This window comes from Paraburkholderia phenoliruptrix (assembly GCF_047325075.1).
GTDB lineage: Bacteria > Pseudomonadota > Gammaproteobacteria > Burkholderiales > Burkholderiaceae > Paraburkholderia > Paraburkholderia phenoliruptrix.
The window spans coordinates 341,726-457,068 of the sequence record NZ_CP168530.1 but is presented as its reverse complement, the minus strand read 5'-3'; the positions used below and the strand labels follow the sequence as shown (position 1 = coordinate 457,068).

The following is a 115,343-nucleotide window of genomic DNA, read 5'->3' as shown; positions in this document are numbered from 1 at the left end:
CGGCGCTCGCTGCCGCTCGTTGCCGCCGAACTCGCCGGTTATCTCGTCGCGATTTCCGTCTGGGGACGTTTTCTCGTGCAAGCCGCGCACGCGCTGCCGTGGCTGCCGGCGTTGTTGCGCGTGGCGGCGGGCGTGTACATTGCGTGGCTCGCCGTCGACATGTGGCGCGCGGCGGTCGCGCTTCCGGACTCCGCGCAGAACGCGAGCGGCATGGGCAGCCTGTTCGTCGCAACCTTGCTCAATCCGAAAGCGCTGCTGTTCGCGGGAACGATTTTCCCCGCCGACGCTTTCGCGCATTGGCCGTCGTATCTGCTGGCCATGCTGATATTCGCGTGCCTGCTCGCGCCGATCGCGCTGGCGTGGATCGCGTTCGGCGCGGCGCTCGGCAGCGGCAGGCTCGGCTGGCTCGATCCGGCGAAACTGCAGCGCGGCGCGTCGGTTGTGCTCGGCGTGTTTTCGCTTTCGCTGGCATGGTCGGCGTTGCATTGATTGCACGCGCGGCCGGCGCGGCTAGGTTTCGACGTTCTCGCCTGCGCTGAGCGCCTCCAGCCATTCCGGCGCCGCCGACGCGATCTGCAGGTGCGGCGTGCCATGCCAATCGGCGCACCGTTGCAGCGCGCGCCGCAAATCGCCGGCGAGTCGCGCGCTCGCGCGCACGCCCGCTTCCATGTGCACGGATTTCAATTCGAACACGCCCTGCGCGCGGTGCGCCTTGGCATCGACGCGGCCGACCAGCCGTCCACGGCTCAGCAGCGGCAGCACGAAGTAGCCGTATTTGCGCTTCGCGGCCGGCGTATAGCATTCGATCGCGTAGTCGAAGTCGAACAGCGCCGCCGCGCGCTTGCGATCCCACACGACCGGGTCGAACGGCGAGAGCACTGTCGTCACCGTCGACGCGAGCTTGCCGCTCACGGCGTCATCGAGCAGCGGCGCGAACTCGCGATGCACGAACGTGTCCTGTTTCCAGCCGGGCACCTGCACGGCAATCAGTTCGCCCTGATCGGCCAGCGCGTGAAGTTCGTCGCGATACGGACGGCGCGGCAGGCGGTAGTAGTCCGCCACCCAGTCGGCGCGGGCGACGCCGAGCGCCCGGCAGGTGCGGCGCAGCAGTTCGCCCTCGACAACCTCTGGCGGCGGCAGGTCGCGAGCGTCGTTCCAGTGCGGCAGCACGCGTTCGGTAACGTCGTAGACGCGCTGAAAATTGCGCCGCTCGGCCACCATGAGTTGCCCGATGGCGAACAGCACTTCCAGATGACGCTTCTCCGGCTTCCAGTCCCACCAGCCGTTGCCTTTGCCCGACTCGCGAGCGAAATCCGCCGAGCGCACCGGCCCCGTCGCGCGAATGTGCTCGAGCAGCTTGTCGATGTCTTTGCGGTGCTTGTGGTGCCAGTCGGCTGCGTATTTCCAGCCCATGCCGCTCGGATCCAGCATGCGATGGCGCAGCAGACCGTAGTCTTCAATCGGCACGAAGCAGGCTTCGTGCGCCCAGTATTCGAACAGCTTGCCCTCGGCGAGATGCTCGTCGAGCCACTGCGGCAAATAGGCGCCGAGCCGGCTGAAGAGCACGAGATAAGGGCTGCGCGCGACCACGTGAATCGTGTCGATCTGCAATTGCGCCATGCGGCGGATGGCGTCGAGCACGTCGGCTTTGGTGGCTTTGCGGCGCGGCGGCGACAACAACCCTTGTGCGGCCAGATGGATGGTGCGGGCGGCGGAAAGCGGAAGGGTCTTCACGCGGACGTCGTTCAGTAAGTGACTGCGATGAGGCGGGGAGGAAGCTTGCCCGAATCAGCAGACGACACTGTAGCGTGAATGCGGCGTAGCGGTGGTTGCCGAGCACAAAGCGCGGCAGGACCGAAGCGTGGGGATACCCAAGCGCGCAAGCGCCGAACGCCGAATCGCCAAAAGACGGTGATACAACGGCCGCGTGCCGCGCCAAAAACCTACCAGCCACGCCCGTGATGCTTGTCCCACCCGCGATGCCGCCCATGATCGTGATGCCAACGGCGGTCCCGATAATAGTCGTCGCGGTAGCCGTAACCGTAGACCGGCTGGGGCGCATAGACGACGGGCGGCGGCGCGTACATCACGGGCGGCGCGGCGTAGACCGGGCCTGGCGTGCCGACGAACACGCCAACGTCGACGCGAGCGAAAGCGGCAGTCGATGCGCAGGCGGCGGCAAGTCCGAAGGCGGCGAAGGCGACGAAGGCGACGGCGCGTTTGTGCATGCTTTTCTCCTGTGTCCCAGCAAGGCGATGACTCTTTCGACCGTGAGCAGTCACTGTCGAATAGCTGACGTTCATCTTACGAGACAGAAAGAAAGGCAGGTGCAACGAGTTGAAGGTGTGTGTAACAGGGGATTACTTCAGGCGGATACGGCGCGGCGGCAGGGCATTGCGACGGCCCGCCGCCGCGTGAGGGCAGCGGGCCATGCACCAGCTTGATGTCAGGCGACGGAGGCCACCGCTTCGTCGGCGGATACGGCCAGGAACTGGTGGATTTGCGCGACCACGGCCGCGCCTTCGCCGACCGCCGCCGCTACGCGCTTGGTCGAGCCCGCGCGCGCGTCGCCGATTGCGTACACGCCTTTCACGGTGGTCGCGAGGTCGCAGGCCGACGCGCCGTGCGCCAGCGCGCCCGTCAGCACGAAGCCCTTGTCGTCGAGCTCGACGCCGCAGGTGCGCAGCCAGTCCGTATTCGGATCGGCGCCGGTGAAGAGGAACAGATGCCGCGCGTCGATCTGCTGGGTGCCGTCGGGCAAAGGCTTTTTCAGCGCGACGCCCGCGAGCCCGCTGTCGTCCGCGACAAGCCGGCCGATCTCTGAATTCGGGTGCACGACGACGTTCGGCAGCGAGCGGATCCGGTCGATCAGATAGCGCGACATCGTGGCCTCGAAGCCGCTGCGCCGGATCAGCACGTGGACCTTCGCCGCGTGCGTCGCCAGATAGACGATGGCCTGGCCCGCCGAATTGCCGCCGCCCACCAGCACGACTTCCTGGCGCTTGCACAGCTTCGCTTCCACAGGCGACGCCCAGTAGTACACGCCCCGTCCGTCGTAGCGGTCGAGCCCTTCGAGCGCGGGGCGCCGGTACACCGCGCCGCTTGCAATGACGATGGTGCGCGCCGTGATATGGCCGCCGCATTTCAGTTCGAGACGGTACGGCGCCTCGCCACAATGCAGCGCCTTCACATTGACGGGAATCGCGACGTGCGCGCCGAATTTCTGCGCCTGCACGAACGCGCGCCCGGCCAGTGCCTGGCCGGAGATGCCGGTGGGGAAGCCGAGATAGTTTTCGATCCGCGAGCTCGCGCCGGCCTGGCCGCCCGGCGCGCGGCTGTCGAGCACGATTACCGAAAGCCCTTCCGACGCCGCATACACGGCCGTGGCGAGCCCGGCCGGTCCCGCGCCCACAATCGCGACGTCATACACCATGGAGTCGTTGAGATCGGGCAGCAGGCCCAGTGCGGTGGCCAGTTCCGGCATGCTCGGGTGACGCAGCACAGAGCCGTCCGGGCAGATGACGAGCGGCATATCCCCGTCTTGCGCGCCGAATTGCTCGACGAGGCGCAACGCGTCCTCGTCGCATTCGTCGATCGTGGAGTGCGGATGACCGTTGCGCGACAGGAAGCCTTGCAGCATGACGAGTCGCGCGTCGGTACTGCTGCCGATCAAGATCGGCCCGCCCGCGCCCTTTTCGATCAGCGAGACGCGCCGCAAAATCAGCGCGCGCATGATGCGCTCGCCCAGTTCGGCTTCGGCCACGAGCAGCGCGCGCAGCTTTTCCGGCGGAATCAGCAAGGCCTCGACATGGCTGAGCGCCATGCCGTTGACGAGCGCGTGGCGCCCCGACAGTTGACCGACCTCGGCGAGAAAATGCCCCGGCCCATGTTCGCCGATCAACACTTCGCGTCCGATGCCGTCGCGCTGATAGATCTTCACGCGTCCTTCGAGCAGCACAAACATGCCCGGACCCGTGTGGCCCGTCTCGAACAGCAGTTCGCCGGCTTGCCATTTGCCCACTTCGCCGAACTTGCGCACGCGCTCGATCTCCGCCGGCGTAAGCGCGGGGAACATCTGGTGCATGCGGGTCGACAGATTGGAAAACGGCGCGTCGGCGACGACGGCCTCGGGCTGTGGCTGCACTTCAGGTTCTGCAATGGAAAGCATGGAACCGCTCCTTCGATGTTCATTGATTGACGGAACGAAGGCGCGACCGCGCACGGCCGGCAGTGCGAGACAGACGCCGCGGCGTCAAACCGCTTTGGGCGCGACGTGCTCGACCGCGGCCTCGGGCGGCGGCATGCCGGGCAGGGCCTCGACGGGCCAACCGGAGTCGCGCCAGGCTTCCATGCCGCCGCGCAGGGGCAGCACGTCGTCAAAGCCTGCTTCGTTCAACTGCTTGGCCATCCAGGCGGCCGAAATTTCATTGGGACAGGAACAATAGATCACCACTTTCTGATTGCGCGGATAGGTGGCGACGATCTGGTCCAACTGCCGCTCGTCGGCGAATTGCGAGCCGGGAATGACGAACGGATCGAGCTTGCGTTTCTCGTGCGAGCGGATGTCGAACAGCACGGGTGTGTTGCCGGCCGAGACCAGCGCGGCCAGTTCGTCGACTTCCATGCGCGCGGACGCGAGCTTGTTGATCAACTGACGACGGCGAATCCACCGGTACGCCGCATACAGCAGCAACAGCGCAATGGCGACGAGACCGGCCGTGCGCCCCAACCGCCCGGCGGCCGCGAACACCATGTCGATCTGGTGCGCGAACAATGCGCCGACGATGAGCCCGGTGCCCGACCACAACGCGGCGCCGATGCCGTCGTAAGTGAGAAACGTGCGATAGCGCGTGCCCATGGCGCCGGCCATTGGAATCGACACAATGGACAAGCCCGGGACGAATTTGGCGACGGCCAGCACGCGCACGCCCCAGCGCCCGAAGAACCGCTCCGTCTTCTTCACGCACGTGTCGCGCGACAGCGACAGGCGGCAGATGGTTTTGAGCGTATTGCCGCCGTACACGCGGCCGGCCAGATACCACGCGCTGTCGCCGATCAGCGTGGCGAAAATCGACAGCACGAGCACCGGCAGCAACTGCGTGCCGACGGAGCCCGGATGCATGGCGGCCATCGCCCCGAACAACACGAGCGACGGCATGGCCGGCACGGGCAGGCCGATGGAGGCGGCGAGCACGTTGGCAAAGATAAGCGCCGGGCCGTATTGCTCGACGAGGTCATGTAGCATCGACTTACATCCGCGGCCTTTTCAGGCACGGCGCGCAGTGGGAAAGCAAAGGAGAATGGAGCGATTATGGACCATTTTCAAGGCCTGCAAAGCCCTTGAAACACAACGGTTATTCGGGGTTGCAGGCACTAGCGCCGCTCGCAAATCCAAAACCCGGCGCGGCCCGAACTGAAAGAAAAACGATTGAAGCTCGCGCGCTTAAAGAAGGTGGCGCGCGAAGAGGAAAGAAGCGGCGCGCCGCGAGCACGGCGCCTGACGAGCCGCCGGACTCGCCGCCGAATTCAACGCGTTTGCGCTCACACGCCGCACGGTGCAGTTATTGACGGTGATTGTGCTGCTCGCCCGGCAGTTCGGCGCCGTGCGCGCGAATCGCCGCAATCAGCTCGGCAGGCGTGATTTCGTAGCGCACTTCCCGATGTATGCCCGGCTTGCGCTCGTCGACTTCGATCAGAAGGATGCCTTTGCCGTCTTCTGTCGACTCGAGGCGCAGCGTGCGCAGTTCGCGCCCGGTTGCGTCGTCGTATTCGGTGAGCAGGGCCATTGACCCGGAAGACCCGGTAGTGCGCATCGAAGTTGTCCTTGTTCCGTTGTTGATCGAATCATTGTACGGGCAGCATGGCGCGCCGTCTGTCGCGCAATATTGACGTTTGAGCGATTCTCCGACGCCGCGACCACGTCCCTTGGTGACAATGAGTTTAACGCGACTCGTCGCGCGGACGACTGCATTTTTCCTGCCCCGTGGCGGTGCACGCGTTCTTCAGGGCTGTCACGCGCGTGACGCGAGCTGCGGTTACGCGCAGCGACGAAGCGCGTGCCTGTTGATCGGCAAAAACGCCTGGCGCGAGGAGCCCATGCAGCGCGCATGGCAACGCATTCCGCCATGAGAAGATGCCGTGCGCGCCGAGATTTTGCTACAGCGGTCCGCCGCGGTGTGCTTCGCGCATCCGCTGCAATTCCCGCATCTCCGGGGCGCGCAGCGGCGCATCGCCGTCCAGAAAAAATTCGTCCAGTTGCGGCGGCGCGATTGTGGTGCCGCTCAACATCGCGTGAACCTGCCCGCGATGGTGGATCTGATGCACGAACAGATGCGGCAGCACCTTGCCGACGCTTTCGCGATGCACGCCGACTGAAGGACCGCGGTCGATTGCCACTTCGCGCTGCAGATCGCCGGGTGTCAGTGATTCGCAGAAGCTGAGCAGCGCGTGGTCACTGGCCGCCTGCGCTTCCCACAGCGGCTCGGCGCGCGGATAAGGGAGTTCGTCGTCGAAAATCGTGAGGCCCAGGCCGCCGCCGACGAGCGCGTCGAAGTAATAGCGGTCCACCAGCAAGATGTGATTTAACGTGAGTTGCAACGACGGGAAGAAGCTCACCCTGTGCGCAGCGAACGCCTCGTCGCTCAAGCTCAGACAGGCGCGATACAGCCGGAGGTTCGACCAGGCGTTGTTGCGCGCCATCGCGGTGAAATGCGAACACAAAGAATCGCGCGGCGCGGCGCCTTGCGAGTCGGAAGAAATCATGTCTGCCTCCGCATGCTGACGAGTCTGATGGATGAGCATGAGTTTGTGCGCATAAACCGCCGCGTCGGCACAGCTTAAACCGCGCGCAAAAAAAACGGCCCGTCCGCGTGGACGGGCCGCTAAACGCCGTTGTTACTTGGGTCAGACTGCCCTACATCCATTGGGCACTGACGCTTGCATCGTGCGGCGCCAATACCTGGCTGTCGAGGTGGGAGTAATGCCGATCTATCAGATCAATGCGGCCTCGTCTTGTGCGGCATCGTGAGCTTCGCGCGGAACGTGCCGCACCGCACTTGCCGGCTTCGCGTGGTGCGCCGCATCGACTGAAGCGCGGCGGCGTGCCTGCGCCGCCGTGTGCGACGCAGACACCGAGCCAGCACGAGGCGCAGCGCCGGCGTCATCCACCGTGAAAAGACGCACGGCCTCGCTCAGCACGTCGGCTTGCGCGGCAAGACGCTGCGCCGTGACGGCGGCCTGCTCGACGAGCGCGGCGTTCTGCTGGGTCGCGCCGTCCAGGTGCGAAACCGCCTGGTTCACCTGGCGAATGCCTTCGGCTTGCTCGCTGCTCGCGTTCGCGACTTGCACGATGATCGACGACACGCGTTCGACCGCTTCGTCGATGGCGCGCATTTGCGACGTCGTGCGCGCGACCAGTTCGGTGCCCGCTGCCACCTCTGCCGCGCTTGCCTCGACCACCGTCTTGATTTCCTTCGACGACGCCGCGCAACGTTGCGCGAGCATCCTCACTTCGCTCGCGACCACCGCGAACGAGCGGCCCGCCTCGCCGGCGCGTGCGGCTTCGACGGCAGCATTCAGCGCCAGAATGTTGGTCTGGAAGGCGATGCCGTCGATCACGCCCGTAATGTCGGCAATGCGCCGCGAGGCGGCCGTGATGCCGGCCATCGTCTGTTCAACCTGGCCTGCGATCTTGCCGCCCTCGGCGGCAGCGGCTTGCGCGTCTTTCGCGAGATCCAGCGCGCGCACGCTGGCGTCCGCATTCGCTTGCACGGTGGTGGTCAGTTCCTCCATCGTGGCGGCGGTTTCCTCGAGCGAGGCCGCTTGCAACTCCGTGCGACGCGCGAGGTCCACGTTGCCGCTCGAAATTTCGCGCGCGTTGTCGAGCATGCCGTGGATCTGCTCGCGCACGTCGAAGACGATCGCAGCCAGATTCGCCTTCAACTGATTCAGTGCCTGCAAGACGTCGCCGAGATCGTCGTGACGCGCGATCTGCAGATCGACCGTCAGATCGCCGGCGGCGAGGCGGGTAGCGAAGCCGCGCATGTCGCGCACGGGCGCGCCGACGTGCCGCGCAAGCAGGCTCCATGAAACCAGACTGACGGCGCTTGCCACGGCGAACGCGATCCAGAACGGCGCAGGCGGCGCGCCCTGCCATGACGCCAGGCCGGCCGCGGCGAGCGCGAGCGGCGTCAGTGCATAGCCGGTCGCCGCGCGCGTCGCGACGGGCAGGCGCGTCAGCGCTTGCAGACGCCCACGCAGCCCCGTGCGCACGACGACCCCGCGCAGCAACCTGACGCCGCGTGCTTCGCCCGCGCGCATGCGGGCGTACAAGGCTTCCGCGGCGCGCACCGCGTCGCGCGTGGGCTTCACGCGTACGCTCAGATAGCCGACCACGGTGCCTTTCTTGACCACCGGCGTGACATTCGCATGAACCCAGTAGTGGTCGCCATTTTTGCGGCGATTCTTGACGAGCGCGGTCCACGGACGCCCATCGCGGATCGTGGTCCACATGTCGGCGAAGGCTTCGCGCGGCATGTCCGGATGGCGGATGAGATTGTGCGGCTGGCCGATGAGCTCTTCGTGCGTATAGCCCGACACGGCGACAAAGGCCGGATTGCAATACTCGATACGGCCGGTGAGATCGGTCGCCGAAACAAGCATTTGCGACGAGGGGAATTCGTACTCGTGCCCGGTGACAGGCTGGTTGTTGCGCATGACTTTCCTTGCTGTGCTCACGCCGCGCCGTGCGCGGTCTGACGTCGTTGCAAGGAATAACGGCATTAGCCCTGATGTCTTGAGGGTTTCCCCACTCATCCGCTCAGGTTTGCCGGTGCGAGTGCCGTTAAAGCAGGGTTCGGGTGCAGCGAGAAAACGGTCGATTTAAAGGTGCCGGATGCGTCGCGCGCGACCTTCAAAACGTCTACACTGCGCCGGTGTAGGCCAGCAGACGGGGTTCGCCGGAAATCGCAGCGGTCTGCCTGCGGGAACCGCACCATACTTGAGCCGATGCAGAAAATCCTTGATCGTACTCAAGAGTCACTCGCTCAGGCGTTTGCCTCGCTCGCCAACCATGCGCAGCGCCAGCGGCGGGTTTACCTCGCGACAATCGGCTCGCTGATGCTGATGGTGGTCGTCTTTGCGCTGGTACTCGCCGCGGTCGCGGCGCTCAAGCAGCTCGAATACCGCCGCACGTTCGCGTCGCAGAATGGCACTGACCTCTCGCTGCTGCTGCATCGGGAGGAGTCGTTCCTGCGGCGCGCCGAATTGACGCTCGACTATTACGACAGCGCAACCGACGTGCGGCGCGCGCCGGAAGCGGTGGAGCGGTCCATTGCGCAAACCGGCGCGGCACGCGGCAACGTGGAGCGGGTGGACGCGGCGTTCGACATCGTCGTTGGGCAGGCAACGCGCACCGCATGGGGCGCAGAATCCGCCGACAAGCTGGGGCGGCTCTACGAAGCGGCACAATCGACGCTGGTGACGCAGCAGGCCTTTGAACTTGCGCAGCGCGCCACGCTCATCGGGCTTCACGAGGATTACGCCGTGATCGTGCCTTCGCTGGCGGGCGCGGATACGGATGCGCACGCCGAGGCGCCGCCGACAGCCCCGGCAGGGCTTCAGGAGGCGGTCATCGGCACGCTGCGTGAGACGATCGAGCGCGAACTGCAACTGCAAACCGGCAAGCGCGTGCCGCCCAAAGGCGAGCGCGTGTGGGTCGGGCCGTACCGCGATCCGCTGCGCAATGCGCCGGTGATTTCCGCGGTGAGCGCGTATTACGAAGGCGACACGCCGGTCACGCTGATCAGCGCGAGCATTCCGCTTGACGTCCTCGCGGCGCGCATTGCGCCGCCGGGCGGCGCGGGCGCGACGCTGCTGATGGCGCCCGACCGCCGCATTCTGGCGTCGTCCGCCGCGCTCGACGCGCAAACCGGCGCCATGCTGCAACAGACGGTGGCCGCGACCGCGCCCCACGTCTTCCACTTCGGGCGGCAAGGCGCGATCTTCCACGAGTCGTTGATGCCTGGCTTCGGCTCGCTCGTCGGCTATGTGCCGTGGAGTGCGCTCGCGCTGGCGATGGGCTGGCAGCTCGGCGTAATCGGCGGCCTTGCGTTGCTGGTGCTGCTGGCGATCGCGCTCACCGCGCGCTGCTTCGGTCTGCGGCTGTTGCGCAATGCTTTCGCCGAGACGTCGCGCGCGTTGGAAAGCGAGACGCTCAATCACATTCTGGTGAGCGCGACGCCGGTGGGACTGTGCATCGTCAGGCAAAGCGACCATTCGATATTGATGGCGAACGCGCTCGCCACCGAACTGCTGCATAGCGAGCCGGGCACGAGCCGCCTGCCGCAGCATATTGCCGCCGCGTTGCTCGCCGAGGCGCCGAAGCAGTCATCGGCTGCCGCTTTTGCGCGGGTGGCGGCTTTTGTCGCGCCAGCCGTGCCGGTGCCGCCTGCGCAGCTTGGGAACCCTGGGCACCCCACACCGGCAGGACTCTCGCAACCGCAGGCATCTGCCGGCTCGAACGAAGCCGACGCCGCGCAAGTCCAGTTTCTGCAGTTCACCTACGCGCCTGCCCGTTACGCCGGCGAAGACGTGCTGTTTTGCGCGATCCTCGACGTGACCGCGCAACACGCGCTCGAACAGGAGTTGCGGCACGCGCAGCAGACGTCGGAAGCGACGATGCGTGCGCGCACGAATTTCTTCGCCGCCATGAGCCACGAAATCCGCACGCCGTTGAACGCGCTGCTCGGCAATCTGGAACTGTTCGCGCGCACGCCCGGCCTCGAAGCGCATGCGCAGCGGCTTGCGAGCCTGAACGTGGCGGGCGATGCGCTGCGCCGCGTCGTCAACGATATTCTCGATTTTTCCAAGATCGATGCCGGCGAAATGCTGCTCGTGCGTGCACCGTTTGCGCTGCTTGATGCGTTCGAGAACATTGCGCTTTCGTATGCGTCGATGGCGGGCGACCGGCCCGTCCGTTTCTATTCGCTGCTTTCGCCGACGCTCGAACGGACCGTTATCGGCGACAGAATGCGCGTCGCGCAGGTGATCAACAATCTGTTGAGCAACGCGTTCAAGTTCACGTCGAGCGGCAAGATCACGCTGCAGGCAGAGCTCGTCGACAATGCGCAAGGCGAGCCGGTTCTGCATTGCCGCGTCTGCGATTCGGGGCCGGGAATGAGCGACGAACTGATCGCGCGGCTATTCAAGCCGTTCGCGCAGGGCGAGGCGGGCGCATCGCGCGGCGCCGGCAGCACGGGACTCGGGCTCGTGATTTGCGCGCGCCTGTGCGCACTGATGGGCGGCACGATTTCCGCGGAAAGCGTGGTCGGCGTGGGCAGCGTGTTCAATGTATCGATTCCGCTCGCCGCAACCGCGGAGGAAAAACCCGCGCCCAAAGCGGCTGAACGCGGGCCGCTGCTCGCGCTTTTTCACGATCGGCAGGTTGTCGATCTGCTCGGCCGCTGGCTCGAACATTTCGGCTTGCACGCACACGTGGTGTCGACGCTGGCCGACGCGCAGGCGTGGCTGCGCACCCACCGCCCGAAGGCGTTGATCGTCTCCGGCGCCTACGATCTGGACACGATTGCCGGCTTGCGTGCGTTGCAGCCGGTGAACGCCGTGTGGATCACGCAAGGTGGCCCCGAGCGGCCGCAGGCGCGCGGCGAGGGCGTGCTGGAAGTGACGGAATTCAGCGGGACGGCGGTGCGCGCGGCCATCGAACTGGCCGCCGACGGCGCGCCCGTCGCGGGCGCGGCGTTCGCGACATCGGACAAGGCGTCCGGCGCAACGGCTCCGCTCGCGGTGCATCCCGCGTTGCGAGGTCTCAGGGTTCTGGTCGCCGAGGACAATCCGCTGATTCAGAGCCTGATCGCCGAACAGTTGGCCACGCTCGGGTGCGTGCCGGCCATCGCGGCCGATGGCGAGCAGGCGCTCGGCCTCTTCGAGACCACTTCATTCGACGTCGTGCTCACCGATATCCATATGCCTGCGATGGACGGCTATGCGCTGCTCGCCGCGCTGCGCAAGCTGGACCCGCAACTGCCGGTGCTCGCGTTCAGCGCGGTGGCCGAGGATCAGGAAGCGCAAAGCTGGCGCGAGCGCGGCTTCAGCGGCCACGTGTCGAAGCCTGCCTCGTTGAGCGAACTGGAGGCTGCATTGGCCGCGGTGGCGCCTGCGCCGGAAGACCGCGCAGCGCCGGTGGCCGAGCCCGCAGCCGCGTCCGCCGCACCGCGAAACACCCTCGCCGCCGACGACAAAGCCCGCTACACGGCCATGCTCAAGGAGCATCTGAAAAACGATTTGCCGCGGCTTCTTGCCATTGTCGACGAAGAAGACCGGCAGGCGCTCGCCGGCTGGGCGCATAGCGCGAGCGGCGCGTTTGTGATCGTGAAGGAGCCGAGGTTCGTCGACGCATGCAGGCAGTTGCAGCGGCTGTGCAACGACAGCGCAAGCTGGACCACCGAAATGGACGAGCGCGCCGTGTCGCTGCACGAAGCCTTGTGCGACCACTATGGCGTCGACGAAGAATCGGCGCGTTGAGCCGCGAATTCAACCCGCGCCTCACGTTGCGCGTTCAACGTGCGCCGTCAACCCGCGCGGCGGCGTTGCGGCTCAGCCCGGCCGGCGTGCGACGAAGTCGATTTCCACCAGCGCGTCACGAGCCAAGGCAGTGACGCCGATGCAGGTGCGCGCGGGCAGCGCGTCGGCGGGAAAGTACGCGCGATACGTCTCGTTCATTGCCGCGTAGTCGCGCTTGAACTCGGTGAGGAAAATGCGCACGGCGACCACGTGTTGCAGGCCGAGATCGAGGCCCTTCAGCACCAGCACGAGGTTGTCCATGACGCGCCGGGTTTGCGCGACCACGCCTTCGGGAAGCGGCGCGGCGTCGTCAGTGGGAGAGGTGGGCATCTGGCCCGTGAGGAACACCCAGCCGTCGGCTTCGGCGGCGTGGCTAAACGGGCCGACCGGCGTCGGGGCGCCGGGGATCATCCAGAAAGCGGGGGTGGGGCTCATGGAGATTGCATCTCACGGCTGAGAGTGTCGGGCTGACACGATAACCGATCAAAAGTCGCGATGCCGGCGAGCTGGCCGGCATCCTCTCCCGAAGCAATCCGGCGCTTACACGAGCCCCGTCGTGTAATAGACGGCGATCACGAAGAACACCGCCAGCGTCTTGATGACGGTCACCGCAAAAATGTCGCGATACGACTGACGGTGCGTCAATCCGGTCACGGCCAGCAGCGTGATCACCGCGCCGTTGTGCGGCAGCGTGTCCATGCCGCCGCTTGCCATGGCGACCACGCGGTGCAGCACTTCCATCGGAATATGCGCGGCCTCGGCACCCTTGATGAACACGTCCGACATGGCCGCGAGCGCGATGCTCATGCCGCCTGAGGCCGAGCCGGTAATGCCCGCCAGCGAACTGACCGACACCGCCGCGTTGACGAGCGGATTCGGGATGCTCTTCAGCGCGTCGCTGACCACGAGAAAGCCCGGCAACGCCGCGATGACGCCGCCGAAGCCATATTCCGACGCCGTGTTCAGCGACGCCAGCAGCGCGCCCGCCACGGCGGCCTTGGTGCCGATCGCAAAGCGCTCGCGCACGCGGCCGAAGGCCGTCAGCACGACCATGACGATGCCGAGGAGCAGCGCGCCCTCGACAGCCCAGATGGCCACCACGGTCTTGATCGTGGTGGTGAGCGGCGCGTGAACGCCCGGCAGAATGTCCGGCGCGACGGTGTACGAAGCGCCGTAGGCGGTCGGAATCCAGCGCGTCAGCACGAAGTTCGCGACGCCCACGAGGACCAGCGGCGCAATGGCGAGCAACGGATGCGGCAGTTGCTTCGACTCGACGCGCTCCGGCTCGTTGACGAGTTCCGTGCCATAGCCTTCGCCGGCTGCCATCGCGGAGCGGCGGCGCCATTCGAGATAGCTGAGACCCACCACGATGATGAACAGCGAGCCCGTCACGCCGAGCGCGGGCGCGGCCCACGAGGTCGTCTTGAAGAACGTGGTCGGGATGATGTTCTGGATTTGCGGCGTGCCAGGCAGCGAATCCATGGTGAACGAGAACGCGCCGAGGGCGATGGCGCCGGGCATCAGGCGCTTCGGGATATTGCTCTGGCGATACAGTTCGGCGGCAAACGGATACACCGCGAACACCACCACGAACAGGGAGACGCCGCCGTAGGTGAGCAGCGCGCACACGGCGACGATCACGGCATTCGCGCGCGACCGGCCAATGTAGCGGATCGCGGCGGCCACGATCGACTCGGAGAAGCCGGACAGTTCGATGACCTTACCGAACACGGCGCCGAGCAGAAACACCGGGAAATACAGTTTGACGAAGCCGACCATCTTCTCCATGAAGATGCCGGTGAACACGGGCGCGACGGCGGCCGGATCGACCAGCAGGACGGCGGCGAGCGCGGCGATCGGCGCGAACAGAATGACGCTGTAGCCGCGGTACGCGGCGAACATCAGAAACGCCAGCGCGGCAAGGACGATGACAAAGGACATTGAGTCTCCAGAAGCTTGGTTTGTTCTACGTGTGCGCCGTCTCCTCGTAGCGACGGCATGGCGCCCGCGAACGCAGGTTCCATGCCATGCGGCTCGCAACGGCTGCCGCGCCGACGCGGCGGGCTTACGTCGCGAAAACCGGGAGACGCGGCGCCGCCGATTGTACCCAAACGTCTCAGAACGGGGATGCGAATTGCGCCACGTGTGGCCGATGGCGGCGCCGAAGCCTTGATGCAGTGGGCTTGCCGCGAATCTCTCTATTGAGATAAGCTTGTCTCAGGATAGAGACAGAGCGGCCAATAAAACGATAGCCCGGAGACAGCGACAACATGATGAACGACTGGGCGGGCCTTCCCGCCACCTACGGCGACGTCCTGCGCCGCGCGATGGATTCCCTGTTTCGCACGTTCGAAAACTTCAGCGAAGGCACGTTTATCGTCGACGCCGAAGCGCGCGTTGTGTGGATCAACAAGCGTTACGCGGCGCGCTTCGGTTTTGCCGACCCGGAGCAGGCCATCGGCCGCGATTGCGAAGCGGTGATTCCAAACAGCCTGATGCGCGAAGTCGTCAAAACGGGCAAGCCTATCCTGCTCGATATCCTGGAAACGGACCGCGAGCCGCTCGTCGTCACGCGTCTGCCGCTGAAGGACGACGCCGGTGAGACCGTCGGCGCCGTCGGCTTCGCGCTGTTCGACGAGCTCAAGGCGCTGACGCCGCTGTTTTCGCACTACTCGCGCGTGCAGGAAGAATTGATCGCGACGCGTCAGTCGCTTGCGCAGGCGCGTCGGGCCAAATACACGTTCGGCAGTTTTGTCGGCACCAGCACGGCAAGCCTCGAGGTGAAGCGCCAGGCTCGCCGCGCGGCCCAACTGGAGTCGCCGGTGCTGCTGCTCGGTGAAACGGGCACGGGCAAGGAACTGCTCGCGCACGCGATCCACGGCGGCTCGGCGCGCGCGAACCAGCCGCTCGTGACGGTGAACGTGGCGGCGATTCCGGACACGCTGCTCGAAGTCGAGTTCTTCGGCGCGGCGCCGGGCGCCTACACGGGCGCGGACCGCAAGGGGCGGGTCGGCAAGTTCGAGCTGGCGAACGGCGGCACGCTGTTCCTCGACGAGATCGGCGACATGCCGTTGCCTTTGCAGGGCAAGCTGCTGCGCGTGTTGCAGGACAAGGAGTTCGAGCCGCTCGGCTCGAACCGGATCGTGCGCGCGGACGTGCGGATCATCGCGGCCACCTCGGCCGATTTGCCGGCGCTCGTCGCGGCCGGACGTTTCCGCGCGGACCTGTTTTATCGCCTGAACGTGCTGACGATCCAGGCTCCGCCGCTGCGCGAGCGCGCTTCCGACATCGAGGCGCTCGCCTACGCCATGCTGGAGGATCTGTCGAGCCAGGCGCGCGGCGGCAGCCACTACGAATTGCAGGACGACGCTTTGCGGCTGCTCTGCTCCTACGGCTGGCCAGGCAATGTGCGCGAGTTGCGCAATACGCTGGAGCGCGCCGTCATGCTTTCCGACAGCGAGCGGATCGACGCGCGGACGCTCGCGCCGTTTATCGGTGCGGGGCAGAGCGGCGCGCCGGGCGCCGGCTTGCCGCCGCCGGACGGCAACGCGCAGGTCGCTGCCGAAAACGGCCAGGCGGCACAGCCGTCGTCGTGGAGCGACGCGATGGCGGCTTTCGAGAAGCGCTTTCTGAGCGAGGCCCTGCGCGCGAACGGCGGGCGCGTGATCGAGACCGCCGCGCAAATCGGCATGGGTCGCGCCACGCTCTACAAGAAGATCGCAGCGCACGGCATCGAAGTTTGAAACAAGCGTTCGTGCGGCTGCGGCCGCGGCGGCGCTTGCGTCGGATCACGCAGCGTCATAGTCGCGTGGCACAATCGCGTGATCTAAAAACAAGACGTGATCGGGGTTTCACATGAACCGGAGCTTCTCTTTCCTGGCGCGCGGTACCGGCGCGATGCTGGCACTTGCCGCCGGCGCGGCATTGGGCGGCTGCAGCAGCAGCGCGCCGCTCTTTCTGTCGGACGGCCGTCCGACCACGCTGGTGGAATGCCCGGCGGGTTCCGACTCGTGCACGCAGCAGGCCGCCGCGAGCTGCGGCGGCGGGTTCGACACCGTCCGCCGGTCCACGAGCAACGGCACCCTCAGCCTGATCTACGCCTGCCGGGCTAAATAACGCATTCCACGCGCCGCGCCTTCCGCGCGCGGCCGATATACACCCCCGTCTCGCTGATTCCGCGGAAAACCGTTTCGACAAGTGCGCCAGCGTCATAAATGGATGCTTCTAATGCGGCTGGTCGCACGGAGCGTGTAATGCACTCCGCATATCAAATTCGAGTTACCGCGTTTTATTCCGGACGGATCGACATCGATAAAAAGTCGCTGTATTTTTTCGCACTGGAGTGAAGTCGGTGCGCCAGGTAACGGAACGTCAAATCCCGCGGCAGTATTCTATTTTCACAGGTTCGCTAGCGCATGCGACCAGCAGCTTTTGCCGATGACGAGGCCGGTCGGCAAAAGCGAGGAAGAAGTTGCCGACACAAAAAACGATGCGTTGAGAGCGGCACATAGTGTGCTTTTCCGTTGCGTTTCGAATTAAGTCAACGAGTATTCCGGGGAAAAAGAATGAATCACCACCAGCTCGAAAAAGACATCCAGCATCTCGAACACGTCATTTCACACATTTCCGCTGAAGACCGAATCCCGCTGTCGTATTGGCGTAACCGCATCGATTCGGTTTCCGACGCCGTCCGCATGCCGACACAGGTCAATCGCATCAAACGTCTGAACGCCGCGCTCGCGGCGCTGGAAGAGCGGCAAAAAGATTGACTGCCGTCGCGGTCGCGGCTTAGCCTCGTCGTCTTCCCTCGACTACACCACGCCGGGACACACCATCGACATGCAAGCAGGATTTTCAGCGGCCCGGCTCGCGGCCTTGACGAGGACTTTGCAGGACTACGTCGAGCGCGGCGAGGTGGCGGGCGTCGTCGCGCTCGCGTGGCGGCGTGGCGCAACCGGCTACTTCGAGGCGCTCGGCCTGCGCGACGACGCTGCTCACTTGCCGATGGAGCGCGAAACGCTGTTTCGCATTGCGTCGATGACAAAACCGGTGACGAGCGCCGCCATTCTCATGCTCGTGGAAGAAGACCGGCTCGCGCTCGATACGCCGATCGCGCAGTGGCTGCCGGAGCTCGCCGCGCCGCGCGTGTTGCGCGATCCGGGCGGTCCGCTCGACGAGACGGATCCGGTGCGCACACCGCTGACCGTGCTCGACCTGCTGACGCATCGAGCCGGCTTCGCGTATCACTTCACCGCGATGGGGCCGCTCGCGCAGGCGTACGCGGCCGCGTTCAACGGCTTCGACGCGCGCGGCGACGTGAACGCGTGGCTCGCGCGCATCGCCGAATTGCCGTTGATGTTTCAGCCCGGCTCGCGCTGGCACTACGGCATCGCAACCGACGTGCTCGGCGCACTCATCACGCGAGTGAGCGGCATGTCGCTCGGCGACTTTTTCCGCACGCGGATTTTCGAGCCGCTCGACATGCGCGACACCGCGTTCTGGGTGCCGGAGCCGCAGCTGCCGCGGCTCGCCACCGCTTATGGTGTCGATGCCGACACGCGGCGGCGCGTGGTCGAGGATCACGCGTCGGCGAGCCGTTGGGCGAATCCGGCGCGCTTCCAGAGCGGCGGCGGCGGGCTCGTCTCCACCGCAGAGGACTATCTGCAGTTCGCGCAGTTGCTGTTGCGCCGCGGACGCGTAGGCGACACACGCTTACTCTCGCATCGTTCCGTCGATCTGATGCGCTCGAACTTCCTGACGCGCGACCAGCGCCGCCTGCCGGCTTTTGGTCACGTGATGTGGGCGGGCCAAGGGTTCGGCCTCGGCCTGTCTATCGTCGACGATCCGGCGCAGCAACTGCCGCAAGGTTATCGGTCGATGGGCTCGTTCGGCTGGCCCGGCGCTTTCGGCACGAGCTGGTTCGCCGATCCGGTGGAAGATCTGATCGGACTCATGCTGATCCAGCGCCGCTCCATTGAGCCGTTTCCCATGGCAGTCGACTTCGAACGCCGCGTGTACGATGCCGTCGACGATTGAATGCGCGCGCCTCGTGTGTTCCGCCGCCCCTTCAAACAACGCGCGGTGACGGGCGCTCTATCCGACGTTTTATTCGTCTGGTAGCGTTCGCACTTCGGTTCGCCACAATCACTGGAGCATCCGTCATGGCCTCATACAAGCAGTTGACTGCGCAGCTCGAGAAGCTTCACAAGGAGGTCGCGGCGGCTCGCGAAAAGGAAATCGCGCAAGCGATCGCCGACATCAGGCAAAAAATTGCCGAATACGATCTCACCGCGGAGGAACTCGGCTTCGCGAAAACTCGCCCGGCGGTGCGCAAAGGCGCAGCGGTCGCCAAGTATCGCAACCCGAAAACCGGCGAAACGTGGAGCGGCCGCGGCCGTTCGCCCGCGTGGCTCGCCGGCAAGAACCGCGAACGTTTTCTCATCGATGCCTGATGCGCGGCGGCGGCGCGCCTTTTTGCGCGTATCGCTTTGACGGGCATCTCTCAAGTGATGCAGCAGCGCGTTTTTTTCGCACCGCTGCGCAGGTCCCGAAAAGGCTCACCTTTGGATTCGATTCGCGCTGCCCGTGATTGATCCTGACGGACAACGCACACGCTGAGCTTTGTTTCGGTGAGCCTGGCTTCGTCGCGGCGCGCACCCGCCGCACGGTGAGCCCGGGTCACGACTCACGGCTCACCCATGCCGTGCCACCCCGCGCCAGCCTTGGCTGGCGGGCATTCCCAGGCTGTACGAAGCATCGCGAGAAGCGCCCCCGCGCTGAATTAATCGCGCCACGAGCGAAGCCGGCAGCGGACCGACGCAGCGCGTCGGTGCAACAAGCATCTCGCGGATGCTCACCTTTCGCTCTCCTGCACACCTCGCCGCGGCAAGTCCCGAAAACACTCACCTTTGCGTGCGTCGCGGCCAGCGACAAAGCGCGCCTCTTACTCGACCACTCCGGGGAAATCCGGAGTTGAGTTCGCCTCATACCCCGGATCAAAACTCATCGATACATGGTCGCGGACGTCGAACGCCACAATTGGTCATCCACTTAACTCGACGGAAAGACCATGAGCGTATCGGCGGACAAACAACTTTTTATCGGCGAAGGATTCGAGGGCCCGGGCGTGAATCTCGCCCATATCAACGTGCTGGTCGGCCCGCGCAACGGGCCCGCGGGCCAGGCTTTTGCGACGGCGCTCGCGACACCCTCGGCGGGACACGCGCCGTTCGTCGTGATCGCGCGCCCTGGCGTGCCCACCAAGCCGCTGACGCTCTACGTGAACAAGGCGCAAATCGGCAGCGAGTTCCACGGCAACGCGACATGGGGCGCATCGCAAGCCGGCATCGCGAAGGCGGTGGCCGAGTCGCTGGAGAACGGCACGTTGCCGCCCGAGGCGGAGAACGATTGGGTGGTGGTGTCGGCGAACTGGGTCAATCCCGCGACTGACGACCTCGACGCCGTCTTCGAAAACAACTACCGCGCGTGCAGAAACGCCATTCTCGCGGCGATGAAAGGCCTGCCGCATCGCGACGAAGTCTTCGCGGCCGCGCGCGACGTCTCGAATCCCTTCTACACACCGAAACAACGCTGATAGCGGCACCGCTCGCACGCAGCCGCATCCATCTGTAAGGAGACAGGTTTCATGGAATACGTTCGCCTCGGCCAATCCGGCCTGAAGGTTTCGCGCTTGTGCCTCGGCACCATGAACATGGGCACGCCGCAATGGAAGCCCTGGATTTTCGACGAAGCGCGCAGCGAGCCGATTGTTCGCCACGCGCTCGAAGCCGGCGTCAATTTCATCGACCTCGCCGATTTCTATTCGACGGGTGTCGGCGAAGAAGTGGTGGGGCGCATCCTGAAGCGCCTCGCGCGCCGCGAGGAAATCGTAGTGACCACAAAAGTCGGCTACGACATGGGCGCCTATCAGAACGCGGGCGGCCATTCGCGCAAGCACATCATGGACGGCATCGACGGGTCGCTCACGCGCCTCGGCATGGATTACGTCGACATCTACATGCTGCATTTCTTCGACGTGAACACGCCGGTCGAAGAAACCATGGCCGCGCTGAACGACATTGTGCGCGCGGGCAAGGCGCGCTACATCGGCGTCTCGACCATGTACACGTGGCAGTTCGCAAAGATCATGCAGGCCTGCGAGCGCAACGGCTGGCACAAGCCGATCAACATGCAGCTGCAGTTGAACCTGGCCTATCGCGAGGAAGAGCGCGAAATGATTCCGTACTGCGAGGATCAGGGCGTCGGCGTCTCGGTGTTCAGTCCGCTCGCGCGCGGGCTCCTGACAAGCGACGCCCACTCGACGCGCAATCAGACCGACTTCTTCACCGCGCAAATGTACGGCGACGGCGTGTCGCGCGAGATTGCGGCGTCGGTGGCGCGCGTGGCCGCGCGGCGCGGCGTGTCGCCCGCGCAGATTGCACAGGCGTGGGTGCTCGCGCATAAAGGCGTGGCCAGCATGCTGGTCGGGGCGGACACGCCCGCGCAATTCGACAGCGCCGTGGCCGCGCTTAGCACCGCGCTTTCCGACGACGAACTGTTCGAGCTCGAACGCAACTACACGCCGTGCGACCTGATCAACGATTATACCGCCGGCAAGCGCATTGCGCGCGAGCCGCGGCCGGCACAAGGCGCGTTCGCCGGCCAACTGGAGGAAGCCGCATGAACCCGTTCTTGCGGACCGGACATTACATCGGCGGCGAGTGGCACGACGGCGCGAGCACGTACCCGGTGCTCAATCCGGCGACAGGCGAAGTGATCGCGCGAGTCGCAAAAGGCGGCGCGGCCGAGGCGACGCAAGCCATTGCCGCGGCAGAGCGCGCGTTTCCCGCCTGGCGCTCGTTGACCGCGAAGGAGCGCGGCGCGCGCGTCAGACGTTGGGGCGAGTTGATGCTCGAGCATCGCGACGCACTGGCCGAACTGTTGACGCGCGAGCAGGGCAAGCCGCTCGCCGAGGCGCGCGGCGAAGTCGGCTACGCAGCGAGCTTCTTCGAATGGTTCGCGGAAGAAGCGAAGCGCGCGTATGGCGACGTGATTCCAAGCCCGAATCCGAACGCAAAGATCATCGTGACGCGCGAACCCGGCGGCGTGGTCGCGGCCATCACGCCGTGGAATTTCCCACTCGCCATGATCACGCGCAAGGCCGGCCCCGCGCTCGCGGCCGGCTGCACGATGGTGCTCAAGCCTTCGGAAGAGACGCCGTTGTCGGCGTTCGCGCTCGCCGTGCTGGCGGAGAAGGCGGGCATTCCACCGGGCGTGTTCAACATCGTTTCCGGCGATGCGGCCGCGATAGGCGGCGCGCTGACCGAGTCGAACGTGGTGCGTAAGCTCTCGTTCACCGGCTCGACGCGCGTCGGCAAATTACTTGCGAAGCAGTCGGCGGATACGTTGAAAAAGCTCTCGCTCGAGTTGGGCGGCAATGCGCCGTTCATCGTTTTCGACGACGCCGACCTCGACGCCGCCGTGCAAGGCGCGATGGCGTCGAAGTTTCGCAACACCGGACAGACCTGCGTCTGCGTGAATCGCTTTTACGTGCAGGACGGCATTTACGACGCGTTCACGCAGGCGCTCGCCCAGGCCGCGCGCAAGATGCGCGTGGGCAACGCGCTGCAGGGCGATGTGGAACAAGGGCCGCTCATCAATCCGGCCGCGTTGGCGAAGGTGCAAGCGCATGTCGCGGACGCGTTGCAGAAGGGCGCCCGGGCGCTGACCGGCGCCAGGCCGCATGCGCTAGGCGGCACCTTTTATGAACCGACGGTTCTCGTCGATGCAAAGAGTTCGATGCTGATCGCGCAGGAGGAAACCTTCGGGCCGGTCGCTGCGTGCTTTCGCTTTACCACTGAAGAGGAGGCCGTGGCCGCCGCAAACGCAACGCCGTTCGGGCTCTCCGCGTACTTCTACACGCGGGACCTGGCGCGCGCGTGGCGCGTCGGCGAAGCGCTTGAAAGCGGCATGGTGGGCATCAACGAAGGGATTCTGTCCACCGAAGTCGCGCCGTTCGGCGGCGTCAAGCAATCGGGCTTGGGTCGCGAAGGCTCGAAGTATGGACTCGATGAGTACACCGAACTGAAATACATGCTGATGGGCGGTTTGGGGCGTTGAGCGTCAGGCAGCGGGCGGCAATGAAGCTGCCGCGCTGCCGCAGCGTCGTCCCTCCGAACAAGACAAACACAGGAGACACCATGAACAATCAGGATATCCAGGCAACGCATCTCGGACTCGCGCCCGCGTTCCCGGCGGCGGCGTCGCCCGCAAGGCAGCCCGTTTCCATCGACGACGTGCCGCTGAACGCATTCCACGTCAAGATTGCCGGCCTCACGTTCGGCGCCCATTTCACCGAAGGCTTCGCGCTCGGCACCATCGGCTATGCGCTCGCGGCGATGAACCGGCAGATGCCGCTCGACGCGTTCTGGATGGGCATGATCGGCAGTTCCGCGCTGATGGGCATTTTCGTCGGCAGCCTGGTGTTCGGCTGGCTGTCGGACCGGCTTGGCCGGCAGAAAATTTTTCTGATGAGCTTTCTCATCATCACGGTGGCTGCCTTTGCGCAGTTCTATGTGCGCTCCCCAGTCGAGCTGTGTCTGCTGCGCGTGTTGATCGGCTTCGGCATGGGCGGCGACTTTGCGGTGGGCCACGCGATTCTCGCGGAATTCTCGCCGCGCAAGCATCGTGGCACATTGCTCGGCTCGTTCAGCGTCATCTGGACGATTGGCTACGTGGTCGCGAATGTGCTCGGCATGCATTACGCCGACGCGTCGCCGGATGCATGGCGCTGGCTGCTCGCCTCGGCGGGCATTCCGGCTGTGATCGTGCTGGTCGCGCGCGTGGGCACGCCGGAGTCGCCGCGCTGGCTGCTCGGCAAGGGGCGGATCGCCGAGGCGAAGTCGGTCGTCCTCAGGCACTTCGGCGAAAACGTCACGCTTGACGGCGGCCATGACGAACACGCGCAGACAGCGAGCGGGTTCATGCGTCTCTTCGAAAAAGACCTGATTCGCCGGACGGTGTTCAACTGCGCGTTCTTCGTGTGCCTCGTCATTCCGTATTTCGCGATTTACACGTTCCTGCCGACCATCCTGAAAGCGATTCACCTGAACAACGACTCCGGCGCGGATCTGCTGCTGAACGGTTTTCTGGTGCTGGGCGCGCTGATCGGCATCTGGCTCACCATCAAGCTGTCGCGGCGCGCCTTTCTGATCGGCTCGTTTGCTGTGACCTGCGTGTCGCTGATTGCATTGAGCGCGCTGCCCGAGTCGGCCACGCTCGCCATGATCGTCGCGTTCGGCGTTTTCACGCTGACCATGTCGGCATTCTCGAACCTGGTCGGCGTGTTCCCGCCCGAATGCTTTCCCACCGAAGTTCGCGCGTGCGGCGTCGGCCTCGCCATTGCATGCAGCCGCCTCGGCTCGGCGGTGGGCACGTTCCTGCTGCCGCTCGGCATTGCCGGCTTTGGGTTCCACGTCACGATGATCGTGCTGGCGGCCGTGCTGCTGGTCGGCATGATTGTTTCGATTGCCTGGGCGCCTGAAACCAAACATTTGACGCTCAATGAGGCGAGCGGCGGCTGACAGGTCCGGCGGCGCGCGCTGACGCTTGCCCGCGCCGACCGGGCCCGAAGCCGTGCGCGCCGCGTGAATCGCGCTTCGCGGGCGCCTTGTCCGCCCCCAGCCGCCCGCCCCGTCGCGGGCGGCTTTCCCACGTCCGCCGTCGCGGCGTGTATCATTCGTTCCCTGCGCTGTTCTGCGCTGGCGATTATCCGTATTGTCGAACGTTCGTTCCCGACCTGTTTTCCGACGCGGCCCGGTTGCCATAGTGATGCGGGTTCCCGACCCGACTCGCGCAGCTCGACGCCGCCGCGCCACGCGCGGCAGACCGGAGGCCACCCGCTTCCGGAGACCGCCGAACCCCTATCTGTGACCGCCCGACCCGATGTCAGTCTCCGAACTCAAACGCCGCCGCACTTTCGCGGTCATTTCCCACCCGGACGCGGGTAAAACCACGCTGACCGAAAAGCTGCTGCTGTTTTCGGGCGCGATTCAGATCGCCGGCACCGTGAAGGGCCGCAAGAGCAATCGCTACGCGACGTCCGACTGGATGGAAATCGAGAAGCAGCGCGGCATTTCGGTGGCGAGCTCGGTGATGCAGTTCGAGTACGGCGACGCGGTCATCAATCTGCTCGACACGCCGGGCCACGAAGACTTCTCCGAGGACACGTACCGCGTGTTGACCGCGGTCGACGCCGCCGTGATGGTGATCGACGGCGCGAACGGTGTCGAAGCGCAAACGCTCAAGCTGCTTGAAGTGTGCCGCAGCCGCAAGACGCCCATCGTCACGTTCATCAACAAGCTCGACCGGGAAGTGCGCGAACCGCTCGAACTGCTCGACGAGATCGAGCAGCATCTGGGCGTCGCGGCCGTGCCGTTCACGTGGCCCATTGGCATGGGCAAGGAATTCCAGGGCGTCTACGACATCCAGCGCGATCAGGTTCGCGTCTTCCGCGCCGGCCAGGACACGGCGGGCGGCGCGGTAGAAACGCTGCAGGCCTTGAGCGATGAGGAAGGCGAGCGCCGCTTCGGCCATAGCTGGGTTCGCGCGAAGGAAGAAATCGACCTGATTACGGGTGCTACGCCGGACTTCGACCGCGAGCAGTTTCTTGCCGGCCAGCAGTCGCCGGTGCTGTTCGGTTCGGCGATCAACAATTTCGGCGTGAAGGAAATTCTCGACGCGCTGGTCGACCTGGCGCCGCCGCCGTCCATGCGCATGACGGTGCAGCGTCCGGTGATGCCTGACGAGCCGAAGTTCACCGGCGTCGTGTTCAAGGTCCAGGCGAACATGGATCTGGCCCACCGCGACCGCGTGGCGTTCATTCGGGTCTGCTCGGGGCGTTTCGAGCGCGGCATGGCCGTCAAGGTGACGCGTTCCAACAAGACGTTCCGCGCGAACAACGTGGTGACGTTCCTGTCGCAGCGGCGCGAGACGGTGAGCGAGGCGTATCCCGGCGACATCATCGGTATTCCGAATCACGGCACGCTGAGTCTCGGCGATACGTTGACGGAAGGCGAAGCGCTTCAGTTCGTCGGGCTGCCGTTCTTTGCGCCGGAAATTTTCCAGACGGTCGAAGTGGTCGATCCGATGCGCGCGAAGCAACTCGGCGAGGCGCTGAAGCAACTCGGCGAAGAAGGCGCGATTCAGGTGTTCCGTCCCGAAGTGGGCGGGTTGATGATTCTCGGCGCCGTCGGCCAACTGCAGTTCGAAGTGGTGTCGCACCGGTTGTCGACGGAATACAAGGTCGACGTGCGCATGGCGCCCGCGCGCTACCGCATGTCCCGCTGGGTCACGTGCGACGACCCGGCCGAACTGCGCCGCTTCACCGATTCATACGCCGCGCGCATTGCGCTCGACGCATCGGACGCGCCGACCTACCTCGCTTCGCATGTGTCGGAGATCGAGGTCGCGCAAAAGGCGTGGCCGAAAATCGTGTTCAACGAGTTGCGCGAGCATTCCGGCGCGCCGTTCAAGAAGGCGATGTAAGCGGCGCAAGGCCGGAGTCCGCAGGCGCTCTTATGCGTGCGGAGCGGCATGTCCGACAAAGCAAAGCCGCGTGTTGCAGCCGTGCAGCACGCGGCTTTTTTATTGCGGGTTGATCCGGCGACACACACGGCGAGCGCATGACGGGCGGCGCGCCGTCAGCCCATCTTCATGACCGCTTCGCGCAGCCAGCCGGCGAACGCCTGCACATATTCGAGCCCCGCGTGCTGCGACGCGACGTCGAGCCAGTAGCCGAACGGGCCGGCCACTTCCACCTCCGAGAACTGCGCGAGACTGCCGTCCGCCAGTTCCTCGACGATCATGTTTCTGTCGACGATAGCGAGGCCTGCGCCCTTGCGCGCCGCGCGAATCGCCTGTTCGAGCGTCGAAAATTCGATGCCGTTTTCCGCGTAGCGCGCGGGCATTCCGGCTGTCGCCAGCCAGTTGGGCCACAGGTCGAGCCTCGTGTCGTTGTGCAGCACGTGCAGCGCCGGCATGTGTTCGAGGAGCCTGTCGAGCGGCTCGCCGAGCAACATGGGCGCGCCGACCAGCACGTGGCGCTCGGTCATCAGCAATTCGGAATGCGCGTCGGGCAGCGCGTGACGGCCAAAGCGGATGTCGCAATGGCAGTCCGCGGTCGGCTCGGTGCGGATCGACAATTCGACGTCCGGCATTTCGTCGGCAAGCGATCCGAGCCGCGGCGAGAACCACTGCGTTGCGAAGGTGGGCGGCACGGCGACCACCAGGCGCCGCCGGCCTTTGGCGGCGGTGATCTGACGGAAGCCGCGCTCGATGGTGTCGAACGCGTCGGACAGACAAGGCAGCAACTGGAGGCCGGCCGGCGTCAGGCGAATGCCTTTGTGATCGCGCTCGAAAAGCTTCGCGCCGAGCGATTCCTCGAGCAGCTTGATCTGCCGGCTGACGGCGCCCTGCGTCACGCACAGCGCGCTCGCCGCGCGGTTGAAGCTCATGTGGCGCGCGGTTTCCTCGAAAAAACGCAACGCGATGAGCGATGGCAAGCGTCGCATACCTCACCTTCTGTCTCTTGATCATCCGCAACGGTGCGGCCGACGTCGGCGCGCGGAGCGCCTGCAATTGTCGCACTGAAGCGCGCTATTTTGCCTGCGCGCGCTAAAAAAATCCCGATGCACGGTCGCGCGAATCCACCGCCGGTTGATCGGCGCCATCAGCGCGCTCTGGAAGCGCCGCGCGATCCCGTCAGTTCGCCTATCCTGACGAAGACGCGCACTCACGCCGGAGCGGCGCGCCCTTTCACTGCGGAGTGCCTGTGACCGTTCGCAATCTCGACGCGTTGTTCCGACCGAAGTCCGTCGCCGTGATCGGTGCTTCCGAGCGGCCTGGCAGCACCGGCGCGATGGTGTGGGCGCGCGTGCTGGAAGGCGGCTTCGACGGGCCGCTGTGGCCTGTGAACCCGAAATACGACACGCTGGGCGGCCACGCGGTGATCCATGATGCCGGCGACTTGCCGCAAGCGCCCACGGTCGCGCTGATCTGCACGCCACCCGCGAGCTGGCCGTCGATCATTCACAAGCTGGGCGGACTGGGGACGCGCGCGGCGGTCATCGTCGGCGAGGTGCGCTCGGACGACGACCGGCTCGCGTTGCGGCATGCGCTCTCCGCGGCGCGGCCGAATCTGTTGCGGATCGTCGGGCCGGGCAGTCTGGGCGTGGTCTCGCCGACGCTGCGCGCGCATCTCGGCGCGCCGTCGTGCACGGTGAAGGCGGGCGGCGTCGCGTGGGTGTCGCAGTCGAACGCGTTGACGAATGCAGTGCTCGGCTGGGCGCATGCGCGCGGCCTGGGCTTCTCGCACGCGGTCGCATTGGGCGACGAGGCCGACGTCGACGCGGGCGACGTGCTCGACTATCTGGCGAGCGACCCCGGCACGCGGGCGATTCTGCTCGAACTCGACAGCGTGCGGGCGGCGCGCAAGTTCATGTCGGCGGCTCGCGCGGCGGCGCGCAACAAGCCGGTGCTCGCGCTGCGCTCGGGCCGCGCCGATCCCGCGGACGCGCTCTACACCGCCGCATTCCGCCGCGCCGGCATGGTGCGCGTGGATGCGCTCGACGACCTGCTCGACGAAATCGAGACGCTTGGCGTGGGCCGCGTCGCGGCGGGTGCGACGGCGACGCTGATTACGAGCGACCGCGGCCTCGCGACGCTCGCGTGCGACGCCTTCGCCGCCGCCGGCGGAACGCTCGCGCCGTGGCCGGACGAGGCATCCGGGGCGTTGCGGCAAGCTCTGCCGCACGCGGTGGGCGGCAATCCGCTGCGACTCGGCGACGACGCGCGTCCCGAGCATTTCGGCACGGCGCTGAAACTGCTCGCCGAGCATCGCGGCACCGGCACGGCTTTCGTCGTGCATGCGTCGACACACGGCGCGCCGGTCGGCGAGGTCGCGCAGGCGCTGATCGCGAATCAGCGGTTCGCGTATCGCGGTCTGCTCGCGTGTTTCTTCGGCGGCGTGGATGCTGCGACACGCGACGCACTGCATGCGCAAGGCATTCCGGTTCACACTACGCCGCAGCGGCTCGCCCGCGCGTTTGCGCGTCTCGTCGATTACCGGATGGGGCGCGAATTGCTGATGCAAACGCCGGAAGGTCTGCCGGCTGACGTGCCCGACGCAATCGACGCCGCACAGGCGCAGGCGCGCGCGGCGCTCGCGGCAGGTGAGCGCCAACTAACCGGGGAAGCCGCAGCACGCCTGCTTGAGCGCTTCGGCCTTGAAATCGAAGCGGCGCGTGCCGATACGGATTCGGAGGCTAAGGAGCCTCAGCGAGAAGCCAGCGATTGCGCCGACAGCAATGCGGAGTCGCTGCGCAAGCCCGTGGTGGACATTGCCGTCGAGCTTCATGACGACGACAACTTCGGCCCGGTATTCCGCTTCACGGCGCCTTCCGCTGACGGCGTTTCGGAGCCGCTGCGCATCTACGGTTTGCCGCCGCTCAATCCGACGCTCGCGCGCGACATCGTCACGCGTTCGCCCTATGCGCGGCTCGTCGCGCCGGGGCCGGCGCTGGCGGCGTTGACGGCGCTCTCGCAAGCCGTCTGCGACGTGGGCGAGATTGTCGGCCTGACGCTCACGCTGCGCGTGTACCGCGATCACGTGACGATAGTCGATCCCACGCTCGCTATCGCGCCAACGCGCAGCCGTCTTGCGATTGTGCCGTATCCGCGCTGCTTCGAGGAGACGCTCGACTGGCAAGGTCTGCGCGTGACGGTGCGGCCGATCCGCCCGGAAGACGAGGCGGCGCACCACGATTTCGTCGAAGCGATGACGCCCGAAGATTTGCGGCTGAGGTTTTTTGGGGCCGTGGGCACCTTCGACCACTCACAGCTCGCGCGCATGACGCAGATTGACTATGACCGCGAAATGGCGCTGATCGCGACCGTGCAGACGGACGAGGGCGTGTCGCGCACGCTCGGCGTGGTGCGCGCCGTCGCAGACCCCGATAACGAGACGGCGGAATTTGCTGTGGCCGTCCGTTCGGACCAGAAAGGCCGGCGGCTCGGGCGCCTGCTGACGGACCGCATCATCCGCTATGCGAGGACGCGCGGCACGCACTGGCTTGTCGGCGAGGCGCTGCGTGAGAACACCGCGATGATCGCACTGGCCCGAGCGAGCGGCTTCACGATGACGCCGACGGAAGATCCGGGCGTGGTGGGATTCCGGATGGCTTTGGATGAAGGCGTGTGAGCGCGCCTGACGACGGAGGGATTCTTGACTTACCGCTTCAGGGTCGGACAGACAGCTGCGCGCTGACAAAACCGCCAAATGTTCGGACGTTTCTTCAAGGCTTCCCGACGGAAGCTTGAATAGAATATTACGGCTGAATTGGGTTTCCTTTCGATTTGTCGCTGTGCGTGTGCCATGTGTTTCCTGTTTGCACGCTATTTTTATTTAGCTGTCTTAACGGATTGACGAATGACTAAGAATTTTTCTCCTGATACAAGCGGGCGTTTCGCCGCGCCGAATTATCGTCTGGCGCTTCTGCCCGCCCTGTTGATGGCAGTCGTGGGCAGCGCCTCTGCCGTGGATGGCGGTGTCATAGCTGCGGGCACAGGTGCGATCAAAACGCAAGGCAAAGCGACCACGATTTCGCAGTCGAGCGACAAGATGATCGTGAACTGGAAGGACTTCAATATCGGCAAAGACCAGTCGGTCGCTGTGAATCAGCCCGGCGCGACGTCGGCGGTGCTCAACCGTGTCACTACGGCGAATGCTACTCAGATCGACGGCACGCTCAAGGCCAATGGTCGCGTGTTTGTGGTGAATCCGGCTGGGGTTGTCTTCGGCAAGAACGCGAAGGTAGATGTGGGGAGTCTGGTGGTGTCGGCGCTGAACGTGCACGATCAGGAGTTCATGGACGGTGGGCAGCCGTATGGAGGCAACTATCGGAGCCTCAATCTGTATCCCGGCCAGGCAGAGGCGAAAGTCATGAACAACGGCAAACTTGTTGCGCGGGAGTCGGTCAGTCTCGTAGGCCCGCACGTCATCAATTCAGGAGTGATCCAGGCGAAGGATGTCACGTTGGGCGCGGCGAATGGCGCCGCCCTCGTGATGAACGATTCGAGCCTGCGACTTCTGCTTGGCAAACAGGCGCAACACGCGTTAGTAGCGAATCACGGTTCCATTACCGCAAATGGTGGCGATGTCACCTTATCAACGTCCGCCACGGGGGCCATTATTGGGACCGTTATTCAGAACACGGGCCGTATTGAGGCAACAAGTGCATCTGTGAAAGAAGGCGGCGCGATCCGACTATCTTCCATGGACGGCGGCAAGATCAGCGTAGGCGGCCGTTTGTCGGGCGACAACGCAGTGGTCATCAGTTCGGAAGGACAAAGCGGAATCCTGTCTCCAAGCGGTACGTTGCTTGACCCGGCCATTGCCCGCGCACGCGTTTATTCCGCGCCTTCTACACACGACGTGGCGATTGAGTCCGGCGCAAAGCTGGCGTCAAAGGGATCGGTGGAGATCAGATCCTACGGCGGCAAAGTCGACGTGAACGGTCTTATTAATGCGGGGGCCGATGTGAAAATCGATTCCACTGTTCTGACATACGGCGACCTGGGTCCCGAAACGACTGACGGCATGATTACGACAAACGGGCGGATCAACGCTCAGTCCGTGCAGTTGACGAGCAACAGCATCAACATCAATGCGCCGATTAATGCCGCGAACGGAGTCGGGGCAACGACATACACAGGCGATATCAATCAACGCGCCAACGTGACGGCGACCACAGGTTCAGTCAATCTGGTTTCCGGTGCCAATCTGGTCCAGAGCGATGGTGTCAAGACATCGGCTGGCGCAGGCGTTGTCTTGAGGTCTCAATTGATGTCGCCAGTGTTTTCTGTGCGGACTCCGGCCGGCTCGATCCGCGTCGCAAATGTGGAAGCCAAGCGCATTACCGTCGATGGTGGTGACGTCACGTTGGCGGGGAATCTGAAGGCCGACGGCGACATCGCGGTCAAGTCGAGCCTCTATTCCCCGCCGTGCCCCGCCGACATGGGCTGCATCGCGGTCATGCGCGGCGGCGATCTCCTGCAAAGTGGCAACGTGATCAGCCGCACTGGCGACGTTACGCTGAACGCTCACGGTTCCCTCTCACAAAGTGCCCTGTCGCGAACCACGGCGGGCAACAACGTCACGCTGAGTGCCAAAAACGTTACGACGGGCATCGTGCAAGCCGGGAACCGGATCACCGTCCGTGCGAATGATGCCCGCCTCGGCGGAAAGCTGACCGCGCAAGAGATCGACTTGCCGGCCACCACAACGAACACGGAAGGCAATATCCGCATCTTGCCGAAGTCCGCCAACCTTTAAGCTTAAAAGTTGGCGCAATCGCGTAGTAAAAATGTAGAACCCGTCGACGTGACGATGTTGATGTCGTCACGTCTCTCACTGCAAAAGCTTTTAGCAATACGTTTCTCATCTACTGTCTTTGAAAATCGCTGTTCAATCGCGGCCGCTGCGCCGCAAGTTTAGCCCCGCGTGGCTGCCATTAATCGGCGTGACGACCTGGCACGCGTCCACTCATGCATATGAGCCCACTAGTACGGGCTCGCTTCTTCGGCAGAACCCCGAACTGACGCGAGGAGCCGATCCCGGCCTGGATCGGCCTATGTCAGGGGAACCGGCCGCTCCGCCTGAAGCCGCGTCCCGCGAGAGCCAACTTTCGTTCACGGTCAACGCTTTTGATTTCGCGGGAGCGTTATCGGACGAGGAGCAACAGCGCGTCGACGCATTCCTCACGCCCTGGCGTGGGCGCAGCGTGACGATCGCACAGTTGCATGCATTGCGCGACGCACTGACTGCCGTGCTGTACCACGGCGGTGATTCACTTGTTCGTGTGATCCTTCCGCCGCAAACAGTGACGGACGGTGTCGTGCGCTTGGACATCGTGCGCGGCCACATCGAGTCGATCCATATTGACAATACCTCGGACGTGGCGACTGAGCGGCTTAGAGAGATTCTGCAAACGTCGCGCGATGGGCCGCCGTCGCTGCGAGAAATACAGCGCAACGCGCGTCTGGCTGAAGAAGTGCCGGGCGTCGATTCTGCGACTCCCACCTTGTCGGCCGGAAGCGAGCCGGGCGGCACGATGGTCACCGTCGACGTCACGCCGGGCGATCGCTTCTACGGCGCCGCGGTGATGGATAACGCGGGTTCCAGGCAGGCGGGGTGGCGCAGATTCGGCGTCACAGGCGGCGTCAACAATATGCTGGGGCTGGGCGATCAGTTTCAGGCCACGGCCTATCTGACACCTCGCTTCATGCAGACCAAAACCGGCGAAGACGGGCGTACGCGCCTCGGGCGCATTTCGTACGACATGCTGACGGGTTCTGGTGCGAGCCGAGCCGGTATTGCGTACTCGCATGTGGACTACGCGCTCGGGGGGGCGTTCGCGGGTTTAGGCACGGGCTCGGCCAATGTGGTCAGCGTGTATGGCGTGCGCCCCGTGATTCGCTCGGGCACTGTCAGTCTTGACGTGGGCGCCAATCTCAACTTCAAACGGTCTAGCGACGAAAAGTTCAATGACATCCTTCGCACCGGCGAGCGCAGTGTCGTGGCTTCGTTGCGCGCCGAGGGCACCCTGCTGGGTTCGATCGGCGAGCGTCGAAACCTCGTCCAATACAGCGCGACTGTCAGTCGCGGAACGGCCAGGCAAAATGAATCCGACTACTCCGGCAGCGCGGCTACGTTGAACGGGCGAAGATTCGACTTTTACAAGGCAGAGCCGTCGGTCGCTTATGTACAGGCCATCACGCCGACTATTCGTGCGTCCGTTCAGATGCGGGGACAATGGGCGAGCAGGAGTCCCGATAGCTCGGAGCGACTGGGACTCGGCGGTCCATCGGCGGTACGCGCGTATGATCAGAACGCCGCGGCGGTCGACGACGGCATCATTCTTTCCATCGCAGGAAGCAAATCTTTTACCGACCTGCCTGGCGCATCGGTGCAGCTCTTTTACGACGATGCACGAGGGAGAACTCGCGCAGACGGCCCGATACCGGGCGGCAGTGTCAGGCTGCAGGGTTACGGAATCGGTGCGAGCTACAGTGGCAAGCGCGTGGCCGCACAGCTGAGCTATGCGATGCGAGCGGGCCATGCAGTCGCGCACACGGCTCGTCAACAGACCTGGGTCACGGTTTCGACAACGTTTTGAGGCAGTGGGGCGCGGCTGCGATGAGTGGCCGTGTGCATGGGCATCTTCGTTGTGCGGTGACCAATCTAATGCGGAGAATCCGTAGCGGACTCGACAACATATGCCGTAATCGAACGCCAGGTCGTTCAATTTTCCTAAAGACCATGCTCCAGGCAATATGCCGCATGCCGGCGACATTAAAACGCCGTTCAGCCACGAAGGTTGAACGGCGTTGCATGCGTTAAAGACGTCGAGCGCGACGATTGCCGGCGGAAGCGAGGTTAGCGATAGATCACCGCGAAAGGTCGAGTCACGACGTCTTGCCCGAAACCTACGCTCCAGACCGGATAGTTGGAACCGGCCCAGCCGGGGGCGGAAGCTGCCGGTTGGAACCTGTAGCTGTCGAGGCGAATAAACGAGTAATAAGGGATGCCGTCGTCCCAATACTGGCCCATCGTGAAAACCGTTTTTCCGTCTGGCGAGTACACGAATGGGAGCGACCAGTTGTCCGGGATTCCGTCGGTTATCGCTTTGAATGAGTTGGTGCCAGCGTCGTATATCAACGGCGCCATTCCTTGCTTGTTCGTTGCCAGTAGCACCCGGTTATTGTCGAGTACATGCAGGTCGTGAATATCGGCGTCTGCCGGACTAATTGACTGGAGAACGTTGTATTGGCCGGTTTGTGTGTCGAGGCTGGCGATAATTGGAGCAACTTGATTCTCGGTGCTCGGATCGGCGAGGTACAAGGTCTTTTCGTCGGGTGTCAGGCCCACCAACAACGCCCGTGAATGCGTGGTACCCAGGGAGTAGCTGGCAATCTCACTGTGAGCGTTCGTGTCCACCACGGCGATTGACTGCAAGCTACCCGCCCCGGCGTTTTTGACGACATAAAGTCGCTGGCTAGTGGCATTGCGTGGCGCGGCCATTCGTTTAGCACCTGGGATAACGAGGTTCCAGGCGACATTCAGAGTACTCATGTTGTAAGCGCGAAGTCCAGTAGTACCGCCCTGCTGCCATATGACATAGGCGGTCTTGCTGTCACCAGACAATTGCATGTCCACGACTTCCTCGGTGATCGATTTTTGTAGCGTCAGCGTATCGGAGTGTGTATCGATGTAGCCGAGCATTGTGCTGTGGTCCCGCCGGTTGACTAGCGTGTACGCGACCTTGTTGCCGTCTGGCGTAGCCGCGAAATGACGAACCACAAAACCGTCCGCGTTGGGGATGGTCAGGTAGTCCGCGGCGTAGTCGAAGGTCTTGCTGTCCTGAACTACTACGATGGGAGGATCATTGGCCGTAAATACCGAGTAAATCTTGCTCCCCGGTTTTCCGTAATAGGCTTGCACAAGGTTGACGTCGCCCGGGCTCAACACACCAAGCCCCATCCAGTCCGTGTTGCAGTAGTTCATTACGGAGTGGAGATCCCAGGGCCCAAAGACGACGCCGTCACTGCGTTTGGGCTCCTGCTTCACGTCCGGTAGGTTTTTGCACCATTCAGGCGTGTCTGGTCGATCCTGCTCATGCGCGAATGCAAGCAGATGGCCGAATTCGTGGACTGCGATGGTCTTAACGCATGATTCCAGATCGTCCCAATTCCAGCAAAACAACTTCGTCAGACAGTTGCCCGAGTCATCCCTTGTTGCGCATTGAGTTTCGTCCTGCCCAAAGCTCATTCTCAACTGGACGTCGGCCTTGCGTCCGATGCCTGCTTCGCCGACGCTAAGTGTTCGGGGCGCACCGTCCACGAACGCGAGGCGAACACCCAGATAGGTCGACGCGCTGTCGTAGTCCGGACACTGCGTCCAATCGACGAACGTCACGTCCGAGTTCGCGTCCCACGTGCTGGTGATAGCTTCTCTCACCCATTTGCGCTGCGTCTCATTCCATTCGGCGGCATTCTCCCAGCACACGTTGATCCGATGTGAGTTCCAGATCCACGGGGGAACGGGATAACCACCGAGCGCATCGCTCCCGAGTTGAGACGCTTTGAGGAGCCTTGGAGCCTTCGCGGAGGGCAGGGCAGCAGGTGATAACTGTACCTGCACGAACTTCGGCGTATGCAGAGGTGGCTTGCTCGTTTGTGCGTGCGCCGCCGTTTTGACTTCGGCAGACGTGCTCTGAGATGTCACGCTGTCGCCTGCGCCGCAAGCCGCTAGGGATGCCGCGAGGGCAGTAGCCGTCAGCCATCTGACGATGTACTGCGTCAGGCCCCTCGTAGTATTTTTGATCATAAGTATGGTGAGTGGATAAGATTGTTTTTCGGTTCAAGCGCCACCGCATTCCGAACCGACCCATGTGTCCTTGATTTTTCTCATATCCATTCCAAAGGTTTAAGATCGAATCGGAATCCTAATCAATAAGGCTAAAAGCGACTAGGCTGTCGGCGAACGAGTACGAGAAGGTTTGTCAGCCCTCCTGCGACCTACTATCACCTCTGGTAGTTAGTCGTTGGGGATGTGTAAGCGCGGTAACGAGTTTGTAATAGGAGGGGGCGGGTGACAAGAGTTACCCATTCACTACGGATGATTTTGCGCAATGGCGGAAATTTCCGCATTGTGAATGCTCACCCGCGAAGGCTCGACTGACATTTTTCTACTTGTTTTTTGACGTGAGCTGTCAGGCTTAGCAGCAGCGGATTGAACAGGACATTAAGACGCTTCCGTGTCAGACGCGACCCACCCACCTACCTAGAAACGGCATCCTCGCACCACCGCACCGGTGGTGCTGACCTAACACGCATTTACGCAGGCAACCTCGCAGCCGCCTCATCCACTTGCGCACGCGTCACCGCCAGCTCGTCGAGCCACGCATCCGCATACACGGCGCCCGTTTCGCGCTCCAGCCGCGCGATCGTCGCCGCGCAACGATTCGCGTCCTTCGGCGTCGCGATAAACGACTTCACCGACTGCCCCGCCTTGAACGCATCGAACAGCGGCACGCGAATGTCGTCCGGCAGCGGGCGCGCGGTCCATTGATACGGCTTGCCGTTGAAAGTGAACGACGGCGGCAGCACACGTTCCTTCTTGGCCGCAGGAATCAGCCCATAAGTGCGGGCCGCTTCGCCGATCTGCTCAGGCGAAAACAGCTCGTCCGGGCTGATGTCGAATTGCTGGATGAAAGACTCGATGGTCTGCATCGCGGCCGCGCGGTCGTCGCGGCGCTTCTGCGCATGAGCGACGATGTCGCGCAGTTCGTCGGCCTCTTCGGGTGTGATCGTGAAGCTCGACTGCTTCTGCTGGAGTTCGGAAAAACGCTGGAATTCGGAGTCGGTCAGAAGTTTCGCCATGGCTTATCGAGGAGCGCGCACGAATGACTTCACGCGGCGTCGTTTTTGAGAGGGCCGCCATTCTAAACCATCTACGGCTCGCTTCAGATCCGACTCACACAGCCTGCTCGCGAAACATCGACAGTGCCTGGACCGTCTCGCGCAGCAGCGTGGTGGCGGCGGCGAGCGTGGGCGCGACATATTCGTCAATACGCTTGAGATACGGGCACGTGAGCGCCGCGATTGCCTGGCCGGACGGTCCGAGAATCGGGAAAGTGACGTCCGTCACGCCGAACGTCTGCTGACTGTCCTTCTGCGAATAACCCGCCGCGCGAATCCGCTCGCACGCGGCCTCCAGCGCATCGCGGTCTATCGTGACCTCGCCCTTGACTTTGGTGTGCTCGGCGAGCATTTGCGCGCGTTGTTCGACGGTCTGGAACGCGAGCATCACGCGGCCCGAACCTGTGTCGATCAGACCGACCCGTGAGCCGAGCCGCACCGACATGCCCCAGGTGCCGGGCCCGTCCACTTGCGCGATGACGAGCAGATTGCCGCGATCGTAGACGGCCAGGTGACACGACTGTTCCGCGGCATCGGCGAAACGTTGCATCAGCGGCAACGCTTCGGAAATGAGCCGGTTCATCGGCGGATGGCGATGCGCCAGTGCGTACAGCTTCAGGCTCAGCGAATAGCGGTCGCCGCCCTTGGAACGCACCACGTACTGCCGCGCGACCAGACGCTCGAGCATCCGGTACATCTCGCTGGCATTGCGCCCGAGCAGCTTGGTGATCTCGGCGCGCGTCAGCCCTTCTTTCTGCTCCGCCAGCAGCTCGAGGATGTCGAGGCCCTTGTCCAGCGCAGGCGCGCGATAACGGTCGGCATCGTCTTTGTCTTCTGCGTCCATCGTGGGCGGATTCCGTGGGCTGTTCTCAGTAGCTGGCGCTTGAGTGTAAGTGCGGCGCGTGTTTCCGTGCACCCCGAGGCGTCCAGGGAAAACACGGACGCTTGGTGCAGTGCACATTCCTTGACTTCAAAAAGTCCGCATATGAATAATACGTTTATTGATGAATAGGTGCACGCCGCGGCGATGATCAGAACTGAAGCAACGTTAATCAACGGCCTCACGGAGAACTGATTTGACGAGCCGTCCAACGGAAACCGATCCGCGACTGATTCTGCTGAGCCCCGATGACAACTGCCTGATCGCGGCGGCGCGGCTCGACGCCGGCACGCAACTCATGATTGAAGGCGAGCGCGTCACGCTCGCGCGAACCATCGACCTCGGGCACAAGGTGGCACGCCGCGGCCTCGCAAAAGACGACAAGGTGCTGCGCTACGGCGCCGTGATCGGTCACGTGACCGAGGCCGTGCGGCGCGGCGAACATCTGCATACGCACAACCTCGAAAGCGATTACCTGCCGACTTATACGCACGACGCGGGCCATCAATTCGTACATCACTGATTCGCGCATAACGACGCGGACTCGCGTCGCGCGGGAACGATCATGACCGACATAACCGTAGCAAGCGCCCTGACGCAACCGCCGATGCTGCAAGGCTACCTTCGCAGCGACGGCCGCAAGGGCATCCGCAATGTGGTCGCGGTGGCGTATCTCGTCGAGTGCGCGCATCACGTGGCGCGCGAAATCGTTACGCAGTTTCGCGCGCCGCTCGACGCGTTCGACAACGCCATCGCGGCGCATGAGCCGCCCGTCCATCTGATCGGCTTTCCGGGCTGCTATCCGAACGGATACGCGGAGAAAATGCTCGAGCGGCTCACCACGCATCCGAACGTCGGCGCGGTGCTGTTCGTTTCGCTCGGATGCGAGAGCATGAACAAGCACTATCTCGTGGATGTGGTGCGCGCGAGCGGTCGCCCGGTGGAGTTGCTGACCATCCAGGAAAAGGGCGGCACGCGCAGTACGATTCAGTACGGCGTCGACTGGGTGCGCGGCGCGCGCGAGCAACTCGCCGCGCAACCGAAGGTGCCGATGGCGTTGAGCGAACTGGTGGTCGGCACCATTTGCGGCGGCTCCGACGGCACGAGCGGCATTACCGCGAATCCTGCCGTGGGCCGCGCATTCGATCATCTGATCGACGCGGGCGCGACCTGCCTCTTCGAGGAAACCGGCGAGCTGGTGGGCTGCGAGTTCCATATGAAGACGCGCGCGGCACGCCCGGAGCTCGGCGACGCGATCGTCGAGTGTGTCGCAAAGGCGGCGCGTTATTACTCGATTCTCGGTCACGGCAGTTTCGCGGTCGGCAACGCGGACGGCGGCCTCACCACGCAAGAAGAAAAATCGCTCGGCGCGTACGCGAAAAGCGGCGCGTCGCCGATTGCGGGCATCGTCAAACCGGGCGATATTCCGCCCACCGGCGGCCTGTATCTGCTCGACGTCGTGCCCGACGGCGAGCCGCGTTTCGGTTTCCCCAACATTAGCGACAATGCGGAAATCGGCGAGTTGATTGCTTGCGGCGCGCATGTGATTCTGTTCACGACGGGGCGCGGTTCGGTGGTCGGCTCGGCGATCTCGCCCGTCATCAAGGTGTGCGCGAACCCTGCCACGTATCGCAATCTGTCGGGCGACATGGATATTGACGCGGGCCGCATTCTGGAAGGACGCGGCACGCTCGACGAAGTGGGCCGCGAGGTGTTCGAGCAGACGGTCGCGGTGTCGCGAGGCGCGGCGTCGAAATCGGAAATGCTCGGGCACCAGGAGTTCATTCTCACGTACAAGACGTTCGAGCCGGTCGGGCCGGCCTGTCTGCCCTCGAGCGCGGCCGTGCGTCCGCGCGTGGTGCCGCTCGAACAGCACTGAGCGTGGGCTCACACTGTGATAAAAAGAACCTTCTAATTGGAGACGTGGCAAATGACCGCAACGAACGGTTCGAAAGTCCGGCAGCGGCGCCGTGTGGGCCGCGGCGCATTGCACGTGACAGGGTTAAGCCTCGGCACCGCGCCGCTGGGCGGCCTCTATCGCGATCTGTCGGACGAAGAGGCGAACGCGACCGTCGCCGCCGCGTGGGACGCCGGCGTGCGCTACTTCGACACCGCGCCGCATTACGGCAACACGAAGGCGGAGCATCGGCTCGGCAACGCGTTGCGCCACTATCCGCGCGGCGAATACGTGCTGTCGACCAAAGTGGGCCGCCGCTTCGTACCGCGCACCACGCCTTACGAGGGCAAGGAAGGCTGGCAGAATCCGCTGCCTTTCGAAGCGATTTACGACTACACGCACGACGGCATTCTCCGTTCGTTCGAAGACAGCCAGCAGCGGCTCGGCATTATCGACATCGACATTCTGCTGGTGCACGACATTGGCCGCGTCACGCACGGCGACGACAATCCTCACTACTGGCGGCAACTGACTGAAGGCGGCGGTTTCCGCGCGCTCGACGAACTGCGCTCGGCCGGCGCCGTCAAGGCGGTCGGACTGGGCGTTAATGAAGGCGCCGTCATACTCGACGCAATGGCCGAGTTCGATATCGATTGCGCGTTGCTCGCGGGCCGTTATACGCTCCTCGAACAGACGACTCTCGACGACCTCTTGCCGGCATGCGAACAGCGCGGCGTCAGCATTCTGTTGGGCGGCGCGTTCAACTCGGGCATTCTGGCGCGCGGCGTCGCGGGCGATCTGAAATTCAACTACGGCGAGGCGCCGCGCGAAGTGATCGAGCGCGTTGCGCGGCTGGAAACGGTGTGTCGCGACCACGGCGTGCCGCTCGCCGCCGCGGCCTTGCAGTTTCCGTATGCGCATCCGGCGGTCGCCACCGTGCTGACCGGCGCGCGCAGTGCCGACGAATTGCGCGAGAACGCGGCGTCGTTCGAGTTGCCCATCCCCGCGGCCTTGTGGTCCGCGCTGCGCGGGGAGGGCCTGCTCGACGCCCGCGCGCCCGCGCCAGAGGACTGATCTGACGATGCATATCGATGCCCACCAGCACTACTGGGACCCCGCCCGCGGCGATTACGAATGGCTCACGCCGGAACTCAAGATTCTGTATCGGCCGTTCGGCCCGGCGGATCTCACGCCGTTGCGGGAAAGAGCGGGCATCGGCAAGACGGTGGTCGTGCAGGCCGCGCCGACCATCGACGAAACGCGCTATCTGCTGGACATTGCGCGCGATGAGCGGTCCATTGCGGGGGTGGTCGGCTGGGTGCCGCTCCTGCTGCCCACCGCGCCCGCATTAATCGGCGCGCTCGCCGAGGAGCCGAAGTTCAAGGGCGTGCGGCCCATGCTGCAAGACCTGCCCGACGATACCTGGATCGCCAATCCCGATCTCGCGCCGGCCGTCGAGGCGCTGGTCGCGCACGACCTCGCTTTCGACGCGCTGATCTACGCACGGCACGTCGACCATGTGGAAACGTTCGCGCGACGCTTTCCGGCGCTGCGCATCGTGGTCGACCACGGTGCGAAGCCGCCCATCCGCTACGGTCAGGCCGGCTGGCAAACCTGGGCCGACGCAATCGCCCGGCTTGCGGCGCTGCCCAACGTGCAATGCAAGCTCTCCGGCCTTGCGACGGAAGCCTCGCCGGGCTGGACCGAGGACACGCTGCGGCCCTACGTCGAGCATCTGCTCGCCACGTTCGGTCCGGCGCGCCTCATGTGGGGCAGCGACTGGCCCGTGCTCGAACTCAATGGCGATTATCTGCTGTGGCACTCGGTGGCGAACACGCTGCTTGCTTCGCTTTCCGAGAGCGAGCGCGAAGCGGTTTTTGGCGGCAACGCCGCCGCGTTTTATCGACTGTGACGTAACGAAGACAAACACAACCAGGACAGGTTAAGCCCATTCAACTGGAGCCGTAGATGACGCAAAGACTGGCCGGCAAGACAGCATTGATTACCGCGGCGGGGCAAGGCATCGGCCTCGCGACCGCCGAAGCATTCGCACGCGAGGGCGCGCGCGTGATCGCCACCGACATTCGCATCGACGGGCTCGCCGGCAAGCCGGTCGAGGCGCGCACGCTGGATGTACTGGACGGCGATGCGATCAAGGCGCTGGCCGCCGAGCTCGGCACCATCGACGTGCTGTTCAACTGCGCGGGCTTCGTGCATGCGGGCTCGATCCTCGAATGCAGCGAAGAGGATTGGGATTTTGCGTTCGACCTCAATGCGAAGGCGATGTACCGGATGATCCGCGCGTTCCTGCCCGGCATGCTGGAGCGCGGCGGCGGGTCAATCATCAATATGTCGTCGGCGGCGTCGAGCGTGAAGGGCGTGCCGAACCGCTTTGCTTACAGCGCGTCGAAGGCGGCGGTGATCGGGCTGACAAAGTCGGTTGCCGCGGACTTCATCACGCGTGGTATACGTTGTAATGCGATCTGCCCCGGCACGGTGTCGTCGCCGTCGCTCGAACAGCGGATCGCCGCGCAGGCCGCGGCGCAAGGCGCGACGCTCGAAGCCGTGCAGGCCGCGTTTGTCGCGCGCCAGCCGATGGGCCGTATCGGCAAGCCGGAGGAGATTGCCGCGCTCGCGCTGTATCTCGCATCGGACGAGTCGTCGTTCACAACGGGGCACGCGCATGTGATCGACGGCGGCTGGTCGAACTGAGCATGCACTGAGAACGCGCCCGCATGAGCCGGCGCCGCTTGACGTACCCACCGAACACCACTGAAACCAGAGGAAAGTGCAACGATGAAACTGCTTCGTTACGGGCCGAAAGGCCAGGAAAAGCCGGGCTTGCTCGACGCGCAAGGCAAGATTCGCGATCTGTCCGGCGTGGTCGCCGACATCGACGGCGCGGCGCTGAGCGACGCGGCGCTTGCGAAACTGCGCGCGCTCGACCCGGCGAGCCTGCCGGTCGTGGAAGGTAACCCGCGCATCGGTCCGTGCGTCGGCAAGATCGGCAAGTTCATCTGCATCGGCTTGAATTACGCGGATCACGCGGCGGAATCGAATCTGCCCGTGCCGGCCGAACCGGTCATTTTCAACAAGTGGACGAGCGCGATTTCCGGTCCGAACGACGACGTGGAAATTCCGCGCGGCTCGAAGAAGACCGATTGGGAAGTCGAACTCGGCGTGGTGATCGGCAAGCCGGCCAAGTACATCGACGAGGCGAATGCGCTCGACTATGTCGCCGGCTATTGCGTGATCAACGATGTGTCGGAACGCGAATGGCAGATCGAGCGCGGCGGCCAGTGGGACAAGGGCAAGGGCTTCGACACCTTCGGCCCGATTGGCCCGTGGATGGTCACGCGCGACGAAGTCGCCGATCCGCAGAACCTCGGCCTGTGGCTCGAAGTGGACGGTCACCGCTATCAGAACGGCAACACGAAGACGATGGTGTTCGGCGTCGCCAAGCTGGTTTCGTATGTGTCGCAGTGCATGAGTCTGCAACCGGGCGACGTCATTTCCACCGGCACGCCGCCGGGCGTCGGCATGGGCGTGAAGCCGGATCCGGTGTATCTGAAGCCGGGACAGACTATCCGTCTCGGCATTGAAGGTCTCGGCGAGCAAACGCAGAAGACCTACGCGGCGGAATAAGCCGTCCCGGAGCGGCGTCTGCGGTTCGAGCCGCGGTTCCTGGCGTTCAGCTCGCCGGTTCGTGGTCGCCGTTCTCGCCGATCCGGTTGACCGTGCCTTGCGCGACCGCGACGAGTTTCTCGCGGTTGCCGTCCATCACGAAAATATTGCATTGGCAGGTCGCCTGATGGCGGCCTGCATACACCACTTCCGCCCGCGCGATCAGCGTGCCGTTCACGGCCGGCCGCAGATAGTTGATCTTGTATTCCCCCGTTACGACCTTCGGCCCGAGCGAGAGCGCACCGGCAAAGGTGAGCGCGTTGTCGGCGAGATAGCTGATCACGCCGCCATGCACGAAGCCATGCTGCTGCCGCAGCTCGTCGCGAATCGGCAGGCTGAGTGCGATTTCGCCCGTGCCCGTGTACATCAGCTCGGCGCCTAGCAGCATGCTGAACGGCTGGGCATGCAATGCGCCGCGCGCCCGGTCGAGTAGGTCAGTCATTGTGATTCCTTCAAGGAAGGCCCGCGGTGGCATTGCGCACGAGGGTGCGCTCGTCGGTCCCTACCCACTCTAGAAAGCGCCGACGCACGCCGTCAAGGTGAATCGGAAATATCTGCACGGCATTGTTGCGGCTAATGACGAGAATTCGGATGCTGACCACGTCAATGCGACGCAAATGCGACGTAAGCGCGAGCTAGGAGAATCATTGACGGATTTGACCTTCAGCAAGCCCGCCTGCTGCCGTAAACCCTGACGTAGCTCCCGTTATTCTTTGCCTTCAGGTGTTCACGATGTTCAGCAAGATCAAGGTCGCGTCCGGCCTATTGTGTGTCCTGGCCGCGTTCTGCGTTTTCCAGCTTGTCACGGTCGGTTTGGGTTTCTGGTCACTGACGCGCACCCACGACGACGTCGGCGATCTGTCGAATATCGCGCTCAGGCAAGTGAACGCCGTCAACGAGACAACGCAGCATTTGATGGACGCGCGCATCAACCTGTCGCGCGCCGGTACGCGGATGGTGCGCGGCGGCGCCGAGCCGACGGACATCGTCCAGCACGCCCGCGAGCAGCTTTCGGCGGCCGAGCAGTCGTTCAACGCCTTCGCGAGCGCGCCCAAGACGAGCGACGAAAACAGCGCCCGCGCGGCGGCGCTGGCCGAGCGCTACAAGAAGCTGCACGGCGCGCTCACCGAACTCGCGCAGTTTCTCGACGGGAACAATATCCAAGCCTTTCTCGATCAGCCGACCCAGTCGTTCCAGGACGCCTATCTGACCGAGCTGCACAACTTCACGCAGTTCGGCAACGCGGCGAGCCGGGCGTCGCTGGATTCGATCGACACGCGGATGGCGGCGTTCCGCGTCGTCAGCATTGTGATTCTGCTGGCGCTGGTTGGCGGCACGTTTGCCGTTCATCTTGCGCTGCGCCGCGGCGTGGTCGCGCCGCTGGAAGAAGCCGGCCGCCACTTCGAACGCATCGCGCAGGGGCGCCTGGATCAGCCGATCGCCGCGCGCGGCACCAACGAAATCGGCAGGCTGTTCTTGGGCCTTGCCAGAATGCAGGCAAGCGTCGCGCGCACGGTGCAGACGGTGCGCGAATCCGCCGACTCTATTCACCTTGGCGCCAATGAAATTGCGACCGGCAACGCCGATTTGTCCGCACGCACCGAGAATCAGGCGGCATCGCTCGAAGAAACGGCGTCGAGCATGGAGGAAATCACCGCCACCGTGCGTCAGAATGCCGACCATGCGCGTGAGGCGAATGCGCTCGCGGAGACTGCGCTCGAAGCGACGGCGCGCGGCAGCGAAGTGGTGGACAAGGTCGTCGACAAGATGCGCGGCATCGCGCAAAGCTCCGACAAGATTGCCGAAATCATTTCGGTGATCGACGGCATTGCGTTTCAGACCAACATCCTCGCGCTGAATGCGGCGGTCGAGGCGGCGCGCGCCGGCGAGCAGGGCCGCGGTTTCGCGGTCGTGGCCGGCGAAGTGCGCGGTCTCGCCCAGCGCAGCGCGCAATCGGCGAAGGAAATCAAGACGCTGATCAGCGAGTCGGTGGCCGAGATTCAGGGCGGTTCCGCGCTCGTCGAGCACGCCGGCGAGGCGATGAGCAACGTGTCCGCCTCGATTTCGCGCGTCACGCAGATGATGGCGGAGATCAGCGCGTCGTCGCTCGAGCAGAGCACGGGCATCGAGCAGGTCAACCAGGCCGTGGTCCAGATGGACGGGATGACGCAGCAGAACGCGGCACTCGTCGAAGAGGCGGCGGCAGCGGCGGCTTCTCTGCATCAACAGACGCAGCAGTTGAAGGAGGCCGTGTCCGTCTTCGAAATTTCGGAATCTGTGTTGCGCACACAACAGATGGGCGAAACTCTACCTAAATCGGCGCAATTTGCGTTGTCGCGGATGCGCGCGATTTAAATGGTCTGAGCTTAAAAATCAGGCAGTCGGAAAAAGAAAATGGCCCGCAAAAGCGGGCCATTTTTGTATTCGACGCGAGCGCTTAAGCGAGCGTCAGCCTACCTGAGCGTACCGTGGGTACTTAGGCCGGCGTGATGTTCGCAGCTTGCTTGCCCTTCGGGCCTTGCTTCACTTCGAACGACACCTTCTGGTTTTCCTGCAGGGACTTGAAGCCGCTGCCTTGAACTTCCGAAAAGTGCGCGAACAGGTCTTCGCCGCCGTCGTCCGGCGTGATGAAGCCAAAGCCCTTTGCATCGTTAAACCACTTCACAGTACCTGTTGCCATTTTTGATCCAGTAAATATGTTGTGTATTGCATTCGCGACCGCTATTTCTCAACGCGAGATCGAGCGCGAAGTACGAGTTGTATCACGTCTTTATGACAGACGCCAATCAACCTGTATTGGGGTATTCCCCGGCTTTGGACTTTTTCAGCCCGGCGGGCATCCAAAAAAGACAAACGGAGACTAGGGTTTACCATGGCGCAGCATTTTTAGTCTGGCTTCAGCGCAGGCGTGCTGAGGCGTCAGGCCGGCAATGCGTCGAAGGCGGTGGCGAGGTGGTAAGGCGTGGTGGACGGCATGTCGGCGCGCGCCACGTCGCCGCTTGCAGTCTTGCATTCGAACCAGCCTTGCGGCCTCAGAAAGCGCTGCTGGAACAGTTCAATCTGCCGCGGCAAAACCGCGCGCACGGCGGGTTCGTCATGACTTGCGAGCGCGCGCAGATATTCCGTTTGCGCCCAGATGCGCTGAACCGGGTCCTTGATGTGGCCCGCTTCGTCGAGCGACGCGCAAACGCCGCCCGTGTGCGGATCCACGCCGTGGCGTTGGGCAAAGTCGAACGCGCGCGAGAGGTTTTCCACCAGCCCCGAGCCTTCGAACAGCCCGCCCGCCTGCTTCGCCAGCCAGAACCATTCGAATTGATGGCCGGGCTCGAGGCGATTGTCGGGCGTGCCGACCGGCAATTCGGCGATACAACCCGACGGCGCATGCACGAAGTGACGCGCGACCGCGCCGGCGAGACGCCGCAGCGCGGCGTCGAATGCATTGTCGCGCGTGGCTTCGCGGGCGGCGAGCCACGCTTCCGTCAGATGCATCAACGGGTTCTGGATGGGCGCGGCAGTCACGGTCGCGAAGTCGGCGCTGAGCGCGGCGTTAAAGAGATCGTCGGTGGCGGCAAAGCGCGACTGGATCAGCGCCGACGTGCGATGCACGATGTCGAGCGCGTCGCGATTGCCGGAGCGCCGCCCGTATTCCGCACACGCGAAGACGACGAACGCATGCGTGTACAGGTCTTTCGTCGTGTCGAGCGGAGCGCCTTGCGGGTCCACGCTGTAGAACCAGCCGCCGTGCTCCGTGTCCTGAAAAATGTGCGTGAGCGAATGAAACAGCGTCTGCGCGTGGGCTGCATCGCCGGCTTGCGAGAACACGAATAGTTGACGCGCGCACGCCATGGCCCGATAGCGCTCGACGGGCGCCGGGCGATGGTCTTCCGCGCCGAGCGCCTCATACGGCAAGCTGAGCGCGGCGTTGAAACCCGGCCCGCGCCACATGGGCAGGATGACGCCGTTGAAGTGATGGCGCAGCGCAGCCGCGAGCGCGAACGTTGCTGCGGCCTCAGAGTGGGTGCTGGGCATAGTCAGATTTCAAACGTGGTGATTCAAAGTGCCCGTGAAAGCAAGCGGGCCGGGCTCTGGCGGCAGTGCGGCTCGGCATCGTATCCCACGCGGAATCGGCCTGAGTGCCAGCAGCACGCGGCCTAGCATAAAGCAAACGGATGCCGGCCGGCGCCCAAAAGCGGCGGGGAAAACGCTTCAGATAATTTCAACAGGCCACGCGTCCGGCTAAAACCGAAAATCGTGCCCGAATGGCTTCGGCGGCGGGGGACGCCATGCGACAATGCGGTCTCGAAAAATTCCAATGGCATTTGACGAGCGGTGCCGGCGCCCGCTCCCGGCGACCACCGCTTTCTTCTCTATGGCAGATTCCGCAGTATCCAAGCAGTCCCGGCCTGGGCGCGCCGCTTCGAAAAAGCGTCGCGAGGCCACCGTCTCTACCGAAACCGAAAAAAAGCTGGCGCGCGCGGCGCGCTCGGCACAACGTCTCGCGCAACTGAGCGACGTCTCACGCGACGACAGTACACTCGACCTGTTCCCTGACGATCCCACCCGCGCCACGCTGGAAGCGATGAATATCGATATCCGCCAAGGCACGCTGCACGGTTTCGAATTGCCCGATGTCGTGCTCGCGGCGGTGGGCGCGCTGGATGCGAGCGCGGAAGGCGCATCCCCGGACGGGAGAGCTGCGCGCCGCGCGCCGCGCGCCGCCACGGCCGAGGAGCCAGGCGCCACGCCCGCGCAACTGGGCGGATTGTTGGAGATGGAGCCGCCGGCGGTCGCCGGAGCGGATGCGTCACAGGCGTCGCTGATTGCCCATTCAGCTGCCGACGACAAAGCACCGGCTTCGCCGCTCACGCCCGCCATGGCGGCCGCGACGGTGGCGCGCAGCGTGACCGCACTGCGTCAGGCGGCGGAGCGGAGCACCGCGAGTGCGGATTCGGCGGCAACTGGTATGTCCGGCGCCGATGGCAAGCGGTCGCAAGCGTTGGCTTTTAGCGAGGCAGAAGAATCGGCGACGGCGAGCCGCGCGGATGCGCCGGAGGCATCGGCGGGGGACGCGCGCAGCGCATTGGCCGCGCCCGGCGCTGAGCCCACGTTGCCGGGCGGGGCGGCTTCATCCGCACCGGCGGATGCACGCGCTGGCCGGAAGGGGGCACCGGCAAACCTGCGCGGATCGGAAGAAGTCGCGCGACCGCCCACGGGCGCAGCGGCGGCTCAGATGCCGACGTCTGAGACGGTGGACGGGGCGGGGCGAGGGGTGAGTGCATCGGCGGGCGAAATCCCGGCCTTGACGGCTGACGCGGCAGTGCCGCCGGCACGGCTATCCGCGAGCGCCTCAGCTGGTCAAACGTCGCCATCCGCGACGGCGAGCGCAGCAGGACAAGTTGTGAAGCCGTCCGCGAGTGCCGCGGCGGCCGAGACGTTGTCGTCCACCATGGCGCCCACAGCGCCGGAACTCGACCGCGCGCGTGCGACGGCCTTCGCGGATACCGTCGACGCGCTGTACGGCGTCATCGCCGACCAGCGTCGCGCGGCCAGCGACCATTCGCGCCGCATGAAATGGATGCTGTCGATCGTGGTCGGCGCCCTGCTGATGACGGTCGCCATCGGCATCACGCAAACGCTGCTGCTCATGCGCCTCACGCGTGAGACCACAGCGCAGCAGCATCGTATGCAAGACATGATGCAAAACCAGCAGGCCGCGATGGCCAGTCTGCTCGACACCCAAATGGCGGTGGCCAATACCGCCGCGGCCAGGGCCGCCGCGCCGGAGAGCGCTCCGGCCCCAACCAACCCGCAGCAAGCGGCTGCGGCGCCGGCATCTGCGAACGGCAAGCGCGCCGTCCGGGCGCAGCACAGTCATAAGCCGAAGACGGCCAACGCGCGCCAATAGTCCGTTGGCAAAAACGCGTCGGTAAAACCTGCTCCCGCCGGCGCGACGCGGGCGCCACTCGCTGCCGGCCTGATCGCGTCGGTCAACAGCGCGCCGCTGGCGGCCACGGACCCTTCGGCGCAAGGCGCTGCCGCCGCCGCTCCGTTAATCCGCGCAAGAGGGCGCCGGCAAAGCGGCGCGGTTCCGGCCGCCAATCCCATCGACGACGCTCCAATCCACCTGCGCGATTGCCCAGGTCTCGCGATGTGCCCGAAGGCGCAAAAACAGGGACGTTGTCATGTTGCAACGCAATATCGCCGCCCATGGCTGTGCGACGAGACGTCACGCAGTTAATGTTGCATTGCACTAGCTTTTGCCTAGGGAAAACCCTATAATGCTTCTTAAGGGAAAACCCTAGCAATTGCAGCAACCAACCGGGAGTCGCCATGAGCTTCATCTTTGCATTGTTCCAAAAGGTCAGCGACCTCTTTGCGTCGCCCCACTTGCCGCTGGACACGGACTACTCGTACGCAGCGCGTGCGCGCGAAGCCGAGCGTCAGCGCAAGGCGCAAGCTACGCTTTTCGGCATCAAGCTGACGGACTAATAACACGCCGTTCCACCCGCTCGCGACCGTCGCGGCGGGCGCGAGCTTCGGTGCGCGCATGTCATTCGAGCCACTGCACGTCAAAGCGCGCAGTGGCTTTTGTTCGTCTGGCGCTTGTCGGCAATATTTCGCCGCCGAAATGGATGTAACAACGGCTGACATCGTCTCCTCGGGCCACATCCGCGTTTCATCCCGCAACCCTTGACGCACGGGCGTTTCACGCACGGAGGGGGCCGTGTCATCTGTCCCTTTGAGTGAAATCTGCGCTTACAAGTACTCACGTCTTCATGCTGCCCGCGTCGCTAAAGTGGGTTTCAAGCGCACGGCGCCGTGCGCGAGCTGACGGTTTCCGGCTCAGCAACGCGGCGCCGGCTCGATTCGAACATTGACGGGAGAGCACCATGAAAACGTTCAACAAGACATCGCGAACTATCATTGCGGCGCTGCTGGCCGGCGGCGCCATGCTGGCGGCGGGCGGCGCGTCCGCACAGGAGCGCATCGTCGTCGACCACGGCCCGGGGCCGGTGGTGTACGGCGAGCCGCATAGAGTGCCGGTGGGCGTGTCGATCAACATCGGCTGGCATGGCGATCGTTATTACGACGGCCACCGCTACTGGGATCATGACGAATGGATGCGCCATCATCCGCATGACTACGACCCGCGTCACCATGGCCGCGACGAGCATCGTCCGCCGCCGCGCTACTGATCGGCGCATTGACTCCCGCGCCGCTTTACGCGGCGCGAATCCAGCAGAGCCGGCTTTTCCGCCAGGAAGGCCGGCTTTGTTGCGTTCGGCATAGCGCTTGCGCACGCTGCGCTATGCTTTGACGCTTTCATGATGTCAGCGAGGGAAACGGCGTGAGCAAGGCAGCGAAGGCAGTGATAGGCGTGGTGGGCACCGGGCTGATGGGCGTCGGCATTGCGACGCAAAGCGCGCTGCATGGATACCGGACGGTAGTCCATGACGTCGACCCGGCGCGCCTCGCGAGCGTCGCGCCGAAAGCGGAAGCGGTGCTGGACGAATTGATCGACGCCGGCCGGATCCACCCCGAGGCGAAGCAGGCGGCGCTCGCGCGCATCGAGACGCACACTGAACTGGACGTGATGCGCTCGGCGGATTTCGTCATCGAAGCGATTCCCGAGGTGCTGGAGCTGAAACATCGCCTGTACGAAGAGCTGACGGCGCTGCTCGCGGACCACGCCATTCTCGCCAGCAACACAAGCGGCTTTCCGCCGGATCAGCTGGTGGCGCCGCTGCGTGCGAAGGAGCGCTTCGTCATCGCGCATTTCTGGAATCCGCCTCACATGATTCCGCTTGTGGAAGTGGTGCCAGGCAGCGCGACCGCGCCCGACGTCACGGCAAAGACCGCGGATTTGACGAGCGCGATCGGCATGGAGCCCGTGGTTCTGGCGAAGGCGATTCCCGGATTTGTCGGCAACCGTCTGCAATTTGCGGTATTGCGCGAGGCGTTGAACATCGTGCGCTCCGGCGCGGCGACGCCGGAAGTGGTCGACCGAGTCATGAAGGCGTCGCTCGGGCGCCGCTGGGGAATCGTCGGTCCGCTCGAAGCGGCGGACATGGGCGGGCTCGACACCTTCCTCGATATTTCGACGCACCTCATGCCGGAGCTCGCAAAAGACGAAGACGCGCTCGATCTGCTGCGCGAGCAGGTCGACGCGGGGCGTGTCGGTCTGCGAAGCGGCGCGGGATTCTATGAGTGGGACGAGGCGCATCTCGCGCAGGTGAGGGAGGGGCGCAAGCGGGTGATTGGGCGGAGATAGCCCCCAACGCCCCGCAAGACTCTGCGGTATAACTACCCGTCACCCACTCCACGCCTCATCGCAATGCCCCATTACTTCTACGACCCGCTCGCCGGCCACGGCCTGCCGCACGATCCGTTCAAAGCGATCGTCGCTCCGCGTCTGATCGGTTGGATCTCCTCGCGCGACACGGAAGGCACATTGAACCTCGCGCCTTACAGCTTCTTCGGCGCGTTCGCGAGCTTTCCGCCCATCATCGGCTTTTGCAGCGAGGGGCGCAAAGACAGCGTCTCCAACATCGAAGCCACCGGCGAGTTCGTCTGGAATCTGGCGACGAAGCCCCTTGCCGAGCAGATGAACCGCTCGTCAGCGCCGGTTGCGCCGCATGTCGATGAATTCGCGCTCGCGGGACTCACCCCGGCGCCGGGGCGCAACGTGCAGGTGCCGCACGTCGCCGAAGCGCCGGCCGCGCTCGAATGCAAACTGCTGCAGGTGGTGCGGCTGCATGATCTGAACGGCAAGCCAATGGACAACTATCTGTCGCTCGGACAGGTCGTCGGCGTGCATATCAACGAGGCTTACCTGAAAGACGGCCTGTTCGACACTCACGCCGCGCAGCCGATCATGCGCGCCGGTTATCGCGCGGATTACGCGGAAATCGGCGATATGTTCCAGATGTTCCGCCCGACAGCCTAAGGGTCGGCGCCGCTGCAGAGACAGGACGCGGCGAGGCGGCTAAATCATGCGCCGGTCGCGCCAGCAAAAGTGCACGGCAGAGCCACAGCAGAACCACGCGCCCCTTAACCCCGCCCGCTCTCCAGCTTGAACACGCTGACCACTTGCGCAAGACGCGCGGCGTGGTCGCGCAGTTCGGCGGCCGCCTGTTCCGCTTCGCCGACGATCGTCGCGTTTTGCTGCGTCGCTTCGCCGATTTGCGTGACGGCGAGATTGACCTGCTCGATGCCGCCCGACTGCTCGCGCGACGCGACGCTGATCTCGCCCATGATCGCGCGCACCTGGCCGACCTGCTGGACGATGCCCTGCATGGTCGTGCTGGCCTGCTCGGCGATCTGGAAGCCGCTTTGCACCGTCGCCGTGGATTCGGCGATGAGCCCTTCAATCTCCTTGACGGAAGCCGCGCTGCGCTGCGCGAGCGCGCGCACTTCCGAGGCGACCACCGCGAAGCCCTTGCCGTGTTCGCCGGCGCGGGCCGCCTCGACCGCCGCGTTGAGCGCAAGAATGTTGGTCTGGAACGCAATGCCCTCGATCACGCTCGTGATCTCCGCGATCTTCTGCGACGAGCGGCTGATGTCGCCCATCGTCGACACCACGCGTTCCACCGCGCGGCCGCCTTCGAGCGCCGCGTCGGCCGCGCGCGTGACGAGCGTGTTTGCCTGCGACGCGTGATCGGCGTTCTGCTGCACCGTCGACGTGATCTGCTCCATGCTCGCCGCGGTTTCTTCCAGGCTGCTTGCCTGCGTCGCAATGCGCGAGGCGATGTTGCCGCTGCCGGTCGCGATCTTTTCCGTGCCCTCCGACATATCCGTCGACGCGCTGCGCACCTGCGACACAATGCGCGCCAGACCTTCGCCGATGCCGTCGATCGAGCGCATCAGGCGGCCGATCTCGTCGTCGCGCCGGCTCGCGCTTTGGGCGACGCGCACGCTAAGGTCGCCCGAGGCGAAGCGCTCGGAGGCCTTGACCGCCTCGTCGAGCGGCCGGCTGACGAGGCGCCGCACCGCAAACAGGAACACGGCCGCGAACACGCCGACCAGCACGAAGCCCGCGATCAGGAAGTGATTGCGGGTCGCGTTGACCTCGGCCATCACTTCGTCGCGCGGCGCGACGCCTGCCACGAGCCATTGCCATTCCGGCACCGTGATAAACGACACGAACTTGTCGCGCGCGCCTTGTTCGCCGAGCGTGGCGTCGGCGGAACGGTACTCGAGCCGGCCTTCCTTCATGTCGAGCATGCGCTGATACGGCGCGTTCGCGTTGTCCGCGGCCTGGCCGGCGGCGGCCGGATGCACGATCAGCTTGCCGCGATCCGCGCCTTTCGACGCGTTCATCACAAAGTAATAGCCGCTCTCGCCGATCTTCAGCTTACGGATGCCGTCTTCGACCTGCTGGATTTCCGGGTCGACGTTCACGCCCACGAAGAGCGCGCCGATCACCCGGCCGCTCGCATCCGTCACCGGACGGTATTGCGTGATCCAGCGTTTGCCGAAAAGCGCCGCCAGTCCCGTGTAAGTCTTGTTGGCGATGAGGAGCGCATAGGCCGGCCCGTTGCGGTCGAGCAGCGTGCCGATTGCGCGCGAGCCGTCCTGTTTTTTCAGCGAAGTCGTGACGCGCACGAAGTCGTCGCCGGTGCGCGCGAAAATCGTCGCCACGGCGCCGCTGCGTTCGAGAAACTGGTCGGGAATATTGAAATCCATGTTCAGTACCTTGTCGCCGGCTTTGAACACGGGCGTGGCGACCCCGTTCACGTCGATTTTCTGCGTTTCGTCGAGCGTGTAGGTGGTCGGCAGAAAGCTCGCGAACAGCGACGTCGAGCGGTCGACTTCGGCGGACAGCGCCTTGTCGAACAACGTGATCATGGCGGCGATGGAGCGGTCTTTTTCGGCGATGCGCTCGAATACCTGGTCGCTGACCTGCTTGCCGGCGCTGCGTGTCAGCGCCCACGTGAAGGAGGCGAAAATCAACGCCACCAGCACGCATGAAAGTACGGCGAGCCGCGCGCCGACGCTGGCACGGCGCAAAGAGAGAAATTCCATGGGCGTGTGCGGAGTAAGAGGGACGAGCGATGCCGGACGGGCGCACAGGCACCCGCCGGCATCGTGTCTTGTTTACGGCCGCAGCCACGCTTCCTTTAGAAAATTGGAAGCGTTTCGTAATCACGACGCGTCCGCGGAGCGCGCCTTTGCACCTGCGCAGTGCGCCCGGCGCTTACGGCTTCGCCTTCCAGGTACGCAGCAACAGCGCGTTGGTGACCACGCTGACGCTGGAGAACGCCATGGCGGCGCCGGCCAGCATCGGATTGAGCAAGCCGAATGCGGCAAGCGGAATGCCGATCAGGTTGTAGACGAAAGCCCAGAACAGGTTCTGCTGGATCTTGCGCCAGGTCCTGCGCGAGATGTCGATGGCGTCGGCCACGAGCGCCGGATCGCCGCGCATCAGCGTGATGCCGGCTGCGTGCATCGCGACGTCGGTGCCGGTCGCCATGGCAATGCCGATGTCGGCGGCGGCGAGCGCGGGCGCGTCGTTGATGCCGTCGCCGGCCATCGCGACAATGCCCGCGCTGCGGATTTTCAGATCGCGGATCACGCGAGCCTTGTCGTCCGGCAGCACCTGCGCATGAAATTCGTCGATGCCGAGCGCGCGCGCGACGCTCGCCGCGCTGCCCCGGTTGTCGCCGGTGACGAGCACGCTTGTCACACCCATCGCCGCGAGGTGCGCGACCGCCGCGCGCGCGGTCGGTTTGACCGTGTCGCCGAACGCCATCAATGCCAGAGCGACGGGCGTCGACGAGTCACGCTGCATGAGCCAGGAGACGGTGTTGCCCGCCGCCTCGAGTTCGCGCGCGCGCGCCGCGATGTCCGGCGACAGGTCGATGCCGAGTTCCTCCAGCCAGCGCGTGCTGCCGAGCGCCAGCGTGCGCCCGCCGACCTCCGCTTCGACGCCGCGGCCGGCCACGGCACGCGCGGCGCTTGCCGTCAGAGCCTGGGGCGCGGTCGAGCCGTGGACAGCGGCCGCACCCGCGGCTGCGCCCGCTTCATAGGCCTTCACGACAGCCCGCGCGAGCGGATGGTCGCTCTGCCGCTGCACGGCGGCCGCGAACGCGAGCGCTTCGTCGCGGCTCATTTCGCCGACCGGCTCGAACGCCGTGACGGAAGGCTGACCGATTGTCAGCGTGCCGGTTTTGTCGAACGCCACCGTATTCACGCTATGCGCGGTTTCGAGCGCCTCGGCGTCCTTGATCAGCACGCCGTGCCGCGCCGCCACGCCGGTCCCGGCCATGATCGCCGCCGGCGTCGCCAGACCGAGCGCGCACGGGCAGGCAATCACCAGCACGGCGACCGCGTTGAGGATCGCGGTTTCGCCGCCGGCGCCCGCCAGCAGCCAGCCGATCAGCGTGAGCGCGGCGATCGCCAGAATGGCCGGCACGAAAATCTCGCTGACGCGGTCGACGAGCCGCTGGATCGGCGCTTTCTCGGCCTGCGCGCTTTCCACGAGGCGAATGATCCGCGCAAGTGTCGTTTCCGCGCCGATGGCGGTGGTGGTCACGGCAATCGCGCCCTCGCCGTTGATGGAGCCGGCGGTCACGGCGTCGCCCGTCTGCCTGGCCACGGGCAGGCTTTCGCCGGTAATCAGCGATTCGTCGATGTGACTGCGGCCTTCCAGCACCGCGCCGTCCACGGGAACGCGTTCGCCGGGCCGCACGATCACGACCGTGCCGACCTTGACCTCGGCGAGCGGCACTTCCCGCTCGCCGGCACCCACGCGGATGCGCGCGCGGTCGGGGCGCAGCGCCTGGAGGGCGCGGATCGCATCGGTCGTTTGACGCTTCGCGCGCGCCTCGAGCCATTTGCCGAAGCGCACGAGCGTGATGACGACCGCCGACGCTTCGAAGTACAGGTGTATCGCGTCGTCCGGATGGATCGCCAGTTGATACACGCTGATGCCATAGGCCGCCGAGGTGCCGAGCGCCACCAGCAGGTCCATGTTGCCCGCGCCGGCCCGCACGGCGCGATAAGCCGCCCGATAGAAGCGCGCGCCGAACACGAACTGCACGACGGAGGCGAGCGCGAATTGCAGCCACGCCGGCAGCATTGCGTGCATGCCGAACCATTCGGCCGCCATTGGCACGATGAGCGGCAGCGTCAGCAGCGCGCAGACCAGCACGGCCGCGAGGTCGCGGCGGGTTTCGGTGCGCTTGCGATCGGCGCTTGTGGGAGCGGTGGCCGCCGACGCGCCGGCCGCGCCGGCATCGCTCAGTTCCGGCGCGGCGTCAGGCGGTGCGACGGGCGCGGCTTCGTAGCCGGCTTTCTTGACGGCGGCGATCAGCGCGTCGACGCTGGTTGCCGCGTCGGTCAGATTGACGCTCGCGGTTTCCGTCGCGAGATTGACGGACGCCGCCGACACGCCCGGCACCTTCGCCAGCGCCTTTTCGACGCGCATTGCGCACGAGGCGCAGGTCATTCCGCCGATTTCAAGCTCGGCGGTGTGGCTCGGAGGGCCGCCGTCGGACCGCGCGGCAGGAGCAGTGGCAAGTTCAGTCATGATGTTCGAGGTTCGTGGCGGCATGGGGCCGCATGATGAAGCCCAGTATCGACCTTCCCATGATGGGAAGGTCAAGAACCTGCTCGCGACGCGCCGGGCTTTGCGGCAACACGCTATTCGCGCCTTTGCGCTTGCCTGGCGGGCGCGGATACGATACAACGCGATGTTGTCGTCGAAGCGACGCGGACTGGCTGCGCAGGGTTTGGGAGACCGCGCGAGCACTGGTGCGCTCTCGCCGGCGCCTTTCTTTGGACCGCACGTTCCGCCCCCTGAACGAATGATAAAAAATCGTCGAGCAACGTTTACGAATTACTGGACCTGCGCATCGCTCGCAGGCCTCGCATTGTTGGCCGGTTGCGCGTCGACGCCGTCCACCTCGCAAAAATCCACCGGCTGGATCAAGGACGAAGTCGCCGATTCCTATGTTTTCGGCTATCCGCTTGTGCTGATGGGCGTCGCGCGCGACGCGGCGGTCGGCACCGAGCCCGGCCAGGCGCCGCTCAACACGCTGCGCCATGCGCAGGCGCTGCCGCCCATCGGCGCGTCCAATCCGATGCAGCCGAGCCTCGACACGCTAGACTCCACTGGCTGGCTCGACGTCGGCAGCGAACCGGTGATTGTCGCGTTGCCCGACTCGCGCGGCCGCTATGTCGACGCGCGCGTGCTCGATATGTGGACCAACGTGGTCTGGTCGACGGCGGACCAGTTCGCGACGCGCGCCAACGGCATCAAGGCGCAGGCCATCGCGTTCGTCGGACCGGGCTGGCAGGGCAACCTGCCGAAGAACGTCAAGCGCGTCGACGTGCCGACCCGCAACGCATGGGTGAGCGTGCGCATCCAGTCAAACGGCACGCGCGATCTCACGGCGGTTCGCAAGTTGCAGCGCGCGATTCGCGTCGCACCGCTTTCCGTCTATACCGGCGACACGCGCTCGGCGTCGGTTGTGCCGCCGCGCAGTAGCGCCGATCTGGCGGGCGGCGCGGTTGGCGCCTCGGGCACGCCTGCCGCGCAGGTCGTCGCGCTCGACGCGAACGGTTTCTTCAATCGGCTCGCGCAGGCGCTGACCGACAATCCGCCGGAACCCGCCGATCCACACGCGCTGAAGATCCTGTCGGATCTCGGCGTGACGCCCGGCGAACCGGTGAAGCTGCCGAGCGCATCGGACGCGATCGCGGCGGGTCTCGCCGATGGTCACGAGCGCGTCGTCACGCCGCCGTCGAATCTGCTGACCGGCAATGGCTGGAGCTGGTTCGGCGACGGCGTCGGCAACTACGGTCCCGACTACGCGCTGCGCGCTTACGCCGCGTATGCCCAACCGGGCATCGGCACCAAAGACGACGAAGTTCGCGCGGTCGTCACTCAGGACAGCGACGGCCACGCGCTCAACGGCGCGAACCGGTACGTGATTCACTTCGCGCCGAATCAGTTGCCGCCGGTGCGCGGCTTCTGGTCGATCACCGCTTACACGAAAGACGGCGCGCTCGGTGAAAGTGCGCCGGCGCGCATGGCGGTGGGCGATCGTAACGGCGCGCGCCGCAATCGCGACGGATCCCTCGATGTCACCGTGTCGTCGACGCGCAGCCGAAGCGGCAACTGGCTGCCCGCGCCGCGCGCCGACCTGCAACTGGTGCTGCGTTTGTATGCGCCGAAGCCGCAAGCCACCGACGGCAGCTGGCAACCGCCGGCCGTCGTGCGTCAGTAAACGCTGGCGCTGCGCGAGTCATCCGCCCGGCATTGCGATGGCCTCGGAACACTCCGCACGATTCGACGCCCCACATCACGCGTCCGTCACGACGTTGCAGTAAGCGACGGACGCGTGTCTCGACAGCGTGGGCAATTGTGTAAGCACGGCTTACATTTGTATCCCACGAAAGATTCACGACTTATACTGCCGCTTGCGGGATTTTCGTGTCGCGGCGGGCTTGCCGCCGCATTACCCAACACCGAGCATGGCAAGCATCAATAAAGCATCACTCGCGTCTTCCATGCAGACCATGCGCCAGGTCGCGCAGTCGCGCCGCACACGTCGCGTTGTCACGGGTCTGCTGATCTTCATCGTATTGTTCGGTCTGCTGGGCTTTTTTGCGGCGCCGCCCCTGATTCGCCACATTGCCGAACAACAGCTCAGCCAACAACTCGATCGGCCCGCCACCATTGCGCGCATCGCGCTTAATCCCTACACGCTGAAACTCGAAGCGGATCGGGTGCATATCGGCGAGCGCGGCGGCGCGGGCAGTTTCGTGGATATTGAACGGCTCATCGTGCAGCCGTCGTGGAGTTCGCTGTTTCGCGCGGCGCCGATTATCGACGAAATCCAGCTTGATTCGCCGCGCTTTCATATTGTTCGCTACGACGCGCAGCGCTTTAATTTCACCGACCTGATCGAGAAGTTTTCGAAGCAACCCAGCACGCCGGACAGCAAGCCGACGCTTTTTTCGGTGTCGAACATTCGTCTGGAAAACGGCCAGATTACTTTCGACGACAAGCTGCTCGGCGCGACGCATGTGATCGATCAATGGAAGCTCGGCATTCCGTTTATCGCGACCTTGCCGTCGAAAACCGATATTTTCGTCGAGCCGTTGCTGCGTGCGCGGATCGACGGCAGTCCGCTCGCCATCGACGGCAAGACCAAGCCGTTTGCCGCTTCGCGCGAGTCGGAAGTGTCGTTGCGCTTCGAAGGGCTCGACGTGCCGCGTCTCATCTCATACGTGCCGACCCGGCTGCCCGTGATCGTGCAGGGGGGCAAGCTCTCCACGGATCTGAAGCTCAACTTTGTGATGTCGAACGACGCGCCCACGCTGCGCGTTGCGGGCACGGTGGATCTGAACGACGTGGATGTGCAGGACGACAAAAGGGCGCCGTTCTTCGCGGCGCGCGCGGTGCACGTCGCGGCGCACACGCTCGAGCCGCTGAAGAGTCTCTACCATTTCGACGACATTCGTATCGACGCGCCCAGCGCGAACCTCGCGCGCGACAGAAGCGGCGTGCTGAGCGTCGAGCGGATGTTCGCGCCGGCGCCGGCTGCCGGCAAGCCGGCAGCGGCGAATGCGGCAAGCTCGTCTACGTCTACGTCTACGTCTGCTTCGGCCCCTGCTGCCGCGTCTGCGGCATCGGCTTCGCAGGCTGCGCATGAAAGCGCACAACAATCCGCACCGCCGCTCGACCTGTCGATCAAGCGCTTCGTGCTCAACGACGGCACCGTGAATGTGCGCGACGAAGCAGCGTCGCGTCCCGTCGACGCCGGCATGGAAAAGCTCGCCGTCACGCTCACCGATTTGTCGACGCTTGCCACGGCTCCCGCGCATTACACGTTCAACACCGACTTCAAGCACAACGGCGGCTCGCTCGGCGCCGCCGGTGCGCTGAGTCTCGCCGCGAAAACCGCAAGCGCGAAGCTCGATCTCAAGTCGCTCAATCTGCCGCTGCTGCAGCCGTATCTGGACGCCGCCACTGCCGCGCAAATCACCGACGGCGCGCTTTCCGCGACGGCGAATATCGGCGCGAACTGGTCGAAGTCGCCGGCCGCGGTGATGATCGCGGATTCGCAGCTCGATCTGCACTCGCTGAAGCTGGCGCCGCGCGGCGCAAAGCAGCCGGTCATCTCGCTCGCGCAAGGCAGCGTGAAGGTCAATCAGGCGGACCTGAACGCGCGTACCGCCGATGTGGCGAGCGTCGACACGACAGGCCTCGCTGTCGACGTGGAGCGGCTCAAAGACGGCAGCATCAATCTGACCTCGCTTGCCGGTCCGCACGATGCCGAGCCGCAGCGCACCGCGATGCATGCCGCGAAGAAGGCACAAGCCGAAGGCCCGGCATGGCACTACAAGATCGGCGAGTTGAACGTGAAAGACGGCACGGCGAATTTCACGGACAACACGACGGCGCAGCCGGTCAAGCTCGGCATTGCACCGCTGCAACTGAAAGTGCAGCAGATCAGCGACGATCTGAGCCGCCCGCTGCCCGTCGAATTGCAAGCCACACTGAACAGGAAGGGCACCCTTGATCTGAAGGGCGACGTCACGGCCACGCCGCTCAAGGTGGCCGTCAAGGTGAACGCGAACCGGCTCGACGCGGCCGCGTTCGAGCCGTACTTCGGCAGCAAGCTGAATGCGACGATCGCGAGCGCACTGCTGAACGGCAGCGGCGACCTTGCAGTGAGCGAGGCGAAGTCGCTGAAGGCGAGCTATCGCGGCGACGTTGCGCTCGTGGACGTGCGCATGCTCGACAAGGCCACCTCCGACCCGTTCGCCGGGTGGCGCTCGCTCGCGCTGTCCGGACTCAAAGCGGATTACGACGAGCGCGGCACCGCCGTGGACGCCGAGCGCGTCACCTTCACGAAGTTCTATGGACGCGTGCTGCTGAATGCGCAAGGCAAGCTCAATCTGAATGACGTGGTCGCCCATGAAAGCGGGGCGGCGCAGTCGCTCACGCGCGACAAGAACGCCAAAGCGGGCGCGGAGCCCGTGCCGCTGACGCCGTCCACGGCCTCGGCCGTCGTTGCGGGCTCGGCACCTGTGGTGGCCTCGGCTTCCGCGCCGGCGCCGGCGTCGTCCGCTGCGGCCGCCGCCACTGCCACTGCCGCGCCGGCCACCGTGACCGCGGCCACGCCGCCGCAAAGCCCGGTCAAGCTGCATTTCGGCCAACTGGTGCTGCAGCAAGGCCGCGTGACTTACACCGACAACTTCATCAAGCCGAACTTCACCGCGAACCTGGTCGGCATTCAGGGCACCGTGGGGGCGTTCGGGACGCAGTCCACCACGTCCGCGCCCGTCGACATTGCGGCGAAGCTGGCGGCCAATGGCCCGTTGTCGATTCGCGGCACCGTCAATCCGCTGATCGCCAAGCCGGCGCTCGACCTGACCGCGAGCGCGCATGACATCGAACTGACGAACCTCACGCCGTATTCCGCGAAATATGCAGGCTATCCGATCACCAAGGGCAAGCTGAACGTCGATCTTCACTACAAGCTCGAAAACGATCAGCTGAACGCGGATAACCATTTGTTCATCGATCAACTGACGTTCGGCGATCACGTCGAAAACGACACGGCGACCAAGCTGCCCGTGCGGCTCGCCATTTCGCTCCTGAAAAATTCGCGCGGCGAAATCGACGTCAATCTGCCGGTGTCCGGCTCGTTGTCGAATCCGGAGTTCAGCATTGGCGGCCTCATCTGGCACGCAGTGCTCAATCTGCTGCAAAAAGCGGTGACCGCGCCGTTCTCGCTGATCGCTAACGCGTTCGGTGGCAGCGGCGAGGAGTTGGGTTACGTCGAATTCGAACCGGGTTCGGCGCAACTGACGGACGCCGACAGCAACAAGCTCGACACCATCGTGAAGGCGCTGAGCGCGAAGCCGTCCATCAGAATGGATCTGATCGGCCGCGTCGATCCCAAGCTTGACGACCCCGCGCTGCGCTCGCTTTACGTGGACCGCCTCGTCAAGCAGCAGAAGATCAGGGACGTGGTCGGAAACGGCCAGAGCGTGGATCTCTCGAGCATCACCGTGGACCCGAAGGAATACGACAAGTATCTGACCAAGGCCTACAAGGCCGCCGACTTCAAGAAGCCGCGCAATTTTGTGGGCCTGACCAAAAGCTTGCCCGACGACGAAATGAAGAGCGCGCTCGCCGCGAACGCGCCTATCGACGAAGCCAGCTTGCGGCAACTTGCGCAGCAGCGGGCGCAGAGCGTGCAGCAATACCTGGAAGGCAAGATCGACAGCAGCCGGGTCTTTATCGTCGCGCCGAAGCTCGACGCGGACGGCATCAAGGATAAAGGCGCGACCACCCGCGTCGATTTCGGGCTGAAGTGAGCCATGGCACGGCGCGGCGGTTGCTGGCCGCAGCCGTGCGCCAAGGCCCTGGCGCACGCGCCAGGGCCGCGCTTCAGGCGGCGCGCGTCGGCGTCCTGAGCGCGGTGTGCTCGATGACGCGGGCGAGCGTGTCGAACGCCGGTCCGATCCTGTCGTTCGGCACGCACGCATAGCCGAGCAGCAGGCCGCGCCGCGCGGGCGGATCGTTGCTGTAATAGCTCGCGAGCGGCCGCACGATCACGCCGGCGTCGAAGGCGGCCGCCGTCACTGCGCGGTCGTCCGCGTGGTCCGGCAGACCGAGCACCAGATGCAAGCCCGCTTCGTCGCCCATCACCGGCAGTTCGTTGCCGAAACGCGCGGTGATCGCGTCGATCAGAATCTGCCTGCGCTCGCCGTACAACGCGCGCATGCGCCGCACATGCGACGTGAGGTGGCCGTCCAGGATGAAGTCGGTCATCACCGCCTGCTGCATCAGCTGACCTTCGCGGTACAGCTCGGCGACGCCCGTGCGAAACGTGTCGACGAGGTGCTCGGGCGCGATCATGTAACCCATGCGCAAGCCCGGAAAAAGCATCTTGCCGAGACTGCCCACGTAAATCACCTGGCCGGCGTCGTCCAGACCTTGCAGCGACGCGAGCGGCCGGCTGCCGTAGCGGAATTCGCTGTCGTAGTCGTCCTCGATGATCCACACGTTGTGCTGGCGCGCGTATTCGAGCAGCGTGCGGCGGCGCGCGAGGCTCATCACCATGCCGAGCGGGTATTGATGCGACGGCGTGACAAGCGCGAGACGCGGCGGCTTTTGCAAATCCTCCTCGCGCGGATTGAGGCCTTCGTCGTCGACGGGTACGGGCACCAGCGTGATGCCCGACGATTGCAGCACGCTGCGCGCGCCCCAATAGCACGGCTCCTCCACCCACGCGCGGTCGCCGACGTCGGTCAGAAGGCGCACCGCCAGGTCGATGGATTGGTGAATACCCGTAGTGATGATGATCTGATCCGGCGTGCAGTTCACCGAACGCGCGACGCGCAGATAGTCCGACAACGCGCGGCGCAGCGGCCGGTAGCCGCCGCCGGGCGCATAGGTCAGCAGATCCGGATTCGCTTCCTTCCACAAACGCGCTTGCAGACGGCTCCAGGTGCGGGCCGGAAACTCGGCGACGTCGGGCACGCCCGGCATGAACGCGCCCCACTGTTTCGCGGAGACGCCGGCCTGGCCGATCAGGCGCCGTCCGCGGTTGGACAGGTCGTTCAGATCGCGCCGCGTCGCCTTGCCTTGCGCGCCGGCCACCGCGACAGCCGGCTTTCTGCGCGCGTTGACGGCGGCGGTGTCCGGCTGGGTATCGGCGACATACGTGCCGCTGCCCGTGGTCGAGAGCACATAGCCTTCGGCCGTCAACTGGTCGTATACATGTAGAACCGTGTTGCGCGCGATGCCCAGGTCTTCGGCCAGCGTGCGCGAGCTGGGCAGCTTGGTGCCGGGCGGCAGCTGGCCGGCGAGAATGGCCTGTTGCATCAGCCGCAAAGTCTGCCGGTAGATCGGCTCCGCGGCCGCGCGATCGAGTCTGGCGGCCAGCCAATCCGACAAGATGATCGTGTCCAAGTGGTTCTATCCGGAATAATGAAATGGTTCCATATTGTAGAACCGTAACGGTCTATAGTGGGCCACGCAATTGATGCAAGCCCGCTGTGACGCAGCAGCAGCCGGCCCGACCGCAGAGGAGACTACGGCGATGAAAACGGATGAAGTGATCGTCAGCTTTCGAGGCGTGCGCAAGACGTACGACGGCGAAACGCTGGTCGTCAAGCAACTGGATCTGGACATCTATCAGGGCGAATTCCTGACGCTGCTCGGGCCGTCGGGTTCCGGCAAAACCACCTGCCTGATGATGCTGGCCGGTTTCGAATTTCCCACCGGCGGCGAGATCTGGCTCGACGGCACGCTGCTCAACACCGTGCCGCCGCATAAGCGCAACATCGGCATGGTGTTTCAGAACTACGCGCTGTTCCCGCATCTCACGGTCGAGCAGAACGTCGCCTATCCGCTGACGGTGCGCAAGGTCTCCGCCGAAGAGCGCGCGCACCGCACCCACAACGCATTGAAGATGGTGCGCATGGAGAGCTTCGCGAAGCGTTATCCGGCGCAGCTGTCGGGCGGCCAGCAGCAGCGCATTGCGCTCGCACGGGCGCTCGTGTTCGAGCCGAAGCTCGTGTTGATGGACGAGCCGCTCGGCGCGCTCGACAAGCAGTTGCGCGAACACATGCAGTACGAACTGAAGTCGCTGCACGAGAAGCTCGGCGTGACCTTTGTCTACGTCACGCACGATCAGGGCGAGGCGCTGACCATGTCCGACCGCGTTGCCGTGTTCGACAAGGGCATCGTGCAGCAGCTCGATACCGTGGACAGTCTGTACGAATCGCCTTGCAACGAGTTCGTGGCGAACTTCATTGGCGACAGCAACAAGCTGCGCGGCACGATCGCGAACGTGAACGGCGAGTATTGCGAGTTTCATCTGGCCGACGGCACGCGGCTGACCGGCCGCAACATCGGCGGCGCGCGGGCGGGAACACCGGCCATTGCCTGCATCCGGCCGGAGCGCATGAAGCTCGCGACGGGCGTCAACGGCAACGGCGCGGCACGGCCGGGCGCCAATGCACTGGCCGGCGAAGCGCGCGGGCTTATCTATTTCGGCGATCACGTGCGCATGCGCTGCGGTTTGCCGCAGCAGGACGAGTGCTTCGTCAAGGTGCCGCTCGGCACCGACGCGCTCGAATCGTTCGCACCTGGCGCGCCGGTGGCGCTCGAGTTCGCGCCCGAGCATCTGCGGGTATTCGCGGGGGCGTAATGGCGCAAAACGCGCGCATGATTGCAGGGGCCGGAGCAGTAAGCAGCACATAACAACTCGCATGACGGATGCTTGAAACCACCACCAAGGAGAGCAACACACCATGAGCAAGATCGGGAAATCGCGCTGCGCCATCGCTGTCGGTGCCGTGGCGCTCGCGCTGGGCGCGGCGCAGGTCAATGCAGCCGAACTGACGGTCGTCAACTTCGGCGGCGCCAACGGGGACGCGCAAAAGGCAGCCTTCAACCAGCCGTTCGAGCAGCAAACCGGCAACAAGGTGACGGCGGTCGAGTACAACGGCGAGCAGGCCAAGGTCAAGGCGATGGTCGAGGCCAAGCATGTCAACTGGGACGTGGTGGAAGTGGAGTCGGGCGATATTGGCCGTGGCTGCGACGAAGGGCTGTATGAAAAGCTCGACTGGTCGAAGATCGCCAAGAAGTCGGACCTGATTCCCGAGGCGCCGCAAACTTGCGGCGTGGGCTTTTTCGTGTGGTCGACGGCGCTTGCCTATAACGCCGACAAGCTGAAAACCGCGCCGTCCGGCTGGGCCGATTTCTGGGACGTCAAGAAGATTCCGGGCAAGCGTGCGATGCGCAAGGGCGCGCGCTACAACCTCGAGTTCGCGCTGATGGCTGACGGCGTTGCGCCGAAGGACGTCTACAAGGTGCTGGCGACGAAGGAGGGCCAGGACCGCGCGTTCAAGAAGCTCGACGAGCTGAAGCCGAACATCCAGTGGTGGGAAGCGGGCGCCCAGCCGCCGCAGTTCCTCGTGGCGGGCGACGTGGTGATGTCGACGGCTTATAACGGCCGCATCGACGCCGCGCAAAAGGAAGGCAAGAACCTGAAGGTCGTATGGAACGGCAGTATTTATGACCTCGATTATTGGGCGATTCCGAAGGGCTCGCCGAACAAGGCGCTGGCTGAGAAGTACATCGCTTATACGCTTTCGTCGAAGCCGCAGCAGGATTATGCGCATCACATTGCATATGGCCCGGTGAATGTGGCGGCGATCAAGGCGCTCGACGCGAAGACGCTGGCGAATCTGCCGAACTCGCCGGCCAATGGCAAGAATGCGGTGCTGCAGAACCTGTCGTTCTGGACCGACCATGGCGACGAGCTGGAACAGCGGTTTTCGTCGTGGGCTTCGAAGTAGGGGTTTGGGCTGGGGTAACGCGCTAGAAGCGCTAACTCTGGTCGACAGCTTTGCATGGGATGGGAGTAAGCGCTAAAGCGCTAACTCCCATCGACAGCTTTGCATGGGACCGGAGTAACGCGCTGAAGCGCGAACTCCGGATCGACAAGGAGAAAGGGTGTGACTACGATGACGATCGCCGCCGATTCCACGCCGGAATCATCCGGCCGGCTCAAGCGCGAACTGAAGGCCGCGGAAGCCAGAAAGCGCGCCATGGCGCTCCTGCTGATCGCGCCGCTGGCGATTTTTCTGCTGCTCATCTTCGTCGTGCCCATCGGCGCGTTGCTCACACGCGCCGCGCAAAACCCCGAGGTGGTGAGCGCGCTGCCGCATACCTTGAGCGCTTTGAGCGCGTGGGACCGCAAGTCGCCGCCGCCCGATGCCGCCTACGCCGCGTTGGCCACCGACCTGACCGCCATCGCCGACAGCGACGGCATGGGTGCGCTCGCGCGCCGTCTCAACGTGGAAATTCCCGGTTATCGGTCGCTCGTCGCCAAGTCGGCGCGCGCCATGCCTTTCGTCGACGACAACAGCAAGCCGCTGCAACTGACGCCCGCGCAGATCCACGCGAAATTCGCCGAACTCGACGAACGCTGGAATGACATTGCGTACTGGCAAGCCATCGCCAAAAACGGCAGCGCCTATTCGCCGTTCTATCTGCTCGCTTCGCTCGATCACAAGCAGGACGCGTTCGGCCACATCATTCCGACCGATCCCGACCAGCAGATCTATCTCGCCGTGTTCAGCCGCACCTTCGTGATCGGCGCGGCCGTCACGTTGTTCGCGCTGCTGCTCGGCTACCCGCTTGCTTACTGGATTTCTACGTTGTCCGAACGTCGCGCGAATCTGGTGATGATTCTCGTGCTGATTCCGTTCTGGACGTCGATCCTCGTGCGCGTCGCCGCATGGATCGTGATCTTGCAAAGCGAAGGCCTCGTGAACAAGGCGCTGATCGGCAGCGGCCTGCTGCACGATCCGCTCGCGCTGCTCTTTAACCGCACCGGCGTCTACATTTCGATGACGCACATCCTGCTGCCGTTCATGATTCTGCCGCTGTACAGCGTGATGAAGTCGATTCCGCCCACCTATCAGCGCGCAGCGGTTTCGCTCGGCAGCCATCCATTTGCCGCGTTCTGGCGCGTGTACGTGCCGCAGACTTACCCGGGCATCGGCGCCGGCGCGTTGCTGGTGTTCATTCTGGCGATCGGCTACTACATCACGCCCGCGTTGCTCGGCGGCCCGAACGACCAGATGGTCAGCTACTACGTCGCATACTTCACCAACGTGACAATCAACTGGGGCATGGCTTGCGCGCTGGGCGCCCTGCTGCTGGCCGCCACGCTCGTGCTGTATGTGATTTACGGACGCTTCACGCGTTCGTCGCTGAGCCTCGGCTGAACGGAGTCTGCCGACATGAAACTTGCCAAGCCCCTCTTTGCGCCGCACACGTCTCTCGTGGAGCGCGTGTGGTACTTCGCGCTGCGCGCGCTCGCCGTGCTCACGCTGCTGTATCTGATCCTGCCCGTGCTGGCGATCGTGCCGCTGTCGTTCTCGTCGAGCACTTTTCTCGTGTATCCGATTCCTGGCTGGTCTTTGCGCTGGTATCAGAATCTGATTGCGTCTGATGAGTGGCGGATGGCGGCTAAGAATAGCTTCATCGTCGCGCCGTCCGCGACGGTGGTCGCCACCGTGTTGGGCACGCTGGCCGCGATCGGCCTCACCAAGGCCAACTTTCGGGGCAAGGGTCTCCTCATGGCGATTCTGATTTCGCCGATGATCGTCCCCGTTGTCGTGGTCGGCGTCGGCATGTATCTGTTCTTCGCGCCGCTCGGACTAGCCAATACGTATGTCGGGCTGATTCTCGCGCATGCGTCGCTGGGCGTGCCGTTTGTCGTGACGACCGTGGCCGCGACCTTGCAGGGTTTCAACTACAACCTCGTGCGCGCCAGTTTGTCGCTGGGCGCGAATCCGGTGACGACGTTCTTCCGCATCACGCTGCCGGTTATCGCGCCGGGGGTGATCTCGGGCGCGCTGTTCGCCTTTGCGACCTCGTTCGATGAAGTCGTCGTGACGCTTTTCCTGGCGGGGGCCGACCAGACCACGCTGCCGCGCCAGATGTTCACCGGCATTCGCGAAAACATCAGCCCGACCATTGCGGCGCTGGCGACGATCCTGATTGTTTTCTCGACGTGTCTGCTACTGGCGCTGGAATGGCTTCGTGGCCGCAATGCGGCGCGCGCCGTCAGGGCTTAAGCATGCGTCGACACGCGCAATATCACGAACTTCATTGACGCAGCGTGATAATCGACAACTCGTGACATCGTTCTAAGATTCATCCCATTCCGCGGGCTTCTGTGCCTCGTCATACTTTTATCCCTCGATAAAAAGATGCGCGAGACGCAGACATCTCATGAAAACCCCGCTCACCGTGCTTGTGTGCGCGCTGACACTGATGGCCTGCGCGGACCACGCCGCGCGCGCACGGCTCGGTATTGAAGACTCGACGCTGCTCAGATCCGGCATGGGCGCCTCGCAAGACGAGGCGGCCGGCGCCGTCAATCCTCAATGGATCAACGCCTACGCGCCCGTGGCCAACAGCGGCGCGGCGCTCGCGTCGTTGCAGGCGCGGCTGGATCGCTTGCCCGCAGAACAGAACGGCTACTTCCGTGCAAAGGCGCAATGCTGGGTCGACGCCGCGAAAGACGCACGGCAGGCCGGCGATCATTGGGGTTTCGTCGAGGAGGCAATCGGTCAGGCGGCCGTGATTGCAACCGGCCTCGAAAGCGGCGTGTCGCCTTCCGCTGCCAACCCCGCTCTGCGCACGGTCTCCGTGGTGCGCCCCGATCTGTGGAAGATCGTCAATACCATTAAGTCCGACCCGGCCATCACGTCCTGTCGCGAGGCGCAACTGCCGCTCGCGTGTGCCGAAGTCCAGCTTATGCAGGCTGGCCACGATGCGTGGCTGCGCAGCTTCGCCCATGCCGAAAAGCGGCTGTCAGACGTTCAGGACAACTTGCGTAAATCGGCTGAAAGCGCGTTGCAATGCAAACCGGCGGCCGCCGCCCCACAGCTGACCACGCCGCAAGCCGTCACCTTGCGCGCCGACTCGCTATTCCGTTTCGACGGCGGCAACGACGCAGCCATGCTGCCCGCCGGCAGGCGCGCGCTGGATGCAGTGGCGCGGCGCCTGACCACGGTCACCGCGCTGCGCGAAATCAGAATCACCGGCTACACCGACCGTCTTGGCGAGAACGCTCATAACCAGGGCCTGTCGCTCCAACGCGCGCAAACAGTGGCGCGCTATCTGCGCGCTCGCGGCGTCACATCGCCCATTGCCGTTCGCGGGCTCGCCAGTGCCAACCCCGTTGCCGAGTGCCGGCAAAGCCGACGCGATGAACTGGTGCAATGCCTCGCGCCCAATCGCCGCGTGGAGATCGAGCTTGTCGCCGCCTCCTGAGGCGCTGTTGCAGCGCACAAGAGAACCCGCCGACCCTGCAAGCGCAGGCGCGTCTCGCTACCCGCATGTCGCCAGCCAGCCGCGAGAAGCGCACCCACGGTCTCAACCGGAAATGGAAGTTTTTCCAGGAGAAATGCAACACATGTCAACCATTCTGATTATCGACGACCACCCAGCGTTCCGGATGATTGTCAGATTGCAGCTGATGCAATTGCTTAGCGTCGAAGAAGTGGTCGAGGCGGACAACGGCCAGACCGCAGTGGAGATGGCTCGCCAGTACAAGCCCGACCTTGCGATACTCGACCTCGACATTCCGCGGATTAGCGGGCTCGATGTCATCCCGCGCCTGAAGCTCGTGCATCCGCCGATTCGCGTGATGGTGCTGTCGGGGCACGACCCGGCTACGTTCGCGCCGCGCGCCATGCGTTCGGGCGTGCACGGTTTCGTCGGCAAATCGCAGGAAATGAAGGAGATCATGCGCGGCGTCGAGGCGGTGCTCGCGGGCTACGCCGTATTTTAGCAACCTAAGTCGTGTCAAACCAATGCCGGCTAGTGGCGCGCGCGGTCCCGTGGCTTCACTTGACAGCCAAAAGTGTCAAGCTAATGCCCAGGTGGTGGCCGTGCTTTGAAACGACCCTGAATCTCGCCGTTCATCGTTTTCGACGGACAACGTTGTTGCTGACCATCTGCCTAAGTTCCTGTCTCAGCGCATACAACTGCTGTTCGGAAGATTTCAGGTCACGTCCCAATTGTTGGTTCTCGTCACGGATAGTTTCGAGTTCCTTTTTCAACAAGAGCTTTTCGTGAAAGAGCTTGGCATTTTCTTGCCTCATGTTCTGCAATGTTTTCTCAAAGCTATCATCGTCTTTGACGCTAGCCCCGTTGTCGCTTTGGCTTAGCTTCTTGCCGCGAAGCGTTCGGGAAAGGGCTATTCGCGTGACACGTGTGACGACCCACCTGCGGCCGGGGCTGTAAAGCACCTGTCGCGAGCAATGAGCCATACGCGACACCTGTGCGACCGTCGCCGCTAAGTGCGGGTCGGAGCGAATCTGAAGCAAAGCAGCCTTCAGCGCAGCGGTGAGTCGTTCATACTCAGTGTCTTTGTATTCCTCGAGTCCGCTGTTCATGCCTCGTCCAATTGTTCCAGCATGCTGAGGTAAGCGTTGCGCAGTCGTTGCAGCCTTTCCTTATCGACGACGTCACCCGATGCCATCGCCTCGTCACATTTCTCCAGGCGAAGTTTGATTGCAGGGCGGTTGTATGCAGGTACAACCGAGTTGGAACAGTCGAACGGATTACACTGCAAGTCGCCCAAGCATGGCGGAGCGCTCGAGACACGTTCGCTCAACAAATTTAAAGAACAGAATCCGATGCCTGAGGCATACACTGACACATGCGGAGCAATCTTTGCGATAAAGTCATCTCGCTCCTTTCCTTCAAGTCCGATGCCGGCAAAGTACGCCTCCACTTTCTCGCGATGTAATTGCGCTCCCCCTCCGGCGAATGCGCGTTGCGCACCAAAGAGACTTCTCGCCTGCTCTGTCTTGATACGGGCGACGGCGTCGACGCCAACAACGGTCGACAACAAGGTTCGCGGATAGTTACCGTATCGCATGGTGATGTCAGCAGGAAGCCCGCGCAACGCACGTTGAGAGGACACAGCCAGATGTTTCAGCTGCATAGACGCGTACGGCATCTTTACGTGCATGCGCGCCATCTGCTCGGCTAATCCCTCGCGGAACTGCTGAGGGGTTAACCTCCATGAGGCGTAGCGGCCTGTACGAACAACGGCGCGGAAATATTCCTGGATGCCTTTCGTGATTGCTATAAGGCTCGGTGGTCTTTGTGCCTGTATTGAGCCTGACGCGGGCTGCATTGTCGGTTGTCGAGCGAGGAACGACGAGCCGTCGATTGCCGACAACAGTTGCAAGCACTTCATCGCATCGACGAGTGCATCCGTCGCCACCCAACGGTCACAATCGACAGCATTTGCGAGTGGCCGATGCTTCGAAACGGTAGTCCTTATATAGGAGTGTCCATCCTTCGAGAACAGCGCCTTTTTGCGCAGAAGTCTAAGTTCAGAGGCTCGCATGCCAGTGTACAGGGCGACAAAGCTAAGTGCGGCACTGTGAACAAGCCTGAGATAGACGACAAAGAGATGTAGCGTGAGGCCGAACTCCGCCTCAAACCGTTTCTTAAACTGCTTTCGCCTCTCATGGCTTAGCTTCTTCGCTGATACTTTCGAGGCGTAGTCTTTGTACTCATTGAACGCGCCCGAAAGTTTTCCCTTGTTTGCCATGGCCTCGCTAACCGGCAGCAGTTGTGCGCAATCCGGGGAGCGCGCTGGGCAGTCGATGAGATTTAGAAAGACCAAAACGGTTCGCTGTGAGACTTGGGACAGCATGCCGAATAGTTCTGACGGGAGACCGACAGTAGCGTTTGTGTCGGAGCTCCCTTGACGTAGCGCCCGAACGTGTTCCAGGCGGAGCGAAGGCTGGCCACCGGGAAGGTAATCGGCGACAGCCGGATGGGCCAACTTCTTCAAAATTGCTTTGACGATAGTGCGCGATTTGACGGAGGCAATCATTGACCTCCATTCGGATGCTGTGACATCTGAAAAGTAGCCGATGTGCCTGAGATTCAAATACCTAGTCATTGCGCTTATCAAACGCTTCACTTCGGCTACGACAGTCTTCGGTTTCACTCCTCGCTTTGAGTAGAGAACAAAATGCCTGTTTATGCAGACGTATGTCAGCACCTTAAATTCCGTTATGAGACTCTCTCTCATGACGTCTCGATAATCGCTCCAGTGAATCTCCACTTCACAGCGATAATCAAGAGAGTTTCGTAGACTGTCGTCGTAATATGACCAGCAGTCGTCGGAGAAGATGCTAGCAGGTGAAACGGCCGTGGTCGGCGCTATCCTCTTGACTGGTTGGTACCGATTTGAATCACTTGTGGCGGGTGAAACCACTGCGGGCAGGCTAATGATAGAGGAAGTCATCGTGAAGCTCGTCTACGAAGTATTTTGACTGTTCGTCGGCACGTTTCAGTGTGTCCGGAGAGAAGAGGAAATCTGGGGCGAGCACCTGCCGAAGCACGGAAATCTGTCTTTGATACAACTGGTCACGTAAGGGCTCGCTCCCGAGACCCTTGTCCAATTCCAGTTCCAATACGTACAGATGCTTGAAGAGGCGTGGGATAAACTGCTCAGTAATAACTACGTGCTTGCATGTCAGGCACATGCTGTAGTATCCGCACGCTTTTCCTTCCTCGAAGTTCGTGGCACGCCTGATGCGCTCCGGTGGATTGAAAGGGTCGCGGCATCCGCAGAGGCCGCTGGTTGGATAAACACGAATGGTTGCGGACGAATTGGGCTCTTGGGCCGCTCCCGTTTGTACGTCCTGGTGGTTCTTCCGAATCTGGTCTAGCTGATACCTCATCTCGCGCTCAAACTGGGGCTCGAGCCCGTGCTTGTCCAGGTAGATGGCTGTTGTGAGTACGGAGCGGTGTCCAAGCAGTACGGACAAATCGAAGATGTCGAATCCCCTCTTGACCATTTCCGTGACGAGAGTGGGTCGAAATCGACTGATATTTACAACTCCAGTAGGGTCCCTGATATCGCGCTTTTCTCCATTGAAGAAGAACTTACGACTCCATTTGGAAACGCCGCCGGCGGTAAGTGGTGCAACCGTCCCGAGCTGACCTCCGCCGCGAGGCTCGTACAAAAACAAGAAGTTTCGCGCCTCTACTGGGGCTCTCTCGACCAAGGGCGCGGTAAGAGCGAGAATTTTTTGGACCGTCCTCTCGACTACGATGCTTTGCTTGATATTCAGCGGTCGGACACATTTGACCGGTGCGTCTTTGTCATCAGAGACTTCAATCGCATCATCGTCGTCAAGAAGGGTGACTACAAGACGCTTTTCCCCAGTCGACCGTGATTTCCAATAAACGATGTAGTTTTGCCCAGTCAGTGCGTCGTCCTTAACGAAGCAATCCCGCGTCAGGTTGAGCAGACACTCCGCGTTCAGGCCGGTCTCGCTGGCCAGCTTGTAAAGAAGGGGAGTCACGATGTCGTGGTCTATGTAAAGAGTGGTCCCCATCGAGCGATACCAGGACTCTACGTCGCCGTACCTCGCTCTAACTGCGTCGGCCAACGGAGAGCACTCGCGGCTTAGCTCTGTGCTTGGAAGAGGCTTGCACTGCATGACGTTCTCAAAGTACCAGACCATGCTGTCGGGGTCGGAGAAGTCCATGGGCTTCATGCGTGGGTCTTCACCCTGCGCACCATGAATCGACAGGGTAACTGACGTCTGCTCCTGCGCGGCTGCGGTCTCGAGAAACTGGACCCAAGTTCCGAAGGCTTTCGTGACCGATTGATAGAAGTAGTGGTGGGCCCGCTCAACCTGTCGTCGAGTGACCGAAGGATTGTTCACAACATTCCGCCAATACCACAAGAGGTCTTCCTGCTTGTGGAAGGTTGACGCCTTACCGAACGGGGCAGCGCCTCTGCCCGTAACTTGGTAGCCTTCGCTGAGCTTCAACGACCACTGGATGGCGGGCTGCAGAGCCTCCAGCACAACCCGGAGCTCCTTGTCGGAATACGACGACCGCAAGAATGTCGTGCGTTTTCCGGGTGGACGAGAGAGAGCATAAACGGGAACATCGATGTAGCTGTTCGCATAGGCGTAGTCCATAACCACTTTCATGCCGCTCACGAGCTGACGAACCGAGTGGGGTGAAAGGGAGCCATCCTTACCGGTCGGATTACAGAATTCAATCCAACGCTGGAAATCAGCAAGCGCGTCTTCGTGCCAGTCAACGACAATGTCGAGGGGATGCTGAGCACCAAGCGTGGCGGCGACGAATTGCCTGTAGTGCTTTGACGCGTAGCCCAGCTTCCTTTTCTTGTCTCTCCCGGCGCTTCGGAACATGCGAGAAATTAGATAGTCAAGCTGAGCGAAGGGCTCGTCAGCTCTGGGCTCAGGAAGGTGCCGTTCGATGTGCGTCTGTATTTTCATATCGCGTAATGTCCACGGCGTTCAAGATGCTTGCGCGGTGCCTTGAACGTGGCCAAGTCAATTCGTTTAGCTTGTTCGTACTTGCTGAACGTGTTGTCCTTTGATTCTGCGAGTTGCCGCGGAACCATGGTGGCGTACGGGTCACCGGCTTCGAGTGACTTATGGCACAGGCATTGTTGGACAAGGACTCGTCGCTCCATGTAGTCCGCACCCAAATCGGTAGAGCGCAAGACGTTGCACGCAAACGAATGCCGCAATACGTGAGGACTTATCTGAACTCGCCGTTTTTTACCGCTGCCGCGGTCGAACATGCGGGGCTCCTCGAGATTGAAGCCGGCGCGGGAAGCCGCCGCCCGCATTTGCTTTGTGAGATTCTGTCTCGTCCAGGGTTGGCCGTTCGCCGATAGAAAAACGAGGTTCCCGGACGCATGCCTAGAGGGATACCGCTTCCTGTATGCCGAATCGTTGTTGTGGTAGCGCTGCACGCGGGCCAGAACAGGTGTTGAAAGCAAAGTTATCTGCTCTCGCCTGCCGTTTTTTCGCTGCTTGTTGGCGGCCAGCCTCATCAAGACATGCCCACCGGCAGCTGCCACTTCGTCGGGAAGGGAGGCATTGGTCAGCTTCTCCGCCTGTTCGATTCGGATTCCGGTATCGAAGATAAAATGCACTAGAACACGCTCACACTCGTTATGCAGGCTGTTCAAAAGAGAAATCAACTGCTTCTCTGTGAGTTCCTTAGGTAGGTAGCCGTACCTCCCGCTTGTAATCTTTCGCGTATCCCTATAAGGGCCGTCTTTCAGTGGGCGATGTAGAAAACCATCGGACTCGTCCATGAAAACAAGTAACTTGAAGAGTGTCATCTCGCGCGAATGCACGGTCGTCTCTTCGAGCTGTCTTGCTATTTCATAGTTGACATACGTTTGGACGTGGGCTCTATTGAGGAGATGGACCTTCCTGTCAAAGGGGAGCTCAGGGAATATCATGCATTCATGCATGGCATTCGCTATGTAGCAAATGTTCCTTGCTTGCAGTCTCAACGACGAGTCCTTGAGCTCCGCTGTGTTGAGCCAAATACTTGGGATTTCCATAATCTGACCGTCGACGTCGAAGACGGTGATGCGCTGCTTTCCTTCAATGGTCTCGATGAGTGGGTATGCACCGACATAGCGACGGTTAGTCGGATTTTTTTTCGAAATCAGGTTCATTGATGGGCTCCAACAATATTCAATTGATTAGGAATACTAGATAGATATGAGACGTTTGCGTTGAATTGGGACGCCAATTTCCTACGACACGTGGTTTCGAGTAATGAGGGATTTTCCTGGCTGGCTCTCCCAGGGTGTCGACGTCTATTTTATGTCTTGGTCAGACCACATATACTGTTGCTGTCGTTAAACACGGACATTTCGTGAAACTCGCTGGTATGCAATGCGACCCAGCAATCAGTTAAACGGAATTTGGAGCGAGCAATGTCGATTGCAATACGCAGCGTTTCAAACGGGCGTTAGTTGGCGTCTGTCCACCTCGGGTTGGTCTTGAGGGAGTGTGGTGATTTCGCCACATCTGCCTTCATGCGGCGCTCGTCAGCTTGAGGCACAAGCGGTCTGCCATCGGTTTCAACTCTGGCTCTCAGCGACACTTCCATGGTCGTTTGCAAGCGCGCAATCGACGTTCGCCGCTATTTAACGTGGTCGAATTGGTCAAGCGCTATCAGCGCCGGTCTGACGTTCGGAGTTACCACCTGCCACTTCACCGCCCCGCCGGATACTCCCGCGGCCACTCCTTTGCCAGCAGCTCCGCGGCTTCTCGCAGTCGCAAATCTGCCTTCGCGCCGTTCCTTCCAGCCTGTGTGTCATCGGCCCCAATTTGTTTCCGACACCAACAGCAAAGGGACTAGGAGTTGCCACTTGCGTAGGGCCTGCGCTGAGCCGGGCGGGTACCAAGCGTTATCGTTGACGGATAGCTGCCTTTGAAGTGGCGCTTGTCCTATCGAGCCTGCAATTTTCGAAAAGGCGTTGAGGTATGGCTGGTGCTAGCGTGTTCGGCCCTGATATAGCCAACACCCGTGCCATTGGAGAAAACGCTTCCCGGCATCCGCCATCGAAGGAAACTCGGCCACCGTGTTGGACGCGGATGAAGCGTTTGGGTATGTAGGATTGCGTCGCCCTTCCGAGTTGCCTCGCTCGGCTCCACCACGCGATAGCGAACGTGCGTGTCGCCCTCGAAGTCGAGGACGGCATAGTTGATTCTATGTCGCGGAAAGAGTCGCCGGCGGGCACTATCCGCCAACTGTGCCTTGATTTCGTCCTCCTGCTCCGGGTCGTGGACGAACAAGTTCGCAAAGCAATTGAGGAGCTGATGCTCATTCAAAGCGCGTACGTCCCCTGTGCTTCTGATGTCAGTCCAGCCATTGGTGTGCTGAACATTATAGACATCGCCGTCATATGCAATGAATGCGATATCGGGCGTGAGGGGAAGAATCGCGACAAGGCCGCTCGAACGGAGTCCAAAGGACGCACCCAATGCTCGGCGGTCTTCCAGGTGCCACCGGTTCGTCGCAACGGCGGGGTCATCAGAGGTGGTGAAAGGAATGACGGTGCGGTTGCGAAGCAAGCACACCTTGAGGTCATCAATGACGTGGAATTGGTCAGCAACGGCGTGCATCGCTACCTGAACCGCGTCCCGAATGCCCAATCGGAATGTCGGGTCATCGACTCCTAGAACGACGTTAGTATCGGCCGCCATTTGCACGGCACGCATTGACGCTGCCTCAGTTCTCAGATGTTGAAGTAGCCAAGTGTGCCTGAGGACGCCTTTTGCGCCGTCGTATAGCTTGAACCCCGGCGTGCGAATCTCGCGGAGCATTCGCGCGTAGCCGGCTTCGCTGGCTTGGATTGCCTCTTCTAGCTTGTCGTCTTGACCGTAAAAGTACGAGCCGGAGCACTGATGCTTGACGGGCACGTCCTGAATCAGTTTCTTCCGGTCCAGGTTGAAAAGATTGATTGTAGCGTTCGCTTCGTTCTTCGTGAACGCGCGGAGATAGCAGCGCGGCACGAAGTGTTGATTTTTGTTTGTGGCCATCTATTGAACCGCGAGCGTAGGTGTTGTTTTTGGCTTGGCGTAGGTACCTGTCGTTTCGCGACCGGCATTCTTTCCGTACGACCGCAAGAGGGGCGGACGCTTTCCTCGTCTCTTCGCATGCGAGAATCTGCAGTTCCCCGCATAGACTGCATCCGCGCCATATTACCAATTCGTCGTTCGTACTTGGTGAGAGGTCTCGCAAGCGTAGCAAAACGCATGGTAATCAACGCACCGTTGGTACAAGACGCGTTGATGAGACGATTGACGAATCGTGACGGGCTATTCTTCCGTTTGACGTACGCGCAATTCCGGACAAGACGCAGCTACGATGGGCAAGGCGATATACCATGTATCAAGCCGGGATGAAGGCGACAAAATTTTTCAAATTCCTTACGACAACCCAGACGCACAGATACTTCGATGTCTGTTTGATGCATAGGCCTCTAAAGATTGGCATCTGACGGTCGTTATTCCGACTAGCGCGATTCGCTCGATGCAATAGCTGCTACTCCCCACATAGCATAATCGCTGGACGCGATATTGCGTCCATCACACAGGGCAACTTCTCCAAGCCATGTCGTTATCGTTTCGCAGTATTTTCGCATCCATCCTGCATTCAAAATGGGCGATGTATCCGTTAATCGCATTTGCCCCGATGTACATGCGTCCGCTTGGATTTGTCGGTGAGAATAGACCACTGTACGCGAGATTGAAGGGCCTATGGGGCGCCCCGCTAGTCGGGGCCGGCTTGGCGGCGAAGGGGGGGCAGGAGTTGTTTTCGTGGCTCTATTTTCAACACGCTACTGTGGACATTGGAGATATTGCTGCGTTCGAGCGCATGAAACACGCCACAACTATGGGAGCATGGGGATTTTTTGTGACGACGGCCGTCATCATCTACGGTATTGCGCTGATTCGATGGGTTTACCATTTTGGAGCATTCACAATTTGCCGGAGATTCAACCTCGCTGTCATCAAGATTCCGCTGCTCTATTTTGTCGTGACGACCGCAACGTTCGGATTGTGGCTGGGAATATCGGTGCGCGCGCTTGCGTGGATGTATGAATCTGCCGGCGCTCAGGGCCACACAGCGTCAAGATATGTTTCTGACCATCCCTACGTGTCTGTTGCAGCAGTGCTGGCCGTAGGAATGTCCACCCAATGGGCCTTTCGAAATGGTCAACTGGGCATGAAAGCAGTCTACGCGAATTCGAGTTGGCTCGTCACCGCGATATACGCCGCGGCAATTCCGCTGCTTCTACTTCTGCAGTTTCTGTCATCTCGCCTCTAGGCCCCTCAGGCTGGCACCTTCTAGGCAGTGTATTTGAAACACGCGGCGGAACCGGCGCTTTTGACGCTTGCCAGCACAGGCTCCGACGATGGAAAACTAGTGTCACCAGTTTCGCACCCCGTTTCACCTCTGCGCAGCAGCGGGGAGTGCCGAAATTGAATAGTAAGCTCGTTGGCGTTCCGCTCGGTCTCGCCGCGATGGCAGCCGTCCATCATCGCCTCGGCGCACATTGACCTCGGCGTAGGTATCGGCATTCCGCGGGGCGCGGGCGCACCCGGGGGACAGTAACCCTCCCGCGGTCTATGCGCTGCCGGCTCCAGTCGTCTGCGGTCCGAAGCCAATCGCTATTTCATACGGTAGTGAAGACGACTGGCGAGCCCGTGAATGGCGCCCACACCGTGACTAGCGTGCCCCTTGACGCTTTCTTTGCAGAAACCTTCGCTTTGTGCGCCGAACAGGCTTCGCCATAGAATTTCTGCCGTTTATGCGTGATTTTCTTTACCATCGCCGCATGCCGCGCTACATTCTCCTGACAAGAAAACGGAGACATGGGGCCGTCGTGGAAGATAATCTACAACTGATGTTCGAGAGCCTCGGTGGCAGACACGTAATCGACCGTCCACAGCTAGACAGCTGCTCGAATGCCGCTAGGGTTCGTTTGGACGTCCACCACACGTCGCCGACCGAATTCCAGCTCGAGTCCCGCGGTGAAGCGCAGGTCGTCGAACTTAATTGGACGCCAACTGACAATCTGTTGAAACGTTCATATCTCAACGCTGATGACGCAAAACGCGACGGCGCATATGCAATCGCTCTTGCGGCGGTCGAGCAGCTGGAGAACATGGTCGGCGTAGCGCGGTGCGAGACGAGAACCGGTGCGGATTACTATGTCATGCCTGCTGGGAGTGACCCTGAGGACTATCTCGAAGATGCGTATCGGCTGGAAGTATCCGGCTCAGACAGCGGAGAAACGGATGTTCGCTACAGGCTCAAACAGAAACGTCAGCAGGCTCTCGAGGGCAAAAGCAGCCTTCCGGCTTTTGCCGCTGTTGTGGGCTTTCGGGCCAAACTCATCCTACTCGAACCAGCCGCATGACTTGGCTAACCTTTCACCGACAGAGTGAAACCCTTGCTCAGAAAGCGCATGAATCGCTGCGAGCGGGCGACCAGGACGGAGCCAGGCGACTCTTCTCGCAGGCTGCAGAATTTGAGCGGCAGGCCCTAGCCTCGTTGGGCCCGGACAAGGGGAAAACCCGCAGCATCACAGCCGTCAGCGCGGCAGCACTTCTATACAAGTCCGGGCAGTTTGAAGAAGCGTGCCAACTTGCGTATGGCCAGTTGAGTGACATCGCGTTGGCCGAATTCGCACGCTTCCAGCTCGAAGAGCTCGTTCAAACCGTATACAACGAACGCGAGAAGAAAAAGTACGACCTCAGTTTCTTGCCGGGAATGGTCAATGTTTCAGTCAGGGGCGGCGAAGTGCTGCGTGGCGCCGCTCCCCTTGACCTCATTGTCGACCGCGTGAAGACGATTCAGGCGATGTTCTACCGCGTCATCGAATGGACAACGTCGCGCCCGCATCGTAAAGGGCCACCCACGAAGGACGTCAGCCAGCTTTTCCAACCTTGGCTGTTGCAAGACGCCCCAGGGAGTTTCCAGTTTTCTGTCGCCATCAAGGCGAGTACTCAATTAGAACTGTTCGAGAAGCAGAATCCGGGTGCGTCCGACGTCGCGCGCGAGTTCCTTAGCATTGTCCAAACCATATCGACCGACGAGACTGGCGATGCGACCAAGGCCCTGGTACCGGACGCAGACTACCGCACCACATTCCGCAAGCTCGTGAGAAATCTAACGCCCACAGGCAAGGAATTCGATAGTCTGGATTTGAAGTCACAGGGAGTAGAGGACGCACCTCGCATCAACGCAATCGCCCGTACGAAGATTGCAAAGGTGATTCGTGCTGAGCTGCCGAAGCCGGTCACTGGCGAGCAAGCGGTAGAGCTTTCAGGAAGTCTTCGCGCTGTCGACCTTAACGATGATTGGCTGAAAATTCACGTGCCAGAGCAAGGTGAAGAAAAGGTTGTTGGCGTATCGCAGCAAGTTGACGACGTAATTGGACCGATGGTCAATCGACAGGTTTTAGTACGAGCGGTGCGGACAAGGACAGGCTCCTTGCGCTTCGTTGATATCGAACTCGCCGACGACCAAAAATAGGCTTCGCAGAACTGGCTAATTCTCCCGACGCTGGACTGCGAACCCTCTACCTGCAGTGGTATCAGCAGATGTTGGCTTCGCACGTACGACGGAATTTCTGGGCTTGCCAAGATGGCACTCGTATCCAAGAAGGCGGGGGTTTCTCGCGTCCGCGGGAGCGCACTGAGCGGTCGGCAACATCCTCCTAAGAGCGTGGCGAGTTCGTTGAGGCAAACATACCTGGCGGAAGCGCTGAGTCTTCAGCTAATTGGAGCGGTCGATGTTTAGCTTCGCGTTTGACAATCTTTCCCGCCGAGTAAATCGAACAGTTGGTCAGTGGCTGGACAGGCCAAACGTAATCAGAACGTTCGGCGCGCCGACGAAGGAGCGATTGGTCTTCTTCGCAGCGGGGCACTCGTTGGTTTGTGTGTCTGCGCTGGTCTTGTTCAAGCTCCTGGTGGCGTTTATTTGGTGGTTCGCTCCGCGATTCCTCTTGCTAATAATTCCCCCGTACGAGTGGAAGAACGTAGAGTTCGCCGCATATTTCGGCACGCTGTGGTCGGTTCAAGCGACGATTGCCGCCCTGGTGTACCCAATCGTGATTGCATTCGTTGCCGTGCTGCTCCAGCGCCGAGCCACTGCGAAGCTTAGCTTGCAGTTGTATTTGCTCGACGCCGCCGCGCTTACTGCCGGTATCAGCTCGCTCGCGTTGGTCACAACGATGGGTGTCGAGTATCTAGCTGTTCCCTATGCGCCACCGGAATGGGTAGCTATGGGGGTCGCCGGTGACTGCGCCTGGTTTTTCTTCAACGTCCTGCTAACCGCGTGGTTTCTGTATCGGACAGTTCACTACCTTGACGACAGCACAAGGATGAGGGTGTTCACGCGCTATGCGGTGAGCACTGCGTTGCCAGCGGATATTCGGCAACGACTCGAAGGAAACATATTTCTTCAGGAAGGCCATACCGAAGCATCTTCCGACGGCGAGGAACAAAATCCCGACAAGCCCCACGTGCGATATCTTCCATTCCCGGACGGCGAGCCCTGCGTCTCCTTAGCGATTCGAGGTTCAAAGGCCATTGTCGACGTTCGTCTGCGTCTACTTAGAATCGCTGCCAAACTCTGGACGGGAGCTAACCACAAAGAGCCCAACGTGATGGCCCGTCCGGCCTCCCGAGTAGGTTCGCCATGCCTTTCGTTCACGTTTTCCCCTGGTGAATTGCTCAGCGGCAAAGAAACCCTATGTACCGTCAGAGGTGGCAAGCCACCAGGTCGTGTCGCGGAACTGCTTATTCGCCACTCACTGGTGCTTGGCCAAAGGAAGGCCTCGACTTCTACCATAGACATCTTCGAAGAGCTTGCCACCGAGGTCCTAGCGTTGCTCGAGCAGCGTCGATTCGAGGCTGCGACAGACGCAATATCTGCGCTCGTTGACCTCCATGCCGAGTTAATACTGGCGGGGGCATTTGTTAGGAATGACGGAACGAAGGACAACGCCACCCTGCTCGGAAACGCTTATCAGATGGTTGGTTTGCCCCTCCACCACGAATGGGTACGGGCGTACCGGCAACCTCTCATTGCCGCCGTGACCGACGACAATCTACAAACTGCATTTTATGACCGGTGTTGCTATGTCCCTTACCGCTTGCTCAATCGCATACGCGGTCAGCATCCGGACATCGTCGCATGTGTGCTCAGTTTGTCATCCCTGATGTCGCATCGACTCGGTTTGTGGTGGCAATCGAAGGCCGATGAGAGGGGGCTCACGACTCGCGGCGCGGCGAATGCTGTGGTCTTGCCCCTCCCGGTGTCCAAGCAGTACGAGTCCGCCATAAAGACTTTTATCGAAGGTTGGGAAGCCGGCAGTTACCTCGATATTCGCGCGTCGTTCGGAAATGCAAGCGATGCTTGGCGGGTACTTTCGGAGCAACTACGGTTCGCCGCGGAATATCTTCGATGCCTGCTTAAGATGTTTTCCGGAGCGGTCGTCCGCGGAGACCGAGTAGCCGCGCTCTATCTGGTCGATTCGCTACTGAAGTGGTGGGCGTCGCAGGAAGTCCAGTTTGATGGTCATCCGCTGCCCGAAGGAGAGTTCCCTGTTCACACGCTTGCCTGCATTGACGATGTTTGGTCTGACGTCCGTCCTTCCATTGAGAACCTTCCGGAGGGTGACGAAGAACCGATAATCGCTGTGGCACTTGCGTCGACAGTGCTGCGGCGGTACTGGGTGGATATCCGCTTTCTGAGTGCGCTTGTACTCCTGTCGTGGACACAAGACACAGCCGACGCGTCGGCATTCTCGTTCGAATTGGTAATTGCGCTAATAACGGGTCGAAGCTACATTCAAGGCGGCACCGTGGCGCTGAGCCAAATCTCCGAATTTCATCGAGTTTGGCTGCACCTGATACGAGGACAAATAGCGGACAGGCGATACGCCAGTCGACTCGACGGAATCGTACGCGCGATGTTTGAGACCCTTGAACCTGACCGTCTTGGCGGGCGAGTATTTTCCGGCTCGGGCGACGCCGATATGCAGTCGCTCCTTAACACTCAAATCGAACTTCTACTTGCAGTCGCGGGAGGCCGCACACCATTTGGCGTGTTCACTCCAACGTTGGCAGTCCCGCAATGGTCTCGGGATATGGACCAGCTTGAGCAGTTACGGCATTTCGTTCGACTTCTCGGCGATGCGTTGAACTCGCCCGCTCTCGCACCAAGGCTGCCTTTGGTAGAAAGAGTGAGACGAGCTCTAGGCAAAGCCACCGATGCTGAGGTTGCACGAACTGCGTTGACAAACGAGCTGAATGAGTTATCTACCGCCGCCTCCGAAGCGCGACAGGCCATATTCGCGGATGCACAAATCGCAGACGACCGGTTGAGTCTCGCGTCGTCCGCAGTTTCGCGCTACGTCTTGGACAGGCAATGCAAGACCTTTCCGCTGTCCGTCGCTACGACGTTTGTAACAAAGCCTCGTTCCGATGACGTTTCTAGACTGAACTTCATCAACGTAAGGAAAGGCTTATTCACCGAGCCGCCGTTGGAAGGCGAACATGACCGTTCTATCGAGTCGTATAACAAGCCGGTCGGTGAGCAGATTGCGTCGAACGTACTCGTAAAATATCTTCGCGTAAAGGATGCTGCTCCCTTACCTGACGTGAGCGCCGACCTCTTTCTCGATGAACTGGCAAGACAGAGGCAACGGATTCAACGGGAGGGCGGCACCCCAACTATTCTCGTTCCGATTCAAAGCGCACCAACATGGCTTCGTCAGCTGCGCGAGGGCCCGGGCGAAGCCGCAGATGCGCTTGCCTTCAGCTATCGACACGTCGACGATGCGGCGAGCGTTGTCGGCCACCTGGGAGAGATGCCGATTCACGCAGCGCCAATGTCTTCTAACGCTTGCTATCTCGTACCGCTAGAGGACTTCGCGACGCTCGTATTCTCAGAGTTTGAAGAAGAAAAATGCGTTGGCACCAAATGGACGCCAGAATCAGACGAAACAATCCGTCTCTCCTTCCTCTGGAATTTCTCGACACCGGAGTAAGCATCTTATGAATAGTAACCGCTAAATATTTCTCGACGCCGGGCCGATATATCGTCAGCATAGCGTCTCGTTGAATGTCCGGCCCCAGGTAGACCTTGCATCTCAGCGAGATGACCCGATTGCCCCCAGACTAACGCTGAAGATTTCTCCCGAGCATGCGCAGCCAGCGGCTGATAACGAATTCGCCAGGACCGGGCCCCGTTAGCGGGCTAGTATAGATGGCGGTTGAGGCGTCAGCTAGTACAGGTTAGACGTGTCTGGAAAAAAGTTGGTCACTTATCGCTACGCTTGACACGTCCGCTCTGCGCTCCACAATTAGCACATGACGAACAAAAACGATGAGGGTCCGCTTGTGGCGGACTCCGCACAGACCGGGCCATGAAGACATATCTCTTCCTTAGGTTCGCCCAATACCGGGCCTTCTGGAACGCTCGCAGGACTTTCGGAAAGGTCACCTTTCTGTTCACGTCCCGTCTCTACAAAGCGAACCAATCACTCAAAGACGTCAGAACGAACAGCCTGTCTCTTATCGGCATCGGCCGAGTGACGGCCGCGCCATGGTTTCGGGCCATCGTTGTTGCGTCTGTTCTGCAGTTTAGCAATCCGTGGCTCTGCTGCCTCTTCGCGAAGTATGGCTACTCGGTTCCTAACGACTCTGACTATGTGACCTTCCTCGCTGCAATCAGCAGTATTGGCGGTGTGTTCATCGGCCTGTATTACGCTGCGATTGCGACAGTCGGAAGCGCGATGTACGCCAAGGTGCCGAGCAACCTACGCGATTTGCTCGCACAGGACAGATTCGGCAACGTCTACATGCAGTTCCTGTCGTTTTTGACCTACCTGTGTCTCGTTCTCATCTGTTTGAGGTTGTCGAATCTTGACCGTATCTACATTGCACCTCCACTCGTAACCATTGCCGCTGGGGTTGGCGTTTTCGCATTCGTGAAGCTTGGTCAACGGGTCTTTCATCTCTTCGACCCTGCAGAATTCTCCATACACATTTTTGAGCAGCTGCATCGCTGGATGAGTGCGGTTACCGTCGGGCGGCTCAAATGGCAAGACGAGTCATTCCAACACCACGCATATAAGCAAGCTGCAAAGTCCGTCACGGTTCTGGAGACCCTCCGAGACCTGTTGCTTGCAGAACCACATCTCAACGGAACGCCACTCCTCGAAGTCTCGCTGCGTACCACCCAGTTTCTCATTTATTACAGGACAAAGAAGTCCGAGATTCCGACGGATAGCCGGTGGTATCAACAAATCTATCGCCATAGAGAATGGTATCGAACCGACGACATGAGGCTTTCTGTAGCCACCGAGACCGGCACAACCATCGCACCGAACACCGAGGTCAATCGTGAATGGCTTGAAGAGCGCCTAGTTACCGTTCTGTTGGACTGCCTGGCCGTCAATGTTCGAAACGCACAATGGGACAACGCTCTTACGGCGCTCCAACACATCGAAAACTATGCCACTACCCTAGCTAGGCAGGGATGGGCAGACTCCGCATTCGATGTCTTCCATCAAGCCTGCTCCCGTACTACCGATGCAATTGAGCAATCGGAGGTGGCGCAAGCTGAGACAGTTCAAAAGGTTGCCGTCGCTGAGGGCCTGGCCTCGATGCCCATCGCCCTAAGCCTTGCGTTGCGGGAAAGATATGCCTCATTCCGACGCGCAGACATCTTTACTCGCATAGAAGCCATTGATTGGTCAAACCCGAACAGCTACTACCGGGCCGGCTTTGAAGACTATGTGCTAAGCCAAATTGAGTATTTGGCGCCGAGGCTGGCATTTGAGCGTGCTGTCGAAGGGAAAGAAGTCTCGCCTCCTTGGTATCTGAGCGAGCTCGCGTTACAGCCTGAAGCGGAGCATTTTGTACAAAATATCGCCGTGCTTACGAGCAAACTTCCTGACACATACGCGACACTGCGAGGCACATTCTCAGCGGCGGAGCTTCACTGGATGACAGCTGCAACGCTCAGTCGGCAATGGGAGTACTGGCACAAGCTCAACGAGCAGGTTGCTGTCTGGGGGCGCACCTGGTCCGAGATGAGCGATAATCGGAAACTGACGGAACTCCCGTGGGCCAAGTTCGATGTTACGTCGACCCGAGCAAAACTGGGCGAAATGAAAATTGCGCTTCTCAAGACGATGTCGGGTCTTCAGACGCGGCTAAGTGCATTGGAACGACCGCCAACATATCCGGACTATGCAGGCCAATTCCTACACTTCTCCGGCGAGGCTGTACTCGAAGCTTTGCTTGACGAAGACACCGAGCTTCTACAGGATGTTTTTACCCGATATTTCGTTGGATGCCTGAACCAGTTCGGGAAATTGCATTCAAACGATGGTCCGGACTGGCTGGCAACACAGAATCTAAGAATTGCGGCCGCACCTGTACTCGACCTGATGGATGTTAGCGGTTACGCGTTGCTGTTGTCCGAATTTCATGGGAATAACGCCATGTGGAGCATCGTTCGGTCTACATGGGACAGACACCTCGCCGACGGCAAGAGGCTCGCGGGCATCGTCGCGTTGGTCAACTTCGTTGAATCTGGTCTAGGCGCCAAGCCACGCGACATCCTACGAACGAAGTGGCAACGACGGGTTGAAGACAAGCTCGAACAACTCCCGCGTAAGCCGGTTGAGAATGAATCCTGGCATATGGCGAACGAGACAGAGGCTATACACACGAGTCCCTTGGTAAAGGCGGTTGCGTCGCGCACTCACGCATTGGACTACGAAGGAATCGACATTTTTGTCGGACTTTACGTGGCCCGTAAGCCCGGCGCTGAAAATCTGAACGAATACTGGAAACGGACCAACCTCTCGGATGAGCTTGCCGAAGAACAGTACGACATCGCCACACCGTCTGACGAGGACACCGCGAAATGATGTCCGGAAAACCACGGCCCAAATGGTCTCCGCGCCTTGCCAGATTCCTTCCGAGCCTGCGCCAATCCCAAGAGGATATCATTCCGAACGTTTTTATGTTCGCTGAAGATATTTCCAACCCGATGCCACTTCACCGCGCCAGAAAGAAAGGATTCTCGGTCCACCTGACTGGAACCGAAGATTCGCGGCGAAAGGCGCTTCGAGTGTTGGATGACCTGTCCGACCATGAAGGCCGTTCGCCCGAAGACAAACTGGCCCTTGCCGTCGACACTCTCGCGAAAGGAATCGCATGGGAGGGGCGAGCACAGTTTGAGCTCATCCCACGGGATGACGGGACAACTTTTTTTCACCAGGTCACGACGAAAAGGTTGTTCCGGCTCGTTGGCTTTGCGGTCCAATATCTCAACCCTGAAGACCGGAAGTTCTGGCAAAGCCCCGCGCTGCGTTGGGTACCGCTTTCTGCGATGTGGCACATCGATGTCCCCAGTGAACTAGGTGGTCGACGCGGCTATAGACGCTTGCTGTCGGGCCTAAGAAAGTTCAACAGCCTTGGCCCGCATTTTCTTTCGATGGATATGCAGCGAGGCGGGAATCCCAGTAACTTCGACGTCACAGCATACGCTCGGTCAAACAACATATTTCGCTATAAGCTTGCTCACTCGTGGGGATGGAATTGCCGCGATTTATCGACCGAACGCACGACAGAGTTCTACAACATGTATCGCAGTGCCACTGCTGAAAGGTCACAGTGCATCTTCAGAAGCCACATCATCTCCCAGATAAACGCCTTGCTTGAGCGATTGGAGATAGATTGCGTAATTGCCGTGGAGGGTCTTCTATCGGCCGAGGATGCCAACCGGATGACGTGTGAGCTGCTCAGCGGCCAGCTGAGCTTTAAAGAATTTCTAGAAATCAAATACGGCAGCTAAGCTACGCAAGCAATCTAGTTATCGGCCGTTTGCCAACTACGACGGCGATGCCCTCTTCACTAACCCCGTACAAGGCAACGCCTATAGAGTGTGCCGAGTCTGCGACAGCAATGACGACGCCACATGCTCCCCGAGTTCTTGCTGCATCGAATCAACTGGCTGGGCTTGCTGCCACCATTCCTCGAACAATCGATTGGCGTCTGGAGTCGATTTCGTCCGTCCCAGTAACGAGTTGAGACCTTCGGCGGTCAGAACAACGATTCCTTTTCTGGTCGCTTCCTGAACGTCGGTTAAGTGTTCAGAGTGCAAAGTCGTGACCATTACGGCAACACAACGGGCATGCTTATGCCCCATTGAAGTAAGGCGGTCTTGAGCCGTGTTCAACCGCAGCAACAATTTCGACAGCTTTCCGTCGTTGTTCAGCGCGCCCGTTGTGCATTCGATGACAGCTAGGTCGCCGTCCGGTGTACTCGCCAGCACGTCCGGCCCATCACTCATGTGGGACGCTGCTAGCGGGTCCACGGAGAAGCCGAGCATATAGAGTAAGTTAGCAACGCCTGTCTCAACCACGCGCCCATTGGTCTCTTTTGTCTTCTTATCGAAGAAGCACCTCTGCGTCTGCGACAATCCTTCGTCGAACGCCTCATGTATTATTCGACGGGCATTGATGGATGCATGCGGGTCGGCAATCCAACCTTGGTGCAACCATTGCCCGTTGTAGGAGGCGAAGCATTGGACCGCTGCGCCTTGCGGAATGCTCAATTGAAACTCCCCTACCTGGTGCGTCTCGAACTTGTTCCATTTCAAGAGCGGGCCGTCGACCGCTCCACGCGTCGCGATTTGTCCGTCTGCCAGTTGAACCCGGTATCCCAATCGCGCGGGGGTAACGTCCACGTCTTTTGCAGCCACTAACCCCAGCGTGGCAGTTGCGCCTTGGATGGTCCTGTTCAGGTCGACGGAAACCATTGGTTGTGCGGAGATGTCTAGCACGCACATGTCCCATCTAAGATGGCGCAGCCCAAGCTCAGCAGCGAGGTCCGCAACCGAGTCATATGGAGTGGCGGCAGCACGCAAGTCATTCTGGAATTGCGCGCTGTTATTTGTGAAGAGGTAGCGCGTTCCGGATATAGTCAAGACGAACGCATGAGCCTGTTGTTCATTGAAGTCCGGATGGAAGCGCTCGAAGTATGCGGAAAGACTCTTTTCTTCTTGCCCCAACCTTGTACCCCATCGCAGGCGACCGAGCGGGGTTTTAACGCCCTCCGCTCGCAGCGCATCTTCTAGCGTCGAACAATTTATACCCAACTCGGAAAGAGCCAAGGAGACGCCGCAAATCGATGGCGTTTCAACGACCAGACCGCCGCTTCCGTGCGGATTCGCTGACAGTTGCAAATGTCCCTGGAAAAGAGTCAGCGCGTCTTCGCCGTCCCGAACGGCCAAAAAGCTGAAAACTGCCTCGCTATATGACGTTTCTGTGCCTGCCACCAATTTGAAAAATTCCGTGCGGTGAGCGTAGTCGGCGGGGGGTATTGAGAAATTCATGGCAAACGTTTCGCGGTCTTGACGGGGGCGTCCATCTGACGGACCAATAGACTGTACCGCATTCTATCTTGGCGGTCACAGTCGTTAGTCAACTGGGCGCTTGTGAGATTCCGCGGAATGCGAAAGCGAGGCAGCCGCTTCGCGGTGCGCTATCGCTAGTAATGTCGCGTTACAATCTCGCACCGCCGTTTCATATGTGTCCGACATCGCCTCCTACACTACGAGCCATAGTCACTGGCATTGCACTCGAGCGTGCGGGCGAGTAGGAAAAATGAATACCAAAATCGTTGGAGTTGCATTCGGTCTAGCCGCGTTGGCAGCGTCCACCGCCGCGTCGGCGCATGTCGACATTGGCGTAGGCATCGGTATTCCGGTCGGAGTCTATGCGCCGGCAGAGCCAGTGTACGCGCCACCGCCTCCCGTGGTCTATGCTCCGCAGCCTCCCGCCGTATACGGTCCGCCGTCAGTCGCCGTCGCGTACGGCGGTGACGGCGACTGGCGAGCTCGCGAATGGCGCGAACGTCGCGAGTGGCGTGAACGTGAATGGCGCCGCTAGGAATGGCGCGAGCACGAGTGGCGAGAGCATCGTGATTGGCGCGGGTATTGAAACGATGCCTGAAGGCACCACATCTCTGGCATATAACCACCGAGTACCTTCGAATGAAAGATAGCCCGATAAGAATAGTTTTGCTGGCCACTGCCTTGGCATTGGCAACGACGGGAACTGCCAACGCCGCCGGCTGCCTCAAGGGGGCGGTGGTAGGCGGAGTCGCTGGGCATTACGCGGGGCACCACGCTGTCGTTGGTGCCGTCGGTGGCTGCATGGTCGGCAGGCACCTTGCGAAGCAGCGCGCGCAACAGGAAGCTCAACAGCAAGCCGCGCAGCGCCAGGCAGCGAAGGCGCAATAGGAGTTTGTCGACTTGGCGTACCCGGTGGAACAAGACAATCGCTGTTCCACCGGGCGCCTGCCAACTGTGTTCAGGTCGTCAACTCCGTGCCAGACTCGACTGCCGCCATCGGAGTCGGCACGGCTGCGGCCTTGCGAGGTGCATTCTTTGCCGACGCTTTCTTGACTGCAGCCGGCACCGTGCTCTTCGCTACTGCGTTTTTAGCCGGCACTTTCGCGCTCGTGGCCTTCTTGGCAGCAGTCTTCTTCGCGGTCGCACCCTGCTTCGCAACGGCCTTTTTGGCCGCCGGTTTCGCATCGGCCGCCGCGCTGGAGCCGTCAATCAAAAAGTTGCTGCGGTCCTTGGCGTCAGCAATCCAAGCCGGCGCGCGCCCACGTCCACTCCACGTCGCGCCGCTCTTGAGGTCACGATAGAGCGCTGGCTGGGGACCGCGCACGTAGTTGCCGGCCTTTGCTGACTTTTTGGCAGCAGGAGCGGACGACACTGCGTTACCTTCAACCAAGAACCTCGACCGGTCCTTAGCGCTGGCAATCCAGCCCGGCGCGCGACCATAGCCTGACCATGTCGCGCCCGTCTTCGGGTCACGGTACTTTGCGGCCGAAGCCGACGACTTGGCGGTGGCCTTAGCGCCCGGCTTGGGTCCACGTTTTTTGCCGTTAGCATGTGCATCGATGTCAGCGGTCGTCAGACCGTGTTCTGCCATCAAACCGCGAATCTTCTCGATAACTGCACGCGACGTTTTTGCGGTTAGCGCTTCTGCCTGAGCCTGCAGCTTCTGGATTTTTGCTTGCAAGGATTCCAAGGTCGCCATTCCCACCTCCGGAGTTGAGATGCCGCACTATGCCATGCGCAAGACGTAGTGCGCTACTTCTGGCTGAAGCGCACAAGTGACAGGCCTGCGCCTGCCTAAGGAGAGAAAACTGCTCGCGAACGGGCAAGGTGACATCGCCCGCTGACCTTCAGATTGCGACTGGTCCCCGGGGCGTGTGCTATGCCTTTGGCGACAGGGCCACCAGCGTTTTCGGGCGAAGGAGAGCGGCCGTTGCGTGCTGCGCAAAAAGAGCAAACACAGAAAGTGCCGTCTCTCCAGATGTAGTCAGCTATCGCAACGGAGCGCCGTCCCGGGTCAATTGCACCGCAGTCGCCTCCAAATAGTCTGCCCGGATGCTATCGCCGACCCTCAGATTGCCAAGCGGAAGGCCTGAGGATGCGATAAGCGTCACCGTGCGCGTGGGTCCCCGTAACGTCACTAACCTTTTCGTGGCGTCAATGCTCTCTACAGTTACTATTGCACGGACCCCATGTACCGACGTTGTAGTTCCCCCCGATGCGGGCATCGTCATCTCGGTATCGACTCTTTCACGTATACCCTTTGAATCAACCTTATCGGCATGGAGCAGCAAGGCACGCGTGTACGTGATGTTCACCTTGTCTCCAAGTTTGAGCAGTCCTACGTTGCCGACGTCCGGGTTGACCTGAACCTTCACCACCTTGTCGGGCGACATCTGTAGCAAAACGCTGTTGGTGTCAGATTGAACCCCCACGACGGTCGCAGTTGCGCGCGCGGAGCTTGTTCCCGCAAATATCCTGGCATCGCTTGCTGGACTCGCCTCGGGGGGCGCGCCGAAGGCCAATTCCTGACACGCAAATGATGACAAGCCGACTATCGCCAACAGGACCGTGCGTCGAATCGTCTGGAACATGTCTACCTCCAGAATCGCCCAGTGAACCAGCCTCAGTATGAAGTCTCGACGACGCAACCCCGCCCGCCGTTACAGGGCAAACGCCGGTACGCTGGTCGACGGTTGCATCCGGCCATGACATGCAAGTCGGTAGACGTGCGCCATCCGTGCCATACGTTTGACGCACGTATCTCCCGGCCCGTCCGGATTGACCGCAACGGCTGGCGCGTCGTACGCGGGCGGTGTTGAACCACTTCGGCATCATGTTCAGCGAATCAGTAAAGGTGAACGCTAAACAGAACAGAGGTCGCGCCCACGTCGACGCACGCAGAGGCGGGTCGCGCAGCACCGGCGCCGCTCAAACACGTCATGTACTTCAGCTGTCCAACCAGTCCACGGCCGTGTCCGCTCCGTCATGCTCGTCTCTTTGAAGGACGAGTTATTGACCTCGGTCAAGTCGCAAACGATGGAACGGCATTTCCTCGCATGGAGAATCAAATCACTTGCCCAACGACTGCAGCCGTTTCGTTGACGAGTGTCAAGGGTAGGGCGGTGCTGACATGTAGCCTTTGTGTGGACGATGACTGCACACGCTCCGTTGTTGAGTCGCGCGTCCATAGGGAGGAGATATGAAAAAGCTGCTAGTTGCGATGGTTACCGGTATCGCGTTGACATCCCCGGTCCTGCAAGCTGCTTCGAAGGACACCGGCGCGCCGCAAAGCAGTTCAAAAACGCCGCCCGCGGGCGCCGCTGAATTCGACAAGAATCTGACGCAGCTTCAGGAGCAAATGAAGACAATGCAAGCGCAGATGGACCAGATTCGCAAAACTCAAGACCCGCAGGAACGCCAGAAGCTACTCGAGCAGCACTGGGCCACAATGCGAACCGCGATGACAATCATGCACGGGATGTGGGGCCCGGGGATGATGGGACGTGGAATGGGCCCAGGCATGATGGGCGGCGGCGCTGGGCCCGGAATGATGGGAGGCTGGGGTCATATGGGCGGTTACTACTCGCGCCTGACGCCCGAGCAACTGCGGCAGCGACAATACATGACCGACCAATACCTGCAAATGCAGCAGGAGATGATGAATAACATGATGTTGCAGCAGCAATACCGCATGGGGCCACCGCCTGCCGGTGCACAGTAGACATACTGCAGAACCGAATACCGACGACACCCCAGCTTTAGAAACTCGCGACCTACAGGAGCGCACATGAGCGGAATTGCCAACTACAAAGACCTGACAGTCGCGGTATCTATTCAGATGCGAGCGATGCGCGCGTCACAACCCGAGTTGATGACGGCATTTGGACAACTCGCTGCGGCTGGGACAAAAGGCGGGGCACTGGACCGAAAAACGCGGGAGCTGGTGGCGCTAGGGATAGCGATTGCATGTCGTTGCGACGACTGCATCGGTTTTCACGTCCAGGCGCTGGTGAAACTAGGCACGACAAAGGCCGAGCTGGAAGACGTGCTCGGCACTGCCGTCTATATGGGCGGCGGCCCGTCGATGATGTATGCCACCCATGCGTTGAGAGCGTTTGAGGAATTCTCGCTCTGAAATCTGAGTACCCGGATGTCTACCGGTGCCTGCGGTGTAAAGCAGTCCTCGAACGGGACCACGGCATGACAATCATGGTTGCGTCATCCCTTGATGATGCACATGCCCATCCATCGCGTCAGCACCATGGTCAGAGAGTTGCGCGTCGAACCATTCGTGAAGTGATGCCACTAATTTCGGGTCATCGCATCGATACGTAAGCTCGCCTCCGCCTTTGATGTCCTCGTACGTAATCCATATTTGACCGGGCTTTGCCGCTCTGAGTTGCGCCAATCCGGGCATGTCGGTACCGTGAGTACGAGCAGGTCCCGAAAAATCACCGCGCTGAAACTGCGTCTGGATTCCACGCAGGTGCTCACGAATCAGCCGAATCTGGACGCTGTCGGCCGTGTTTTTCGCAATCACCTGCTGGCTTCCGCCATCGTCCGATTTGGTGAAGATGTGAGTCGTGGCCTTGAGGCTGAACGGCATGACCTCCGCACCTCGCTGCGCGACCTCTGCCTGACGTTCCGCGTCTACGGCGAACGATTCAAACGGCGCGGCTAGAGCCGCCATCACGATTAGCGTAGAGAAAAGTATGGTCGGTTTCATCGGATGACATTTCCGCGTTGTCAAACTGTGCCTGATTGCGCCATTTCCGTAGGACCGGCAAACAGTTAAAGGAACCGGCCGCGATGCGTCAAGCAATTCCAGGCGAAGAACGAAGGACGCCAAGAGGACGCTGCGATGGCAGCGCCCGCACTCGTCAGAGCGAGAACGAGACCGACAACACGTCCCAAGAATGTACCGCATGCAAAATCATGCCGTCCATTCACCTGCCTAAGAAAGCCACCGCATCTGCGAGGACGGCGGCTCTCAAGTAGATGCGTAGCATCTTAGGCCTGCTGCCGAGTGAGTTTCGCGCGCTCGATGATTTCGAACACCACCATGCCGCCGAGCATCGCGCCCACAAAACCCCACGCCTTCGGAAAGCCAGCGCCCATTGCGACCAGTGCGGGTCCCGGACAAAATCCCGCGAGACCCCAACCGACGCCGAACACAGCGCTTCCCATTACGAGTCGCAAGGTAACTTGCTTACCGGCTGGAATCTGAATGGACCGACCCAGCAAGGATTTCTTTCGCCGCTTCGCTAATAGGAACGCGACAGAGCCAACGGCTATCGCGCCCGCCATGACGAATGCGAGAGACGGGTCCCATTGACCAGCGATGTCCAGAAATCCCAGTACCTTCGCTGGGTTGGCCATGCCTGACACCATCAGACCGACACCGAACAGAAGCCCGGAAAATAATGCGGTCAGCAGACCCATATCAACCTCCGAAAAGATGCCTTGTCACAAACACGGTCAGAATGCCGCTTGCCATAAACGTTGCCGTTGCGACAAGTGACCGCATGGAACCCCGCGAGATGCCACAGACACCGTGGCCGCTCGTGCAACCGCTGCCATAACGCGTGCCGATGCCTACGAGAAAGCCAGCGGCAACTACTTCGGCCCACCCAGCCCCGATATCGAGCGCTATTGGATTACCTAGCAAGCTCGCCAGAACTGGGGCCCCGACGAGCCCCGCAAGAAAAGCTACACGCCACCCTGCATCCTTCTGCGGCAAGTTCATCAGGCCGCCCAGAATCCCGCTGATACCGGCAACACGCCCATTGAAGAGAACAAGCACAGCAGCTGCGATGCCAATCATCACCCCTCCGGTCAGTGACAGCCCCGGTGTGAAATTGGAAATATCAATCGACATGGCACCTCCTCATCGTCATTGAGCGCAAAACTGGTCGTACAGCACATTCATGACCGCAATCGCTTCCTTGCTTGCGATGGAGTAAAAGATGCTCTTTCCCTCCCGCCTTGTCGCCACGAGCTCGTTATCGCGAAGGACGCCAAGCTGTTGCGAAAGTGTCGGTTGACGTATGCCCAACTGTTCTTCAAGGTCGCTGACACACAACTCGCCCTGCGACAACTGGCACATCAGAAGCAACCTGTCGGGATTGGCCAGCACCTTCAGTAGCGCACAGGCTTTCTCTGCCGAAGCCTGCATCACCGACAGGTCGATTGGGACAGACTTCTGCCTCATCTCATCATCCTATAATTTGGATATAAACATTATATTGCTTTATATATTATTTGTGAATAGAATACGTGACATCTGAGGAGGTCAGGATGCAGCCCAACGTTGAACCGTTCTTCGACCCGGTCACCGGCACGGTCACTTACGTGGTTTTCCAGTCGGGGCATCCAGAATGCGCAGTCATTGACCCGGTCCTGGACTACGACCCTAAAGCCGGACGCACTTCAACGACAAATGCCGACAAGGTCATCGAATTCCTACGCCAGCATGGCCTGCGCGTGCAGTGGATTCTGGAGACCCACGCGCACGCGGACCATCTGTCTGCAGCGCATTATTTGCGGGGCAAGCTTGGTGGAAAGGTTGCGATTGGCGAACACATTCGCACCGTTCAGGGCGTCTTCAAGAAGCTTTTCAATCTTGAGCCGGAATTCAGCCCTGACGGCTCCCAGTTCGACCATCTGTTCCGCGAAGACGAGGAGTTTTTCCATCGGTGCCCTGACAGCAAAGGCGCTGTATGTTCCGGGTCATACGCCTGCCGACACGGCCTACCAGATTGGCGATGCCGTCTTCGTTGGTGACACGCTTTTCATGCCGGATGTCGGCACCGCGCGTTGCGACTTCCCCGGCGGCAATGCCCACTCACTGTATGGGTCGATTCGAAAGCTGCTGGACCTGCCGGGCGATACCCGGCTTTTCATGTGCCACGACTATCCACCCGAGGGTCGGAAGCCGCAATGGGAAACCACGGTGCTCGCCCAGCGTACGCATAACATCCATGCGCACGACGGCGTAACAGAACAGCAGTTCGTCAGTATGCGCGAAGCTCGCGACGCAACACTTGCGATGCCCGTTCTTATCCTTCCGTCTGTGCAGGTCAACATACGGGCTGGCCAGTTTCCACCTTCCGAGGAAAATGGCGTCAGCTATCTGAAGATTCCGCTGAACATGTTGTAAGGCGCTTGTTACGAGCCATTGATTTGGAACCCGCCGTTTGGCGTTGGCATGAGCGCGTCGCGTTCTTGTAGCGACGCGGCGTTGGTTGATTCATGCTGGTGCCAGTGGCTCTTCACGCGAGCGGGTTCGGTCTCACAACCGGGCCTTCTGGTGGAGCGGATGGAAGTAGCGAGCTCGGAACCCGACCTTCGTGTTCGCAAGCACGAGGCGCCCGCCCGTGCGGCGGGCGATTTCAGACACGATGGACAACCCTCGTCCGCTTCCCGAGAGGTGGCAGCGAGCGGTCGCGGATATGCGGTGCTTGGACCGTGGGCCATTGCTCCGGATGTTCGCGCTGGCCGGCTGCGAGCGGCAAGAATCGTCAAGCCCAACCTCACCCGGTTTGTGACGCTTGCCAGTTCGAGCTAGGGTGCCATGACACCGGCAATCAGGATTGTGATTGCGACCTTGAAGGAAATCGCATCGGAACTCGCCAAGTCGGGTGTGTACGATGGCCTGGCGACCTAGCGGCTTGACCGCCATGAGCGGATTGCGCCCGCGCCAACGGCAGGAGCTAAGTACCCTCCCGCGAATCGCCGCGGAGCTAGCGCCAAACGATGAGTTAGTGCCCGTGAATTCGGGTGAACGTACGCAAATTGCTTCCGCTCAGTCTGCAGGCCGCCTCCCTAGTGCTGACCTGCGTTCAACACCATCCAGATTTGTCGAGCCGCCGGGCCCGCAAGAATTCGGGCAAATACCGCGGAGCATCGGACGCACGTGTAGTGCTCTTCCTTGCGTTGGTCCGGGGCTGCGCCGACTCCGTTCAGTGTGAGGTCCGCGTGCGGAGGCTCAGCCGCGGACTTTCCGTAAAGCTCGGCGCACAGAGCGCACGGTTGAATCCAAAGGTCCATTAGTCAGTCGTTGCGAAATCTGAAGGATTGGTGGCCATGTCTGTTCTGGCCAGGTGGAATGTCTTATTGCCGACAATATATCGGAGCGGGCGTCGGTCGACCGGCAACATCGACTGCGTGCGGGCCTTACGGTGCTTTGACATACTTCGGTCGAAGGCGCGACGACGGCGACTGTCGGACCAGTCCTAACCTCAGCAAGGCGGCCCAGTCATGCGACAAGGACATTTGCAGTCGGCTTCACGCCTCCCTGTCGTCGACAAGTTCGGGATGCAGGCGAATATGCAGGTGTGCAAGCCAGCGCCCGGGAAAGATGGGGCGAATCCAGTTGATGTGGGGCGGAGTGCCCTCGACAATCACATAACGCTTTTTGACCGCAGCGCTGAATGCCCTGCGCGCGTCGAAAATGACGCATCGATAGGTGAGTAGCACGGTCGCCGCGCCGTATAAAACGAGAGTAGTGGGCGACACAGCGTCCGCGCTCAGGTCAACAGTAAAGGAAAGCAGCAGCGCGCTGACTTGTGCGACGGCGCCTGCGATAACGGCTACCGTCAATTGAGCCTTGAGTTTAGCTTTGAGCCGTGATTTCATATCAAGCCTCGTTACCGCTGAGCGTCTTTCGCCGCTCGGAATACGATGGCACGGCTGGACGACTCCCAGACCGGAACCTGCGCGACCCTCCGCTCGCCCCGAAAATGACGGTGGCCAATTTCAGCGGACGAATCGTCGGCGCATTCGTCCTATGGCCAACGGAATTGCTCGACACAGCACTCAACCGCAGAACTCCCACGCTAAACGTTCAGCACGAGCTTTTTTGACTGTAGCCCTGACGACTGGTACCGGTATGTCAGTCATATCCGGATGAAGGTCAAGTGGTTCGGAGAGGGGTTCCCAGGAAACGAGGAGGACGCGATGGACGAACCATTGCACGATGCTGCGAACGAGGTAGGACCAGTCGGCGCCGCGCCATTCGGCGAGCGGAATGCGCCCGGGATGCGAAAAGGGTTGGCCTTGGACCGAGCCGGCGAAGCGCTGACTCCGCCGCCGCGGCATTCTCTCCGGATTGGAGACCTTTCCACCAAGCTCGACCCCGCATCGGAGTCAGCATCGTTACCGTCGCCGTTGAAATCGAGAAACGGACCGGCGAGTGATTACACAAGTCGGCGGCCTGACGTGCCTTCCACACTCGGTGAACGCGTTCCCCACGGCCCCGGTGGCACGCAGTCAATGATGACGTTTTGCGCGGTCCTTTGCCGCTTCCCTTGCATCACCGACATCTTTCCTGGCTTGTCCTGCGGCTTGCTCAACATCGCCTTTGAGTTCACGGGACGGCTTTCCCGTGACCTTTCCCATTGCCTCGTTGACCTTGCCCTTCATCTTTTGAGCAACGCCTTTGACCTGGTCCTTGTTCATAATGCAGTCCTCCGAAAATACGGCTCGCGTCGCGCTAACCAGATTGCGACACAATCAGTATAGGAAAAGCACTGCAATTAGCGAAGTACAACACCTGGAGCGGCACTCCTCCTGTGGACGCAGTACGGCAGAAGCGCTGTAAAGTTGACGGTGCGCCCGCACGGGGAGGTACTGAGGTTGTGTCGTGCGACAGGAGAGATGACTCGGGGTTCTACCGCGACGATGTTCGACGGTGGACTTCCCGCACGCGACAGCCGATGCAGGAAAATCATGCTCCCGCACCGGCTGCTTGCCACTTTATGTCAGGAAGCCTGCTTAGGAAAAGGCCGGTGGAAGTCTACCCGGGCAAAACAGGATAAACCGCGGCGACGATGCCAAAGTGGGTAGCGCGCCTTTGTTCACTCATTTCCGCTTCCTTCCAGTTTCCTGAGTGGAAGGTTACGTCCCTGGTGCAGGGACAGGTCCCGCCAGCAATCCACCGTCAGTAGGCCTTCTTCATACCGCTCCCTGACGCAGGCGCGTCCATCCCTTTATTCTGCGTCTTCGGCTTCATCTGCTTTTGCGACATGTCGCCCGACTTTCCCATCGTGTTTGCCCCGGACGCGCCAGATGTCGACTCCGTAGTTCCGTTTGCATTGGGCGTTCCCATCCCAGTCCCGCCCTGGCCTGAACCCGCACCGCCCCCTCCGCCAGCCGCTCCCGCGCCTTGCGCGTATACAGCACCAGACAAGCTCAGAACTATCGCAAAAAATAAACATCCTCTCGTAGCGACTCGCATGATGGTCCCTCGTATGGAAGCGAAGCTGTCACCCGGCTCGGACCGACCCGTTGCACTGACTCCCGCAATTTCTGTTCCGCGGTTAGTCGTGCCCTAGGTTTGTTCTTTACGCCGAGTTCAACGGCAGACTCACGCGCATGCGGGGAAGACAGAAGATGGAACAAACGGGCGAGCGCACGCAAGGAAGGTGGCTTGCGAAATTCAGTAGACCACGCAGTCCTGGGCACGTTTCGAACCAGGTAGGTACGCGGCTTGCGAAAACCGTTGGTATGGTTCTTTCGAGTATGTCTAACCGTGTCCACTATCCTGCTCGTCGACGATGACCTTGAGAACCGATGGGCGCTGCAACAGGTACTGGAGAGTCGCGGATATCGTGTCGTGCTTGCGCATAATGGTCGGGACGCACTCCGGAAAGTCCACGCAGAGTTTCCTGAACTGGTCATCACCGATTTGGAAATGCCTGAAATGGACGGCGGAGAGCTCTGCCGGCGCCTCAAGCGCGAGGCGGCTTTTCCCGACTTACCGGTCGTCCTGCTGTCGTCCATGCCAGAACCGACCGACCGGGGCGGGTGCTGGACCGCCTTCCTGCGGAAGCCCGCGTCGATTGAGGCCTTATTCGATGCCGTCGACAGGTTCATCGCGGTACGTTTGACCTGCGTGCAGACACCCCGCGTTCCGGAGCACGCAAACGTCGTGCGTTGGCCTGCGATTGATTCCCGGTGTTGGCCGTGACGGGACGTTCCCAGGGACGCACCCCCGTCTTTCTTCACGCGGCCAACTTGTGCTCATAGTAAGGCCGGTCCCGGTCATCGAGAATGGCATGCAGCGCCTGGAGGTTGCTCGAATCGGGACTAAGCCACGCATCAAGATTCTCAGGCTTGATAGGAATAAGGCAGCGCGTATGGCCGACTGCTGCAATCTCAGATGGCGGCTCATCGGTGATGACGGCAAACGACAGCAGGTCCGGCTCACCCGGCGCCGACCAGTGCGACCACAGACAGGCAACAAGCATGTCGTGAGGCGGCTCGGGCCGGAATTCCAGAATCACGTCTTCGTCTTCTTCGCCGTCGGCAAGCACCCGGCCTTCGAGCTTCGCGCGGCTCACATGCTCATAGAAGGCGCTCGCGACGAGCACGCCATGCGAATACCCGAACAGCGGCTTCCAGAAGCCTTCGAGACTGTCGCGGCGCGCATTGTAGGTACCGGGGTACCTGGCGTCGTATGAGGCCGGCTTGCCCGCGATGCGGCACTGGTAGCGCATCGGCTTCACCACGCGCTGACCGTTTTCCATCACCATCACAGGTGCGTAGTGACCCGGAAAGATGCGCAAGTCGCGCGCCTCGGGCTCGGTGCGGCGGAGGTCGTCCAGCCGCTCCAGCGTCCATTGAATCTTGTCGGTGGCAATGCGTTTGTTTTCGGCCGCTTTCTTTGTGGCTTTGCTCTCCAGTGAGCGCTCGGCTTCCGCGAGCCGCGTGCGGTGTTTGAAGAGGTCCTGTTCGAGCCGCGCGGCTTCCTCTCTATTGAACCGGTCGATGGACGCCCTGATTTCACGCTCCGCGTCCGTCTGCGGGTCAGCGAACGCATCCTCCATGGCCTTGGGCACTTTTGCCTTGTTACCCTCGGCCCGCTCGAAGAACAGTTGCGCAAATTCACGGATGCTCATCGTTGCGCCGAACATCCGCACGAACTTGCGGTAATCCGCCTGAATCTGGGCCGAGTAGCACATCGGTTCCTCCGGTATCCGTCACATGAATAGGTGCTGATGCAGTTGCCTTTGGTCAGAATCTACACCTTGCGGCTGGCTGTGGCTCGACGCGTGCAACATCCGGAATGGACGGGCTCAGCAGAAATTCCTGCTGACAGCATGCAGCCCGCCCAGGAGATGCGACATATCGACAAGCCGCTGCGCCACAAGGTGCCGTACCTCGCCCTGACACTGCCAGACCCCGTAGACTGCCAGCAGCGAGGCGCTGAGCGCTTCCTTGCGCTGCTTCTCCAGCAGCGTCGGCCAGATGATGACGTTCACGTTACCCGTCTCATCCTCGAGTGTGACGAACACCACGCCCTTGGCGGTGCCGGGCCGCTGGCGCACGGTGACGAGACCGCAGCCGCGCGCGAGCCGGCCGTCATGATAGGTGCGCAGCGTTGCGGCGGGCATGAGGCGATTGGCGAGCAACTGCGGGCGCAAGAGTTCCAGCGGATGGCGGCCGAGCGTGAGACCCACCGAGCGGTAGTCCGCCACAATGTCGTTTGCTTCCGACGGTGCGCCAAGTTCCGGCGTTTCATCTTCGACGGCGGCGACCGCCAGCATGTCCTTTTCCGGGACAGCAGCCACCGACTGCCACAGCGCCTCGCGCCGGTTGCCGGCAAGCGAAGCGAGCGCATTCGCATCAGCGAGAATATGCAGGTCCCGACGGTCGAGTGCCCCACGGCGCGCGAGGTCTTTTACGCTGGCAAACGGACGCACCGCGCGCGCGTTTTCGATGCGCTCGGCTGTGCCTTCCTTCATGCCGCGCAATAGTGACAGCCCGAGGCGCACTGCCGGTCGCTTTTCGCCGGTCAGACGTTCGAGGGACGAATTCCATCCGCTGACGGTCACATCAACGGGCAGCACCTTCACGCCGTGCCGCTGCGCATCCTGCACCAGTTGCGAAGGCGAATAGAAGCCCATCGGCTGACTATTGAGCATAGCGGCGAGGAACGCCTCCGGCTCGTGACACTTGAGCCAACTGCTCGCATACACGAGCAGCGCGAAACTCGCCGCGTGACTCTCCGGAAAGCCATATTCGCCGAAACCCTTTATCTGCTCGAAGATAGCTTCCGCGAACGCAAGGTCGTAACCCCGCTCCTGCATGCCGAGCACAATGCGGTCATAGTATTTGCCGAGCCCGCCCTTGCGTTTCCAGGCGGCCATCGCACGCCGCAACTGGTCAGCTTCGCCCGCCGTGAAGCCGGCGGCGAGAATCGCGACCTGCATCACCTGCTCCTGGAAAATCGGCACGCCCAACGTGCGTCCCAGTGCGGTCTTCAACGCATCGCTCGGATAGGTGACCGGCTCGAAGCCCTGCCGGCGACGCAGATAAGGGTGAACCGCCCCGCCCTGAATCGGACCGGGCCGCACGATGGCCACTTCAATCACCAGGTCATAGAAGGTGCGCGGCCGCATGCGCGGCAGCATCGACATCTGCGCGCGGGATTCAATCTGGAAGACGCCCACTGTGTCGGCCGCCGAAATGATGTCGTAGGTCGCCTCGTCTTCCGAGGGAATGTCCTGCATCTCGAAGCGCTCGCCGCGCTGTTCTGAGACGAGGTCGAGCGTTCGACGAATGGCGGAGAGCATGCCGAGCGCCAGCACATCAATCTTGAGGAGGCCAAGCGACTCCAGGTCGTCCTTGTCCCACTGGATGACACTGCGCTCCGGCATCGCGGCATTCTCGACCGGAACGAGGCGCGTGAGCTTGCCCCGGCTGATGACAAAGCCGCCCGAGTGCTGCGACAGATGCCGCGGAAACCCGTAAAGCTGCGCCGCAAGCGAGGCCCACGCGCGGATGAGCGGCGTCTGCGGATTCAGCCCGCACTCCTCGAAGCGCTTGAGCAGGTCCGCGCTGTTATCGAACCAGTGGTGGGACTTCGCGACTGCATCGACTATCTGCAGGTCCACGCCGAGCGCCTTGCCGGTTTCGCGCAGCACACCGCGCGCGCGATAGGTCGAAACGGCCGCGGCGATAGCCGCGCGGTCGCGCCCATACTTGCGGTAGATGTACTGGATGACCTCTTCGCGCCGCTGATGCTCGAAGTCGACGTCGATGTCGGGCGGCTCGCCCCGCTCCTTCGAGATGAAGCGCTCGAATAGCATGTTGCCGCGCGCGGGGTCTACTTCGGTCACACCGAGGCAGTAGCAGACCGCGGAATTGGCCGCCGAGCCGCGCCCCTGACACAGGATGTGCTGACTGCGCGCAAAACGCACGAGGTCGTAGACCGTCAGGAAGTACGGCTCGTACTGCAGGTCGGCAATGAGTTCAAGCTCATGCTCAATCTGCTCCTGCACGTGGTGCGGAATGCCCGACGGAAAGCGCCGCTGCGCGCCGATGTACGTCTCCTGCCGCAGGTAGGCGGTTGGCGTGAAGCCAGGCGGCACCAGTTCGTCCGGATATTCGTAGCGCAGCTCATCGAGCGAGAATGTGCAGCGCGCGGCGATGTCCACGGTCGCCGCAAGTGCCTCCGGTGAATACAGATTGGCAAGTCGCAGCCGGGAGCGCAGATGCTGCTCGGCGTTGGGCGCGAGGTCATACCCGCATTCATGAACCGGCCTGCCAACGCGGATGGCGGTTATCGTGTCCTGCAGCGGTTTTCTCGAGCGCACATGCATGAGCACTTCACCGAGCGCAACCACCGGCACGTCGCGATTGCGCGCGACGAATTCGACCGCGCCGCGGTGAATGTCGTCCATGGCCCGCTGATGCAGCACGAGACCCACCCATGCGCGTCCCGGAAACGTCCCGTCCAGCCATTCCACCTGCGCATCGAGCACGTCCTCTCTCGCGGGGAAGTTCGGCACCAGAATCGCAAGGCAATCGGGCATGCCGAGCAGGTGCCGACATTCCCTGTCTGGCCGCGACAGGTCCTGCGGTGTGAGCCGGTATTCGCCCTTCGGTGCGCGCGTACGGGCGAGCGTGATGAGCTCGGACAGGTTGCCGTATCCCTCGCGGTTTCTCGCGAGCAGGATGAGGCCGAACGCCGGCGAACCGTCGGCGTTCATAAGGCGAAAGTATGAGCCGACGATAAACGGCAGCTTTGCTTCCTTCGCCGCGACATGCGCACGCACGACGCCGGCGAGCGAGCATTCGTCGGTAATGGCGAGCGCCGAGTAGCCGAGCTGTGCGGCGCGCTCAGCGAGTTCCTCGGCGTGCGACGCGCCCCGCAGGAACGAGAAATTGGAGAGGCAGAAAAGCTCGGCATACGCCGGCAACATGCTGAAGCTGGAGTCCATGGCGCGTCACCCGAAGAGGCCGTGCAGGAACCAGCGTGGTTCTTCTTCCGCGTCGCGGCTGCTCACGCGCTCGCGATAAATCCAGTAGCAGCTCTGGTCGTCCGCCTGGGCGACGAAGTAGTCGCGCGTCACCAGTTCGCCGTCGAACCAGCCCGCCTCGATGCGCTCGCCTGGCGACACCATGCGTAGCGGCGAGCCGTAGAACGGGCGATGCTGGCGCATCAGCAGCCGCACCGGGCTGTCGAGCATCCAGGTTGGCCGCGGCAGGCCTTCCGGGATGACCACCGGTTTCACCGGTTGCGTGACCGGCACCCACGAGTTGGCGACTTCCGGTCGATGGTCCGCGCTCGGCGCCGGGCGCAGCACGTTTTCTTCGCCAAGCCGCGCGACCAGCAGTTCGAGTAGCCGCGCGTGGTCTTCCTTCGAGCCGCCCGGCTCAGGAAAAAGCGTATCGGACGCAGGCACAGCGGACTCGACATTTGAGGCATCAAGACGCAGTGCAATCACAGGCGCGGTGAGTTCGATGCGATGCAGCCGCTCCTTGAGCAGCCTCAGCAGGTGCTCTTCGCGCCACGTGGGCTCGCCCAGTGCGATGTCAATGCTCGTCGGCTCGATGGCGTCGCGCCCTCGCTCGTGTTCGAGCGACAGACGTACCCCAGTGACCGCCAGTTGCCTCGCGCACAGCCAGCCGCATAGCTGCACGATAAGCCGGTGCGCGCCGAACAGGGCGCCGTCCGCATGTTCGAGCCGGTCGGGCATCTCGATGCGCCCGGAAAACGTGGGCGGCAGTTCCAGCCAGTCGAAAAGCTCCGGCGCTGTGCCGAACGCGCGGTCGAGTGAATCGAGCAGATGTTCGCCGCAGCGCTTCTGCAAACCCGCACGCGGCAGGCGGCGGATGTCGGCAATGGTCTCGCAGCCGAGCCCGGCGAACCAGTCGGCAAACTCGCGCACATCGGGAACCGCCAGCATGGGCAGGCCGGCAAGGCGCTGCTCGAGCGTGGACAGTTTCAGCACTCGCCGCGAGCAGTTCCCTTTCGCATGGCGGGCCAGCAGCCACGCACCCTGGCCGGTCGGCGCGGCGCTCACGCGTGCCGTCAGGCCGAGCGTGGCCAGCAACGCTTTCGCCTCGCGGCACAGTGCCAGCAGTCCACCAAAGAGGCGCAGGCTAGCGCCGACTTCGACGACCACTGTCGCCTCTTCGAGCACCGCGACTTCGGGCGAAAAGCGCATCAGCGCCATGCCGACCTCGCGTTGCGCCGACTGCTCGCGGGCGAAATCGCGCTCGTGCATTTCCGTGTCGGGCGAGAGCGTCAGCACGCCACCGCGCTTCATGCCGAGCCGCACGCCCGCCGCGCGTGCGACGCTATCCGCGATGACGACCTTGTCCTTCTCGAGCACGACACTGCCGTGCGCAGGCTCAGGCGACCACTTCGGTCGGAAGACTTCGAGCGGCAACTTCGGCAGGTGAACGGCGAGAAAGACGCGCATGTCGTGACAGCAGAACAGGAGTGGGTTGAAGGGGAATCGACAAGGGCTCCGTGCGCGAGGGCCCTCGTCGTTTCACGATGTCGACGGTCAACCCGTCGGCGCAAGGTTTGAGCGCCAGACGCAGCAGCGCCGGCGACGCGTCCTGTGCGCTCGCAAGCGGCCGCACCATGACGAAGAGCGTCTCCGACGACTGCGCCGCCAGATGCAGGCGCCGCAACGACGACGCCTGCGCGTACTGCGCCCAGAAAATCAGCGCGCCGCAGCTTCCCGCCCGGAGAATCTGTTCGGCGGACCAGAGCGCATCGCCGGTCTTTTGCGCCTTTACGCGCAGCAACTGGTCGAGCGACAGGCCGATATAGCTGAGACCGAGCCCGTCCGGTGTGTGCGGCGGCTGCACGAACGCAATGGGCCGGCTGCCCGCGGCACTGAGCGCGGGCCGCAGCAGCCGCAATTCGCCCACGCCCGGCTGCTGCACGAGCAGGTCCACCAGCGCACCGACCGGCCACCCGCCCCCCGGCAGTTCCGCCGAGAGCGCCGGATAGCCGGTATCCACCACCCGGCCGCGCCCCCGCGCGAGCTGCGACGCCCGCCACAAGGACGGATGTATCGCTTCGGGAGACGGCATCGGGGATGTCATTGCGAGAAAACCTGTATGGATGTACAGTATCCTACACGGATTTTCGTAAGCGCGAACAGGCACTTTTTTCGGAGTAACGGCAGATGGATATGCGTGCGCGTAAGCCGGTCAGCCATCCCATGCCGGAAATTGCGGCGTTTGTGGCGCAGATGAAATCAGCGTTCGGCGAGCCGGAAATCGACGAAGCGATTCGCCGTGGCAAGGCTGGCGAGCCGACGTTTTACGCCGCAGAAAACGGTCATACCGTTGGCACGGCAAGCCCGCCCGCTGTAAGCGCATGGCGCGTCACCGAGGCCATTCGGGACCGCCACTATTGCGCAGGCTGCGACGGCGGGTGCATGCATCCGGCAATGGCTTGCAAAGAGTGGCTGCAACGAGAGGCCGGCAAGGGGAAATCGTGAGAAAACTTGGACTTGCGCTATTGGCAGCGGCGTTCGCGCCAGCGGCTTTCGGGGCTGGCACGTACTCGGAAATCTGGAATCCACCGGAGGCGCGTGCAACTGCTCAACACCGGGCGGCTGCGGGGCACAAGCTCGCTGTACAGCGGCATCTCGCCAGGCACGCAACGAAGTTGTATTCGCGGCGCACATCGGCGAGGGCACCGAGGCTCATCGTGAGGCAAGGCAATATGCCAGGCGCCTTGCCGAAAGACGCACCGGACATGTCTGAAATTCCGCGGCAAATCACGCCGGAGGGCAACGTCCTTCGTGTAAGTAACCACGCAGTATCCGCTCACATCGTCCGCTGATGCAATCGCAGAGCTATCACGGGTATCAGGTCTGGGGACACTCAATCGTTGAGTACCAGACCGGGTTGCAGCGGGAACGTTATGCAGCGAGCGGAACCATCACCCTTCGAGGGAAGCTGGTTCATGCTTCTGGTCTTCTGGGACACTTCGAAAGTGAGGACGACGCTCAGCTCGCGGGATTGGAATGGGCCCGCGCGTGGGTCGATGCGCATCGCTAGAGCCATCACCTGCTCTGTGTTTCCGCGATGCGTTGAGCCACGCCGACTGGTGCCGCCTCTCTTCCGCGCGAGACTTCCTTCGGGCATCCGCAGGATGCGTTTGCCTAACCCAAAAAGAGTCCCATCCACTGAATGGCTTGAATGTCTGAAGGAACTCTTCGGTGATATGAATGAGATAAAGACATATCTAGCGAATGAGGTTTTAACTTTTTCCTAATGGACACTTTAAGTGGACGCACGGCTCTTTGACGGCCCGAGGGCCACGTAAGAGCATCTTTGGTGGATGCGTCTCACAAGATTTATTGCTGCCGCTCGTGGCTCACTCCTTGGACTACCTGGACTTGCCCCCGCATGACCGGACATGCGGTCGCGCTTAGGTTGGTGAATTTGGTCGCTGGCGAAACTCGCGCGGTGAGCAGTATTTCAGGGCGCTGTGCGGATGCGACTCGTTGTAGTGGTCAAACGCGATGGCCAGGTTCTGCAACGCGGTTCTCGCGTCCGGCTTGGGCATCCACGAGACGTAGTCTCTCTTCATCGTTTTGACGAAGCTCTCGGCCATGCCGTTGCTCTGCGGACTTCTGACCGGCGTCGTGATGGGTTTCAGGCCCACTTTTTTCGAGAACGTCAGCGTGTCCTCGGCAATGTAGCAGGAACCGTTGTCGCTGAGCCATTCGATTTCGTTGTCGGCTTTCAGCGCACCATCGAAACGGTTTTCTACAGCCTGAAGCATCACATCACGCACCATGTCTCCGGTATAGCCTCCAGTGGTCGCAGCCCAGCTCATGGCTTCCCGGTCGCAGCAGTCGAGTGCAAAGATGACGCGCAGCGGCGAGCCGTCATCACAACGGAATTCGAAGCCGTCCGAGCACCAGCGCGCATTGCTCCGGTCCACCGCGACCCTGCCGTCGTGTCGGCGCGTTGACTGGGCATGGCGCGGGCGGCGTTCGAGCAGCAGACCGTGGGTATGCATGACCCGATAAACCCGTTTTGCATTAACGCGAGGCTGCCCCTGTGCGTCCCGGTTTCGCCGTAGCAGGGCCCAGGTGCGCCGGTAGCCGTAAGTTGGCAAATCAGCGACCAACTCCTGGAGCTCCGCGACGAGCGGCATGTCGTCACGGGCGGGCGTCTTGCGCCTGTCGACCCATTCAGCGTCGCGCTTTGATTTCACCGCGAGATTCGAGCGCGACACACCCAGGACTTCGCAGACCGTCTTCATCGGTCGTCCCCCGGCAGCAATGGTGAGCGCGCAATCAATTTTTTTGCCCGGCCGTACTCCACTGCTTCGCGGAGGATTTCCACTTCCATCGTCTTCTTGCCCAGCAGTCGCTGGAGTTCACGAATCTGCTTCATCGCTTCGGCCAGGTCGGACGCCGGCACCACCTGCTCGCCGGCACTGACTGCTGACAGGCTTCCGTCCTGATAGAGCTTGCGCCAGGCGAACACCTGGTTTGCATTCACCTGATGACGACGGGCAACTCCGGAAACGCTTGCTCCGGGCTCGAAGGTCTCGCGCACTATCGCGAGCTTCTCCTCGACAGAGCGCCGGCGGCGCTGTTCGGGCTGGGTCAGAACTTCAATCGGTTCCACGTTAGAGCTGGGCTTAAACATAGGCGTAAGACTACCTCAAAGTTTAAGCGTTACCTCGTGTCCGGTTTTCGCGGGGGCCGGCCCACTACCCAGTGGTAGAGCCGCTAAATGCACTCGCAACTCGAGTAACAATGAGCGCCACCGGTACGCATAGCGTCCCCAGAACAATGCATCAGATATCACCAAGTTTAAAAGCCTGAAAATGGGTGACTCGTGCAGATATCTTCCATGGTCCAGAAGGTAGCGTCGCGTCAGCCACGTCGAATGCTGCCTACCACGTGGCCGCGAGAGGAGACACAAAGAAGCCGGACGCGTGCTTTCACTGTCACCGATGTGCGGGAGCATCCGGCAGCGCATGCCCCATCTGCCGGACTCTTCTGACTATGGCCTCGCGGAAAGCCAGAACTCCAGCTCGGCGTCGCGCGTCGCTCCCTCGGTCGGGAAGTAACGGTCCTGCCACTTGTCGTTCGGCTGCAGGCCCTGCCAGCTGTCCTTCGTCCCGTACTCGGCCAGCAGGTGGCGCCAGCGATAGTGGTCGTACACATCAAGCACATGAACCGTGTATGCGCGGGCAAGGCTTTCGTTGCCCCTGATAACAAGGAAGTTCTCGTCGTTAGTGTAGGACGCCTTATATCCGAGATTATGGCTGCCTACCACCACGGTGCAGTTCTGCGGGTGGAACGGGTCGATGACGACAATCTTGTCGTGGATTACGGCGTGGCCTGCGTTGAGCAGTTCTTTTTCCCACATGCCGAATGTGTCGTCGATGGCTTTTGCAGGGATAACCTGTGCGGGGTCATCCGGCTCCCGTCCATTATCATGAAGGTCAATAACGAAATTCCCTGCGCGGTCGGCGTTTGTCAGCGCGCCACGGATGAACAGTTTCGGGTTTGCCTCAAGGGCGGCGGCCGCTGCGTCGACAACGCTGGGCTTGCCCGGGTCAAAGCACAGAAACAGAACGGCCTGCTTTGCAGCCTTGATAAGCTCCTCGACATCGGCCATATCGACGGGCGCTTCCGGATTCTTGGGCTTGTTCTTCTGCGTCGTGTTTGGAGAGAACCACACTGTGGCCTTCGCTGCGCCGGGCACGTTGACGTCGACAGGTGTCTGGTTGCTGGTACGGAACGTTTTCCCCTGCAGGGCATGAGCATCGCCATTCGCTGCATCCGTGTCCTGCTTCAGCCTGTCCCAGTAGTCCGAGTAGGCCTTTGCGACACTGGACGAGCGGACAATCAGGCTGTTGTTGGTCTGGGCGCACAGACCGGTGGAAGTCCAGTTGGTGGACCCTGTCAGTACCGCAGCGGGCTCGCTTTTGCTGTTCAGGTAGAGCACGAACTTGTTGTGTCCGATGTGGCTGCCATCGGGCAGAATCCTGTCCAGGACGTCCACGCCCGAGTGGTGGAGTGCATCCCGCGCAGGTTTGTTCTCCTTGTCCGGGTCGCCGCTCTCGCTGTCAAACGTATTCGAGAGAATCAGGTGCAGGCGCTTGTTTCCGGTCAGGTACGATTCCAGCTCCCTGTCATGCAGCTCGTACAGGGCTGCATAGCAGTTGCCGCCTTCCTTGCTGGCCTCGACGAGCAGTGCGGGCAAGGCGGTCGTGAGGTCGCTCGACAGGGACTTACGAAGAGGGTCCTGGGGGTCGGCAATCTTCCTGAGCAATGCACCGGCATCGGGGGCGCCCGTCTTCTTGCTGACAGGTACCTCATGCGTCAGGGCTTGAGTCGCCAGAATGCCCCGATTGAAATATGCCTTCACTGATGACGCGTCATCGGCGGGGCCATGGTCTGCGCTCAGCGTCACGGGATTCGAAAAGAGCGGGCTCACATCCGGGAAAGGGATAAGTGTGGGCACGCCTTTGGCATCGAAGGTGCCCTTGAGCGGAATCACCTGGTAGATATACGGGCCCGGCGACGCCAGGTCCGTCACTGACAGGTCCTTCCAGAAGAGTTTCTGGATAGGCGCCTGCGCGGTAGTCCGCCCGCTCTTGCCTGCGTTCGGGTCGTCGGGAAATGCCGCCATGGCGGGGAGCGAATCGCCCTGCGGCTCGTCGCTATGAACGTTTGCGGATTCGGCCGGAATCCGCCGGACGTCGCAGCCGACGCAATCCTTGAGCTTACCCTCGAACGTCCAGGCCACCAGAATCACATCATTGTTTGAGAACGCAATACATTTCGTCGACATGTCTCTCTCCATGTGAAGCTCGCGACGCGTGTTGACCGTTGCCGGGCGACCTTCAGAGCGTAGGCGGGGAATGCGTCAAATTTGAGGCAGGCTCACGACAGCGTCGTGAAGGCGTCCAGCTGAGCGACCCTGCTAAGACCGAACGCGCAAGTCACCGGAGAAATCGGCCATCTGTTACATCAGGCGGCCAAAGGAGAGAGGAATCGGAAATAACAAAAAGTGGGGCGCGGCGTTTGGGCTCAAGATAGGTTTGTTGCATAACCTTACCGGCAGGGGGCTCCAGACCGCGCACACCATCACGTCAATCCGCATGCCAGCATCAACCACTTACGCCCCAGATTCAATAACAAGCCACTACGCGCCCGTTATTGATACAGGCTGCCGGACAGCAATGAAACAAGCGCAGAGCCATCCATTACTTACAACGACCTTCCTCGCGGAATTCTCTTTATTCCCTTGACCTGATAGAGGTTCAAATGCTCTCATTGCAAGAAAGAATATGAGTAGGCTTAAAGCAGCTCAAACATGAAAGGCGCACAACGGCGGGAGAAATTGCAAATGTCAAAAATGATGAGACTACGGCCGTAGCCGAGCCGATGGTACGAATACGCACTGGACGACTCGGCATACGTGACCTTCGCCGTGAATGGCGACGGTGTGCAGGTCGTCCTTATAACCAGATAGTCGCGGGTCGCTGCGAGTAGTGCCCGGTACAGCGCAGCGACCCGCAGCGTGTCTTGTTCGGATTCTCGGCGCATTTCCCCTGTGTATCCTCAGGGCCTCCGCGCTCGATGCAGTCGCTGCACTGGCGACGCGTGATAAACAACCACTGAGGGGGAGCTGTGCAAACCAGGTTGCGGATGTTGTGCAAGCTTGTGAGCGTTATGGTTCTTTCGCATTTGCCCGTTGCTGGCGCCGCTGAATCGGACCCCGTTGCTACCGACCTACACGAAACCGTCGTCTCCGTACCAATGACGGAAAGAGGCTTTTTTGGCATAAGCCAGCGTGAGCTCGTTGCTACGACTTATATGCCGAACGGGCCTGGCCCGTTTCCTCTCATCGTTCTCAGCCACGGCAATCCACCAAATGCACATGACAGAATAAAGATTGGCCGGTATCGCAAGCTCCCACAAATTCGCGAATTCGTGCGGATGGGATTTGCGGTCATTGTTCCAATACGGCGTGGATATGGGGCCACCGGCGGTACGTTTGCAGAGGACACTGGCTCCTGCCGTGCGCCCGACTTCGAAACGGCCGGCGTCGAGGCCGCGAAGGACCTGCTAGCCACCGTCAACTTTGCAGACACACTCCCGCAAGTCGACCCGGAGCGCGTGATTCTGGTTGGCCAGTCCGCGGGGGGCTTCGCTTCGCTGGCCGCGGCAAGCTACTCGCCCAAAGGTCTTATCGCGGTGGTCAATTTCTCCGGTGGGCGCGGTGGCCGCCCAGCTACGCATCCTGGAGAGCCGTGTGCGCCGGAAAGAATGGCCGACGCAATTGGCCATTTTGCAGCCACCACGCATGTCCCCGTCCTCTGGCACTACGTACAGAACGACATGTATTTTTCGCCCGATGTTGTCCGGACGTGGTTCAACGCCTTCAAGGCGGCGGGTGGAAATGGGCAGCTTGTCATTGAGCAACCATTCGGCCGCGACGGACACGGGATGTTTGCAATGGACAATGCCATGCCCATTTGGGAGCCTGGATTCGAGAACTTTATCTCTTCTGTCCTCTCTTCGGCGCGTGGCCGCAACGGTGCCGATTTGGGTAGCCGTGAGTCAAGCGCCACAACACCTCGCGATTGATAAACCGGGTCCAGCGCACTCCAAGCTTGTACACGCCGGCCCCCGACTGCAACGCTCACGCGCCGAGTCAGGGCAATCGCCTGAAAACGCTTCAACATTGGACGCTATCGATGAACGTCTCAAACGGAAGCGGGACCATTGATGTTCATATCGTTCGGTCTATGGTTGATGCACGGAGCATCGGCCAAATTCTCGACAGCGAGTTCTCGCTTGGTGCGATTGAAGACTGCATTCTCCTCCGCCGCGGCTTCAACGACGTCTACGAGGTCCGACTCGCCAATGGTGACCGTCGCATTGCTCGGCTCAGCGCATTGCGTTCACGTGGACCCGCGAATATCGAATTCGAGATTTCTCTGCTGGAGCACCTGAGGGCCGAGGGCACGGCCGTCGCCACCGCTCACAGAACACGAAGCGGAAAGCTCGCAGCAGAGGTTCCCGCGCCGGAAGGCGGCCGCCCGCTTGTGCTTTTTGACTATCTCGTTGGTGAGCCGCCCGGAGAAGATGTCGAGAACGTACGTTTGACCGGCG

The 115,343-nt window shown here is 61.9% G+C and carries 88 protein-coding genes and 2 pseudogenes (2 of these 90 running past the window's edge); 51 read left to right on the top strand and 39 right to left on the bottom strand.

The window, feature by feature from the left end:
• Nucleotides 1–489, top strand: the 3' portion of a protein-coding gene (locus ACEN8U_RS01980) for a LysE family translocator (protein WP_310111239.1). 111 nt of this gene lie to the left of the window's left edge; 489 of the gene's 600 nt are visible here — the last part of the coding sequence; its start codon lies off the left edge, out of view; it ends in the stop codon at nt 487–489.
• A gap of 21 nt (nt 490–510) precedes the next feature.
• Here ACEN8U_RS01980 and ACEN8U_RS01975 read toward each other — a convergent pair whose 3' ends face one another.
• The 7 genes from ACEN8U_RS01975 to ACEN8U_RS01945 all read right to left on the bottom strand — a co-directional run bounded on the left by ACEN8U_RS01975 (nt 511) and on the right by ACEN8U_RS01945 (nt 8,715).
• Entirely contained in the window at nt 511–1,734 is a 1,224-nt protein-coding gene (locus tag ACEN8U_RS01975; RefSeq protein ID WP_310111242.1) for a winged helix-turn-helix domain-containing protein, read from the bottom strand.
• Between the two features lie 209 nt (nt 1,735–1,943).
• Nucleotides 1,944–2,228, bottom strand: coding sequence for a hypothetical protein (locus ACEN8U_RS01970; protein ID WP_310111245.1), 285 nt, complete (start codon nt 2,226–2,228; stop codon nt 1,944–1,946).
• Nucleotides 2,229–2,446: 218 nt separating this feature from the next.
• Nucleotides 2,447–4,168, bottom strand: a complete 1,722-nt coding sequence (locus tag ACEN8U_RS01965; RefSeq protein WP_310111248.1) for an FAD-dependent oxidoreductase — start codon at nt 4,166–4,168, stop codon at nt 2,447–2,449.
• Nucleotides 4,169–4,252: 84 nt separating this feature from the next.
• Nucleotides 4,253–5,245: a DedA family protein/thiosulfate sulfurtransferase GlpE gene (locus ACEN8U_RS01960; RefSeq protein ID WP_310111249.1), complete on the bottom strand. Its 993-nt coding sequence runs from the start codon at nt 5,243–5,245 to the stop codon at nt 4,253–4,255.
• A gap of 316 nt (nt 5,246–5,561) precedes the next feature.
• Nucleotides 5,562–5,813 carry a hypothetical protein gene (locus ACEN8U_RS01955; RefSeq protein WP_013342140.1) on the bottom strand — a complete coding sequence of 84 codons (252 nt, stop codon included), beginning with the start codon at nt 5,811–5,813 and terminating at the stop codon, nt 5,562–5,564.
• 343 nt (nt 5,814–6,156) lie between these two features.
• On the bottom strand, nt 6,157–6,762 hold the full coding sequence (locus ACEN8U_RS01950) for a DinB family protein (protein ID WP_310111250.1): 606 nt from the start codon (nt 6,760–6,762) through the stop codon (nt 6,157–6,159).
• A 228-nt stretch (nt 6,763–6,990) separates the two neighbouring features.
• Nucleotides 6,991–8,715: a methyl-accepting chemotaxis protein gene (locus ACEN8U_RS01945; RefSeq protein WP_310111252.1), complete on the bottom strand. Its 1,725-nt coding sequence runs from the start codon at nt 8,713–8,715 to the stop codon at nt 6,991–6,993.
• Between the two features lie 291 nt (nt 8,716–9,006).
• On the opposite strand from ACEN8U_RS01945, the gene ACEN8U_RS01940 reads away from it, so the two are divergent.
• Nucleotides 9,007–12,540 (top strand): response regulator, encoded by a 3,534-nt coding sequence (locus tag ACEN8U_RS01940; RefSeq protein ID WP_310111254.1) that lies wholly within the window; start codon nt 9,007–9,009, stop codon nt 12,538–12,540.
• A 72-nt stretch (nt 12,541–12,612) separates the two neighbouring features.
• On the opposite strand, the gene ACEN8U_RS01935 is transcribed toward ACEN8U_RS01940, so the two are convergent.
• Both ACEN8U_RS01935 and ACEN8U_RS01930 read right to left on the bottom strand, forming a co-directional pair.
• Nucleotides 12,613–13,014, bottom strand: coding sequence for a RidA family protein (locus ACEN8U_RS01935; protein WP_310111256.1), 402 nt, complete (start codon nt 13,012–13,014; stop codon nt 12,613–12,615).
• A 105-nt stretch (nt 13,015–13,119) separates the two neighbouring features.
• On the bottom strand, nt 13,120–14,520 hold the full coding sequence (locus tag ACEN8U_RS01930; RefSeq protein WP_310111258.1) for a GntP family permease: 1,401 nt from the start codon (nt 14,518–14,520) through the stop codon (nt 13,120–13,122).
• A 329-nt stretch (nt 14,521–14,849) separates the two neighbouring features.
• Between ACEN8U_RS01930 and ACEN8U_RS01925 the strand changes: the two genes are divergently transcribed.
• The 10 genes from ACEN8U_RS01925 to ACEN8U_RS01880 all read left to right on the top strand — a co-directional run bounded on the left by ACEN8U_RS01925 (nt 14,850) and on the right by ACEN8U_RS01880 (nt 26,124).
• Nucleotides 14,850–16,322 carry a sigma-54 interaction domain-containing protein gene (locus ACEN8U_RS01925; RefSeq protein ID WP_310111261.1) on the top strand — a complete coding sequence of 491 codons (1,473 nt, stop codon included), beginning with the start codon at nt 14,850–14,852 and terminating at the stop codon, nt 16,320–16,322.
• A 112-nt stretch (nt 16,323–16,434) separates the two neighbouring features.
• Nucleotides 16,435–16,695, top strand: a complete 261-nt coding sequence (locus ACEN8U_RS01920) for a hypothetical protein (RefSeq protein WP_014972685.1) — start codon at nt 16,435–16,437, stop codon at nt 16,693–16,695.
• Between the two features lie 449 nt (nt 16,696–17,144).
• A complete protein-coding gene (locus ACEN8U_RS01915; protein WP_013591309.1) occupies nt 17,145–17,348 on the top strand; it encodes a hypothetical protein in 204 nt (67 codons plus the stop codon).
• Nucleotides 17,349–17,418: 70 nt separating this feature from the next.
• On the top strand, nt 17,419–18,615 hold the full coding sequence (locus tag ACEN8U_RS01910; RefSeq protein ID WP_310111263.1) for a serine hydrolase domain-containing protein: 1,197 nt from the start codon (nt 17,419–17,421) through the stop codon (nt 18,613–18,615).
• Between the two features lie 125 nt (nt 18,616–18,740).
• Entirely contained in the window at nt 18,741–19,031 is a 291-nt protein-coding gene (locus tag ACEN8U_RS01905) for an H-NS family nucleoid-associated regulatory protein (RefSeq protein WP_013591311.1), read from the top strand.
• A 617-nt stretch (nt 19,032–19,648) separates the two neighbouring features.
• Nucleotides 19,649–20,173 carry a formaldehyde-activating enzyme gene (fae, locus tag ACEN8U_RS01900; RefSeq protein WP_310111264.1) on the top strand — a complete coding sequence of 175 codons (525 nt, stop codon included), beginning with the start codon at nt 19,649–19,651 and terminating at the stop codon, nt 20,171–20,173.
• A 51-nt stretch (nt 20,174–20,224) separates the two neighbouring features.
• On the top strand, nt 20,225–21,262 hold the full coding sequence (locus ACEN8U_RS01895; RefSeq protein ID WP_310111266.1) for an aldo/keto reductase: 1,038 nt from the start codon (nt 20,225–20,227) through the stop codon (nt 21,260–21,262).
• A complete protein-coding gene (locus ACEN8U_RS01890) occupies nt 21,259–22,698 on the top strand; it encodes an NAD-dependent succinate-semialdehyde dehydrogenase (protein ID WP_310111269.1) in 1,440 nt (479 codons plus the stop codon). Before ACEN8U_RS01895 ends, ACEN8U_RS01890 begins: the two co-directional genes overlap by 4 nt.
• A gap of 80 nt (nt 22,699–22,778) precedes the next feature.
• Nucleotides 22,779–24,161 (top strand): MFS transporter, encoded by a 1,383-nt coding sequence (locus ACEN8U_RS01885; protein WP_310111272.1) that lies wholly within the window; start codon nt 22,779–22,781, stop codon nt 24,159–24,161.
• Between the two features lie 361 nt (nt 24,162–24,522).
• Entirely contained in the window at nt 24,523–26,124 is a 1,602-nt protein-coding gene (locus ACEN8U_RS01880) for a peptide chain release factor 3 (protein WP_013591316.1), read from the top strand.
• Nucleotides 26,125–26,279: 155 nt separating this feature from the next.
• On the opposite strand, the gene ACEN8U_RS01875 is transcribed toward ACEN8U_RS01880, so the two are convergent.
• A complete protein-coding gene (locus ACEN8U_RS01875; protein ID WP_310111275.1) occupies nt 26,280–27,149 on the bottom strand; it encodes a LysR family transcriptional regulator in 870 nt (289 codons plus the stop codon).
• Nucleotides 27,150–27,409: 260 nt separating this feature from the next.
• Here ACEN8U_RS01875 and ACEN8U_RS01870 point away from each other — a divergent pair, with 260 nt between their 5' ends.
• From ACEN8U_RS01870 to ACEN8U_RS01860, 3 genes are all read left to right on the top strand, one after another.
• Nucleotides 27,410–29,836 carry a GNAT family N-acetyltransferase gene (locus ACEN8U_RS01870; RefSeq protein WP_310111278.1) on the top strand — a complete coding sequence of 809 codons (2,427 nt, stop codon included), beginning with the start codon at nt 27,410–27,412 and terminating at the stop codon, nt 29,834–29,836.
• Between the two features lie 228 nt (nt 29,837–30,064).
• Entirely contained in the window at nt 30,065–31,969 is a 1,905-nt protein-coding gene (locus tag ACEN8U_RS01865; RefSeq protein ID WP_310111280.1) for a filamentous hemagglutinin N-terminal domain-containing protein, read from the top strand.
• A gap of 118 nt (nt 31,970–32,087) precedes the next feature.
• On the top strand, nt 32,088–33,812 hold the full coding sequence (locus tag ACEN8U_RS01860; protein ID WP_413657205.1) for a ShlB/FhaC/HecB family hemolysin secretion/activation protein: 1,725 nt from the start codon (nt 32,088–32,090) through the stop codon (nt 33,810–33,812).
• A 260-nt stretch (nt 33,813–34,072) separates the two neighbouring features.
• Here the strand turns inward: ACEN8U_RS01860 and ACEN8U_RS01855 are convergent, their stop codons facing one another.
• From ACEN8U_RS01855 to ACEN8U_RS01845, 3 genes are all read right to left on the bottom strand, one after another.
• On the bottom strand, nt 34,073–35,920 hold the full coding sequence (locus ACEN8U_RS01855) for a hypothetical protein (protein WP_310111283.1): 1,848 nt from the start codon (nt 35,918–35,920) through the stop codon (nt 34,073–34,075).
• A 611-nt stretch (nt 35,921–36,531) separates the two neighbouring features.
• The gene (locus ACEN8U_RS01850; RefSeq protein ID WP_310111285.1) at nt 36,532–37,077 is read right to left on the bottom strand and encodes a hypothetical protein; all 546 of its coding nucleotides are present in this window, start codon (nt 37,075–37,077) and stop codon (nt 36,532–36,534) included.
• Nucleotides 37,078–37,171: 94 nt separating this feature from the next.
• Nucleotides 37,172–37,960 carry an IclR family transcriptional regulator gene (locus ACEN8U_RS01845; RefSeq protein ID WP_028361681.1) on the bottom strand — a complete coding sequence of 263 codons (789 nt, stop codon included), beginning with the start codon at nt 37,958–37,960 and terminating at the stop codon, nt 37,172–37,174.
• Between the two features lie 232 nt (nt 37,961–38,192).
• Between ACEN8U_RS01845 and ACEN8U_RS01840 the strand changes: the two genes are divergently transcribed.
• The 6 genes from ACEN8U_RS01840 (at nt 38,193) to ACEN8U_RS01815 (ending at nt 43,538) form a co-directional block, all read left to right on the top strand.
• The gene (locus ACEN8U_RS01840; protein WP_310111287.1) at nt 38,193–38,519 is read left to right on the top strand and encodes a UxaA family hydrolase; all 327 of its coding nucleotides are present in this window, start codon (nt 38,193–38,195) and stop codon (nt 38,517–38,519) included.
• Nucleotides 38,520–38,561: 42 nt separating this feature from the next.
• Nucleotides 38,562–39,875 (top strand): UxaA family hydrolase, encoded by a 1,314-nt coding sequence (locus ACEN8U_RS01835; protein ID WP_310111288.1) that lies wholly within the window; start codon nt 38,562–38,564, stop codon nt 39,873–39,875.
• Between the two features lie 51 nt (nt 39,876–39,926).
• Entirely contained in the window at nt 39,927–40,967 is a 1,041-nt protein-coding gene (locus tag ACEN8U_RS01830; protein ID WP_310111289.1) for an aldo/keto reductase, read from the top strand.
• 7 nt (nt 40,968–40,974) lie between these two features.
• The gene (locus ACEN8U_RS01825; RefSeq protein ID WP_310111291.1) at nt 40,975–41,805 is read left to right on the top strand and encodes an amidohydrolase family protein; all 831 of its coding nucleotides are present in this window, start codon (nt 40,975–40,977) and stop codon (nt 41,803–41,805) included.
• 56 nt (nt 41,806–41,861) lie between these two features.
• On the top strand, nt 41,862–42,605 hold the full coding sequence (locus ACEN8U_RS01820; protein WP_310111293.1) for an SDR family oxidoreductase: 744 nt from the start codon (nt 41,862–41,864) through the stop codon (nt 42,603–42,605).
• Between the two features lie 84 nt (nt 42,606–42,689).
• Entirely contained in the window at nt 42,690–43,538 is an 849-nt protein-coding gene (locus ACEN8U_RS01815) for an ureidoglycolate lyase (RefSeq protein WP_014972701.1), read from the top strand.
• Nucleotides 43,539–43,584: 46 nt separating this feature from the next.
• On the opposite strand, the gene ACEN8U_RS01810 is transcribed toward ACEN8U_RS01815, so the two are convergent.
• A complete protein-coding gene (locus ACEN8U_RS01810; protein ID WP_013591327.1) occupies nt 43,585–44,019 on the bottom strand; it encodes a PaaI family thioesterase in 435 nt (144 codons plus the stop codon).
• A gap of 290 nt (nt 44,020–44,309) precedes the next feature.
• On the opposite strand from ACEN8U_RS01810, the gene ACEN8U_RS01805 reads away from it, so the two are divergent.
• On the top strand, nt 44,310–45,932 hold the full coding sequence (locus ACEN8U_RS01805; RefSeq protein WP_310111295.1) for a methyl-accepting chemotaxis protein: 1,623 nt from the start codon (nt 44,310–44,312) through the stop codon (nt 45,930–45,932).
• A gap of 121 nt (nt 45,933–46,053) precedes the next feature.
• Here ACEN8U_RS01805 and ACEN8U_RS01800 read toward each other — a convergent pair whose 3' ends face one another.
• A complete protein-coding gene (locus ACEN8U_RS01800; RefSeq protein WP_006047528.1) occupies nt 46,054–46,257 on the bottom strand; it encodes a cold-shock protein in 204 nt (67 codons plus the stop codon).
• 239 nt (nt 46,258–46,496) lie between these two features.
• Entirely contained in the window at nt 46,497–47,606 is a 1,110-nt protein-coding gene (locus tag ACEN8U_RS01795) for an AGE family epimerase/isomerase (RefSeq protein WP_310111297.1), read from the bottom strand.
• 340 nt (nt 47,607–47,946) lie between these two features.
• Here ACEN8U_RS01795 and ACEN8U_RS01790 point away from each other — a divergent pair, with 340 nt between their 5' ends.
• The 5 genes from ACEN8U_RS01790 to ACEN8U_RS01770 all read left to right on the top strand — a co-directional run bounded on the left by ACEN8U_RS01790 (nt 47,947) and on the right by ACEN8U_RS01770 (nt 52,524).
• Nucleotides 47,947–49,482 (top strand): hypothetical protein, encoded by a 1,536-nt coding sequence (locus tag ACEN8U_RS01790; RefSeq protein WP_310111299.1) that lies wholly within the window; start codon nt 47,947–47,949, stop codon nt 49,480–49,482.
• A gap of 425 nt (nt 49,483–49,907) precedes the next feature.
• Nucleotides 49,908–50,066: a hypothetical protein gene (locus tag ACEN8U_RS01785; RefSeq protein WP_013342108.1), complete on the top strand. Its 159-nt coding sequence runs from the start codon at nt 49,908–49,910 to the stop codon at nt 50,064–50,066.
• 401 nt (nt 50,067–50,467) lie between these two features.
• Complete coding sequence (locus tag ACEN8U_RS01780; protein ID WP_310111302.1) at nt 50,468–50,773, top strand: hypothetical protein; 306 nt, start codon at nt 50,468–50,470, stop codon at nt 50,771–50,773.
• A 152-nt stretch (nt 50,774–50,925) separates the two neighbouring features.
• The gene (locus tag ACEN8U_RS01775; protein WP_310111304.1) at nt 50,926–51,849 is read left to right on the top strand and encodes a 3-hydroxyacyl-CoA dehydrogenase family protein; all 924 of its coding nucleotides are present in this window, start codon (nt 50,926–50,928) and stop codon (nt 51,847–51,849) included.
• 63 nt (nt 51,850–51,912) lie between these two features.
• The gene (locus ACEN8U_RS01770) at nt 51,913–52,524 is read left to right on the top strand and encodes a flavin reductase family protein (protein ID WP_035484564.1); all 612 of its coding nucleotides are present in this window, start codon (nt 51,913–51,915) and stop codon (nt 52,522–52,524) included.
• Nucleotides 52,525–52,628: 104 nt separating this feature from the next.
• On the opposite strand, the gene ACEN8U_RS01765 is transcribed toward ACEN8U_RS01770, so the two are convergent.
• Both ACEN8U_RS01765 and ACEN8U_RS01760 read right to left on the bottom strand, forming a co-directional pair.
• Nucleotides 52,629–54,602: a Cache 3/Cache 2 fusion domain-containing protein gene (locus ACEN8U_RS01765; RefSeq protein ID WP_310111308.1), complete on the bottom strand. Its 1,974-nt coding sequence runs from the start codon at nt 54,600–54,602 to the stop codon at nt 52,629–52,631.
• Nucleotides 54,603–54,774: 172 nt separating this feature from the next.
• The gene (locus ACEN8U_RS01760) at nt 54,775–57,108 is read right to left on the bottom strand and encodes a heavy metal translocating P-type ATPase (RefSeq protein WP_310111311.1); all 2,334 of its coding nucleotides are present in this window, start codon (nt 57,106–57,108) and stop codon (nt 54,775–54,777) included.
• Nucleotides 57,109–57,385: 277 nt separating this feature from the next.
• On the opposite strand from ACEN8U_RS01760, the gene ACEN8U_RS01755 reads away from it, so the two are divergent.
• Nucleotides 57,386–58,810 carry a DUF1254 domain-containing protein gene (locus ACEN8U_RS01755; RefSeq protein ID WP_310111314.1) on the top strand — a complete coding sequence of 475 codons (1,425 nt, stop codon included), beginning with the start codon at nt 57,386–57,388 and terminating at the stop codon, nt 58,808–58,810.
• A gap of 247 nt (nt 58,811–59,057) precedes the next feature.
• On the top strand, nt 59,058–62,918 hold the full coding sequence (locus tag ACEN8U_RS01750; RefSeq protein WP_310111316.1) for a DUF748 domain-containing protein: 3,861 nt from the start codon (nt 59,058–59,060) through the stop codon (nt 62,916–62,918).
• A 73-nt stretch (nt 62,919–62,991) separates the two neighbouring features.
• On the opposite strand, the gene ACEN8U_RS01745 is transcribed toward ACEN8U_RS01750, so the two are convergent.
• Nucleotides 62,992–64,518 (bottom strand): PLP-dependent aminotransferase family protein, encoded by a 1,527-nt coding sequence (locus ACEN8U_RS01745; protein WP_310111319.1) that lies wholly within the window; start codon nt 64,516–64,518, stop codon nt 62,992–62,994.
• A 130-nt stretch (nt 64,519–64,648) separates the two neighbouring features.
• On the opposite strand from ACEN8U_RS01745, the gene ACEN8U_RS01740 reads away from it, so the two are divergent.
• The 6 genes and pseudogenes from ACEN8U_RS01740 to ACEN8U_RS01715 all read left to right on the top strand — a co-directional run.
• Nucleotides 64,649–65,761: an ABC transporter ATP-binding protein gene (locus tag ACEN8U_RS01740; protein ID WP_310111321.1), complete on the top strand. Its 1,113-nt coding sequence runs from the start codon at nt 64,649–64,651 to the stop codon at nt 65,759–65,761.
• A gap of 103 nt (nt 65,762–65,864) precedes the next feature.
• On the top strand, nt 65,865–66,914 hold the full coding sequence (locus tag ACEN8U_RS01735) for an ABC transporter substrate-binding protein (RefSeq protein ID WP_035484555.1): 1,050 nt from the start codon (nt 65,865–65,867) through the stop codon (nt 66,912–66,914).
• 159 nt (nt 66,915–67,073) lie between these two features.
• Nucleotides 67,074–68,351: an ABC transporter permease gene (locus tag ACEN8U_RS01730; RefSeq protein WP_310111322.1), complete on the top strand. Its 1,278-nt coding sequence runs from the start codon at nt 67,074–67,076 to the stop codon at nt 68,349–68,351.
• Between the two features lie 15 nt (nt 68,352–68,366).
• Complete coding sequence (locus ACEN8U_RS01725) at nt 68,367–69,206, top strand: ABC transporter permease (protein ID WP_310111323.1); 840 nt, start codon at nt 68,367–68,369, stop codon at nt 69,204–69,206.
• A gap of 157 nt (nt 69,207–69,363) precedes the next feature.
• The gene (locus ACEN8U_RS01720; protein ID WP_310111324.1) at nt 69,364–70,410 is read left to right on the top strand and encodes an OmpA family protein; all 1,047 of its coding nucleotides are present in this window, start codon (nt 69,364–69,366) and stop codon (nt 70,408–70,410) included.
• A 142-nt stretch (nt 70,411–70,552) separates the two neighbouring features.
• Nucleotides 70,553–70,927, top strand: a pseudogene (locus ACEN8U_RS01715) (response regulator transcription factor); the annotation flags it as partial.
• Between the two features lie 133 nt (nt 70,928–71,060).
• Here ACEN8U_RS01715 and ACEN8U_RS01710 read toward each other — a convergent pair.
• The 5 genes from ACEN8U_RS01710 to ACEN8U_RS01690 form a co-directional block, all read right to left on the bottom strand.
• Entirely contained in the window at nt 71,061–71,537 is a 477-nt protein-coding gene (locus ACEN8U_RS01710; RefSeq protein ID WP_310111325.1) for a hypothetical protein, read from the bottom strand.
• Complete coding sequence (locus tag ACEN8U_RS01705) at nt 71,534–72,997, bottom strand: hypothetical protein (RefSeq protein WP_310111326.1); 1,464 nt, start codon at nt 72,995–72,997, stop codon at nt 71,534–71,536. Before ACEN8U_RS01705 ends, ACEN8U_RS01710 begins: the two co-directional genes overlap by 4 nt.
• Nucleotides 72,998–73,394: 397 nt before the next feature.
• Nucleotides 73,395–75,431 (bottom strand): hypothetical protein, encoded by a 2,037-nt coding sequence (locus ACEN8U_RS01700; protein ID WP_310111329.1) that lies wholly within the window; start codon nt 75,429–75,431, stop codon nt 73,395–73,397.
• Complete coding sequence (locus ACEN8U_RS01695; RefSeq protein ID WP_310111331.1) at nt 75,428–76,636, bottom strand: tyrosine-type recombinase/integrase; 1,209 nt, start codon at nt 76,634–76,636, stop codon at nt 75,428–75,430. The genes ACEN8U_RS01700 and ACEN8U_RS01695 overlap by 4 nt, the downstream gene beginning before the upstream one ends.
• A 781-nt stretch (nt 76,637–77,417) precedes the next feature.
• Complete coding sequence (locus ACEN8U_RS01690; protein WP_310111335.1) at nt 77,418–78,512, bottom strand: DUF4238 domain-containing protein; 1,095 nt, start codon at nt 78,510–78,512, stop codon at nt 77,418–77,420.
• 574 nt (nt 78,513–79,086) lie between these two features.
• Here ACEN8U_RS01690 and ACEN8U_RS01685 point away from each other — a divergent pair.
• From ACEN8U_RS01685 to ACEN8U_RS01660, 6 genes are all read left to right on the top strand, one after another.
• Nucleotides 79,087–79,803 (top strand): hypothetical protein, encoded by a 717-nt coding sequence (locus tag ACEN8U_RS01685; RefSeq protein WP_310111337.1) that lies wholly within the window; start codon nt 79,087–79,089, stop codon nt 79,801–79,803.
• A gap of 559 nt (nt 79,804–80,362) precedes the next feature.
• On the top strand, nt 80,363–80,899 hold the full coding sequence (locus ACEN8U_RS01680) for a hypothetical protein (RefSeq protein WP_310111340.1): 537 nt from the start codon (nt 80,363–80,365) through the stop codon (nt 80,897–80,899).
• Nucleotides 80,896–82,017: a hypothetical protein gene (locus tag ACEN8U_RS01675; RefSeq protein WP_310111342.1), complete on the top strand. Its 1,122-nt coding sequence runs from the start codon at nt 80,896–80,898 to the stop codon at nt 82,015–82,017. Before ACEN8U_RS01680 ends, ACEN8U_RS01675 begins: the two co-directional genes overlap by 4 nt.
• Nucleotides 82,018–82,276: 259 nt before the next feature.
• Nucleotides 82,277–85,540 carry a hypothetical protein gene (locus tag ACEN8U_RS01670; RefSeq protein ID WP_310111344.1) on the top strand — a complete coding sequence of 1,088 codons (3,264 nt, stop codon included), beginning with the start codon at nt 82,277–82,279 and terminating at the stop codon, nt 85,538–85,540.
• 378 nt (nt 85,541–85,918) lie between these two features.
• Nucleotides 85,919–88,435 carry a hypothetical protein gene (locus tag ACEN8U_RS01665; protein ID WP_310111347.1) on the top strand — a complete coding sequence of 839 codons (2,517 nt, stop codon included), beginning with the start codon at nt 85,919–85,921 and terminating at the stop codon, nt 88,433–88,435.
• The gene (locus ACEN8U_RS01660; RefSeq protein ID WP_310111348.1) at nt 88,432–89,364 is read left to right on the top strand and encodes a hypothetical protein; all 933 of its coding nucleotides are present in this window, start codon (nt 88,432–88,434) and stop codon (nt 89,362–89,364) included. Before ACEN8U_RS01665 ends, ACEN8U_RS01660 begins: the two co-directional genes overlap by 4 nt.
• An 81-nt stretch (nt 89,365–89,445) precedes the next feature.
• Here ACEN8U_RS01660 and ACEN8U_RS01655 read toward each other — a convergent pair whose 3' ends face one another.
• The gene (locus ACEN8U_RS01655) at nt 89,446–90,906 is read right to left on the bottom strand and encodes a hypothetical protein (protein ID WP_310111351.1); all 1,461 of its coding nucleotides are present in this window, start codon (nt 90,904–90,906) and stop codon (nt 89,446–89,448) included.
• 271 nt (nt 90,907–91,177) lie between these two features.
• On the opposite strand from ACEN8U_RS01655, the gene ACEN8U_RS01650 reads away from it, so the two are divergent.
• On the top strand, nt 91,178–91,462 hold the full coding sequence (locus tag ACEN8U_RS01650; protein ID WP_310111354.1) for a hypothetical protein: 285 nt from the start codon (nt 91,178–91,180) through the stop codon (nt 91,460–91,462).
• 104 nt (nt 91,463–91,566) lie between these two features.
• Nucleotides 91,567–91,815 carry a hypothetical protein gene (locus ACEN8U_RS01645; protein ID WP_310111357.1) on the top strand — a complete coding sequence of 83 codons (249 nt, stop codon included), beginning with the start codon at nt 91,567–91,569 and terminating at the stop codon, nt 91,813–91,815.
• A gap of 70 nt (nt 91,816–91,885) precedes the next feature.
• Here the strand turns inward: ACEN8U_RS01645 and ACEN8U_RS01640 are convergent, their stop codons facing one another.
• Together ACEN8U_RS01640 and ACEN8U_RS01635 are read right to left on the bottom strand one after the other, a co-directional pair.
• The gene (locus ACEN8U_RS01640; protein WP_310111359.1) at nt 91,886–92,626 is read right to left on the bottom strand and encodes an H-NS family nucleoid-associated regulatory protein; all 741 of its coding nucleotides are present in this window, start codon (nt 92,624–92,626) and stop codon (nt 91,886–91,888) included.
• A 289-nt stretch (nt 92,627–92,915) separates the two neighbouring features.
• Nucleotides 92,916–93,518: a hypothetical protein gene (locus ACEN8U_RS01635; RefSeq protein WP_310111362.1), complete on the bottom strand. Its 603-nt coding sequence runs from the start codon at nt 93,516–93,518 to the stop codon at nt 92,916–92,918.
• Between the two features lie 608 nt (nt 93,519–94,126).
• On the opposite strand from ACEN8U_RS01635, the gene ACEN8U_RS01630 reads away from it, so the two are divergent.
• Nucleotides 94,127–94,648, top strand: a complete 522-nt coding sequence (locus ACEN8U_RS01630) for a hypothetical protein (RefSeq protein ID WP_310111364.1) — start codon at nt 94,127–94,129, stop codon at nt 94,646–94,648.
• Nucleotides 94,649–94,714: 66 nt separating this feature from the next.
• Nucleotides 94,715–95,062: a carboxymuconolactone decarboxylase family protein gene (locus ACEN8U_RS01625; RefSeq protein ID WP_310111368.1), complete on the top strand. Its 348-nt coding sequence runs from the start codon at nt 94,715–94,717 to the stop codon at nt 95,060–95,062.
• Nucleotides 95,063–95,134: 72 nt separating this feature from the next.
• On the opposite strand, the gene ACEN8U_RS01620 is transcribed toward ACEN8U_RS01625, so the two are convergent.
• From ACEN8U_RS01620 to ACEN8U_RS01605, 4 genes are all read right to left on the bottom strand, one after another.
• The gene (locus tag ACEN8U_RS01620; protein WP_310111371.1) at nt 95,135–95,653 is read right to left on the bottom strand and encodes an aspartate carbamoyltransferase; all 519 of its coding nucleotides are present in this window, start codon (nt 95,651–95,653) and stop codon (nt 95,135–95,137) included.
• Between the two features lie 284 nt (nt 95,654–95,937).
• Nucleotides 95,938–96,369 (bottom strand): YeeE/YedE family protein, encoded by a 432-nt coding sequence (locus tag ACEN8U_RS01615; RefSeq protein ID WP_310111373.1) that lies wholly within the window; start codon nt 96,367–96,369, stop codon nt 95,938–95,940.
• Nucleotide 96,370: 1 nt separating this feature from the next.
• Nucleotides 96,371–96,805, bottom strand: a complete 435-nt coding sequence (locus tag ACEN8U_RS01610; protein WP_310111374.1) for a YeeE/YedE family protein — start codon at nt 96,803–96,805, stop codon at nt 96,371–96,373.
• A gap of 15 nt (nt 96,806–96,820) precedes the next feature.
• Nucleotides 96,821–97,138, bottom strand: coding sequence for a metalloregulator ArsR/SmtB family transcription factor (locus tag ACEN8U_RS01605; RefSeq protein ID WP_310111375.1), 318 nt, complete (start codon nt 97,136–97,138; stop codon nt 96,821–96,823).
• A gap of 86 nt (nt 97,139–97,224) precedes the next feature.
• On the opposite strand from ACEN8U_RS01605, the pseudogene ACEN8U_RS01600 reads away from it, so the two are divergent.
• A pseudogene (locus ACEN8U_RS01600) lies at nt 97,225–98,086 on the top strand (MBL fold metallo-hydrolase).
• Nucleotides 98,087–99,213: 1,127 nt separating this feature from the next.
• Here ACEN8U_RS01600 and ACEN8U_RS01595 read toward each other — a convergent pair.
• Together ACEN8U_RS01595 and ACEN8U_RS01590 are read right to left on the bottom strand one after the other, a co-directional pair.
• On the bottom strand, nt 99,214–99,564 hold the full coding sequence (locus ACEN8U_RS01595; protein WP_310111377.1) for a hypothetical protein: 351 nt from the start codon (nt 99,562–99,564) through the stop codon (nt 99,214–99,216).
• A 633-nt stretch (nt 99,565–100,197) separates the two neighbouring features.
• A complete protein-coding gene (locus ACEN8U_RS01590) occupies nt 100,198–100,386 on the bottom strand; it encodes a CsbD family protein (protein WP_310111379.1) in 189 nt (62 codons plus the stop codon).
• Between the two features lie 1,072 nt (nt 100,387–101,458).
• On the opposite strand from ACEN8U_RS01590, the gene ACEN8U_RS01585 reads away from it, so the two are divergent.
• Nucleotides 101,459–101,896 carry a response regulator gene (locus ACEN8U_RS01585; RefSeq protein ID WP_310111382.1) on the top strand — a complete coding sequence of 146 codons (438 nt, stop codon included), beginning with the start codon at nt 101,459–101,461 and terminating at the stop codon, nt 101,894–101,896.
• 34 nt (nt 101,897–101,930) lie between these two features.
• Here ACEN8U_RS01585 and ACEN8U_RS01580 read toward each other — a convergent pair whose 3' ends face one another.
• From ACEN8U_RS01580 to imuA, 4 genes are all read right to left on the bottom strand, one after another.
• Entirely contained in the window at nt 101,931–102,890 is a 960-nt protein-coding gene (locus ACEN8U_RS01580) for an SOS response-associated peptidase family protein (protein WP_310111384.1), read from the bottom strand.
• 114 nt (nt 102,891–103,004) lie between these two features.
• Nucleotides 103,005–106,154 carry an error-prone DNA polymerase gene (locus ACEN8U_RS01575; protein WP_310111385.1) on the bottom strand — a complete coding sequence of 1,050 codons (3,150 nt, stop codon included), beginning with the start codon at nt 106,152–106,154 and terminating at the stop codon, nt 103,005–103,007.
• A 6-nt stretch (nt 106,155–106,160) separates the two neighbouring features.
• A complete protein-coding gene (locus tag ACEN8U_RS01570; RefSeq protein WP_310111388.1) occupies nt 106,161–107,642 on the bottom strand; it encodes a DNA polymerase Y family protein in 1,482 nt (493 codons plus the stop codon).
• Nucleotides 107,572–108,279, bottom strand: a complete 708-nt coding sequence (gene imuA, locus ACEN8U_RS01565) for a translesion DNA synthesis-associated protein ImuA (RefSeq protein ID WP_310111391.1) — start codon at nt 108,277–108,279, stop codon at nt 107,572–107,574. The genes ACEN8U_RS01570 and imuA overlap by 71 nt, the downstream gene beginning before the upstream one ends.
• Nucleotides 108,280–108,362: 83 nt before the next feature.
• On the opposite strand from imuA, the gene ACEN8U_RS01560 reads away from it, so the two are divergent.
• Nucleotides 108,363–108,680, top strand: coding sequence for a hypothetical protein (locus ACEN8U_RS01560; protein WP_310111394.1), 318 nt, complete (start codon nt 108,363–108,365; stop codon nt 108,678–108,680).
• 346 nt (nt 108,681–109,026) lie between these two features.
• Complete coding sequence (locus tag ACEN8U_RS01555; protein ID WP_310111395.1) at nt 109,027–109,245, top strand: hypothetical protein; 219 nt, start codon at nt 109,027–109,029, stop codon at nt 109,243–109,245.
• A 373-nt stretch (nt 109,246–109,618) separates the two neighbouring features.
• On the opposite strand, the gene ACEN8U_RS01550 is transcribed toward ACEN8U_RS01555, so the two are convergent.
• Nucleotides 109,619–110,823, bottom strand: a protein-coding gene (locus ACEN8U_RS01550) for an IS3 family transposase (RefSeq protein ID WP_413657471.1) whose coding sequence is annotated in 2 segments (ribosomal slippage) — nt 109,619–110,499 and nt 110,499–110,823 — 1,206 coding nt in all. Because the reading frame shifts where the segments join, the coding sequence is not laid out codon by codon here.
• A gap of 390 nt (nt 110,824–111,213) precedes the next feature.
• A complete protein-coding gene (locus tag ACEN8U_RS01545; RefSeq protein ID WP_310112378.1) occupies nt 111,214–113,013 on the bottom strand; it encodes a phospholipase D-like domain-containing protein in 1,800 nt (599 codons plus the stop codon).
• 860 nt (nt 113,014–113,873) lie between these two features.
• Between ACEN8U_RS01545 and ACEN8U_RS01540 the strand changes: the two genes are divergently transcribed.
• Nucleotides 113,874–114,815, top strand: coding sequence for an alpha/beta hydrolase family protein (locus ACEN8U_RS01540; protein WP_310112376.1), 942 nt, complete (start codon nt 113,874–113,876; stop codon nt 114,813–114,815).
• Nucleotides 114,816–114,925: 110 nt separating this feature from the next.
• Nucleotides 114,926–115,343: the beginning of a phosphotransferase enzyme family protein gene (locus tag ACEN8U_RS01535; protein WP_310112374.1), read on the top strand. Its footprint extends 620 nt past the window's final position; only the first 418 of its 1,038 coding nucleotides appear in the window; it begins with the start codon at nt 114,926–114,928; the stop codon falls past the right edge of the window.

What these genes read in the sequence shown, in the direction of transcription:
- ACEN8U_RS01970 (WP_310111245.1), bottom strand. Translation starts at nt 2,228, where the DNA reads ATGCACAAACGCGCCGTCGCCTTCGTCGCCTTCGCCGCCTTCGGACTT.
- ACEN8U_RS01965 (WP_310111248.1), bottom strand. Translation starts at nt 4,168, where the DNA reads ATGCTTTCCATTGCAGAACCTGAAGTGCAGCCACAGCCCGAGGCCGTC.
- ACEN8U_RS01960 (WP_310111249.1), bottom strand. Translation starts at nt 5,245, where the DNA reads ATGCTACATGACCTCGTCGAGCAATACGGCCCGGCGCTTATCTTTGCC.
- ACEN8U_RS01955 (WP_013342140.1), bottom strand. Translation starts at nt 5,813, where the DNA reads ATGCGCACTACCGGGTCTTCCGGGTCAATGGCCCTGCTCACCGAATAC.
- ACEN8U_RS01950 (WP_310111250.1), bottom strand. Translation starts at nt 6,762, where the DNA reads ATGATTTCTTCCGACTCGCAAGGCGCCGCGCCGCGCGATTCTTTGTGT.
- ACEN8U_RS01945 (WP_310111252.1), bottom strand. Translation starts at nt 8,715, where the DNA reads ATGCGCAACAACCAGCCTGTCACCGGGCACGAGTACGAATTCCCCTCG.
- ACEN8U_RS01940 (WP_310111254.1), top strand. Translation starts at nt 9,007, where the DNA reads ATGCAGAAAATCCTTGATCGTACTCAAGAGTCACTCGCTCAGGCGTTT.
- ACEN8U_RS01935 (WP_310111256.1), bottom strand. Translation starts at nt 13,014, where the DNA reads ATGAGCCCCACCCCCGCTTTCTGGATGATCCCCGGCGCCCCGACGCCG.
- ACEN8U_RS01930 (WP_310111258.1), bottom strand. Translation starts at nt 14,520, where the DNA reads ATGTCCTTTGTCATCGTCCTTGCCGCGCTGGCGTTTCTGATGTTCGCC.
- ACEN8U_RS01925 (WP_310111261.1), top strand. Translation starts at nt 14,850, where the DNA reads ATGATGAACGACTGGGCGGGCCTTCCCGCCACCTACGGCGACGTCCTG.
- ACEN8U_RS01920 (WP_014972685.1), top strand. Translation starts at nt 16,435, where the DNA reads ATGAACCGGAGCTTCTCTTTCCTGGCGCGCGGTACCGGCGCGATGCTG.
- ACEN8U_RS01915 (WP_013591309.1), top strand. Translation starts at nt 17,145, where the DNA reads ATGAATCACCACCAGCTCGAAAAAGACATCCAGCATCTCGAACACGTC.
- ACEN8U_RS01910 (WP_310111263.1), top strand. Translation starts at nt 17,419, where the DNA reads ATGCAAGCAGGATTTTCAGCGGCCCGGCTCGCGGCCTTGACGAGGACT.
- ACEN8U_RS01905 (WP_013591311.1), top strand. Translation starts at nt 18,741, where the DNA reads ATGGCCTCATACAAGCAGTTGACTGCGCAGCTCGAGAAGCTTCACAAG.
- fae (WP_310111264.1), top strand. Translation starts at nt 19,649, where the DNA reads ATGAGCGTATCGGCGGACAAACAACTTTTTATCGGCGAAGGATTCGAG.
- ACEN8U_RS01895 (WP_310111266.1), top strand. Translation starts at nt 20,225, where the DNA reads ATGGAATACGTTCGCCTCGGCCAATCCGGCCTGAAGGTTTCGCGCTTG.
- ACEN8U_RS01890 (WP_310111269.1), top strand. Translation starts at nt 21,259, where the DNA reads ATGAACCCGTTCTTGCGGACCGGACATTACATCGGCGGCGAGTGGCAC.
- ACEN8U_RS01885 (WP_310111272.1), top strand. Translation starts at nt 22,779, where the DNA reads ATGAACAATCAGGATATCCAGGCAACGCATCTCGGACTCGCGCCCGCG.
- ACEN8U_RS01880 (WP_013591316.1), top strand. Translation starts at nt 24,523, where the DNA reads ATGTCAGTCTCCGAACTCAAACGCCGCCGCACTTTCGCGGTCATTTCC.
- ACEN8U_RS01875 (WP_310111275.1), bottom strand. Translation starts at nt 27,149, where the DNA reads ATGCGACGCTTGCCATCGCTCATCGCGTTGCGTTTTTTCGAGGAAACC.
- ACEN8U_RS01865 (WP_310111280.1), top strand. Translation starts at nt 30,065, where the DNA reads ATGACTAAGAATTTTTCTCCTGATACAAGCGGGCGTTTCGCCGCGCCG.
- ACEN8U_RS01850 (WP_310111285.1), bottom strand. Translation starts at nt 37,077, where the DNA reads ATGGCGAAACTTCTGACCGACTCCGAATTCCAGCGTTTTTCCGAACTC.
- ACEN8U_RS01845 (WP_028361681.1), bottom strand. Translation starts at nt 37,960, where the DNA reads ATGGACGCAGAAGACAAAGACGATGCCGACCGTTATCGCGCGCCTGCG.
- ACEN8U_RS01835 (WP_310111288.1), top strand. Translation starts at nt 38,562, where the DNA reads ATGACCGACATAACCGTAGCAAGCGCCCTGACGCAACCGCCGATGCTG.
- ACEN8U_RS01830 (WP_310111289.1), top strand. Translation starts at nt 39,927, where the DNA reads ATGACCGCAACGAACGGTTCGAAAGTCCGGCAGCGGCGCCGTGTGGGC.
- ACEN8U_RS01825 (WP_310111291.1), top strand. Translation starts at nt 40,975, where the DNA reads ATGCATATCGATGCCCACCAGCACTACTGGGACCCCGCCCGCGGCGAT.
- ACEN8U_RS01820 (WP_310111293.1), top strand. Translation starts at nt 41,862, where the DNA reads ATGACGCAAAGACTGGCCGGCAAGACAGCATTGATTACCGCGGCGGGG.
- ACEN8U_RS01815 (WP_014972701.1), top strand. Translation starts at nt 42,690, where the DNA reads ATGAAACTGCTTCGTTACGGGCCGAAAGGCCAGGAAAAGCCGGGCTTG.
- ACEN8U_RS01810 (WP_013591327.1), bottom strand. Translation starts at nt 44,019, where the DNA reads ATGACTGACCTACTCGACCGGGCGCGCGGCGCATTGCATGCCCAGCCG.
- ACEN8U_RS01805 (WP_310111295.1), top strand. Translation starts at nt 44,310, where the DNA reads ATGTTCAGCAAGATCAAGGTCGCGTCCGGCCTATTGTGTGTCCTGGCC.
- ACEN8U_RS01800 (WP_006047528.1), bottom strand. Translation starts at nt 46,257, where the DNA reads ATGGCAACAGGTACTGTGAAGTGGTTTAACGATGCAAAGGGCTTTGGC.
- ACEN8U_RS01795 (WP_310111297.1), bottom strand. Translation starts at nt 47,606, where the DNA reads ATGCCCAGCACCCACTCTGAGGCCGCAGCAACGTTCGCGCTCGCGGCT.
- ACEN8U_RS01790 (WP_310111299.1), top strand. Translation starts at nt 47,947, where the DNA reads ATGGCAGATTCCGCAGTATCCAAGCAGTCCCGGCCTGGGCGCGCCGCT.
- ACEN8U_RS01785 (WP_013342108.1), top strand. Translation starts at nt 49,908, where the DNA reads ATGAGCTTCATCTTTGCATTGTTCCAAAAGGTCAGCGACCTCTTTGCG.
- ACEN8U_RS01780 (WP_310111302.1), top strand. Translation starts at nt 50,468, where the DNA reads ATGAAAACGTTCAACAAGACATCGCGAACTATCATTGCGGCGCTGCTG.
- ACEN8U_RS01770 (WP_035484564.1), top strand. Translation starts at nt 51,913, where the DNA reads ATGCCCCATTACTTCTACGACCCGCTCGCCGGCCACGGCCTGCCGCAC.
- ACEN8U_RS01765 (WP_310111308.1), bottom strand. Translation starts at nt 54,602, where the DNA reads ATGGAATTTCTCTCTTTGCGCCGTGCCAGCGTCGGCGCGCGGCTCGCC.
- ACEN8U_RS01760 (WP_310111311.1), bottom strand. Translation starts at nt 57,108, where the DNA reads ATGACTGAACTTGCCACTGCTCCTGCCGCGCGGTCCGACGGCGGCCCT.
- ACEN8U_RS01755 (WP_310111314.1), top strand. Translation starts at nt 57,386, where the DNA reads ATGATAAAAAATCGTCGAGCAACGTTTACGAATTACTGGACCTGCGCA.
- ACEN8U_RS01750 (WP_310111316.1), top strand. Translation starts at nt 59,058, where the DNA reads ATGGCAAGCATCAATAAAGCATCACTCGCGTCTTCCATGCAGACCATG.
- ACEN8U_RS01740 (WP_310111321.1), top strand. Translation starts at nt 64,649, where the DNA reads ATGAAAACGGATGAAGTGATCGTCAGCTTTCGAGGCGTGCGCAAGACG.
- ACEN8U_RS01735 (WP_035484555.1), top strand. Translation starts at nt 65,865, where the DNA reads ATGAGCAAGATCGGGAAATCGCGCTGCGCCATCGCTGTCGGTGCCGTG.
- ACEN8U_RS01725 (WP_310111323.1), top strand. Translation starts at nt 68,367, where the DNA reads ATGAAACTTGCCAAGCCCCTCTTTGCGCCGCACACGTCTCTCGTGGAG.
- ACEN8U_RS01720 (WP_310111324.1), top strand. Translation starts at nt 69,364, where the DNA reads ATGAAAACCCCGCTCACCGTGCTTGTGTGCGCGCTGACACTGATGGCC.
- ACEN8U_RS01710 (WP_310111325.1), bottom strand. Translation starts at nt 71,537, where the DNA reads ATGAACAGCGGACTCGAGGAATACAAAGACACTGAGTATGAACGACTC.
- ACEN8U_RS01705 (WP_310111326.1), bottom strand. Translation starts at nt 72,997, where the DNA reads ATGATTGCCTCCGTCAAATCGCGCACTATCGTCAAAGCAATTTTGAAG.
- ACEN8U_RS01700 (WP_310111329.1), bottom strand. Translation starts at nt 75,431, where the DNA reads ATGAAAATACAGACGCACATCGAACGGCACCTTCCTGAGCCCAGAGCT.
- ACEN8U_RS01695 (WP_310111331.1), bottom strand. Translation starts at nt 76,636, where the DNA reads ATGAACCTGATTTCGAAAAAAAATCCGACTAACCGTCGCTATGTCGGT.
- ACEN8U_RS01690 (WP_310111335.1), bottom strand. Translation starts at nt 78,512, where the DNA reads ATGGCCACAAACAAAAATCAACACTTCGTGCCGCGCTGCTATCTCCGC.
- ACEN8U_RS01685 (WP_310111337.1), top strand. Translation starts at nt 79,087, where the DNA reads ATGTCGTTATCGTTTCGCAGTATTTTCGCATCCATCCTGCATTCAAAA.
- ACEN8U_RS01675 (WP_310111342.1), top strand. Translation starts at nt 80,896, where the DNA reads ATGACTTGGCTAACCTTTCACCGACAGAGTGAAACCCTTGCTCAGAAA.
- ACEN8U_RS01670 (WP_310111344.1), top strand. Translation starts at nt 82,277, where the DNA reads ATGTTTAGCTTCGCGTTTGACAATCTTTCCCGCCGAGTAAATCGAACA.
- ACEN8U_RS01665 (WP_310111347.1), top strand. Translation starts at nt 85,919, where the DNA reads ATGAAGACATATCTCTTCCTTAGGTTCGCCCAATACCGGGCCTTCTGG.
- ACEN8U_RS01660 (WP_310111348.1), top strand. Translation starts at nt 88,432, where the DNA reads ATGATGTCCGGAAAACCACGGCCCAAATGGTCTCCGCGCCTTGCCAGA.
- ACEN8U_RS01655 (WP_310111351.1), bottom strand. Translation starts at nt 90,906, where the DNA reads ATGAATTTCTCAATACCCCCCGCCGACTACGCTCACCGCACGGAATTT.
- ACEN8U_RS01650 (WP_310111354.1), top strand. Translation starts at nt 91,178, where the DNA reads ATGAATACCAAAATCGTTGGAGTTGCATTCGGTCTAGCCGCGTTGGCA.
- ACEN8U_RS01645 (WP_310111357.1), top strand. Translation starts at nt 91,567, where the DNA reads ATGAAAGATAGCCCGATAAGAATAGTTTTGCTGGCCACTGCCTTGGCA.
- ACEN8U_RS01640 (WP_310111359.1), bottom strand. Translation starts at nt 92,626, where the DNA reads ATGGCGACCTTGGAATCCTTGCAAGCAAAAATCCAGAAGCTGCAGGCT.
- ACEN8U_RS01635 (WP_310111362.1), bottom strand. Translation starts at nt 93,518, where the DNA reads ATGTTCCAGACGATTCGACGCACGGTCCTGTTGGCGATAGTCGGCTTG.
- ACEN8U_RS01630 (WP_310111364.1), top strand. Translation starts at nt 94,127, where the DNA reads ATGAAAAAGCTGCTAGTTGCGATGGTTACCGGTATCGCGTTGACATCC.
- ACEN8U_RS01625 (WP_310111368.1), top strand. Translation starts at nt 94,715, where the DNA reads ATGAGCGGAATTGCCAACTACAAAGACCTGACAGTCGCGGTATCTATT.
- ACEN8U_RS01620 (WP_310111371.1), bottom strand. Translation starts at nt 95,653, where the DNA reads ATGAAACCGACCATACTTTTCTCTACGCTAATCGTGATGGCGGCTCTA.
- ACEN8U_RS01615 (WP_310111373.1), bottom strand. Translation starts at nt 96,369, where the DNA reads ATGGGTCTGCTGACCGCATTATTTTCCGGGCTTCTGTTCGGTGTCGGT.
- ACEN8U_RS01610 (WP_310111374.1), bottom strand. Translation starts at nt 96,805, where the DNA reads ATGTCGATTGATATTTCCAATTTCACACCGGGGCTGTCACTGACCGGA.
- ACEN8U_RS01605 (WP_310111375.1), bottom strand. Translation starts at nt 97,138, where the DNA reads ATGAGGCAGAAGTCTGTCCCAATCGACCTGTCGGTGATGCAGGCTTCG.
- ACEN8U_RS01595 (WP_310111377.1), bottom strand. Translation starts at nt 99,564, where the DNA reads ATGAAATCACGGCTCAAAGCTAAACTCAAGGCTCAATTGACGGTAGCC.
- ACEN8U_RS01590 (WP_310111379.1), bottom strand. Translation starts at nt 100,386, where the DNA reads ATGAACAAGGACCAGGTCAAAGGCGTTGCTCAAAAGATGAAGGGCAAG.
- ACEN8U_RS01580 (WP_310111384.1), bottom strand. Translation starts at nt 102,890, where the DNA reads ATGTGCTACTCGGCCCAGATTCAGGCGGATTACCGCAAGTTCGTGCGG.
- ACEN8U_RS01575 (WP_310111385.1), bottom strand. Translation starts at nt 106,154, where the DNA reads ATGGACTCCAGCTTCAGCATGTTGCCGGCGTATGCCGAGCTTTTCTGC.
- ACEN8U_RS01570 (WP_310111388.1), bottom strand. Translation starts at nt 107,642, where the DNA reads ATGCGCGTCTTTCTCGCCGTTCACCTGCCGAAGTTGCCGCTCGAAGTC.
- imuA (WP_310111391.1), bottom strand. Translation starts at nt 108,279, where the DNA reads ATGACATCCCCGATGCCGTCTCCCGAAGCGATACATCCGTCCTTGTGG.
- ACEN8U_RS01560 (WP_310111394.1), top strand. Translation starts at nt 108,363, where the DNA reads ATGGATATGCGTGCGCGTAAGCCGGTCAGCCATCCCATGCCGGAAATT.
- ACEN8U_RS01555 (WP_310111395.1), top strand. Translation starts at nt 109,027, where the DNA reads ATGCAATCGCAGAGCTATCACGGGTATCAGGTCTGGGGACACTCAATC.
- ACEN8U_RS01545 (WP_310112378.1), bottom strand. Translation starts at nt 113,013, where the DNA reads ATGTCGACGAAATGTATTGCGTTCTCAAACAATGATGTGATTCTGGTG.
- ACEN8U_RS01540 (WP_310112376.1), top strand. Translation starts at nt 113,874, where the DNA reads ATGTTGTGCAAGCTTGTGAGCGTTATGGTTCTTTCGCATTTGCCCGTT.